We start from the raw sequence: 115,343 nt of genomic DNA, 5'->3' as shown, positions 1-115,343 counted from the left end.
CTGGGCAAAAAGCTGGAACCGGTGGTGGTCGATCCGGCGTCTAACTGGCCGCTGTTCGCGGAAAAAGCGCGTCAGCTGTTAACACAGGATAAAGTCGCGGCGGTGTTCGGCTGCTGGACTTCGGTCTCACGTAAGTCAGTGCTGCCGGTGTTTGAAGAGCTGAACGGCCTGCTGTTCTATCCGGTGCAGTACGAAGGCGAAGAGATGTCGCCAAACGTGTTCTACACTGGTGCGGCACCCAACCAGCAGGCGATTCCGGCGGTGGAATACCTGATGAGCGAAGACGGCGGCAGCGCCAAACGCTTCTTCCTGCTGGGTACCGATTACGTCTACCCGCGTACCACTAACAAGATTCTGCGCGCCTTCCTGCACACCAAAGGCATTCAGGATAAAGACATCGAAGAGGTCTATACGCCGTTTGGCTACAGCGATTATCAGACCATCGTTTCTAACATCAAGAAGTTCTCTGCCGGTGGCAAAACGGCCGTGATCTCCACCATCAACGGTGACTCCAACGTGCCGTTCTACAAAGAGCTGGCTAACCAGGGCATTAAAGCCACGGATATTCCGGTGATCGCCTTCTCGGTCGGCGAGGAAGAACTGCGCGGCATTGATACCAAACCGCTGGTCGGTCAGTTAGCCGCGTGGAACTACTTCGAATCGGTGGATAACCCAACTAACGCGAAATTCGTGGCGGATTACCGTGCTTATGCCAAAGCGCACAACCTGCCGAACGCAGGCACCGTGGTGACCAATGACCCGATGGAAGCGACTTATGTCGGCATCCATATGTGGGCGCAGGCGGTAGAAAAAGCGGGTACCACCGATGTGGACAAAGTGCGTGCGGCAATGGCCGGACAGAGCTTTAAAGCACCGGACGGTTTTACCCTGACCATGGATAACACCAACCACCACCTGCATAAGCCGGTGATGATTGGCGAAGTGGAAGAGAACGGCCAGTTCAACGTGGTGTGGCAGACCGATAAAACGGTGCGTGCCCAGCCGTGGAGCCCGTACATCGCCGGTAATGATAAGAAACCGGATTATCCGGTGAAATCGACGAAGTAATAAGCAAAACGCGCGCTGGTGCCCGATCCGGCTCTGTAATGGAGCCAGGGCAAAGGCATCAGCCGCCTGCGGATCTTCTCTGGCAAAGTATGGGAGAGGATGCCGAATGTGATTATCAGCGTTCTTTGCTGGATCGGTCCCCTCTCCCGCTTGCGGCAGAGGGTTAGGGTGAGGTCATCCACCGCGCCCAAGCCCAACGACATACAGGATCATCATCATGACAATCCGCCGTTATCTTTGCTGTCTGCTGCTGCTCCTGCCGTGGCTCGCCCAGGCGGGCGATGGCGCGGATTTCGCCGCCGCCAGCCGCACTGAACAGGCCAACCTGCTGCAACAATGGGCGGCCACCCCGCAGGCCAGCCGCTTGCCGCTGTTGCAGGCACTGCGCAACGAAAGCATGGTCATCGACCAGAACAAACAGCCGTTTAGCAAGCAGGATGACAAACTCATCCCGCTGGATCGCGCACAACAGCCGACGGGTGACACCAAAAAGCTGTTTATGAACAACCGGCTGCGCGTGTTAATCGCCAGCGCCCTCGCCGCCCACCAGCTGGTGAGCGAGGATCCCGCGATTCGCCTGCGTGCCGCCCAACAGTTGCAAAACGACGGTGCCGCCGATCAGTTGCCGCTGATCGAACAGCGTCTCGCCGTGGAAAAAGACACTCAGGTTCACGCCGTGCTCGTCATGGCCGCCGCTAATCTGCAACTTGCCAGCCCGGATGCCCGCGTGCGCCTCAAAGCCGTCACGCTGCTCGGTGAGTCCAGCGACCCAAATATGCAGGCCAGCCTCAATCGCTTAACGCAGGCCAGCAACGAACCCGATGCGCAGGTGCGCGCCGCGGCCACGGAGAGCCTGCAACAAATCAAACATCGCCTGATGTGGGGCGATCTCTTCGGTCAGGCGTTTACCGGCCTGTCACTCGGCTCGATCCTGCTGCTAGCCGCGCTGGGTCTGGCGATCACTTACGGCCTGCTTGGCGTGATCAACATGGCGCACGGTGAGATGCTGATGCTCGGTGCGTACGCCACCTGGTTTGTACAAAACTTGTTCCAGCAGTTCGCACCACAGTGGCTGGCTTGGTATCCGCTGCTGGCGCTGCCTGTGGCATTCCTGATCACCGCGAGCATTGGCATGCTGCTGGAGCGCACCATCATTCGCCATTTATACGGCCGCCCGCTGGAAACCCTGCTCGCCACCTGGGGCATCAGTCTGATGCTGATCCAACTGGTGCGTATGCTGTTTGGCGCACAGAACCTGGAAGTGGCTAACCCAGGCTGGCTGTCTGGCGGCTGGCAAGTGTTGCCCAACCTGGTGCTGCCGTACAACCGTATTGCGGTGATCCTGTTTGTATTTGCCGTGCTGGGTCTGACCTGGCTGCTGCTCAATAAAACCCGTCTGGGCCTGAGCGTGCGCGCCGTGACGCAAAATCGCGCGATGGCCGATTGCTGCGGGGTGCCAACCGGGCGCATCGATATGCTGGCGTTTGGTCTGGGCTCTGGCATTGCTGGACTGGGCGGCGTGGCGCTGTCGCAGCTCGGCAACGTCGGCCCGGAGCTGGGACAGGGTTACATCATCGACTCTTTCCTGGTGGTGGTGCTGGGCGGCGTGGGGCAGCTGGCGGGCACCGTGGTAGCGGCCTTCGGCCTGGGCATCCTTAACAAAGTGCTGGAACCGCAGATTGGTGCGGTGCTGGGTAAAATCCTCATCCTCGTGCTGATCGTACTGTTCATTCAGAAACGTCCACAGGGCCTGTTTGCCTTCAAAGGGAGGGTAATAGACTGATGAGCCAACCCCTGACGTTAACGCTGACGCGCAAAGCGCCGCGCCTCAGCATCAGCCTCGGCATCGTGATCTCCTTGCTGCTGCTGGTGCTGCCGTTCTGCGCCCTATTACCCGCCACGCATCCGCTGGCGATCTCTACTTACACGCTGACCTTGATCGGCAAAATCCTCTGCTACGCCATCGTCGCGGTAGCGCTGGATCTGGTATGGGGCTATGCCGGATTGCTGTCTCTTGGACACGGTCTGTTCTTCGCATTAGGCGGCTATGCGATGGGCATGTACCTGATGCGCCAGGCATCGGGCGAGGGCTTACCGGCCTTTATGTCGTTCCTGTCGTGGAATGAGCTGCCGTGGTTTTGGGCCGGCACGCAACATTTTGCCTGGGCGCTGTGTCTGATCATGCTGGCGCCGGGTTTGCTGGCGCTGGTGTTCGGTTACTTCGCCTTCCGCTCAAAAATTAAAGGCGTTTACTTCTCGATCATGACGCAGGCGCTGACCTATGCCGGCATGCTGCTGTTCTTCCGCAATGAAACGGGCTTTGGCGGTAACAACGGTTTTACCGGTTTCACCACCCTGCTCGGCTTTAACGTTACCGCCACCGGCACGCGCATTGGACTGTTCGTCGCCACCGTGCTGCTGTTGTTAATCAGCCTTGGCATTGGCTTCGCACTGGCGCGCAGTAAGTTTGGGCGAGTGTTGACGGCGGTACGCGATGCCGAAAACCGCCTGATGTTCGTTGGTTACGACCCTAAAGGCTTCAAGCTGTTTGTCTGGACGCTGTCGGCGGTGTTGTGTGGTCTTGCGGGCGCGCTGTATGTGCCGCAGGTCGGCATTATCAATCCCAGTGAAATGTCGCCGACCAACTCGATTGAGGCGGCTATCTGGGTGGCACTCGGCGGGCGCGGCACCTTGATTGGCCCGCTTTTAGGGGCCGCGATTGTGAACGGGGCCAAAAGCTGGTTCACCGTCGCCTTCCCGGAATATTGGCTGTTCTTCCTCGGCCTGATGTTTATCCTCGTCACGCTGTTCCTGCCGCGTGGTGTGATTGGCCTGCTGCGCCGGAGGCGTGATGACTGAGCAACTGTTTACCCAACCCCATCCCGCCGATCGCCATCGCGATCAGAGCGATCCGGTGCTGCAACTGGAGAAGATCAACGTCTCATTTGATGGCTTCCGCGCGCTCACCGATCTGTCGCTGAAGATCGGCGTCGGTGAACTGCGCTGTGTGATCGGCCCCAACGGCGCGGGCAAAACCACGCTGATGGACGTGATCACCGGCAAAACGCGTCCCGATAACGGGCAGGTGATCTATGACCAGGATACCGATCTCACCCGCATGTCGTCGGTGGAGATCGCCCGGGCCGGCATTGGCCGCAAGTTCCAGAAACCCACGGTTTTTGAAGCGCTCACCGTATTCGAAAATCTGGAAATCGCGCTGAAAAACGATAAGTCGGTGTGGGCTAGTTTGCGTGCACGACTCAACGGCGAACAGCAGGATCGCATCAATGAGGTGCTAAAACTGCTGCGGCTGAGCGGTGAGCGGCAGCGCAAAGCGGGCTTGTTGTCGCACGGTCAGAAGCAGTTTCTCGAAATCGGCATGTTGTTAGTGCAGGACCCGCATCTGCTACTGCTCGACGAACCCGCGGCGGGTATGACCGACGCAGAAACCGAGTACACCGCCGAGCTGTTCCGCAGTCTGGCAGGCAAGCATTCGCTGATGGTGGTGGAACACGACATGGGCTTTGTCGAGACGATTGCCGATCACGTCACGGTACTGCATCAGGGCCAGGTGCTGGCAGAGGGATCGTTACGCGAAGTGCAGGCGAATGATCGGGTCATCGACGTTTATCTGGGGCGCTAAGATGCTGCAAGTATCCGAACTGAATCAATATTATGGCGGCAGCCATATTCTGCGCGGTCTTTCGTTTGAGACGAAACCGGGCGAAATTACCTGCCTGCTGGGCCGCAACGGCGTGGGTAAAACCACGCTGCTGAAATGCCTGATGGGGCTGATCCCGGCGAAATCCGGTGAGATTCGCTGGCAGGATAAGGTGATCAACAGCCGTAAGCCGCATCAGCGTGTGCAAGCGGGTATTGCTTATGTGCCGCAGGGCCGCGAAATTTTCCCGCGCCTGACGGTGGAGGAGAATCTGCTGATGGGGCTGGCACGCTTCTCGGGATCGCAGTCCAAATCCGTGCCCGAGGAGATTTACCAGCTGTTCCCGGTGCTGCGCGAAATGAAGGCCCGACGCGGCGGCGATCTGTCCGGTGGGCAACAGCAGCAACTGGCGATCGGTCGTGCGCTGGCTTGCAAGCCACAGCTGTTGATCCTCGATGAACCGACCGAAGGGATCCAGCCGTCGGTGATCAAGGAGATTGGCGCAGTGATCCGTCAGTTGGCCCAGCGTGGTGATATGGCGATCCTGCTGGTGGAGCAGTTTTACGATTTCGCCGCCGAGCTGGCCGATCAGTATCTGGTGATGTCGCGCGGAGAGATCGTGCAACGCGGCGCGGGATCCAATATGGAAGCAGAAGGCGTGCGCGGATTAGTGGCGATTTAACTTTTAACTGTAGAGTGCACGAAAAGGGCGCCATTGATGGCGCCCTACGACTCAATACCTATCGGTGTAACGGCGTAGTTTGTTGCGAGACGTTACTGAGCCGGCTTCGACTCCAACTGGAATACGCTGATATTCTCCACCAGCGAGCCGACCTGCTGATTCAGCGCGCGTGCCGATTGGGCGGACTGCTGCGACAGCGTGGCGTTCTGCTGGGTGGCGGCATCCATATGCGTCACCGCCAGGTTCACCTGCTCAATACCCACGCTCTGCTCCGCGCTAGCGGATGAGATGTTCTCCATCAGCTCGCACAGCTGCTTCACGCTCTCGACAATCTCCTGCATCGACGATCCCGCGCCTTTCACCAGCGTGTTGCCCTGCGCAATCAAACTCACTGAACGATCGGTCAGACCACGAATATCACGCGCTGCAGAAGCGGAGCGCTGTGCCAGCGCACGCACTTCCGACGCCACCACCGCAAAGCCGCGCCCATCATTCCCAGCGCGTGCCGCTTCGACCGCCGCATTCAGTGCCAGAATATTGGTCTGGAACGCAATCCCATCGATCACCGTCACGATCTCGTTGATCTCACGCGAGAACTGGTGAATCTCGCCCATCGCCACCACCACTTTTTCCACCACCTCGCCGCCCTCGCCGGCGCGCTGGCGGGTATCGCGCGCGATATCGCTGGCATGCCGTGCATTATCGGCATTGTTTTTCACCACTGACGTCAGCTGTTCCATTGAAGCGGCGGTCTCTTCCAATGCGCTGCGCTTCATTGCGCGCCGAGAGCTCGCGGCTGCCGTGCGCCACCTGGTCGGTGGTGTCGGCAATCGCTTCAGTGCCGGAACGCACACCCGTGACAATGCGCGTCAGGTTGTGGTTCATATCACGCAGCGCCGCCATCAGCTGTGCCGTTTCGTCGCGTCCTGAAACCTCAATCTGGGTGCGTAGGTCACCCGCTGCCACAGTTTTCGCCACGTTGATCGCTTGCTTCAGCGGACGCGTGATGCTCTGCACCAGCCAGGCCGTAATGCACACACCAACCAGCAAGATACAGCCCATCGCTATCAGCAGCAGCATGCGGGTATTCTGGTAATGGGCGAGGTTGTTAGCTTCTATCTCCTGATGCATCTGCTGCGCGCGTTTCAGCGTGGCAGCCACCAGATCGTCAATTTGCTGTGTCGGTGCGCGGTCGATACCGGTGACCAGATGGTCAACGCGTGCCGCACTGTTAATATCGCTGATACTGTAGTTTTCCAGCGCCGCCAGATATTTGCTCTCCAGCCCGGCATGCACCGCGCGCGCCTGTTCCACGGGAGCGTCAGGTAACCCCAGCGACGTCTGAATCTGGCTCAGCTTACTCATCAGCGCCTGCGTTTGCTGGCTCTCTTTCAAAAACGCCTTTTTGTACTTATCGAAGGTCTCCTGCCCTTGGGTGCCGCGCAACAGGGTATTTTTCCACTCCTGCACCTGTATCTTGAACTGCACCTGCGCACTGCGCGCGGTGTCGATGCTGTCGGCAATCAGGACTTCACGTGCCATCACGTCCTGATTGTTTTCCAGCGCCTGCATATTGACTTGCAGTCCGTGCAGTCCCATCAACAATGTGGCGAGCAACAGCAGCGTGGCGAGAAAACCCAGCCGCTGGCCAATTTTAAACTGATTGAGCTTCATAAATCTGAACCCTGGTAAAGAGAGAGGAGAACCAATGTGACGAATGTCGCAGGGGTTATCGTCCAACCGGGCAGTTGGCTTTATAGGATTGGCAAGGATATTGCGTGACAGTTTCGTGAATAGCGAAGCGGTAAAAATTGAGGCGGCACAAGGGCCGCCTGCGATTAGAGAATGCCGGTCTCCACACTGAAATGGCGTTGCTCGCCCGATGCCAACTCAATCAAGGTTCCAGCACGCTGTGCCGCCTTAAATCCTTCAGGCCGACAAGTTGAGGGCAGCACGTAAGCCGCAACCTGCTGATCGTGATTGTGCAGCAGCCAGCGTGTGGCGTGGGGGAATTGTCGGCTATCGAAGCGCGTCATCAAGGCATAACCTTCCGGGGCATGCAGTTCGAACTGCACCTCATGGCCGTACTGCGGCAGATCGTCGGCAAAGAACACGATCTCCGGATCGCACATCTCCGGCTGATCCAACTGCTGTAATGCCTGTGGATCGCGCGCCAGCTGATCGGTATAGGCGGTCCACTGCGGCGTCGGTTTCACGTGCGCCGGGATCGAGGTGCGCAGCTTGAAAGCATCCTGCGGGATCGACTGCTTAAAGCGGCCATTGGCCAGCCAGGCACTGTTTAAGTGGCACATGTACTGCAATGGCATTGGTGCGCCCGCCAGATTGGTGACGTTCATCTCAATCTGCAGACGCGGCGTGTTAGCGTGCAAACGCACCGCTGGAGAGGCCAGATAGTGATGGCCAAAGCCTTTCACATATTCGGTCTCCCCTTCCAGCGACACGCGATCCTGCTCCAGCACCATCCATGCGCTGTCCATGCGCGCGCAGGCCATTTCACCGTGCAGCGGATGGTCGTCATCCGGCGCCGGACAGCCGTTCGCCAGCAGGCCGGAATGGAAGGCAAAACAGCCGTAGGTGTCGATAATCGAGCTGCCCAGCAGTGGCTGTTTGAAGCTATGTCCCATGGTAAGGAAATGACCATCGAAGGTCGCGTCCCACACCATTTGACCGTAAAACGGCAGCACGATTACCGTGCCGCGTTGGTTACGGATGCGTACCGCTTCCACACCCGCCGGATAGCGAAACAGCTCGACGTGGAAATAGTCATTGTGCAACAGCGTACTCGTGGTTTCATGGAACTGCTCACGACGCAGCGGTAAACGGGTTTTCATGGCATCTCCTCAACCAGACGACCTGCCTGCATCGCCTGATTTTTATGGCGCAGTTCGCCCCAGAAATAGAAACCCACCCAGGCGAAGCACAACAGCGACACACCAAAGGCCAGCTGCATCGATCCCAGATGATCGGAGACGAAGCCCTGAATCGCCGGGATAAACGCCGCGCCGACAATCGACATGACGATAAACGCACCTGCCACTTCGGTGTACTTGTTATCCACCGTGGCCAGCGTGCCCGCGTAAATCGTCGCCCAGCAGGGTCCAAACAGCACGCTGACAAACACTGCCGCGTATACGGCGGTAAAGTTTGGCACAAACATCACCCACGCGAGGGTGATCACACCGAGAACCGAGTAGGCAATCAGCACTTTTTCTGCACGGAAGCGTGTCATCAGGAAGTTGGCGACAAACTTGCCGATAAAGAAGCAGATAAAGCTGTAAATCATAAAGTTAGAGGCGTGACGCTCATTCGTCGCGCCCAGCGTCAGCGCCAGACGGATGGTGAAGGACCACACCGCCACCTGCATCCCGACATAGAGGAACTGCGCCACGATGCCGCGTTTGAAGTGGCGATTACCGGCCAGATAGCGAAAGGTTTCGCCCAGTGACGGCAGTGACTTTTCACTCGACGCCGGTTTGCAGCGCGGATAACGGGTAAACAGGAACAGCAGCATCACCACCACTAACACCATCACCAGATATTTGTACGGCTCCAGCGTGTGTTCCAGCATGCTCAGGCGGAAGGCATGCGCCTGCTCGGCATTCATGCCCGCCATCTGCGTATGCAGACTTTCGCCGTCCTGAAACACCAGATATTTACCCAACACAATGCCCATCAGCGCACCAATCGGATAGAACGTCTGGCTGATGTTAAGACGTAGCGTGGCGTGATCGCGGTGACCAATCATCGAGCTATAGGTGTTGGCGGCCGTTTCGAGGAAGCTGAGGCCAATGGCGATGGCGAAGATCGCCGCGAGGAACATGGTGTAAGTCGCCATATGTGACGCCGGATAGAACAGCACGCAACCGACGATATACAGCACCAATCCCATCAATATCGCCAGCTTGTAAGTGGCTTTGCGGATCACCAGCGAGGCGGGAATCGCGATCAGGAAGTAGCCACCGTAAAAGGCACTCTGCACCAGCGCACTGGCAAAATCGCTCAGCGCAAATACGCTTTTGAATTGCGTAATCAGGATATCGTTTAAGCTCGCGGCACAACCCCACAATGGGAACAGGCACGAGAGCAAAATGAACTGAAACAGTGGCGTCTTATTCAGATAGCCGTCAGATTGCTGAACAATGTTCTGTTGCATGACTCGACCTCAGTTTAGGTTGAGAAAACGCTGGAAGGTTTCCGCGTCCGGGTAGGAACGTTGCGTGCCGCGTCCAGTGACGCTGCAGGCGGCATAGGCCGAGGCTTGCGCCATCGCCGTGGGAATATCGCCGGTCTTCACCAGCGTGTGCGCAAAGCAGCCGATAAAGGCATCACCGGCACCGCTGGTGTCCACCGCCTTCACTAGCGTTGGCGCGACCTGATGCAGCGTGTCGCCCGCCATCCACAGTGAACCGCGCGCACCCAAGGTGATAATCAGGTTTTTGAGGCCGCGCTTGAGCAGCGTCTGGCCTGCACGGATCACTTCATCATCGGTTCCGACCGGCATGCCGGTGAGGATCTCCAGTTCGGTTTCGTTAGGCATAAAAAAGTCGCACTTGCAGGCGTAATCGATATCGAGATTCGCCACTGCCGGCGCCGGGTTGAGGATCACTTTGATGTCGTGCTGACGGGCAAAATCAATCGCGTAATAAACGGTTTCCAGCGGGATTTCGAGTTGCAGGATAATCAGTTGGCACGCTTTCAGCCCCTCGGCCGCCGCATCAATATCGGCCGGTTTGAGCTGCTGGTTGGCGCCTTTGATGATCAGAATGCGGTTCTGCGATTGATCATCAACAAAGATCGGCGCCACGCCGCTGGAAGTGCCCGGCGCGGTGGTGACAAATTGGGTATCGACGCCCTGTTGTTTCAGGTTCGCCACGGTGTTCGGCGCAAACAGATCGTCACCCACTTTGCTCACCATCATCACGCTGCCGCCCATTTTCGCCGCGGCCACCGCCTGATTTGCGCCTTTGCCACCACAGCCGATGGCGAAATCAGGCGCTTCCAGCGTTTCGCCCGCTTTCGGCATCTGATTGGTGTAGGTAATGAGGTCCACCATATTTGACCCAATAACCGCGATATCCATTGTTTACTCCCCGGTGAATTTTTAGCATTTAAATGTTATTTAAATCACACTAGCAGGTATACAAAGTGATCTGTGTGACAAAATTCACATCCTGAGCAGCGTATGAAAACGATTTTTCTGACAGAAAGGCCCGCAACGATGTTATTATTTTAACAAAACAACATCAGCGCCGTTGACGCTTTCAGCGCGGTGTGGGAAGTTTGCGGGGCGATTTCATTACAGGTAAGATTGAAAAACTGCCGGCTAGATAAGTCGCAAATCATTAAAATATGAGAAATTTACCTTGGTTTGTCGGTGGCGCTTCTCTCGCGCCGACGGGTAAACTTTTCCCCCTCAGGATAGCCATAACACAGAGATGCTCATGGAAACCCGGCGCGAAGAACGTATTCACAAGCTGGCGCAAGCACTGAAGCGCACCGATAAGCTGCACCTGAAAGATGCGGCGCAACTGTTGGGCGTCTCAGAGATGACTATTCGTCGCGATCTGACTGAGCCAGCTTCGACGGTGGTCCTGCTCGGGGGCTACATTGTCAGCGATCCGAAAAGCCATGCCGGGCACTATTTCGTCTCTGACCAGCACGGGCAAAACGCCGCACGCAAACAGCGCCTGGCGCAGGCCGCAGCCAGTTTGATCAGCGAAAATGACACGGTGTTTTTCGACTGTGGCACCACCCTGCCTTATATCGTAGATGCAATTCCGGACACGCTGGCGTTCACCGCGATTTGCTGCGCCATGAACACCTTCCTCGCGCTGAAAGAGAAACCCGCCTGTAATGTGATATTGAGTGGCGGCGAGTTTCATGCCGATAACGCGCTGTTTACGCCGATTGGCGCGCACTCGATCCTCGACGATCTCTGCCCGACGCTGGCCTTTATCTCAGCCGCGGGGATCGATCCGGAACAGGGCGCAACCTGCTATAACATCAATGAGCTAGCGATGAAACATCACGCCATGCTGCGTTCGCGCACGCGCGTGTTAGTGGCGGACAGCAGCAAATTTGGCAAAGTGCTGCCCGCGCGCATTGGCGAGCTACGCCGTTTTGATTTACTGGTGAGTGACAGCGCGCCAGAACCGGCGCTGAAGAGCTGGCTGGCGCAACATAACATCCCGCTGCGCCTGCCTTAAAATTATGCCTTGCGATCGATCACCGCGTCGCCGTCGCGCAGACGGCGCAAGTTATTGCAGATCCCTTTGATAATTCCCTTCATTGAGACATCGGTGACGCCGCCAATGTGTGGCGTCGCGATCACGTTATAGCGGAACACCGGATCTTGTGGATCGGGTGGTTCCTGCCAGAACACATCCAGCCCGGCTCCAGCCAATTTTTTTGTCTCCAGCGCTGCCAGAAAGGCCTGTTTCTCGATCAGTCCACCGCGTCCCAGGTTGATCAGGAAGCTGTCTGGTTTCATCTGCGCCAGCGCATCGGCATTAATGATGTTATGCGTCGCAGCATTGTCAGGCAGACTGAGCACGACAAAATCGGCTTGCTGCAACAGTTCCGGCAGCTGCGCCATATTGCCGACCCAGTCGAGTTGATGTTGACGCGCAAAAGCTTCATCCGATTCACGTTTTACCCCGATCATGCGCATACCAAACGGAGCAAGTCGCTTCGCCAAAGCTTTGCCGATGCCGCCCAGCCCCACCAGTCCCACGGTTTTGCCCATCAGGCCTAAGCCAATGGGTTGACCCAGTCTCTGCTGCGCCAGGCAATCGGCGATCTCATGCTGGCGACGTGCCAGCCCAATCATCATCCAGATCCCCAATTCCGCCACCGAATCGGCATTACCGGAATGGTCGGAGGGAACATTCGCCACCATAATGCCGGCCTTTTTGGCCGCTTCAAGATCGACACCTTCCAGCCCGACACCCGCCTGCTGCACCAGCTTCAGGCGATCGGCCGTGGCGATCAGTCGGGCATCCACCCGGCACATACCAGGAATTAGCGCATCAAAACCGGCCAGACTCTCCGCCGCATGGCCCGCCGAGGCAATAAACTCCATATCCGGTAACGTCTGACGAATGGCCGGAATTAAACCGCCCCAGGCATGTTCATCTGCAGCAATTAGCACTTTCATCGAACCCCCTCCGTTTTCCAGGCAAAAAAGCAGCATAGCGACTGTTGAGTGAGAATCAATCAGTTATCCCCTGTTCAACCCCACTCCAGAAGATTCAACGCCATGCGGCTGTGATTGCCAGGTGAAAACGGCTAAACTTCAGCATCTGAGGTTCCACCATTCACAGACCAGAGGCTCATTACAACGTGGCTCAATTCGTCTATAGCATGCATCGCGTCGGCAAAGTGGTTCCGCCGAAGCGTCACATTCTGAAGAACATCTCTCTTAGCTTCTTCCCTGGCGCCAAAATCGGTGTACTCGGCCTGAACGGCGCGGGTAAATCCACCCTGCTGCGCATCATGGCCGGTATTGATACCGATATCGAAGGGGAAGCACGCCCACAACCGGGCATTAAAGTCGGCTATCTGCCGCAGGAACCCAAACTCAATCCAGAGCACACCGTGCGTGAATCTGTGGAAGAGGCGGTTTCTGAAGTGGTTGGTGCGCTGAAGCGTCTCGACGAAGTGTACGCACTGTATGCCGATCCTGATGCCGATTTCGACAAACTGGCTGCCGAACAAGGTCGTCTGGAAGAAGTGATTCAGGCGCACGATGGCCATAACCTCGACACCCAGCTGAACCGTGCTGCTGATGCGATGCGTCTGCCAGACTGGGATGCCAAAATTGGCAACCTGTCCGGTGGTGAGCGCCGCCGCGTCGCGCTGTGCCGCCTGCTGCTCGAAAAGCCAGACATGCTGCTGCTCGACGAACCGACCAACCACCTGGATGCAGAATCCGTGGCCTGGCTGGAACGTTTCCTGCACGACTTTGAAGGCACCGTGGTGGCGATCACGCACGACCGTTACTTCCTCGATAACGTTGCAGGCTGGATTCTGGAGCTGGACCGCGGTGAAGGTATTCCGTGGGAAGGTAACTACTCTTCCTGGCTGGAACAGAAAGATCAGCGCCTGGCGCAGGAAGCTTCTTCTGAAGCGGCGCGTCGTAAGTCGATTGAAAAAGAGCTGGAGTGGGTACGTCAGGGCGCGAAAGGCCGTCAGTCTAAGGGCAAAGCCCGTCTGGCGCGTTTCGAAGAGCTGAACAACACCGAATACCAGAAACGTAACGAAACCAACGAATTGTTCATTCCACCAGGTGCGCGCCTCGGCGACAAAGTGCTGGAAGTGACCAACCTGAGCAAATCGTATGGCGACCGCGTACTGATCGACGATCTGACCTTCTCGGTGCCGAAAGGCGCGATTGTCGGCATCATCGGCCCGAACGGTGCCGGTAAATCGACCCTGTTCCGCATGATGTCCGGTCAGGAACAGCCCGATTCTGGCACCATCGAGCTGGGCGAAACCGTCAAGCTGGCGTCTGTGGACCAGTTCCGTGACGCGATGGACAATTCGAAAACCGTGTTTGAAGAAGTGTCAGGTGGTCAGGACATTATGCGCGTCGGCAACGTTGAGATGCCAAGCCGTGCCTATGTCGGCCGCTTCAACTTCAAAGGCACCGATCAGGGCAAACGCGTTGGCGAACTGTCCGGTGGTGAGCGTGGTCGTCTGCACCTCGCGAAACTGCTGCAGGTTGGCGGCAACCTGTTGCTGCTCGATGAACCGACCAACGACCTGGACATCGAAACCCTGCGCGCGCTGGAAAACGCCCTGCTGGAGTTCCCAGGCTGTGCCATGGTGATCTCGCATGACCGTTGGTTCCTCGACCGTATCGCCACCCACATCATCGATTATCAGGATGAAGGTAAGGTAGAGTTCTTCGAAGGTAACTTTACCGAGTACGAAGAGTACAAGAAACGCACCCTCGGCGCTGACGCGCTGGAGCCAAAGCGTATCAAGTACAAGCGTATGGCGAAGTAATTGTCATGATGTGAAAAAGGCGCCGATTGGCGCCTTTATTATTGCTGTAAGGTTAAGCCCCCAGCATCTGCTTCACCAGCTCAACGCAGCGCAGGAAGCGCGTATCGTAGTCATCCTCTTTCACATGAACGAACTCAATGTTGTTTTCACGCAGCATGGTCACCAGCATCGACTGGAATTCGCGGCGATCCATTGAGCTGCCCAGGCTGCGCAAACCGTCTGCCACCCACGGCACGTTGTTTTCCAGCAGAATCACCAGATCGAAACGGTACTCATCGATCAGCGCCTGCACAAACGGGTGCTCGCGCCCTTCATACTTGAGGCAAAACGCCTGTGTGGTAACAAAATCGGTATCGATAAACGCCACTTTGCTGGCGTATTTCACTGCGAAATCAATGTACTGCGCCTGCCCTAAGGCAATCTTGTCGTAGTCAGAATACTGCAGCGCCATCTCATCGCCACCGAGGTGCGAGAAGACATAGTCGCGGCCATATTCCCACGCGCTGGTGGTATTGAAGATATTTGCCAGCTTGTTGACCAGCGTCGATTTTCCGCTGGATTCCCCGCCAAGGATCGCCACGGTGCGCACAAAGAACGGCTTCACTTCGGTGGGAATATATTCCCAGTAGCGGAAGGGATCCTGGCGAATCTGCCCGCCGCTGATGTTCATAAAGGATCGATGGGGATCGATCACCACCGTCGAGATGCCGAGATGCTGTTGATACATCGCCGCATCCGGCTCTTCACTGGTGTAAATGCAATCCGGCTCAATGCCCTGCTCGGAGAGGAATTTCTTCACCCCTTCGCTCCACACATCCCAGCCGTGTGGATAAGGTTCGATCCCCTCTTCATCAAACGAGTGGATGCGGATGTTCTTCTGGTACTTGAAGGTCTGTAACAACCAACGCAGACGATCGCTGACGGTTGGCTGCTGTGACATGGCGCTGTTTTCAAACAGCTCACGATCGCGCGGATCGTCATGCCCCATGATGATGTGCAGCTCATCCACCTGGCTGCAGGCGCGCTGGATCAGATAGATGTGGCCGGTGTGCAGTGGGTAGAACTTACCGAACACCACGCCAACGGTTTTGTCACGACGGGGGAATTCCAGCCCAAGAAATCGATGCAGTGCTTCCAGCTTTTGCGCGCTGGGGCTTTTGATTTTGGCATTCAGCAGCTGGCTTAAATAGCCTTTGGTCATCCCGCTGGCATCTGCAACCTGCTGCAGCGTGTGACCCTGCTGGCGTATGGCGGTTTTCAGGTAGTCGAACGATGACATTTGGTGCCTCCTGCATGGGAAATAATGGGATGGGGTATGCGCTGGCCCTCACCACGGCCCTCTCCCGTTTACGTGAGAGGGCAAAGTCTGTGCGGTACGTTTATCAAGATGCGCATGAATGCGCACGCTACATTGACGGTGAATGGCGGGGACGGCAGGTATGCCGCCCGGCGAAATTACAGCTCGTCCAATATCGCCAGTGCATCCGCCAGCTTTTTGGCGCTATACACTTTCATGCCATCGATGGCTTTTTTCGGTGCATTGCCCGCCGGCACAATCGCGCGCTTAAAACCGTGCTTGGCCGCTTCGGATATGCGCTCCTGACCGCTGGGTACCGGACGAATTTCACCGGCCAGCCCTACTTCACCGAAGATCACCAGATCCTGCGGCAGCGGACGATCGCGCAAGCTTGATACCATTGCCAGCAGTAGCGCAAGGTCAGCACTGGTTTCGGTGACTTTCACACCGCCGACTACGTTGACGAACACATCCTGATCCGCCATCTGCAAACCGCCGTGTCGATGCAGCACTGCCAGCAAAATCGCCAGACGGTTTTGCTCCAGGCCAACCGCAACGCGACGCGGGTTGCCCATCATCGAGTGATCCACCAGCGCCTGAATCTCCACCAGCAGCGGGCGCGAACCTTCCCACACCACCATAACCGAACTGCCAGAGGTGACTTCATCGCCGCGTGACAGGAAAATGGCTGACGGGTTGCTGATTTCACGCATGCCCTGCTCGGTCATGGCGAACACGCCCAATTCGTTCACCGCACCGAAGCGGTTTTTATGACTGCGCAGCGTGCGGAAACGGGAATCGGCATCGCCATCCAGCATCACTGAACAGTCGATGCAGTGCTCCAGCACTTTTGGCCCGGCCAGCGAGCCATCTTTGGTCACGTGGCCGACCATCACAATCGCCACGCCGCGTGTTTTAGCGAAGCGCGTCAGGTAAGCGGCAGTTTCACGCACCTGCGCTACGCTCCCGGGCGAAGACTGGATATCCGCCATGTGCATCACCTGGATGGAGTCGATTACCATCAGTTTCGGCTGCTCCTGCTCGGCGATCAGACAGATCTGCTCGATGCTGGTTTCCGACAACATGTTCAGGTTTTCGGTGGGTAATCCCAGACGATGGGCGCGCATTGCGACCTGTTGCAGCGATTCTTCACCGGTGACATACAGGGTTTTCATCCCTTCGGACAGCTTGCACATCACCTGCAACAGCAGCGTCGATTTACCGGCTCCCGGATTACCACCGATCAAAATCGCACTGCCTGGCACTACGCCGCCGCCCAACACGCGATCAAACTCTTTGAAGCTGGTGGAGAAACGCGGCACGGCTTCGAGGCTGATTTCGGACAGCTTTTGCACCCGGCTGGGTCCCGCGCTACCGGCATAGCCGCTCAGACGCTCGTTACGCGCTGCTGCAGGCGAGGCGGCAATACGCACCTCGGTGATGGTGTTCCACGCGTTGCAGGCGCTGCACTGCCCCTGCCAGCGTGGATAATCTGCGCCGCACTCGTTACAAACGAAGGCGCGTTTTGCCGCTTTGGCCAAATCAAATCCTCAGTTAACGCTCTTCGTGAATCAGGCTGCCGGTCAGGATGCAGAACACACCCATCAAATCGGCATGGCGGATAATGATCGACGCCTGCTCATTCACTTTGGGCTTAGCGTGGTAAGCGATACCCAATCCCGCCGCCTTGATCATCGGCAGATCGTTGGCGCCATCGCCAATCGCGACAGTTTGTTCTGGCGCAATGTCATGGCGCTCGGCGAGATTTTTCAGGGTATCGGCTTTAAATTGCGCATCAACAATCTGCCCCAGCACTTCGCCCGTCAGCTTACCATCGCGCATTTCCAGCTCGTTGGCGACGGCCGCCGCCAGATGCAGTGTCTGACGCAGATAATCGGCGTAGTAAGTGAAGCCGCCGGAGGCAATCGCCACCTGCCAGCCCAGCGCCTGCAGTTTATGCACCAGCGTGGTCAGGCCTGGCATCAGTGGCAGCGTATCGCGTACTTGCTTAAGGATGTTGGCATCAGCGCCCGCCAGTTTTGCCACGCGCTCACGCAGGCTGGCTTTGAAGTCCAGCTCACCGCGCATCGCGCGTTCGGTGACTTCTGACACCTGCTCGCCGCAGCCCGCCAGTTTGGCGATCTCATCGATACATTCGATCTGAATCGCGGTGGAATCCATATCCATCACCAGCAATCCTGGGGTTTTCAGATGCGGGATCTTGCCAAGCGGCGCCACATCAAATCCCACATCGTGCGCCAGTTTGGTCGCACGGGGCGTCAGCGAACCGGCCAGACGAACCACCTGATACTCATCGACATTCCAGGCACTGACGATCACCATCGCCGCACCCAGCAGATGCTGATAATCGGTCAGTTTTTGTTTATCGAGTCCGCGCCCATACAGCAACCAGCCAGTCCGACCGGCACGGTAATCCAGCGGCATCACTTCATCACCGCTGAGAGAGAGGGGTAGACCCGGCCAGAGTGAAACATCGGCGGGCAGATCGCACCAGGTAAGACGATTTGGCATTACAGCTCCTGTAGGGACAACAAAACCACGCAAGAGGCTACCTTGTCTGCGCGGGTTCTGGCAACATAATTGCCAGCCTTTCTGCTGTTACGTCACACGGGTTTCTGATGGTTAAAACCGCACTGAAATTTCGCCTGCATCGCACGGTGATTGTTCTTATCTCGCTGGCCCTGTTAGTGGTGCTGATGCAAGGGGCATCCTGGTTCAGTCTCGGCCACCAAATGGCCCGCTCTGAGCAGGTGGAAGAACTCGCGCATACGCTGACGCGCCAGGTGGCATTTAGCCTCAAACCGCTGATGGACAACAGCGACGACAACCGTACGCAAATCGAAGCCATCCTTAATCAGATGACCGATAACAGCCGCATTCTGGATGCCTCGGTGTATGCCGACGACGGCAGCCTGGTGGCGCACAGCGGCGAAAGCATTAACGTGCGCGATCGTCTGGCGCTGGATGGTAAACGTGCCGGCAGCTACTTCAACCATCAAATCGTGCAGCCGCTGGAAGGCAAAGAGGGACCGCAGGGCTTTCTGCGCGTGACGCTGGATACCCACGTGCTGGTCACCGAATCACGCCAGGTGGACAACACCACCAACATTTTGCGGTTGATGATGCTGCTGGCGCTGGCGATTGGCATCATCCTCACTCGTACGCTGCTGCGCGACCGCCGCACCCGCTGGCAGCAATCGCCGTTCCTGCTCACCGCCAGCCGCGCGGTGAAAGAGGATAAGGAACGAGAGGAAGAAGAAGCGGCCACCACCTCAGAGAATGAAAAAAGCCGTTAAGCCATTTTATGGATGGTCTCATCCAGCGTATCCAACTGCTGCAATGCTTGCGTGGCGATACGCTGGAAATTGGCGCTGAACGTTTCGTCATCCGCAATCGCCTGCCAGTATGTTTTCGCCATTCCACAAGCTGTGCGCCACACTTCACCCGGTAATGAGATATCTAACTTTAATGCCAGTTCATCACGCATATGCCCCTGCGAGTTAGGAGCCAGTGCCATTGGCAGCATGTCGTAGGCAGGTGTCAGATTGAATGTTTCCCGGTCGGTGAAGAAAGATAAATTCCCTGCGTGCATATCACTGTTACCAATCAGGCAACCAAATGCCCATTGCAAGGTGCCATGCTCTAAAGCGACATCATCAATGCGCTGCTGATGGTGCAGTTCACGCAGTGCAGCAGGCCAGTGTTGTTGATAACCAACAAACTCTGCGCTGACGGCCTCAAGTGAACTCATCTCGCGTCGACCACGCTCACCGATGCGATCAAAACGCTGTACTTCAAGAAATAGCTGCTCTTCACCTGCAATCAATTGGCTTTGCGCCGCCGTCACACCTGCGGCTTGAAGATGCAGCAATGCCAGATGTTCCGCACGGAGCAAATCACGCCAGCGCTGCGCATTATCGCTGTGGCGCGACACAGTGAATTTCACCAGACAGTGACGATCGCCATTCGCTGTCGTGGCATAGCAGAGAAATTTCGGTTGCTCGCCGCCCGCCGATGACCCTGGCTCATCGCCACTTAGCGCATGCAGTGCTCGCTGCGGGTAAGATGACGCTTTCTCTTCTTCACTGATGGCGCGCGGTGCTTCCTGCTCTAACCAACGCTGATAGGTGCGCTCACCGATGATGAATGCGCCTGGCATGTCGACGCCACCGCTTGCCAGCGCCATTAAACACTGATCGTCACTCCACAGGCGAATGTCGTCATTTAATCCCAATGGATGGGCATTCTCTCTGCCCCACTGACGACCAATAAAACCTTGCGGGCGCATATCCTGTAAAAACCACGGCAACCCTTCGTAAAAGTGGCCTCGCCCCTGCTCATCGTTATGCAGGCAACTGCCCTGCGGCCAGGTCGGTAACAAAGTGCCTGCGGGCTGCGCCTGGCCATGTGCAGAGATGCGATACAGCGGGAAGCGGTCTTCACCGCGAATCGGACGGAGCAAGGCATAGCGCGACGCGCGGGCTCTGCCCCATCTCACGATTTGGGGCTGTTGCCGTAATTGCCGCGACAACGTCGCCTGACTGATGCCAGAGCGTTGCAGTAAATCGGCTGCACTGAGCGGTCCCGCCAGCAGCAAGCTTTGCAGATCGACCATTGTCGTTCACCCTATCAGCGCCTGATGAATAGATTAGTGAATAGATTTATGCATAGATTTTATCATAAAAAAAGCCCGCACAGCGGGCTTCTTCCAATCATCACAACGTTAACGGTGAATAGATACTTTTAGCGTTCTGTCAGCAATGCCTGCAGCTCAGCCAGCGTCTTCACCTGCCAGGTCGGTTTGATATGTTCAGGCAGTGGACGCGTGCCGTGATCGATCCAGCAGGTTTTTAGCCCGGCATTCATCCCGCCCAGAATGTCAGACTCAGGGGTATCACCGACCATCAACACGCGGCTGCGATCCGGGTTGCCAAGCAACGCCAGCGTGTGGTCGAAAATCGCCACATCCGGCTTCGGTACGCCGACCTGCTCAGAAATCACCAGCTCATCAAAGAACTCGCGGAATCCGGTACGTTCCAGACGCGCCTGCTGCAAAGCGGTGAAGCCGTTGGTAATGATGGCGATCTTCACCTTTCCCTTCAGCGCATTGAGCAACTCAGCAGCACCGTCGAGAGGCAGGCAAATATCTGCCATGGCACTGAGGAAATCACTGTTCAGCACTTCAGGCGCGACGCTGAGTTTCTCACCCCACAAGGTGAAACGACGTGTTTGCAGCTGCAAGGCTGAAATGGTGCCGTTTTGATAATCGACCCACAGCGGTTTGTTGATCGCCTGATAATCGGCGTAATCCTGATCGCTGAAGTGCACGTCATAGCTGGCAAACATGCGCTGTAAACCGGCGTAAGCGTCAAAATGAAAAAGTGTGTCATCCGCATCAAACAGGATGCAGTCCCAGTCGTTTAACATAGTGTCCCTTTTTAGAGAGTGAGCGCCATGATAATGGCATCTTCACGGCCGTTGGCGGTGGGATAGTAATTGGGTCGTACGCTGACCTGATGGAAATCAAGTTGCTCATACAGCGCAATTGCCGGGTGATTCGAGGCTCGCACTTCCAGCCACAGCGTCAGCACTTCGCGCTTTTCCAGTTCAGCAATCAAATGCTGCAGCAGCTGGCGCGCATAGCCACGGCGCTGAAAATCGGGATCGACCGCAATGTTGAACAGCGAGGCTTCATCCAGCACCACTTGCGTAATGGCGAACCCTGCCAGTTTACCCTCGGCTTCCAGACGATAATTCACAAAACGTTCGCCCTGATTACTGGCAAACGTCTGCTCGCTCCACGGAAAGGCGTGGCTGCGACGTTCAATGGCCAGCAGCTGCGGCTGGTCTTCAGGGGTGACTAAAGAGATGGCTGTCATGGTTACACATCTGTTGCCACAGGGCGCGTTTTGCCGCACCACTGCTGATTAATTCGTTGAAAACGGCGGTGGAAAAGGTGATGCCGTTAAAGGTGTATTCGCTCTCGACGCCCAGCAACCAACCGGCACAATCCACCTGCTCAGGCAGCATCGGCAGCTGTTCCGGCGTCAGCGTCATCACCTGCGAAGGCTGAATATTCAGGGCATGCAGGACATCGCGAATTAAGGGTTCCTGCAGCGCGGGAGCATGTTCCGCTACCATCACCAGGCGGGTGTCCGGGGCCAGCGTCACGGCAATTTCACCCTGCAGCACGCGCGGACGCCGCAATTGATACTGCGTAATCCCCATTTGCTGTAGAAGCCAGTCGCGCCTTGTGCTCATGCTATTACCCGTTATGCTGCCAGAATGCGACGCTATGCTAGCAAACCCATCGAACATGCGCCAACAAAGCACTATAATCCCCGCTCTGATTTAACAGGAGCGTTCCATGTCTGCTTTTACCCCGGCCAGCGAAGTCATTCTGCGCCACAGTGATGAATTTACCGCCCGCCATGTTTTGTTTGCTGGCGACCTGCAGGATGACCTGCCCGCCCAGCTGGAAACCGCATTAACGCGCGTGCACACCCAGCAGTACCATCACTGGCAGAACCTGAGCCGTCGCCTCGGTGAACGTGCGGTTTACAGCATGGTGGCCACTGCCGCCGATGTTGAAGGCTGCGATACGCTGGTTTACTTCTGGACGAAGAACAAGCCGGAAGCGCAGTTCCAGCTGCAAAACCTGCTGTCGCTGATGCCGGTCGGCTGCGATATCTTTGTGGTCGGTGAAAACCGCAGTGGCGTGCGCAGTGCGGAAGGCATGCTGGAAGACTGGACGAAACTGGAAAAAGTCGACAGTGCACGTCGTTGCGGTCTCTATCATGGTCGTCTGGATACACAGCCAACCTTTGATGCCAGCAGCTACGGCAATACTTACATGATCGAGCACCTCACCATCCACACGCTGCCGGGTGTATTCAGCCGCGATGGTCTGGATATCGGTAGCGATCTCCTGCTCTCCACGCTGGAGCCGCACTTCCGTGGCAAAGTGCTGGATATCGGCTGCGGCAGCGGCGTGCTGGCCACCGTGATGGCACAAATCTCCCCGCGCGTGCGGTTGTGGCTGTGTGATGTGCATGCCGCAGCGATTGAAGCCAGTAAACTGACGCTGGCCGCCAACGAACTGGAAGGGGAAGTGTTCGCCAGTAACGTCTTCTCGGATGTCACAGGCCGTTTCGATATGATCATCTCTAATCCACCGTTCCATGACGGCCTGCAAACCAGCCTTGATGCGGCCAACACGCTGATTCGTGGTGCCTTGAAGCATCTGAACAGCGGCGGTGAACTGCGTATTGTGGCTAACGCCTTCCTACCCTATCCGCAGATTCTGGATGAGACCTTCGGTAACCACGAAGTGCTGGCGCAGACCGGACGCTTTAAGGTCTACCGAGCCGTCTACGGACGCGGCACCAAAGCGCGTAAATAACCCATTTTGCGCTTCCCGACGGTGAAAATGTTGTTTTTTGCAGCAATCGTTTCATCGTCGTGAAATATGTATTGACGCAAAGAGTAAAATCTCTAGAATGCGCCTCCGTGGTTAGCAATACTTTAGAGTGTTGCAGGGTACGCGACGGTGGCGGAATTGGTAGACGCGCTAGCTTCAGGTGTTAGTGTCCTTACGGACGTGAGGGTTCAAGTCCCTCCCCTCGCACCAATAATCACAAAGTTTATATCATAGCACTGAGCGATGGTGGCGGAATTGGTAGACGCGCTAGCTTCAGGTGTTAGTGTTCTTACGGACGTGAGGGTTCAAGTCCCTCCCTTCGCACCAATGCGATGGTATAAACAAGACAAGTAAAGACAACACAATGCGATGGTGGCGGAATTGGTAGACGCGCTAGCTTCAGGTGTTAGTGTTCTTACGGACGTGAGGGTTCAAGTCCCTCCCTTCGCACCACGTTGTCTGAATTGCCTGCCCCTTCTGGTAGTAAAATCCCCATTTGAATCAAAAGAAAATATCACGCACTGAGCGTGATGTTGTCGTTTCTGTCATCCTGAAAGCAGGATCAGATGATATGGAAATTCACGGTGACCGCCGCCGCCCCGCCCGCCAATGCCAGACAAGAAGGCAGCAGCAAATAATGACGCAGACGATGATGGAACAACATCACTACTGTCAGCAACAGCGCAACAATCATCACCACGCGCCACTGGCTGAAACTCGGCTCCCACAGCGCAAAAATCGGTAAAGCCGCACAGGGCAACAAGACTCCCCAACCGCTGTCTAGCCGCTTACCCATCATCCAGCTCACGCCCCATAAGCCGCAGGCAGCCATCATCGCCATGATCATCGCGCAACCCTCAAATGATAAATATTCGTATTATCATATGACAATATTTCTCATCTTGCAGCGAATTTTTTATCGAGGGATGCGTTGGATGACAGATTTACTGGAAAATGCTAAATTGCCGCCGATAACTATTTCGATAACACGTCAATAACGTGCTCACTATCCGATTTGCGGGAGTATTTCCCACGGGTAGCGCTTTGATATTTCAGGGCTGTGAAGAGTAATAATAATGAAATTACAATCTTATGATGAGTTGAAACACAGCAAATATCGGCTTTCGCTGATGCTCTTTTTGTTTTTAAATGTCGCCGTTTCGCTTTTTTGCCTGTTACCTTTTTTAGGCACAGATAGCCCGGTAAGCTCGCTGCCAGTAGGGATTGTCGCGGCTTTCAGCCTGACATTACTGACCGTTTGTCTGATGATGCCAAAACGGAAATTACCGCTATTAAATCCTGTTGCCATGATATTAGGTGCGCTCTGGGCATGGCACATTAACCACAGGTATCATCAGGTTTTTTATTTTGATGGCAGTTTTTTAATAATCAGCTTGTTAAGCGTATTTTTTGTCAGTGCCATTGCGCTCAGTGATTATTTGATCGCATTTTGTTTACACATTACGCCCCCCGTATTAACCGTATTGTTATTAGATGATGGTCAGCATTTAATGATGATCATTTTTACGATCACGCTGCCGTTGATTGGTTTCTCGCTGCATCATTTAATGCGCCGCCGCTTTGATACTTTTACCCGACGACTGGTTAGCCAGTTATATGAGGAAAAAGAGAGTTTTAGCGATTTGAGTATGCTGGATCCGCTCACTGGTTTGTATAACCGCCGTGGCCTGAAAAATCGCCTCGACACCATCCTGGAAAACCACGCGGGCAGTCATTACGTACTGCTGCTGGATATTGACCACTTCAAAGCCTACAACGACAACTACGGTCATGCGATGGGCGATCAGGCGCTGGCGCGGGTATCGGTTGCCATTCGTGATGCCGTGCGTTCACGCGATGTGGTTACACGGTATGGCGGTGAAGAGTTTCTGGTGCTGATGACCAACGTTAACGCATCGATTGCGATGAAGCTGGCGGAGCGCATTCGTCAGTACGTAGTGGACCTCGAAATCCCGCATCGCTTTAATGAAAAGGTCTCCACTCATGTCACCATCAGTGCCGGGATCGCGCCTATTTTTGGCGATGAGTTTGACCAGGCGGTGGCAAATGCTGACCGCGCATTATACGTCGCGAAAAATCAGGGGCGTAACACCATACTCGCCTGGGAAGATTTGCCGAGGCTGACGCAAGTCAGTAATGACCTGATGTAACCGGTAGATGAGCGAAGCCATTTATCACGGAGCGGCATCGGATCCTGATAAGTGGCGCCATCCCCCTGCATCGCTTGATGACATCTTGTTCGCATTGACAGTAACGATTATCATTTGTCTCACGATTCCCGTTATCACTCAGGACCGGCATGACCATCATCACGCGTCAGGATCATCGCTTTAGCGACCATCCTCTGATCTTTATGCAGAGCGACCGCAGCTTAGCGAGCGCACTGGAAGATCTGATGCGTGATCAACGAAGCTACATGCTGGATAACGTCAAACTCGGCCAGGCCGCTCCCGCAGGGACCTTGACGCTGGCCGAGTGGTCCACTCCGCTGCACTATCGTCGCCTGACACAGCGCTATAGCGATTATCTCTATCGCAATCACCCTGATGTGCAACAGGAAGCCAAACCGCTGCAGTCACTTTGGGCACAATGGTATTTTGGCTTGCTGTTGGCCCCGCTGATGCTAATGTTGCTGCAGGAGCCGCGGGCATTGAAGTGCGCACCCCATCTGATTCATGTGGAATTTCATGAAAACGGCCATCCCTGTGCTTTCTGGATTGATGTGCAGGAAGATGAAGAGGCGCGTTACCTGAGTGCACAGCAGCGCATTGACCGCCTGATTCAGCAATGCCTGATCCCGGCTGTCAACGGCATGACGCAGCAAGGTGATATCAACGCCAAACTCATCTGGAACAACATGGGTTATTCGTTTTACTGGTTCCTCGGTGAACTGAAAGGCCAGTTATCCGCGCCCGTCATCACTCAGCTGGAACAGGCATTGTTCTTCACCCAGACGCTGCTGGATGGCAGCGACAATCCGCTTTATCGCACCATGATCCCGCGTCATGGCGAGATGGAACGTCGCAGTTGCTGCCAGCGCTATCGCATTCCGGACGTGGAACGCTGTGGTAACTGCACGTTAAAAGTGGTTTAACCTGCGCGCATTCTGTTACAGATTCTCTTTTTATCCCGTTTACACTTTTCCCCCCTTATGGCAGCTTTTAGGCTCTGTTTTTACCGGAGAAAAAAATGAGCCTGGAGTCGGTACGGCACTTCTTTGCCGAACATGCACCGGATATCGACATCATCGAGATGCCGGAAAGCACCGCCACGGTAGAACTGGCCGCACGCGTCCATGGCGTGATGCCGGGGCAAATCGCCAAAACCCTGTCGTTGAAAGTGAAGGATGCCATTGTGCTGATCGTCACGCGCGGTGATGCCCGCCTCGACAACCGCAAGCTGAAAGCCGCACTCGGCGCTAAGGCCCGCATGTTGAGTGTGGATGAGGTGGTGAACTGGACCGGGCATCCGGTGGGCGGCGTCTGCCCCTTTGGACTGGAAAATCCGCTGACCGTTTATTGTGATGTGACCCTGCGCGGTTTTGATGAAGTGCTGCCCGCGGCAGGTTCGATTCACAGCGCAGTGCGCATTTCGCCGCAGCGCATGGCTGAACTGACTGCGGCGAAATGGGTCGACGTCTGCGAGGCGCTTTAACGCTGTTCGCGCGCCACCGCACCCGATATTTCAATACCCCGCGTCTCTCGCCCAAAGGCGACAAACACGCAAATCAGCACCGCCACCGTACCGGCAACGATCGCCATCCCCAGGCCGTAGTTGCCACCGTGCGCCTCGGCAATGCGTGACTGCAAGGTCGCATTGACCGAGGCAATCAAATTACCCAACTGGTAAACAAAGCCCGGCAGCACGGCGCGTGCATTCGCAGGCACCAGTTCGGTAAGATAGGTCGGCACCACGCCCCACGCGCCCTGCACCATAAACTGCATCAGGAACGCGCCGATGCCAATCATCCAGGATCCGCTGGAGAACGCCCACAGCGGCAACACCGGCAGCGCAAGGAAGGAGGCAAGGATAATCGCTTTCTTACGGCCAATGCGTTCTGACAGCGCACCAAAGGTAATCCCGCCCAGCATCGCCGCAATGTTATAGCTGATGGCGATGATGCTCACGGTGTGCGGATCAAACTGATGCTGCACTTTCAGGAAAGTAGGATAGAGATCCTGGGTGCCATGGCTAAAGAAGTTAAAGCACGCCATCAGCAGCACCATGTAGATGCAGATTTTCCAGTGCTGACGAATAATCGGCAGCAGCGCCGTGCTCTCTTTACGCTCGCGTGCAGCCAGCCAGACCGGGGATTCCGGCACTTTAAAATAGATAAACGGCAGCAGCAGAATCGGCAATGCGCCAATCAGGAACATGCCGCGCCAGCCTACCGACTCGAAAAACAGCCCAAAAATGATCGAGGCCAGCAAGTAGCCACAAGGGTAGCCCGCCTGGAAGATGCCGGACATCAGCCCACGCGAGCGATCCGGAATGGTTTCCATTGCCAGTGACGATGCCACGCCCCAGATGCCGCCCATCGCCACGCCGTAAATCACGCGGAAGGCGAGGAAGGCGGTGAAGTTCGGTGACCATGCAGAGAGCAGCTCAAACAGTGAGAACATCACGATATTGAGCATCAGAATCGGGCGGCGGCCATACTTCTCAGCCAGACGGCCAAAAATCAGCGCGCCAATTGGTCGAACCGCCAGCGTGAGCATAATGGCAACAGAAACATCGGAGACGCTGGTGTTGAAATACTGGGCAAGATCGCTGAGTACAAACACCAGGATAAAGAAGTCGAACGCATCCAGCGTCCAGCTGGCGAAACTGGCAAACGCCACGTTTCGCTGGGTCGCAGTCCAGTTGAACATAGGGGTATCCTGTCTGATTAGCTTCCGGTTCATTGACCAGAATTTATTGGAACGTTATCCGGCGAATGATTTCGCTGGTTATTATTGTGTTAACTATTTGTTTATAGCATGTCAGAAAGGGGGGCTGCGGCGGGGAATTGTCAGGGAGTGATTCGCGGTGTAAGGAAGCGTGTCATCGAGTGAAACATGGCACCGCCGTACAGCAGTGCCATCTGAAAAGGCAAATTCCTGGCGGTATGGCAGGAAGACGGGTGCGGCTCAGTATGCCGCACCCATCTATGGGCATTCAGCGCTGCAGTTGATTAAACGCCTTCTCAATCATCTCCAGCAGCAACGGATTGTTGACGTTCTGCATCACGTGCACCAATGCCCCGGTCTGCTCCGGCACGCCAATGTCCAGGCGCAGTGGCGACCGATACCGCCAGCTCTTGCCGCGCGTTGCGCCAGCGCGTAACTCAATATCGACAAAGTAATCCACCCCATCCGCCACGCGCTGATTCAATAGCCAGGCAATCACCAGCGCATCGTGGATCCAGCAGCCTGGCAGATGGCGGGTGCGAATCGAGTAATCAATCCACGGGCGCAACGTTTCACGGACAAATTGCGGTAACGGATGATCGTTGGTCGTCAGACGATTAAGATCCTGATGGGTCATCAATGTTTGCGTCGTGGCGTCCATCGGCACCAGCGTGATGGCTGCACCGCTGTGCAGCACCTGATGCGCCGCTTCGGGATCCAGACCAAAGTTGGTGTCTTTAATGTAATCATCTAAAGCGAACACACCGCCCATAATCACAATTTCTGCCACGGATTCAGCCATCTGTGGATAACGCTGCAACGCCTGCGCCACGTTAGTCAGAGGACCGATCGCCACCAGCGTAAATTCGCCGGGATTATCGCAAATCAGCTGGCCCATTACGCCTGCGGCATCATTGCCATCTGCCGCGAGCAACTGCGGCTTACGCACGCCCCGCCACAGTTCAGCGAGGTTCGCATCCTTGACGCCATCGAGGCGTGCGCGCCAGGGGGCGGGGTCTTCGCGGAGTGCCTGTAACGCGCCCTGCACCACGGGAACATTGAGTCCTAATCGCTGGAGTAAATCTTTGGCAACCTGCGCCCCTAACGCACTCGGCGTGTTGCCCGTGACGGTGGTAATCAGTTCAACCGACAGCGAAGGTGATGCCAACGCCAGTGCCAGCGCCAGGCCGTCATCGGTATTCGCCCCTGCAATTCCATTTCCCGGATCACAATCAATAATCAGTCTTTTCATGATGTTATAGGTTTATTTTTGTTGAGTAAGCAGGCAGCCACAGGACTCACCGATTTCAAGATAGTGAGGGAACTCTGCCAGTTGGGCTTCGCCATCCCCATTTTTCAGCATGGCGATAGCGCTGCGTGCCATTTCCCGCAGCGGTTGACGTACGGTCGTCAATGTCGGGACATGGAACGCGGATTGATCGGTGCCGTTAAAGCACACCAGGGCGACATCCTGCGGCACGCGCAAACCGTGTTCAGAGAGCGCACGGATACAGCCAATCGCCTGGCCCTCATTGCTGGTAAACAGCGCGCGCGGCACCTGTCCGCTGGCAATCATACGTTTTGTAGCGTCATAACCGCCTTGTCGCGAGTAGCTGGCAGGAAAAATCAGGGCTTCATCTGCCTGCAGGCCTTTCTCTGCCATGGCATCGCGCCAGCCCTGAATACGATCCTGGGCATTCAGCATCTCCAGCGGACCGCTGATCATGCCAACCTGCTGATAACCGTGACTGAGCAGATGTTCAGTCACCTGACGCGAGGCCTCGCGCTCATTGACCCGCAACATGCTCACGCCAGGACGGGGGGCAACGCGATCCAGCATCACCAGCGGTGTACCACTGGCCTGAATCACATCAATGTATGGGTGGCGGTCGACACTGGTATAAAACAGGCCATCCACCTGACGATTCAGCAAGCCCTGAATCAGTTCCAGCTCACGCTTGCGATCATCTCCGGCATCCCCTAGCAGCATCACGTGGCCGTGATCCAGCGACTCCTGCAGCAGCATATGCGCCATCGAAGCCACGAAGGGGTTGCTGATATTCGGCACCACCAGGCCAAAGGTTTTGGTGCTGCCGGATGCCAATGCTCGCGCCACCGCATTCGGTCGATAGCCCGTCTGTTTAATAGCTTCCAGCACGCGCAGCCGCGTGGCTTCCGCCACCGGGCGCGGTCCGTTGTTAATCACGTAGCTCACTACTGCCACTGAGGTGCCGGCGGCTTTCGCCACATCGCTACGTGTTACATTTCCGCCTGGGGATTTCGCCAATGCTCTTGCCTCTGCATGAATGCCATTGGCCGGAATAACCGGCCAATGGCACTGTTTCACTTACAGCGTGTTGCGCGTCAGATCGCATCTTCCGGTAGATTCAGATCGCGCCCACGCGTTTCCGGTGCCACAAACGTGGTCAGAAAACCGATGGTCGCCATCGCCGAGAAGTACACGGCAATCGCCCACCAGTGTCCGGTTAACGATAACAGCGCCGCAGCCACCAAAGGTGCTGTCCCTCCAGAAAGGATAGACCCCAGCTCTTTTGCCACCGCCATCTTGGTGTAACGGTGTTTGACACCAAACATTTCCACACCCCACGCGGCCTGCACCCCAAAAATACCGAGCGAGGCCAGCGCCATGCCTACGACCATCACCGGGATCACAATCGCCGGGTCACGGCTGTCCATCAGGCTGAATGCCGGCCAGGCGTAAATCATCAGCAGCAGACAGAAACCACGATAGGTGATACGGCGGCCAAAGCGGTCAGACATCCAACCGGCAAACGGAATAATCAGGAAACCCAGCAGCGAGGCAATAAACACCGCCGTCGTTGGCACCGACTTATCGAGCATTAGCACTTTCGCGACATAACCGACGATAAAGCCCTGCGCCAGATAGGAAGGACCGTTTTCGCCGATACGTAAGCCGACCATCGTCCAGAACGCACGGCTGCGCTGCCAGAAACTGCGGGTATCAACCTCGGAGGCGGCATGCTGCAATGTGGCGCTACGCTCTGCCTGCAGTTGCGCCTGCTGGCGCTCAAACACCGGGGTTTCACGCAGATGGCGACGCAGCCATAACGCGACCACGGCAATCAGCACGCTACTGAGGAACGGAATACGCCATCCCCAATCCAGCAAGGTTTGTTTATCCATCTGAATCACGGCAAGCCACACCAGCGAAGCGATCAGCGTGCCACTATTCGAGCCGAGGGCAATCACGGAAGAGACCAGACCGCGACGCGCAACCGGGGCATATTCGCCCAGCATCACGGTGCCACCAGACAGTTCCGCACCGGCGCCCAACCCTTGGGTAAAGCGCAACAGCACCAGACAAGCGGGTGCCCAGACGCCGATCGTGGCGTAAGAAGGGATGAGACCAATCAAGGTTGTCGATGCGCCCATCAGGATGATGGTGGCGATCATCACGGTCTTGCGACCTTTGCGGTCACCGATCCAGCCAAACAGCAGCGCACCAATTGGACGTGCAATAAACCCGACGGACCAGGTGGCAAAACTGGAAAGCAGCGCCATAGCGGGTGTGGCATTGGGGAAAAACACATCGCCAAAGATGATGCCTGCTGCCAGGCCATAGAGTGCGAAATCCGCATACTCCATTGCCGTGCCGAGCCAGCAAGAGAAGGTGGCGCGCCAGAAATCTTTGCGGCCAGAAGAGGTTTCCAGCCGCATGTCAGCAGCTGAAGAGGTGCTCAGTGAAGTTTGTTGCGAAACGGACTGATGTACCGTCATGACCTTTTCCCTGAAATAGGTGAAAACAGCAAACGCCCTTCCGTGGGACGGTTCCCTTGCAACAAGCGGAACTCCCCGGTGAAGACGTTCAGTAGGCAAACCTGGATGAAAGTCAAAGAACTCCCTGGTGTTGGAATTCACTCATTCGCCTGTTCTCGTCGATGTTTTTTTCATCGATCGCATTAGTAAGGCAAATGTAACCACGTCATCTCAAGGCCAACTTTGTCTCTGGCACCGTGAGTTATCACTGTGGACACAGTCTATCTACGCGCGTAGATAAATCAAGTGATAAAAGTGAAAATAATTAATTTATCTTCACTGTAGCTCGGGATTAGAAAGCAAAAATGGCGTTAATTCATAACATTACAGCTCATTCAAACCAACAGCAGCGCATTAACCTCAATGTAATTAACGAGCGTTGCTTATCATTAGCTGAGTTGTGGCTGATCCTTCATCGCGCTTTTTTTCGCACAAATCAGTTAAGCTTTAATGACAATTGCGAATTAATCTTAAAACCCTTTCGCCAGTGCGGTTCAGCTATAACCTGCATTACACTGGGTAAAAATCACACAGGGCGCCTATGACCATCATCCTCATGCGACACGGTAAACCTGACCATCCGGTCAGCGGGCGCTTTACTGCGCGAGCGCTGGCCGACTGGTGTGAAGGCTATGACCTGGCTGACATTTGCGACTCGCCGCCGCCACGCAGTATGGCCATCGCTCGAATGGCCCGCGTGATCGCCTCCAGCCCGCTACCCCGCGCGCGTTCATCGCTCACGCGTCTCGGCCTGCAACCGCATGAGGTGGATGAGGTTTTCAGTGAAGTGGCCATTCCGCTGCTGCCGTTCGAACGCCTGCACCTGCCGCTGACCGTTTGGCTCGCGCTTTTGCGACTGTTATGGTTATGCGGTTACGCCGGGCATGTGGAATCGTTGACTCATGCCCGAGCACGGGCGCGTCAGGCGGCAGATAAGTTGGTCACGTTATCAAAACAGGGAACGGTGTTACTGGTGGGGCACGGCATCATGAACAAAATGATCGCCCGGGAATTGCGTAAACGCGGCTGGCAGGCGGAAAAACATGCCAGCAGCCGCCACTGGAGCAGCGCGATTTACCACCGCCCGTTTATTTAACCCTGTTACGTCCAATCAAACGTCGCGATCAGGTGCCTGGCGAACGTTGCCACAAGGAGATGCCCCGCCGTCAGTTCAACTGGAAGTAACTCAGCACCTCACAGCCTTTTCCGACGTTCGGGGTCGCTATCACTTTCATTTGCAGCAAATCAATCACGCTTAATGATCCATCGCCTTCATTGGCAATCAACAGCGTTCGATTATCAGCACTAAAACAGCCATCCATCGGTTTGTTGCCGACCGGAACATCCCCCAACGGATTGAGTAAATCATCAAACAGTGTGATGAGCGGCTCCTGATCGCCAATTGCTACCAATCGCTCACCGTTGGCGCTAAAACGTACCACCTGGCAGGGCTGTTGATGGGCCGTGAGTTTAATGCGCTGGCGAATACGATGGCTTTGGCGATCGACCACATACAGTAACGGCGCGTCGGCCGCGCTAGCGACCAGATAAGGATGCTTCGGCGAGGCCGCAATACCGGAGATCGGCCCCGGCAGCAGAATGTTGTCAATAATGCGCCCGTCTGCCTCGCACAGATCTACCACCGTGATGCTAGCGTCTTCTTCGTTCTCTGTGAACAATTTACGCCCGCTGGGTGAGAGCGTCAGACGATGCGCATTGTGCGATGGCAGCTTAATCATTTTCTCCACCCTATCGGTAACGGGATCGATGACTGCCACGGCCGCACTGTTTTCACAGCAGAGGTAGACTTTTCCATCGCGGCCCAATTGGCCACTGTGGGGCGACTGCAACGGAGATAAATCGATAAAACCGCTGATCTGGCGTTTGCGTAGATCGATCACCGCCACTTTGTGACCGGGGTGGGGATTGTCTCCATGAATGCCGTCACCATAGATCGGCACATAGGCTTTCTCTTGCTCAGGCAACATCAGTAGCTCATGCGGACGCGGCGGAAACGCATTCAGCTCCTGTTGCACGGCAAAGGTGTCGGGATCGAGAAACAGAACCCGATTCCCCTGCTTATCGACCGCCAGTAATCCACGGTTGTGTGGCTGCATAGTGCCTCCTTTGTGTTAACCACCTCGTCTAAGCGTAGTTAACCTGCATCAGGAAGGGGCAAATCCCTGCCAGGCCAGCGAAAAATGTAGCCGCTTTAAACCATTTGAATGCGGGTATTTTTTATCTAAGCCGCAGCCAGCGCCAAGGCCAAGTTATTTTATTAGGAATAGTCCTAATGATGATTAATTATAAAATCAGTCGGCCATTCAATTATTTCCGGGAAATTTTACCCTTAACGGATCCTTCATTTTCCGTTTTATCTGAAAGAAAAAAAAAGTCATAGCCTCTAAGGCCAGAATGCTTTATTAAGCTGATGTGAGTACTTTTTACACACAGCCGTGAGGAAACATAAGAGCGCATAAGCTGCCAGCATCAGGGAATCCTTGCCACCATAATCACAATAATCAGGTGCACCATGAATAAAAAACGTCTCCAGCCAGCGCTCGCGCTCTGGCAGAACTGGAAAAGAATCGCTTTTACCAGCCAGACATTACTGCAGAAAAAACAGCATACTGCGCTCTGCGCGCCGGAGTACGATCCTAGCGAAGAGGACAATATCGTGTTGTTTTCTGGCGAAAAGTCGCTGCCAGAAATACCGAAAAAAGTGTGGATGTATTGGGATAATGAATATTTACCGAAATCCATGATGTTAAATATTCAAAAGCTGCGCAAAGATAATCCTGATCACGATATCTATTTGCTCAATCGATTAACGGTAAAAGAAGTTTTACCTGATTTTATTTTCACCTCAACATTATTAAGCGAACAGCAAAAAAGCGAAGTCATTCGTCTGGAACTGCTGTTGCGCTACGGCGGTATTGCCATTGATTGCAGCACGCTGTTATTTGAAGATCTCTCATGGGTACATCGTGCTCATCAAGAGCGCTGCATGGATGTGATTGGTTATTATCGTGAAAACTCCACCGTCAATTATCTGGCGCCAGTGATTGAAAACTGGTTTCTGGCGGCGGCTCCGAATAACCCGTTTATTCGTGAATGGCAGAAGCAATACGCCCCTATCAAACATCTGGGTGAGCAGAATTATTTCAACGAGCTCAACAAGCGCGATGACTTTTCACTCCTGACCCAGAAAATTGATCAACCGCAGCAGCAGTTGGGTTCATTGGCACAACAGGCGGCGATGCGGGAATATCGTCGGGTGAATCTCTATCTGCGCAAATGTGAAGCCAACGCTTACTATTATCAGCGTTTGAGCGGCTGGAAAAGCGAGGCGTTTGCACAGGCCATCCTGTTCAACCAGCGTCCTATGACGCCACCACCGGTGATTAAGCTCAGCGGTAACGAACAGATGCACCTCGACTTCAACCTGCGTTTAGGCAATTACAACCGCAGCAGCCTGCTGGGTGAGATGATGCAGCCGCATGCGGCGATGGCGTTGGCTTCACCCATCAACAAAGCGCGCGCGTAGCCAGTGGATAAAGGTGGTCACCGCCCGTGGCACCTGTGCCGCATACGGGCGCACCACCCACAGCCGATCGGCAAAAGCATCCACGGTTTGCCACTGCGGCAGAACCTGTTGCAACGTGCCTGCTGCCAGCGCCGCTGCGGCGCTGAAATCGGGCAGCATGGCAATGCCCAGCCCTTGCAACGCGGCATCGCGGATTGATTCGCTGTTATTGGTGGCAAAATTACCCTGAATTTTCGCCTGCACGGATTCACTGCCGCCACTCACCGGGCGGAAACGCCATTGTGGGGATTCCAGACCACGCGGGTAGTAGAGGCAGTTATGTTGCTGCAACGATTCTGGCACCTGAGGCACACCGTTTTGCGCCAGATAAGCCGGCGAGGCCACTAACAGCGCGCGCGTCTCACACAGCGGCAACGCCACATGGGTTTCGGGCAATGTCTGGCTGTGGCGGATGGCGAGATCAAATCCTTCACTGCCTAACGACACTAAGCGATCGGTAACATCCAACTGCAGCCGCACCTGCGGATACTCTCGCAAAAAATCACCGATAATCGGCACCAGCTGCTGACGTGCAAACGCCACCGGCGCGCTGACACGCACCAGGCCGCGGACTGGCCCGGCCTCATCGCGCACGCTGAAAAAGCTCTGGGCGATGCGCGCGAAAGGATCGCGCAACTCATCCACCAGCTTCTCGCCTGCCGAGGTTAGACGCACGCTGCGCGTGGTGCGCTGCACCAGCGACACCCCCGCCATCTCTTCCAGCTCTTTAATTTTTTGGCTCATGGCCGCTTTGCTGACATCTAATCGTTCAGCTGCACGAGTAAAACTGCCCAGTTCAGCCAGCACCGTTAGCCAGTGCAAATGCACCCACAGTGCATCAGTTTTGATTTCTTTCATATGGATTGTTCAAAATAATAAATAATCATTTCAACCAGCGCGCTTTTTCTTTCCTGCAGCAAGCGGCAGCATAAAGCCACATCCTACTCTTATCTTGTGAGCAAAAACGAGGGTTTATTTATGCCGTTACTGACTTTTGATGTGATTCAGGGCCGTTCTGAATCAGAAATTCGTACCTTGCTGGACGCTGCGCACCGCGCGGTATTAACCGCGTTTAAAGTACCCGCGCGGGATCGCTATCAGATTGTTCATGAGAATAAACGCTATCAAATGGTGTTTCAGGATACCGGGCTGGGTTTCGAGCGGACCGATAACCTGGTGATGGTGCGCGTGTACACCAGCCCAAGAAGCGAAGAACAGAAAACGCTCTTCATGGCAGAGCTAGCGCGCGAGTTGCAGGAAAATTGTGGCGTGCAGGGCAACGATCTGATGATCAGTTTTATCACTAACAGCAAAGGCGACTGGAGCTTTGCCGACGGCGAAGCGCAGTATCTGACTGGCAAGCTCTGATCCCTCCTCGCCCCTCGCTGGCAGCGACGCGTGCGTTGCTGCCAGGTCAAACCATAGTCAATCTAAACCTGCCTTAAACGGATCGGAACCCGCCGCACAATTCTGTGTGGTTATGTTGCAGCACTGTGACAGCCCATATAAATTGACGCATAACCCCCAAAGAGGGCCGAGGGCGCAGGGATGGCGTCACTAATTTATGTGAGGATCAAACCTTGTCCGAGTTGGTTTCGGTTGTACTCTTTTTAACGGCAATCGCCGTTTACTCCTGTAAAGCCGGGCGAAATAAATTCTGGTTTATCCTGATCTTAGTGTTGCTCACGCTGTTTATCGTGCTCAATGCCACGCTGTTTGCCAGCAACTATTTTACCGGCGATGGCATCACCGATGCGGTGCTGTATACCCTGACCAACAGCCTGACAGGTGCCGGCGTCAGTAAATATGTGGTGCCCGCCATTGGATTAATCATTGGCCTGTTTTTGCTGTTTTGCCTGCTTTCCTGGCTGCTACGCCGCCGTAGACGGCCGCATCATTTAGGCTGGAGTTTACTGGCTATCGCCTGCGCTGCAGGTTCGGTGCAAACCACACCTGCTTTTCGTCAGGTGAAAGATCTTATTGCCTCGCACTCACGTTTGGCCGACTCTGATTTCGATAACTATTATAAGAGGCCCAATAAAACCATTCCCGAACCCAAACTTAACCTGGTGTACATCTACGGGGAGAGCCTTGAACGCACCTATTTTGATCAAGATGCTTTCCCCGGACTCGCGCCGGAACTGAGTCGCGAAAAAGACCAGAGCATCGATTTCAGTGAAACCGAACAGTTGCCAGGCACCGATTACACCATCGCGGGGATGGTGGCTTCGCAATGCGGTATTCCCCTGTTTGCGCCTTTTGATGGCAACGCCTCGGCCTCGCTTTCCAGCTTCTATCCACAGAATATTTGCCTCGGCGATATCCTGAAGAACTCCGGTTATGAAAACTGGTTTATTCAGGGCGCGGATTTACGCTTTGCGGGCAAGGACACCTTCCTGCTGTCACACGGCTTTTCGCCCGCACATATGTATGGTTCAGAAGAGTTAAAGAGCCGGGTTGCCGATCCTGGCTACCGCAACAACTGGGGTTTTTACGATGACACGGTGATGGACGAAGTGTTTGAGAAGTATGAAGAACTTTCACGTCAGCAAAAGCGTTTTGCCTTATTTACCCTGACGGTGGACACCCATCATCCTGACGGCTTTATCTCGCGCAGCTGTCAGCGTAAAAGTTACAGCTACGATGGAAAACCCAATCAATCCTTCAGCGCTGTGGCATGCTCACAAGAGCATGTCGCGCGTTTGATTGCGCGTATCAAAGCGTCGCCATGGTTTAAAAACACCATCATCGTGGTCAGTTCGGATCATCTGGCCATGAATAACACTGCGCATCAGTATCTGATTAAGCAGCCGCGCCGCGATCTGTTTATGGTGATTCGTGGTGACGAGCCACAGGCGGAAGTGCTGGATGGCAAACGCAGCACCCTGGATAACGGTGCCACGGTGCTGGATATTCTGGGTGGTGATAAGGCAATTGGACTCGGCCGCAGCGGCCTCTCTTCAACATCTTTATCGGCTCAGTTTGAAGACATGGCGCAGAAGGTGACGGCATGGAAAGCCGATATCATTCAGCTGTGGAAATTCCCCAGTAAGATGGATGTCTTCACCATCGATCAGCCCAAAAACACCTTCAGCTTCTCGGGATCAACCTTCAAATTGCCGATTCTGTTCCGCGTCGGGCAGGATCGCGTCGAGCCACTGCCAGAAGGTGAATATTCTGCTCCACTGCGCTACCAGCTCGCGGACTTTACCGCCTCGGATAAATTCGTCTGGGTCGATCGCTGCTTCAAGATGGGCCGCTTATGGCAGCCTGATTTGGCCCTCTCTACCGATCTCTGTGTCGCCATGGGCCAGATGGGCGCAAAACCGACGGTAACGCGCATCGATAAACCGCAGTGGAAGGGCAAAGCGCAATTCCCGAAAGTCGAGGTGAGTGCCGCGACTTATCAACTCAACGAGCAGCAGATTCGCGTGGAAGATAATGCGATTCGCTATAACGCCGACCGATTCCTGCTGACGGTGCCAGGCGCACCCGACAGCGTGAAGCATTTCACTGGAATTTCGCGCCCCGAAAGCTGGGGACGTTGGTCAAATGCGAATCTGGCACCTGAAGTGAACATCGAATATGTCGAACCTTTACCGTCTAGCTTTGATGTGCAGATCACCGCGCGCGCTTTTGGACCCAATGCGCATCGACTGATTCCAGTTCGCGTCGGTAATGAAGAGCAGATGCTGAATCTGGGCGATGATTTCTCAACCACCACACTGCACTTCAGCAATCCCAACGGCAGTCACAACCTGATTATTGCGCCACCGGAGCCGCAACTCTCTAACGTTGGCAATATTACCGGGCAGGATCCGCGCAAATTGGGCATTGGTATGGTGGAGATAAAAATTATTCCACATCTGCAAAATTAAGCCATTTCCCCCCCATGCAGGCCTGCCAATGCGCAGGCCTTTTTTTATTAGTTGTTTTCGTTACTTATTGTAAGCATTGATTTTTTTCGAGATGCCGCGCAAAATCCATTTCATCACATTGTGAAACTATCACCTGCTGGATAGGCTTTCATTTTCACGGAAGGACACCAGAGGAATGAAAGGATGATACTGACCATGATTAACACGCATAAAGCCTATAAAGCGTTACAGGATGCAGGCGTCGCCGATAGACAGGCTGAGGTAATGGTGGAGATTTTTGCTGATATGCAGCAGGAAAATGCCTTAACCAAATTTGATTTGTCACAGGCAACAGAAAGCCTGATCCGGGCACAAAGCGCGACAAATAACCGACTCGATGCTCTCGAAGGCCGCTTAGACCAATTTCAAAACGAGGTTAAATTACAATTTCACGGCGTGAATCAGCGGTTTGAAGTGCTCGAAAAAAGTATTGATGAGCGGTTTGAAGTGCTCGAAAAAAGTATAGATGAGCGGTTTGATGTGCTCGAAAAAAGTATTGATGAGCGGTTTGATAAAGTTGATAAAAGATTCGATAAAATCGATGAGAGGTTCGCAAGAATCGATGAAAAGTTTGAGAAGATCGATGAGAAATTCGCAAGAATCGATGAAAAGTTTGAAATAATTGATGAGAAATTCGCAAAAATCGATGAGAAATTCGAAAAAATCGACGAACGGTTCAATCAGCAAGACATTAAAATCAACGCGTTAGACCAACGTATGCAAATTGGTTTTACCGAGTTAAAACAAGACAACATCTGGATCAGACGCGTTCTGCTCACAATCGCCACCGCACTGATTGCCATGACGACAAAATATCTCTTAAACAGCTGAGCCAGGCGGGCAGCCCGGCCCTTCACAGCCTTAACGCAGCGCTTCCAGTTTCATGCGCTGCGTCCCTTCTGCATTGAAATTCTCCGCTGCCAGCCAGCGTTCGAATGCCTGCTTAAGCGGCGGCCATTCGCCATCAATAATCGAGAACCAGCAGGTATCACGACTGCGCCCTTTATAAACAATCGCCTGGCGAAACAGGCCTTCAAACTGGAATCCCAGCCGCAATGCCGCTTTGCGTGAAGGTAGATTACAGCTGTCGCATTTCCATTCGTATCGACGATAGCCCAACTGTTCAATGGCATAACGCATCAGCAGATAGTGCGCTTCTGTTGCCATAGAGGTTTGCTTGAGCAGCGGTGAAAATGCCACATGCCCCACTTCCACCACGCCGTGCGCGGTGTCGATGCGCATCAACGCCAATGTGCCCACCGCACGCTGACTGCGCAGGTCAATCACCGCAAAATGCATCGGATCCTTACCCTGCTCAATCTTGCGCGCATAAGCCAGATACTCCGCCTCACGGGTAAAGGGCTCAGCAAACATATAAGTCCAGTCACCGCCATCAATGGCCAGCGCATAGGCGGCGTAAAGATCGCGACCGTGGCGTTCCGCACTTAAAGGTTCCAGACGGCAGTATTGGCCGTTGAAAGTCTCATAAGAGGGCCAGCTGCGCGGTTGCCAATCTGGCAATGGTGCACCGACTGGTTGTCCGTAGGCATTGATGTGTTGCGTCATGGTTCAGTTCCTTTGTCAGTGAAAGCGTAATGAGCAGCGTGCCACTTTTCCGGCGCATTAAAAAGCACCCGAGAGGATGAATCTGAAGGAGGAGGGATCGGTAGGAAGCGTGGCAGCCTGACGGCCGCCACACAAAGGGAGGGATTAACCCTTGAAGAAGATGTCGCCAGATTTACCCATCACAATCTTGCCGCTGTCGTCGGTGATCAGGATGTAGTTGGCATTGATATAAGCCCAGTGTGTACCAGGCTGCGGTGCTGGCAGGTGGCGTGGCTGCCACTCCACAATGGTGTACTGCTTTTTACGATACTCATCAGGTACCACATCACCGACTTTGTACTCTTTGTAGTCGATAATGATGGTATTCAGGTCGTAATTATTTTGCCCGGCAGGGGCATCTTGCATCCCGTTCTGCGATGGGCGAATCGGTGCCACATCGCCGCTGGATTCCGCGGGTTCATTGCTGGCCGGGGCATCCACTGCCGGAGCCTGAGTTTGTGCGTCGGGTGCGGTCTGCTGCACCTGAGGTGGCGGTGGTACGTTATCCGTTTGCTCGCCTTCAGCCAGTGCGGCTGGAGTCAGGCTCAAAGCGCCCAGAAAAATTCCTGCAGAAAGAAGGGTGACGTGTGTCCTGCGCATTGGTGATTTCCACTCTGGTTAATTATTAACTGTCCAATTTACTGACAAGTGCAGCACGCAGAAGGTTCCCCCGGCGCGCTTTGCGCGTCAAATTTCGCTGCACAGCATACCTCAGCAAAAGCGACTTTTGGCGCAGTAAAATTGCAAGCAACCATGTTCGTTACTCTGCCTGATTCTTCTGTGCCAGGTCCATCAACAGAGCAATGCCCAGATAGTTGCTCCAGTTAAAGGCATTTTGCAGCACCACAATCGCATTGCCATTTTGTTTATCAAAACCGATAAAGCTGGAGTAGCCGCCAATATAGCCCACCTGATAGGTGATTTTTTGCTGACCGTAGGTGTCCGTGACCCAGGCAATATTTTGAGACTGGTTGCCATGCTGCTCATAGCCTTGATTAACCTGAGCAAAAGCGGCGTTGATGGGTGCGCTGGCGTCATTGTGCAGATGCGCATCCAGATAGCGGATTAAATCACGTGCGTTGCTATACAAACTGGCGGCGGCCACCATGTTATTGCTGAATGCCCAATCCGGCGTCAACTCACCACGCGGAATCAGCTTTGGCTGGTCGCCCGCATGGCCCAGCGCACGCATCGGATAGCCACGCAGGCTTTGTGGTTTGAAGCTGCTGCTGGTCATGCCCAGGGGTTGGAACAGATTGTGTTGCGCCAGGCTTTCGATGCCCTGATGCAGACGATGCTTCAGAATATAGCCGAGCAGCGCATAGCCCAGATTGGAATACTGCGCCGCGGGTTTTGCTGGTGCGTCAAAATCAGCCAGATAGCTCAGCACTGCATCGCTATCGAGGTTGCCGTAAAAATTCTCACCGCTGCGCAGATACGCCATGAATTTCATAAACATCGGCAAATCCATATCCTGACGCGGCAGGCCAGAGGTGTGCGTGACCAGTTGCAGCAGCGTGATGCGTTTTGCATCCTCACTGAGCGGCACTTCCGGCGGCAGCAGCGTAGCAAGCGTATCGTTCCAGCGCAGCTCGCCGCGATCTACCAGCTCAATGATCACCTCCGCCGTTATGCCTTTGCTGAGCGAACCAAGCGCAAACAGCGTATCCGGCGTGATCGGATAACGGTGCACCGCATCGGTCACGCCAAAACTGTAAAACTTTGCAGGCTGACGCTGATGGATAATCGCAATGCTGATGCCCGACACCTGCTTCTGCTGCATGTAGTGCCGCACGATGTCATCGACGTTTTCATTGAAAGTCGCATGGGAGAGATAGACTTTATCGCCGACCGGCGCAGAAGTTTGTGACAGCGTGCCACAGGCGCTCAATAGCAAACTGAAGCACAACAGCAGCGATCGCGGAATGATGCAGCGCATCACCGATTATTCCTGGTGAAAGTTTTCATAGCAATTGATTTATAAGATATTTTTTATTTTTAGCAAAACGTGCGATGGGTGTTTGTGGCGAAATATAACACAGAAGAGGTGAATCGCCACCTGCCAGAAACAGGTGGCGAGGGGGGATTATGGGTTAACCGGAATCACCGAACCTTGATAGTGCTGGTTGATAAATTCAGCAGTTTGCTTTGACTCCAGATCTTTGGCTAATTCGAGAATCCGCGGATCATGGGCCAGTTTTGGCGTCGTCACCAGCACGTTCGCATACGGATTATCTTTTGCCTGCTCCAGCGCTAGCGCATCTTTCGATGGCACTAACCCCGCCTGCAACGCGTAGTTACCGTTAATGATCGCCAGTTGCGCATCATCCAGTGCACGCGGCAGCTGTGGCGCTTCGATTTCAATGATCTTGAGATGATGCGGATTGTCACTGATGTCTGCCGTCGTCACCAGCGAACTGGCGTTGCTGCCCTTGAGCTTAATCAGACCGCTATCCTGTAGCAGATACAGCGCACGGCTGAGATTGGTGACATTATTGGGCACCGCGACCTGCGCGCCATCAGGCAGATCTTTCAGGGATTTAACTTTATGCGAGTAAATACCCAACGGCTCAATATGCACCGTCGCCACCACTGCAAACTTCTCCCCCAACGCTTTTTCTTGATCGCGCAAATAAGGCACATGTTGGAAGTAGTTTGCATCCACATCGCCGCGCGCTAACAGTTCATTGGCGTTGAGATTGCCGTTGAGCTCAATCACCTTCAGATCGAGCTTTTTATCGGTTTGTTTGATGTGGTTGAGGATTTCACTGTGTGGCACCGGATCGGCCGCCACACGCAAAGCCGCTGCCGAAGCATAAGTGCTGAATACCGAGAGCAGTGCCAGGGTTGCTATCACCTTTTTAGTCATGTGCTTTCCTTACTTTTATTATGATTGAACGGTGTTCTGGGCGTCGGCGTAGTAACGCGCTGCCACGTCACGATGCGATCGCAAACGCCCTTTGAGATAGTTCCAGCCCACTTCACGCAGCAAGGGATTGGTGGGATCGCTGGTCGGCCCGTGCGCTTCTGCCGCCAGCTGCGGCGGTAATTGATAAATCGGCACTTCGGCATCCAGCTGTGCACCGAGGAAAAAGGCGATGGAAACACGCTCTTTGCGTGCAGGTGGCGATACCACACGGTGAACCGTGGCTCGCAGATAACCATTGGTCGCAATCTCCAGCAATTCGCCGATATTCACCACAAATGCGCCCGGTTTCGGCAATGCATCCACCCAGTGACCCGGCGTCACTTCAACCTGTAAGCCGGGCTGCTCATCCTGTAGCAGAAACGTCAGGAAGCCTGAATCTTTGTGCGCGCCGACGCCCTGCTGGCTGGCATCACTGGCCTGGCCGGGATAACGAATCAGTTTCACATGCTCGTTGGGATGCGTGCCGTACAGTGCATCAAATGCATCTGGCGGCAGCGACAACGATTTGGCAAACGCACGCAACAGGCGCAGTGCAATCCCGGTCATCGCCTGCTGCCAGGCGTGGATCACTGGCCTGAGTTGCGGCAGCGCCTCTGGCCATAGATTTGGCCCCTGCAGACGCTTCCAGGCGGGATCGCCCGCTTGTAACACTAACGCCACACGTTCCGCGCCAATATCAAACTGCTCGCGCTGGTCGCGTTGCTCACGGGTATATTCCACGCCAGCCCGGTTGTAGCCGCGGAAATGCGGTGAGTGGATCATCGAGACACGCTGCTTCTCCTCATCCGGCAGGGCAAAAAACGCCTGGGTGATGCTTTGCACGTTCTGCAGCAACTGTGGATTGATGCCATGATTAATCAGGTAGAAAAAACCGACATCGCGCGCCGTGGTGCGCAGTTCGGCGAGATAAGGCGACTGGTCAGCATCCGGGAGTTCCAGCAATGCCAAATCCAGCACCGGCAATGTTTCTGCCATACAATTTGGTCCTTAACGCAGTAAAGTTCTGCGTTTACGCTGCCATTGGCGTTCCATTCCAGCCAATACTGTTGCGCAATATGTTATGGCGAATGATTTTTAGGAAAGCTTCAGCAATCGATATGCAAAAAGCGGTAAATCCGTGCCGCTTCCCGCTATAATCGCGCCGTCAAAACTTTGCCTACCCGCACCGCACAGGAGATGCCGTATGAACCAAGGCCCGTTAACCGAGAAAGAACTGAACTGGCTGGAAGATATGCTGGAGAAATACGGCAATGAACAGTCGGTGGTGGATACTTCCGAGCTGGATGGCATGCTGACGGCTCTGCTCTCCGGCCCGAACGATATCGAACCGAGCGAGTGGCTGGTGGCGATGTGGGGTGACAAGAAGCACATTCCAAAATGGTCCAACGAGCGTGAAATGGATCGCTTTATGGCGCTGATTTTCCAGCACTTTAACGACATTGCCGAACGTCTGGCGGAGTTCCCGGATCAGTTTGACCCGCTGTTTGGCATGCAGGAGATGGAAGGTCAGGAGTTCACCGTAGTGGAAGACTGGTGTTATGGCTATCTGCGCGGCGTAGCGTTAGATCAAGATTGGGATCAACTGCCAGAGAGCCTGCACCCGGCGATGGCCGCCATCACGCTGCACGGCAGTGAAGCGCAATTGGCAAAGCGTGAAGCGTTCTCGCCAGAGGAGTTTGAGGCCAGCATTGACGCCATTCGCCCGGCGGCGCTGGAGTTGCATGAATACTGGCAGGAACAGCGCATGGCACAGCCCGATCCGGAACCCCAACTGCCACACTTCGCGGGCGAGAAAACCGGTCGTAACGATCCCTGCCCGTGCGGCAGCGGCAAAAAGTACAAGCAGTGTTGCGGTAAATAACGCGAAATAATGAGAGGGGCGCGCCAGAGCACGCCCCGTAAACTCAGGATGCGGGCTTCACATCAGTAACGAGCGTCGGCAATCGCCATGCACCGCCAGCGCGAATCGCACGGCACATGCCGGTGGTGGCATCACTACTCTGGACGAAATCTTTGCCATCCCATACCCAGGCCGCTGTGCTCCAGCAGTCGCCAATACCGCGTCCTTTCTGTGCCTCAGAAATCACACCCTGGCTGTAATCGGAACCGGAATCGGTGATCAGCTGCGGTTTACCCTGTAATGCACGATCCATCAGCCAGTAGCCATAGCCTTCGTTGTAGGCGCCGCGCCAGCACAGCGCGGCAATCAGCACATGCGCGTCATCCACTGGCGTTAATGTGAGTGGCTCAGCGCCTTCTTCGGGTTGATCATCCGTAGGGTCCAGATTATCGCAGCTGTCGTCATCGGTCAGTGAAGCAATCAGCTTCGGCTTGAGCAACGCCAGCTCATCCGCACTCAACGGACGCGGCGCGGCTTTTTCGACCTTGACCTGCTGGATCACCGGCATCGCCACTGCTGCGGGAACACTGTTTTCAGGCTTATTGCCTTTGCGCACCAGTGCGCCTGGCGTACTCAGACGGCCCTGCGCATCGTCCATCTTCAGCAGCGTGGCAAAGGCACCATTGCTGGAAAGCTCGAACGGCTCCTCGCCGCCGCGAAACTCCACTTTGCCACTGCCTTTGATAGCATTAATCAGCGCCAGCGTTTGCGCATCGGTTAGCGTCCACTCATCGTTCTCCGCTTTGGTGACATCGCCCTGGGCGTGATCATCAATCCACAGCGCCAGAACATCCACTTGCCTGGAGTCATCATCGCCAGTATCGGCCAGCACCACACGGCCGTGGGTCGGTGCATTGGGCCCGCCCTCACGCGTAAGCAGGACTGAACCACCCGCGCCCTCTTCAGCGCTGTAACCCGCAGCGCGGCAGGTTAAGGTATTGTCGCAGGCGAGTTCCCAGTCTTTATGGCTGAAGGAGACGCCATCTTCATCTGCCAGCAATGGCACGCTCAAACTGGTGAGCAGCGCGAACGCCAGCAGCAATCGGGTTTTCATGCCATCACTCCATAACGGTAAAGGTGGCTAGTGTGATGATTTTTAGTGCGCGGGAGAAGTGAATTTTTTGCGCTGATATCCGATCTACAGCGATGCCACAATTTGCTGGCGAAGCCACTGTTGGGCAGGATCGCGGTGGAGCCGTTGATGCCACAACATTAAAATATCAAAGCCGGGAATCTCCAGTGGTGGAGTGAAGACGTGAAGATGTGCGGCACTGCGCACCAGCCGCTCGGGTAGCACAGCGACCAAATCACTGTTCGCCAGCACTTCCAGCATAAACAGGAAATGCGGAACCGACAGCACGACACGACGCGAGCGTCCCACTTTTGCCAGCGCGGTATCAGTTGCGGCATTGAACCCGCCACCATCAGGCGAGATCAGCACAAATTCCAGCTGACAGAACTGATCGAGCGTCGGTGCCAGTTGTAACTTTGGATGGTCTCGCCGACTCGCCAGCACGTAGCGCTCACTGAACAACTTGCGTTGATGCAGGTTCGCTGGCGCATTGTCACCGGTGTGAAACACCACATCCAGCGCCCCTTTCTCCAGTTGGTGAGCGACCTGCGGTGGGTGAAGCGCAAAGACCGCCATCCGACTTTGTGGCGCGGCTTCGCGAATGTTATTGAGCGCGGGCAGCACTAAGGCTGTGGACATGTAATCGGTGGCAGCTATTCGCCAGGTGTCTTCAGCATTGGTCGGGTTAAAGGCCTCCAGCGGAGCCACGGCACGCGTTAATCCCTCCAATGCCTTTCGTAGCGGTTCACGCAGACCTTCAGCGCGCGCAGTGGGCAACATACCGCGCGGCCCCGGCAACAGCAGAGGATCATCGAATACCGTGCGCAACCTCGCCAGCTGCGCACTCACCGAGGGTTGCGATAAATTCAGCCGCTGCGCCGCTCGCGTTACGTTCAACTCCTGCAGCAGAACATCCAGTGTCTGCAGCAGATTCAAATTCAGCGCATTGATATTCACTGTGACTATACCTGCGATTTGAGCAATTGATTTCCACTATATCCAGCAGCGTCCTAACCTGCAGCTGTTTTCAACTCACAGGACTCAGCCATGAATGTACTGATTGTGTATGCCCATCCAGAACCGCGTTCACTGAGCGGTTCGTTGAAGGATTTTGCCGTTACTTACCTCCAACAAGCGGGCCACCGGGTGCAGGTATCCGACCTTTATGCCATGCAGTGGAAAGCTCAGCTTGATGCTGCAGATACACTGGCGCCATTGGTGGGCGCACACTATGACGCCACGCTGGATTCCCGTTCTGCTTTTGAGCAACAGTTACAGCCTGCCGATATCGCCGCAGAGCAGGAGAAACTGCGCTGGGCCGATACGGTAATTTTCCAATTTCCGCTGTGGTGGTTCAGCATGCCCGCCATCTTGAAAGGCTGGTTTGACCGGGTTTATGCCAATGGATTTGCTTACGGTGTCGGCGAACACAATGAAGAGCACTGGGGGGATCGTTACGGCGAAGGCAATATGGCAGGCAAACGCGCGATGCTGGTGGTGACCACCGGTGGCTGGGAATCGCATTATAGCCCTCGCGGTATCAACGGGCCGATGGATCAATTGTTATTCCCGATTCAGCACGGCATGCTGTTCTATCCTGGCTTTAGCGTGTTGCCGCCGCTGGTTTTTTATCGGGTGCAAAAGTCCGCTCAAGAACGCTTTGCTGGCTGGTGCGATACCCTGGCCACACGGCTGGATACGCTGGCGGACACGGCACCGATTACCTTTCGTCAGCAGAATGGCGGCGACTACACAATTCCCGCGTTAACACTGAAAGAGTCGTTAGCGGAAGGAGAAAGTGGTTTTGCCGTGCATGTGAAATGATCGCGCGGCGTTGGTATTACTCATACAGCCAACGCCCCGCTTTGGCGGATTCAATCAGCATGCTCAGGGTAAAATCAGGCACTACGGGGACTTCACGCTTGTTAAAGGGATTCAGGATCTGCGCCAGTGACGGTTCGTCCGGGTAGTAGGTATCAATCAAAAAACCGCCGCGATCTACCGCAAATTCGCTGAAGAACTCGTCCATCAACGCCTGCGCTTCTTCTCGTTCGAAGTTAAGATCGGTATCGATATCAATCTGCGGTGTTAACGTTTTTTGTTTAAACAGATAGACACCGTCGTAGCGTCGCACTAATTCGTAGATACGCTGGTCGATTTCGTCGGTCATCACCTACCCTCCTGTTAAACCAGCGGCTATTCTGCCATGCAATCTCATCTGCCAGGTAGCGCAAATGATAGCACTGTGCCGCTCTGCTTCATGCGCTGCCATTAAACAGTCGCTCGATGGCTTGAAACCGCGCAGCCAATTGGCTTCCGCCAGAAAAATATTAGCCCGCACCTGAGCGCGGTGCGGGCTAATAACTTTCTGGTCATCATAGATGATTTACCGACCTCAGACGGTCACCGGAAGAAAAGTGGCGGCCGCCAGCACGTGATGTTTATTCATGTGATCGACAGGAGATTTTTTACAGGCGCGTGAGGGAGGACTGCACAAACTACAGGTAAAGGGTTTTTTGATGTTCTCGGTGATCACCACATATCCCCCCTGGCAGATCCTGCACATTGTGCGGGAAATAATACCGCAATCAATAAAGCGTAATAAGGTCCAGGCTCGCGTTAGCCCTAATATTGGCTTTTCATGGCTTTGAGCATCACACTGTTCCAGATAGAGTCGGTAAGATTTCATCAATACGTTAATTGGCGGTCCTTTTTCCGTCATTTTTAAATACAGATAGATATTGTAAAACATCGATGAGTGAATATTTTGCTCCCATGACATAAACCAATCTTCTGAGAAAGGCAGCATGCCTTTTGGCGGAGGAACTCCTCGTAACGCTTTATACAAGCGTAATAATCGTCGGCGGCTTAGGGACGTCTCAGATTCTAAAACCTGCATACGTGCGCCGAGCGAGATCAACTCCATGGCGATATGATCATCAAGCACTTCCTGCAACACATTCTTCTCACTCATTCTGATCACCTCAATCTGTTGTTACACGATCTTTATTGAGCGAATTCAGTAAATCCGTCGACAATATAATGCCCGTGTGAATTTTCTGTAGTGCCTCAATCCGCGATTCTTTCGTGAGATTATCAATCAAGAATTCATCATCAATGCGTAAGCGGCAAATGAATTGATTGGTCGAGGCCAACTTCATCAATTGGGGTAACGTCAGAGCCTTAAGATTATCGGTGGTCGCCTCCGATAACCCAAGGCGGAAGGCTGCTGCAAACTTATCCTGTCTAATTAATTGTTGCGCCAGTAAAAGGTAAGATAAATTCAAATCGTGGATATGCGGAAGATACTCATCAAAGTCAGACATTGATAACACCTTGTGTTTATCGTGCGGAGCACGGGTTCAATAAGAGAGGAATATCTATTCCCATGTGATGCTAATCATCGTGTGATCGTGAGTTAAGATTTTTTTCCAGCGACGAGAAAACCACTGACCAACGATTGAGTCGCATCCAGCAATGAAAAAATGATATCTATCAGAAATTCCCGTAACAATACCGTAGAAGACACTGGCTGAAGAGACATCTTTAAGATCATGATTAATATAGATATTAAGATTATTAATTCTTATTAATTATTAAATTAACCTGTTAGCGGCGCCTTAGCTGCTTCAAACCTTTAGATTGCTTCATCATAAGCCAGACGAGTGCGCAAACGTTTTAATGCCAGACTGTGAAGCTGGCTCACTCGTGTTTCTGTAATATCGAGAACCAGAGCGATTTCGCGCATATTGAGATCATGATGATAGTAAAACTGTAAGATGATTCTTTCTCGCTTCGGTATAAAACGTAAGTATTGCGTAATACGCTTAATCAAATTCTGCTGGATTGAATGATGCAAAGGATTTAACAAAGCATGTTCATCATTGGCCTGTTCCCATAGATCGGCATAATGTTCCTGCAGTTCATCAATAGAGCGAAGCTGGCTATTATCTTTCTCTGCCAGCATCTGATGGAAACCCCGCAGTGGTACCCCCATTCGCTCGGCAATATCCCGTTCATTCGCGCTCGAGCCTTTCTCCTGTTCAACAATCTTGATAATTGCAGAAATTTGACGCGAATGCGTTCTGACCCGACGCGGTACCCAATCACGCCCGCGCAGTTCATCAATTAACGCCCAACGCACACATTGTGTCACCCAGGCGCTGAGGGCAACGCCTTTCTTCTCGTCAAAGCTGTCAACTGCGGCAATAAATCCCATTGCCCCTGCTTGAATGAGATCATCGAATTCTACGCTACTTGGTAGCCTTTTTTGCAGACGCAACACTTCCTTTCTCACCAGAAAATGATATATCGACCACAACTCATTTTTATCATTAAGTCCGGATGTTGTGTGTAAGCCATCCATATTACCCACCCTGTAATAATCTTTAAACTGATTATCGGGCGAGTGCTATTGTTTATATAGTGCGATAAGATTTCATTACCAATGCTATTTGGTCTCATTCATTCGTTAATGAATAGCACGTTAAAACATCTTTCTCAACTTATCCTCTTGTACCTATATGAGATCAAGCCGGCCCCCTTTCGTTTATCTCCAGCAAAATCCAGTTGATGCCAATGCTCTGCTCGTCTGATGCTGAGATAATTTTCCCATTATCTCTCTCACTTGCACGACCGCACTCACGATTTCCTGCTTCACTACGCAGTCCTGATTCACCTGACGCGATCCGGCACCAAAATGCAGGTCTTCAATGACACAAGGGCGACGGCTTCCTGTCAACATCAGCGAAGCATGTTAGCGCATTAAGGATGCTGATTTCCCGAGGAAGGTCTCCGCCGTGAACCGCGACAACATCCAGCAGTAAGCGAGCATTTCCGTGCTGTCGCAAGAAAATCAGGTGTAGCAGAATGGACTGAGCCTACGGCATCAATCAGTACTTCACCTTGCTGGCATTTAGCGTGCTATTTTCGACCTCCCGCTATAGGGCTACTTGCCTGGTTGGCTTTTTTTCTGATGAAAAATACTAATCATTATTACGATAACAACTAACTAGTAACGGTCATTAGCATTGTTAATTATCGATAAAAAATAACCACATAATTTTAGCGGTTTACATATCATAAAAAACCTTAATGGTTTTGTGGCTTTTCAGCATTTTTCGAAAAAATAATCGCAGGACAGTGCTGAAAATCTGGCACTCTTTAGCCGAAAAATGGGATCGGTGACCGCAAAAATAACATTAACAACCGACCCGCTCTTTATCCTAATTGATAGACAACTTCGCTATGCCCAACACAATCCTACTAGGACAGGCAGCCAGATTAGACAGACGTACTCGCATACTAAGCCGGACGCTGGATAATATGTCCGTGACGTTACCCGCCAGCGCCGCGCGCTGCCTGTATGCATTCGCGGAGGCGCAAGGCGAAGTGCTGACGCATGAACAGTTGATGGAGATTGGCTGGCGCCGTGACGGTTATGCCGCAACTGATAACAGCGTACGCGTGATGATCAACAAGTTACGCCGTGCATTCATGTCGCTGGAGCTTGAGCAGCAGATTAATCTGCTGGCCGTCACGCGCAGCGGTTACCGCTTAATCATTAATACTCCGCCAGCCGTCGATCGCTCCGTCCCAGTGTCTATGCCCCTTGCGCTGCCTGCTCGTGGCACGCTGACCTGGCGACGCGTAACAGGCATCACCGTCGCCGGTGTCACCGCCGGGTATCTGGTGGCATTGCTGGTACAACACTTCTTTTTACTCACACTAAAACCGATCGATTTTGTCAGCTGGCATGGCCCGGCTATTCCGGATGGCAGCAGCGTCTGGGTGCCGAAAGGACGTCACACGCAACACACATTGATTGAAACCACACTGCGCACCTATCGCCGTTATGTGCTGGAGGCGAACCCGGACAAACCCGCGGCCAGAGTGCTTTACGTCACGCTCAGCTCAGCCAGCAATCCGCAACATCAGGGCGTGATTGCCTGCCAACAACCCTTCGAGGAGGCGAAAAATGCGTGCGAGTCCTTCTATTTTCGCCTCAATTAAATCCCCGTGGCTCTGGCTGTTTGTCGGCGGCTTTATGCTGGCGTTTAGTGGCGTGATCGGGCGCTGGCTGGCCACCAGCGCGCAGCAGTCCAATTGCCTGTTTCCACTGGCGTTTTATGACATCAAAAGTGAGCGAGAATGGGTGTTGACGCAGGGGATTTACCGCAGCTATCGCGATGGCTTCAGTAAGGGGCATTTAACCTATCTCGGCACGCTTTCTCGTTATGTGGATGGGCAACTTATCGCACCTGCCACCCCGGTTCATCGTGCGGTGTGGTTTAACGGCGAGTTCAACCACAATCTGCTGAAAATCACCGTCACGCAACACAGCCGTGGCCTGGGTGACAAAAGCCGCGACGAGGACGTGCAAAAGTATGTCTTCCCGCATTGGCAAGCAGGCGATGTCAGCGTGATTGCTCTTTATCTCTTTAATGGCCGCGTGTTGGCCTCCGGCACAGAGAGCGTGGCGCGTAATGTCTGCATCAGGTAGCCAAAATTTAGCGCAGCGCTGCAGTTGATTATGAAGGCGTTACGGCTGAATTTCAGACACAAAAAAAGCCGCTCGTAAGCGACTTAATTTTGCATCAATCGATGGTGCCGAAGGTCGGACTCGAACCGACATGTATCTCTACGGTTGATTTTGAATCAACTGCGTCTACCGATTTCGCCACTTCGGCACTGAAGAGGATGCGGAAAACGTTGGCGATTATACCGTTACGCGCGGAGTGCGCAACACTAATCGACAGCGCTTTGCGCTAAGCGTTGAAAAAACCAGCACTTCGCCATTTATGTGGCGTAAACGCGGCAGCCCGAGCGCCCTTTCGGCGCTTTCCTGTGCAAATTCCAGAACATTCCCAAACTCCCACCACTTCGGAACTTTCTGTGCTTACGCCTCTCTTAACCAAAACTGACAGCGTCAGATGTATAAAACAAAGAGGTTGAGATGAACAAAGCAACACAACGCATCATTTTGGGATTGGGTATCGCGGCAGCAATGGCGGCAGGCAGTGCTTCGGCAGCGAGTTGGCAGGATCAGTTGAGTAGCGCAGCATCTCAGCTGTCTCAGCAAAACAGCGGTTCTACCACCACCACCAGCAGCACGCAGAACGGCGGTCTGTCGCTCTCTTCACTGAGCGGTTTACTGAATGGTGGTGACAAAGCGGTCAGCTCCAACAGCATGACCAACGCCGCAGGCGTGATGTCCTACTGCGTGCAGCACAACGTGGTGGATAACAATGTGGCATCGGTGAAGGATCAGGTACTGAGCAAGCTCGGCCTTAGCAGCCCCGCCGCGCAAGAGCAGAAAACCGATTATCAGCAGGGTCTGCAAGGGTTGCTGAACACCGGCAACGGTCAGCAGCTGAACCTGCAGAGTCTGAGCAACTCGCCGATGGGTGAGAAACTGAAGACCAAGGCCTGTGACGTGGTGCTGAAACAAGGCAAGAAATATATCGGCATGTAATTCCCATCTTCTTTCAGATTGCAGGTGCGCTGTCGGCTTTTTTCCCTCGCTTACAAGCACATCGGGTGTCTCTCAAAAGTCGCCGCTCTGCCATCTGAAGGATTTTAGGTGTTGTGTCTGTTGAAAAGACGCGAGCTGTCCCTCGCGTCTTATTCACTATGATGGATAGCACAATCCAATGCCCCGCGACAGCCCATCAACCCATTAGCCTATGAGTTTCTTCTACCACTCTCTCCAGCACATCCACTGCCTGCTCAAACGATCGAATATTGGTGTAACCGATCACCAGCCCGTAGCGTTTCTGGGTTTGCGTATACCAGCCTGAAAGCGGCAATACGCGCAGCTGATGACGCTGCCAAATCTCTGCCAGCGCTACGTCCTGAATACCTCGCCGCAGGAAGGCCACGATATGCATGCCTCCATCAGTGAGTTCAAAGTCAAACAGCTGCGGGAAACAGTGCTGTAGCGCATCCAGCATCATGCGGCGGCGCTGCTGGTAGAGAATCCGCATCTTCTTGATATGGCGATAGAAGTGTCCATCACTGAGGAATTGTGCGAGGATTTTCTGCGGTAGCAACGGCATGCCGGTTTCGAGGATTTCACCCAGCTCGCGGAAGCGTTCAATGGTCTGTTGCGGCATCACCAGATAACCCACGCGCATCGCGGGCATCATGGTTTTGCTGAAAGTGCCGGTATAGATCACCCGATCGTGCACATCAAGGCTTTTTAGCGCCGGGATCACTTTGCGCGTGTAGTGAAACTCGCCGTCGTAATCATCCTCAATGATCCAGCTGCTATTCTGCTGCGCCCACTCCAGCAAGTGATGCTTGCGGGGTAATGATAACGTCACCGCCAGCGGGCTCTGATGGGTTGGCGTGACGACCGCGAAGCGTGCGTCTGAGTGATAACGCAGGAGGAAATCCACGTCGAGACCTTCACGATCCACCGGTACATAGTGCAGATTCGGTGCGATGCGCTTTAACAGTTTCTGCCCAAAGAAATAGCCCGGATCTTCAAACAGCACTTTGTCGTGAGGATGGGCCAGCACGGCCAGGATGAGGCGCAGGTTGGCGCGATAACCAGTGGTGATAAAAATCTGCTCCGGCTGGCAGTTGAGCCCGCGCGAAATATTGAGATAGCTGGCAATCGCCTCACGCAATGGCTGGTAGCCCATGATGGCGGGCATGATCATTTCATCGGGCCGCAACGTTCGCGCCGCCTTTCCGGAGATCAGCAGCCACTTCTTGTGCGGGAACTCATCCAGTGCCGGAATACCCAGCCGCAGCTCGCCTTTGCTTTCAATCACCGGATATTCGAGCGGTGTGGAAGGTGGCGCCGCATTGACCACAGCGGCTTCGCCGAGGTTCAGTGCAGGGTTCACACGTGTGCCCTTCGCGCCCTGGCTGACAAAGTATCCCTCTCCAATGAGGATCTCATAGGCGGCCTCCACGGTTTTACGCGCAACCTGTAGCTCACTGGCTAACACGCGGATCGCGGGCACCCGGTCGCCCGGCTTTAAGCGCCCTTCCAGGATCTGCTGGCGATAGCGAGCGTAAATTTCTTTGTAACCCATCTGTCTTCCTTCATCACGATGAAGTGCACATGAATGCGCCCCTGAAGAATGAGCGCACGTCACAGCAGCATAACCATGTCCTACTTGTTTTCTCCTATATTGACCCTTTTTCCTTCGACATAGAAGTTTATGATGTTCCCATCAACCCGACAACCGCTTGCAGGCTGCTATGAAGATTGTTCACTACCAAACGCCCACCGAATTGGCCTGCTGCTATGCATTGATGCGCGAACTGCGTTTCAAACTGAAGGATGAAGCCGCGTTTGTGGCGCAGGCACAGCGTCAGCAATTACAGGGCTATCGGCTGGCGGGTATCGAACAGGGTGGTCAACCGGTGGCGCTGGCAGGCTATCGACTGCTGGAAAACTTTATTCATGGCCGTTTTTGCTACATCGATGATTTGGTGACCTGCACCAGCACTCGCAGCCAGGGTTTGGGAGCCGCGCTACTGCACGGTCTGGCGCAGCAAGCACGGGAACAAGGCTGTGGCCGCATCGTGCTCGACACCGCGCTGAGCAATCAACGGGCACAACAATTTTATCAACGCGTCGGTTACCACGCGTTGGGACTGCACTTTTATCGCGATCTCGCTGAGGGAGAAAATTCATGAAATTGCTGCATATTCAGGTCAGCCCGGATCTGGCCGGATCGGCCTCACGTAACGTCTCGGCGCGTTTGGTGGAGAAGCTCCGCGCCCAGCATAGCGATCTCGAAGAGACGGTACTGGATCTTGCGCAGCACCCGTTGCCCCACCTGGATGCCTTCACCATTGGCGCCTTCTTTACCCGTCCCGAGGATCGTAGCGATGCACAGCGTGCCGCCATTCAGACTTCCGAAAAAATGGTGGATCAGCTGTTCGCCTGCGACACCCTGGTTATCTCGTCGCCGATGTGGAACCTCGGGCTACCGTCGGTGCTGAAAGCCTGGTTCGACCATATCACCCGCGCCGGGCGCACCTTCGCCTTTACGCCGGAAGGCACCAAAGTCGGTCTGGTGAGCGGCAAGAAGGTATACAGCGTGGTCGCCAGCGGCAGCGTATTTGCCCACGGCCCGTTTGTGCAGGATGACCAGTTCACGCCTTACATCCGCGTGGCACTCGAATACATCGGCATCACCGATGTGGAGTTTATCCGCGTGGACGGTACGCACGATCCCGTCAGCCGCGACACCGCATTACCCCAGGCTCTGCAAGCCATTGACCGCTTATTTTGAATGAGGAAAACATCATGACTTCACGCGTTAACCATTTTAAAACCGCGCCAGCACTGGCCAAATCCATGTCCGATTTCTCTAACACCGTGGCGAACACCGTACTGGAGAAGTCACTGAAACACTTGATTGATATCCGTGCCTCGCAGCTGAATCACTGTGCTTTCTGCCTCGACATGCATGTGAAACAGGCGAAGATCGACGGCGAGCGCGAACTGCGTCTGCATCACGTTTCTATCTGGCGTGAATCTCCACTGTTCAGCGCTCGCGAGAAAGTGGCTTTTGCCCTGACCGAAGCGCTGACCCGCATTGGTGAACACGGCGTGGATGAAGCGCTGTACGGTGAAGTACGTGAACATTTCTCTGAAGGTGAAATCAGTGAGCTGACCTTTAAGATCGCCGCCATCAACACCTGGAACCGCCTGATGATTTTGTCGCAGATGGCACCGGGTGCTCTCGACAGTGCTTACGGCCTGGATCGTGCTGATTTGCGTTAATTTTTACCGCCAGTAGCGCGTGCTGCTGGCGATGTCATGTTCATCTGCGCTGCCTGACGCTATAGTGAGATTTTGCACCACATAGGACAGCGCGCATGAAAGGCATCAATATTGCGATTTACTTCGATCCCGACCTGATTCACATCAGCGTTCACCAGCAGGATGACAGCTATCTCAGCCACCATTTCAGCTACGATGACAGCGTGATTGAAGAGATCTACCAGTGGCTGGAGCAGTTCACGCCTAATCGCACCCACATTTGCCTGATTGAGCACGATACTGCCGATATCCTTGCCGATGAGTTGGTTGATAACGGCTATCACGTCCATCAGGTGACGCAGCACGATCTCCTGAACTGGTTTGCCAGCGAGCCTCCTGCAGAACCCGATGGTTCGCCAGTGCGTGCCCTGCTGCGCTATCTGGAAAACGAAAACCCGTCTGAATATCAGTCTCGCACCCCGCAGATCGAAGCCTTGATGGATATGCTGGATGAGCTGGACGATCTGGAAGGCGTGGATGAAGTCGAAGATGAAGACAACCTGCCGGATGACGTACTGCGTTTGATGAAGCAGAAGAAAATCACCGCCAACCAAGCCGCAGAGCGTTTGCTGCCCGACGTCAATGAACGCATTCGCGAACACCTGATAAGCTACCCTGAGCTGATGACGCCCGAACTGCTGGAAGATTTCTTCCCGGAGTTGCTGGAAGCGTTAGAAACGCCAAAACATTGATGCATTTTGCATACGCGCGCTAAGTTGTGCCACGATGCGCCTCTACGGTGTGTCGCGGTGTCATTGAAACTCGGGGAAAACCATGCTGGAACTGTTTAAAGCCATCGGGCTCGGATTGGTGGTGCTGTTGCCGCTGGCCAACCCGCTGACCACGGTGGCGTTGTTTCTTGGTCTTGCGGGAGACATGAATTTCCAGGAACGCAATCGCCAGGCCATGCAGGCTTCGATTTACGTGTTCCTGATTATGATGGTGGCGTGGTACGCCGGGAATGCGGTGCTGCACACCTTCGGCATCTCGATCCCTGGTCTGCGTATGGCAGGAGGATTGATCGTCGCCTTTATCGGTTTTCGCATGCTGTTTCCGGCGAAACCCGTCGGCCACTCCGTTGAAGCCCGGCATAAACAGGATGAAATCGACGCCACCGATGCGAATCGTGAATCGGTAAATATCGCCTTCGTGCCGCTGGCGATGCCCAGTACGGCAGGCCCGGGCACTATTGCGATGATCATCAGTTCGGCTTCCACCGTAAAAGCGGGTGTCGATTTTCCAAACTGGGTGGTGAACGTGGCGCCGGTGCTGACCTTCTTGTCGGTCGCTGTGATTTTGTGGATTTCGCTGCGCAGTTCGGGCGCCATCATGAAGCTGGTAGGTAAAGGCGGGATTGAGGCAATTTCGCGGCTGATGGGCTTCTTGCTTGTGTGTATGGGCGTGCAGTTTTTGATTAACGGCGTGTTAGAAGTGGTACGGACTTTTCATTAAAGAGAGTGCGGCCCGAAGGCCGCACCCGATTTACTCTGCTTTCAACGTCTTGCGCACATCCGCAACCTGATCTTTGGTCACGGCTGGGGCATTGTTACTCCAGCCCTGACGGATAAAGGTCGCCAGCTGCGCCACTTCATCATCCGTCAAACGCTTGCCAAAGCCCGGCATCGCGAGGGTTGACGGCGCCTTCTCGGTCGATGGCTGCTGCGCACCGGCAAGAATGGTGTGGATCAAGCCGGTAGGATCGTTGGCATTCACAATGGTGGCCTGATCCAGCTCCGGGAAGATCCCTGGCGCGCCTTTACCGGTCACGAAGTGACAGGCACCGCAGTTATCGATGTACAGACGCTCACCTTCCGTCAGGTTTTTCGCTGCGGTCAGTTTGGCTTCCGTCGCCTGCTGCTTCTGCACGTTGTACGCCTGCAGCGGTGGGTTGCCACCGATGAACTTCAGATAAGACGCAATGGCTTTCAGATCGGCATCGGTCATGTGCGAGCTGGAGTGCTCAATCACTGACTTCATCTCTCCGCCAACTGCCGCTTTGTCGTTACGACCGGTTTGCAGGTAATCGACGATCTCCTGCTCACTCCAGCGCGGTAAGCCACGCAGCGACGGCACATCCCAGTTGTTCAGGCTACCACCGGCGAGGAACTTGTCGTCACCGCTGTCCAGCGCTTTCTCGTTCATGCCGAGACCGCGTGGCGTATGGCACGAGCCACAGTGACCGAGGCTTTCCACGATGTAAGCACCGCGATTCACTTCTTCAGATGCGCCGCCAATCGGCTGGAACGGCTTGTCAGAAGTGAATGCCCAGTTCCAGAAGCGCATGCCCCAGCGCTGGCTGAACGGGAAGCTCAGTTTGGTCTCTTCCGGCTGCTCACTGCTCGGCTTCACGCCCTTCATGAAGTAGACATACAGCGCATGCATGTCTTCATCACTGATTTTGGCGTAATCCGGGTATGGCATGGCCGGGTAAAGACGTGAACCATCCGGCAACACGCCTTTGCGCACCGCATCAGAGAACTGCTGCTCGCTGTAGTTGCCGATGCCGTGCTCTTTGTCCGGTGTGATGTTAGTGGAGAAGATGGTGCCGAGATTCGACTCAATCGCCAGCCCCCCCGCATAATCCGCTTTGCCCGACACGGTATGGCACGCCATACAGTCGCCAAGACGAGACAGATATTCACCCTGCTTGATCAGCGCGGCTTCATCTTCCGCATGAGCCTGCACCGCAAAGCTTCCCAGCAGCACGGCGTTAGCGATTAACAATGATTTTAATTTCATGTGCTTATGCCTGTACCAATGGACCTGGGTTTTTCAGATAGTGTTCTTTGATCGCCTGCGCCGCCATCAGGGTAATCGCACCGATGGTATCGGTCGGGTTCGCCTGGAAGTTTTGCGGGAAGGCGTTACCGCCCGGTACAAACACGTTATGCACATCCCAGCTCTGCAGATACTTGTTCAGCGCAGAAGTTCTTGGGTTATCGCCCATCACCGCGCCGCCCACGTTGTGTGTGGAGACGTATTTGGTGAGGTCAAAATCCGCGCCCATCGGCAGGAAGCTCATGCTCATGCTGTCTGGGTTCAGCTCTTTAGCGATATCACCAACGATACCCTTCAGATGCTGTTGCAGCTTGAGTTCGTTCTCTTTCCAGTTGAACGTCATACGCAGCAGCGGCTGACCGCGATGGTCGGTGTAGTGTGGATCCAGATCCAGATAGATATCGCGATACGACTGGCAAGTTGTCGTGATGCTGATCTTCATAGAATGGTTGTACCACTCTTCCAGACCCTCTTTGTAACCCATGCCCCAGGCTGGCGTGCCTTTTGGCAGCGCAGCGGCCATTGGCGTACCGGTGGCTTGCGAGCTGTGGATCTTCGCGCCGCCGAGGAAGCCGAGGCCTGGACCATCGAAGTTGCCCGGTGAGATGTCGTTGAACATCTGGCCGGTGGCGCCTGCGGTGGCGTAGGAGTTGAAGTTCTTATCTTTGAAGAACAGGGTTGCGCCGCCGTTGGACAGGAACGCATAGTTACGGCCCACCACACCTTCTTCGGTGATTGGGTTGTACGGCTTGCCGATACCGGACAGCAGCATCAGACGCACGTTGTACAGCTGGAAGCTGGACAGCACCACTATTTTGGCTGGCTGGAACACTTCGTTGCCGTCTGCATCGAAGTAGAGAACGCCTTTCGCGGTTTTACCATCATCGTGCAGCACCACTTTGTACACTTCCGCATGCACTTCGTAAGAGAAGTTTGGCAGACGCTTCAGTGCATCCATCACAGCAGTTTGCGGTGAGGCTTTGGAGTAGTTCAGGCACGGGTATTTCGAGCAGTAACCGCAATAGTTACACGGCGCGATCTGGTTGCCGTACGGGTTTTTCCACGCGCGAGACACACAAGCCGACGGGTTCGGGAACGGGTGATAACCCAGCTTGGTGGCCGCTTCTTTGAACATCACGTTGTTCAGCGTGTCTTCCAGCGCAGGCAGCGGATAGGGTTCAGAACGTGGGCCTTCGAACGGGTCACCGCCTTCCAGAATCTGACCACGCAGGTTGCCGGTATTACCCGACTGACCGCAAATCAGCTCAAACTTATAGTAATACGGCTCGATCTCTTCCCAGGTGAACGGGAAGTCCATCACGCGCATATCATCCTGCAGCACGCCCGGCTTGTAAGCCTGATCGACGTAAGTCTTCAGTTTGATATCGGTTGGGGTTGGGCGAATCAGTACCGCCGTCCAGTGCATACCTGCGCCGCCGACACCGGTACCCGGTGCGAATGCGCCCCATTTACGGGTTGGCAGTGCGGTCTGGCTCATGTTGTAACGCACCGTGACCGCCACTTCTTTCGGCGTAGCGAACACTTTGTTGCGCACGTTGTAGGCGTATTCATCAGCCGGTTTCGGGTAAGCAAAATCCGGGTAATCACGCTCGCCGCCGCGCTCTAACGCGCGCACTTCCAGCCCGGCCAATGCCAGTTCGATACTCATCAACGAGCCGGCCCAGCCGAGGCCGCAAACGACGACGTCGACTTCTTTCTTTGTAATCTGTGCCATGTTAATCCTGTCTCACATACCAAATACGGGGGTGGGCTTAAGCGCGCTCACCCAAGAGGCTGACCGGTCCCAGTGGGTACGGCACGTTGTGCTGCTTCACCCACTCGGTGAAGCTGGCGCGTGCGCCTGGGAAGCCAATCGCAATCCAGGCTTTCATGCCCTTATTGCCGCCATACATCGGATCGGCGAGGTAGCCGTGTTTGGTATCTGCCAGTAACTGACCAAAGAACTGCGAGGCTTTCAGGTTCGGTTCACCCATTGCCGGGAAATCGATACCGTCATTTTTATTGACCTTGGTCAGCACCGCGTCTTTCTCTTCCAGCGTCAGTTCATGGAAGGATTTTTTGTAGGTGCTCTGCGTCCACTGTTCCACCAGCTTGATGCCTGTGCGATACAGCTCTTGCGGGGTGTAAGGGATCTGATAACCCATGGTGGCTGGCGCGTGCACGTCGAACGGACCCTTCATGTAAATTTCGCCGCCGAACTCAGGGCTATGGAGTTGCTGATCGATAAAGATCGGCACGTTAGTTTCCAGTGCACCCGGCGCTTTGCCTTTACCACCGGCCGGAATCAGACGATCGGTCGCGGCCAAAATAAACTGCCACTCCTGAGCGCTGAAAAAGATCGGTTTGTAATCGGCGAGTTCCGGTGCTGCCATTTCCGCAGCTTGCGCCGCAGTTAAGCCCTTAAATACCAGGTCGCTTAATGGCAAAGCCAATAACGACCCAAGCAAAAACTTACGTCTGGTGGTCGGTTTATTTAGAAGCATGGCGCGACGACTCTCACTTGCTAAGAAAGATAATTATTTTTGTTAATGGCTTTATAAATCGGTAAATAACCTGGCAATCTTAGGGATATAGATATTTCTGAATGTAAGAATCAATGTTCAGATATGTTTTGATGAGAAACCATCATGATGTTGAATTTAGGTTAAGGGCAGGTAAAGGGCTTTCGGAAGGTGAATTGGACTTTTAACCGTACAATTGCTGTGTTTTTAGCAAGTCTGGATGGGCAAATGACCAAAATTGATCGCGCAAGGAAATAATCGCTCAATTCAATCGATAAAAATAAATCATACTTCCATACAAGAGAATCATTCTCATTAATAACATCTTATTTACTTAATTGACCAGTACATGAACGATCTATTTCCTGGAAATGACAGGCGGCGCACAAAATAAGTGAAATAATCGCCGAATGTTATCATTTGTTAATTTCCGGCACAGCTCAGAACAAACCGGCATTTTGCATGAGCGGCAGCAGCGATAGAGTCAATTTATCTATCACTCAGGAAAACAATAAATGCGTGCATTGATTTTGTTGGTCACTTTATGGAGTAGTGCATTCGCCTTGCAGGCTGCGACACCGAAAGACACGCTGGTGGTTGCCGTACCGCTGGATGGCATCATCAGCTTCGACCCCGCTGAAAGCTTTGAAACGGTCAGCAACAGCGTACAACGCAACATTTATCAGACGCTGGTGCAAGCCGACCGCAATACGCCACAGAAACTGGCACCGCTGCTGGCGACTTCCTGGCAAAGTGGCAGTACGCCGCACAGCCTGGTGTTTAACCTTAAACCAGGTGCCCGCTTCTCCAGCGGCAATGCGGTGACGCCGCAGGATGTGATTTTCTCACTGACGCGTGCCGTGCAGTTGAACAAAGCACCCTCTTTTATTCTCGCCGAATTTGGCTGGACCAACGAGAACATCGCCAGCCAGTTTAAGGTGCTGAATGATCATCAGCTGGAGATTCAGTGGCCCGCGCAGATTGGTCAGGATCTGGCGCTGCGTCTGCTCACCGCGCCAGTGGCCTCGGTGGTGGACAGCAAAACCGTGCAGCAGCATGCGGTGAATAACGATCTGGGTAATGGCTGGCTGCACACCCATACGGCAGGCAGCGGCGCGTTTACGATTCAGCAGTATGTGCCGCAGCAGGTGCTGGTGCTGAGCGCCAACCCACAAGCCAATCCGCAGCCACACCTGAAGCGTATATTGCTGAAAGGTGTCGCCGATGCCGGTGCGCGTCGTTTGCTGATCCAACAAGGTGATGTGGATGTGGCTTATCAGCTCGGCCCAGACCAGATTGATGCACTGAAAAGTGATAAGAACCTGCACATTGCGGCATTCCCTTCGAGCCTGGTGTATTACCTGGGCTTTAATACGCAGAACAAAACGCAGCCCGCACTGGGTAATCCGGCCCTGTGGGAAGCGGCGCGCTGGTTAGTGGATTATCAGTCCATCTCACAAGATTTGCTGAAAGGTCAGTACCGCATTCATCAAAGCTTCCTGCCGCAGGGCTTTGACGGCGCGCTGGAGGACAAACCGTTCCACTACGATGTGGCCAAAGCCAAAGCGATATTAGCCAAAGGCGGGATTAAACCGGGCAGCAAGTTTGCGCTGACGGTGATTAATCAGCCACCTTACATCGATGTGGCGCAGGCGCTGCAGGCCAGCTTTGCCAAAGCAGACGTGCAGATTGAGTTGCAGCCGGTGGCGGAATCCGAGCTGTGGAGCAAGATGCGCGGCCGCGATTTCCAGTCGATCTTTATCTACTGGGGCGCGGATTACGTTGACCCTAATACCAATGCCAGCGCCTTTGCTTACAACGTGCCGGGCGGCTCGAAAACATTGGCGTGGCGTGTCGGCTGGGAGATTCCGGAACTCAGCGCCAAAACACGTGCCGCAGCAGGCGAAAGTGATGCCGCCAAACGCCGTGCGCTTTACACCGACCTGCAAAACACCGTGCAGCAGAACTCTCCGTTTGTGGTGATGCTGCAGGGCGCGCAGCAGGTGGCGGTGCGGAACAACGTCAATCATGTGCAGCAAGGGATTGGGGTGAGCTTGCTGTTCTTTGATGTGGTGCAGAAGCAATAGATCCTGTTGATGGGGGATGGCTTCCCCCATCAACACTTTCAGTACAATCTTCATCCTTCCCCTCGCATCGCTTGCTATTCTTTCTGGCATAACCTGTTGCCTGCGAGTGAAAAAATATGACCACCCCGTTGCTGATTGCTCAAACGCCTGACATCCAGTTATCCCTGCTTTCCAATATGGCGAACCGCCACGGCTTAATCACTGGTGCCACCGGCACCGGTAAAACCGTGACGCTGCAAAAAATCGCCGAGTCCTTCTCCAATATCGGCGTGCCGGTGTTTATGGCCGACGTCAAAGGCGATCTCACTGGCGTGGCGACCGCCGGTGAAGGCTCGGAAAAGTTACAGGCGCGGTTGGAAAAGATTGGCGTGACCGACTGGCAGGCACAGAAAAATCCGGTGATGGTGTGGGATATTTTTGCCGAGAAAGGCCATCCGGTGCGTGCCACAGTTTCCGACCTTGGCCCGCTGTTGCTGGCGCGCTTGCTCAACCTCAATGAGGTGCAATCGGGCGTGCTGCAAATCATCTTCCGCATCGCCGACGATCAAGGGTTGTTGCTGCTGGATTTCAAAGATCTGCGCGCCATGACGCAATACATCGGGGATAACGCTAAATCTTTCCAGACGCAGTACGGCAACATCAACAGCGCCTCGGTGGGGGCGATTCAGCGCGGTTTGCTGGCGCTGGAACAGCAAGGCGCTGAACACTTCTTCGGCGAGCCGATGCTGGATATCCGTGACTGGATGCGTTGTGACAACGAAGGCAAAGGTTTCATCAACATCCTTTCCGCCGAGAAGCTGTATCAAATGCCGAAACTCTATGCCACCAGCTTGCTGTGGCTGCTGGCGGAGTTGTACGAGCAGCTGCCCGAAGCGGGCGACCTCGATAAACCTAAAATGGTGTTCTTCTTTGATGAGGCACACCTGTTGTTTACCGATGCGCCGCCGGTGCTGCTGGAGAAAGTAGAACAGGTGATACGTCTGATTCGATCCAAAGGCATCGGCGTCTATTTCGTCACGCAGAATCCGTCGGATATCCCTGATAACGTGCTCGGTCAGCTAGGCAATCGCGTGCAACACGCCCTGCGCGCCTTTACGCCGAAAGATCAGAAAGCGGTGAAAAGCGCCGCCGAAACCATGCGCGCCAATCCGGCGTTCGATACCGTGGAAGCCATTCAGGCGCTGGGCACCGGCGAAGCATTGATCTCCTTCCTCGATGATAAAGGCAGCCCGTCGATGGTGCAGCGTGCGATGGTGATTGCGCCCGGTTCACGCATGGGGCCGGTGACGCAGGATGAACGTAATGGCTTAATCAATAACTCCCCGTTGTACGGCAAATACGACACCGAAGTGGATCGCGAATCCGCGTTTGAGATGCTGCAAAAAGGCGTGCAGGCCGCGCCGCAGCAGGCCGATGCGCCGGAAGCCAAAGGCAATAATGTCGAAGTTGATGATGGCATTCTCGGCGGGTTGAAAGACATTCTGTTTGGCACCACCGGACCGCGCGGCGGCAAGCGCGATGGCGTGGTGCAGAGCGTGGCAAAAAGCGCGGCGCGTCAGGTCACCAACCAAATCATTCGTGGCGTGCTGGGAAGTTTGATGGGCGGCCGTCGTCGATAACATACTGAAAAAATTTATTTTCCTCCGCGGCGCTATGTATGGCTCGGGCATCAGCAGCGCTGCAGTGACACCTGCGCGCCGCGACATTAATGACGCTGATTGAATAGGTGCAATGATTCGCACCGCCACCCTAAGGTGTGGTCTGCTAAGATCGTTATATGGATAAATATCAACAACTCAAACGGAGCAAGCGTCTGGCGCTCGCATTGCTGCTGGTTGCCGCAGCGACTTTTGTCGTGACGCTGTTTCTGCCACCCAATTTTTGGGTGCTTGGTCTCAAGGCCATTGCTGAAGCGGCGATGGTCGGTGCGCTGGCCGACTGGTTTGCGGTGGTCGCGCTGTTTCGTCGCGTGCCGGTGCCCTTCATCTCGCGGCACACGGCGATTATTCCGCGCAATAAGGATCGCATCGGGGAAAATCTTGGCCGCTTTGTGCAGGAGAAATTTCTCGATACCGATTCGTTGCTGGCGCTGATTCGCCGCCACGATCCCTCGCAGATGCTGGCGCACTGGCTCAACACGCCGGGCAACGCCGATCGCATTGGTCGCCATCTGTTGCAGGTGATGCGCGGCTTCCTTGATCTCACGGATGATGAACGCATCCAGCGCTTCCTGCGGCGTGCCGTGCATCGCGCACTGGATAAGGTCGATCTGACGCAATCCAGCGCGCTGTTACTGGATAGCCTGACCAAAAACAATCGCCATCAGGAACTGCTCGATGCCGCAGTACAACAGCTGCTGCGTCTGCTGCACAAGCCTGGCACGCGTGAGTTCATCGCAACTCAGATTGTGCGCTGGCTGAAGCGCGAACATCCCATCAAAGCCAAAATGCTGCCCACCGAATGGCTGGGTGAGCACAGTGCTGATGTCGTGGCCAACGCGGTCGATTCGATTCTCGATGAAGTGGCGATCAATCAGGGGCACGAGCTGCGTCTGGGATTTGACCGCGCAGTTCAGCGGTTAATTGAGAAGCTAAAAACCGACCCCGAAATGGCCGAACGTGCCGAGGTGATCAAAAACTGGCTGAAAGAGGATGAGTCGCTGAATCGCTACATCGGCGAGCTATGGCAGGACTTGCGTAGCTGGCTGAAGGCCGATCTTAACAGTGAAGATTCTCGCGTGCAGGAGCGCGTGCGTCTTGCCGCGCTATGGTTCGGTGAAACGCTGGCAGCAGATGAAGCGCTGCGTATCTCGATGAATCAACACTTGGAAGATGCCGCCCGCAGCATTGCACCAGAGTTCGCCGAATTTCTGACGCGCCACATTAGCGATACCGTGAAGAGCTGGGATGCGCGTGAGATGTCACAACAGATTGAGTTGAACATTGGCCGCGATCTGCAGTTTATCCGCATTAACGGGACGTTGGTGGGTGGCACTATTGGGTTGGTGCTGTACCTGTTGTCGCAGTTGCCGGCTCTAATTCATACTCTTAAGTAATAAAAAAGCCGCCATCATGATGGCGGCTTCTGTGAGTTTTGGTGATAGCAGCAGGCTATCCCTGAACCATCAACTGCGCTTCATCAGCAGATACAAGCTGATGGCAAAGAACGCGGCACTCGGCAATAGCGCTCCCAGAATCGGTGGGATGCCATACACCAGACTCAGCGGACCGAAGATCTGGTCCAGCACGTAGAACAGGAAGCCGAAGCTGATACCCGTCACCACGCGCACGCCCATCGACACGCTACGCAGCGGACCAAAGATAAACGACAACGCCATCAGCATCATCACCGCCACGGAAAGCGGCTGGAAGATTTTACCCCACATGTTCAGCAGATAACGCCCTGACACCTGGCCACTCTGCTTAAGGTATTTGCTGTAGTTGTACAGACCGCTAATGGACAGCGCATCCGGATCCAGCGCCACCACGCCGAGTTTGTCAGGCGTCAGGTTGGTTTTCCACTCCCCGCCCAGACTTTGCGAACCGGTAATCTGTTTCGCATCACTCAGGTTGGACTCATCTACCTGCGACAGCTGCCACAACTTCTTGTCCTTGTTCCAGGTCGCACTGGCGGCATAACGCACGCTGAGCAGACGACGCTGGTCGGTGAAGGTGTAAATGCTGACGCCATCAATCTCATTGTCGCCTTTGATGCGTTCGATGTAGATAAAGTCATGGCCGTCTCTCGCCCACAGCCCATTCTGCGTCGACATCAGCGAGCCGCCGTACAGCTGCTGCGCACGGTAGTTACGCGCCATCTGCTCGCCCTGCGGTGCCACAAATTCGCCGATAGCCATGGTCAACAGCACCAGCGGAATCGCGGTTTTCATCACCGCCAGCGCCACCTGCATACGGGTAAAGCCCGATGCCTGCATCACCACCAGCTCGCTGCGCTGCGCTAGCGTTCCCAAGCCCAACAATGCACCTAAGAGTGCGGCCATCGGGAAGAAGATCTCAATATCTTTCGGCACGCTGAGCAGCGTGTAGTAACCGGCGTCGAGTGCGGTGTAGGCACCCTGCCCGGTTTTACGTAGCTGATCGACAAATTTGATAATGCCCGATAGCGACACCAGCATGAACAACGTCAGCATGATGGTGTTGAAGATGGTTTTGCCGATATAGCGGTCAAGGACCTTAAACATTACTGCGATCCTCCACGACTAAAGCGACCACGAATGCGTCGCATCGGTACCGTATCCCACAGGTTCAACATCACGGCCAGCGCCAGATAAGCCAGGTTCACTACCCACATCCAAATCGCGGGATCGAACTTGCCTTTCGCTGCGTTAGAACGTAACGAACTCTGCAGCAGGAAGAAGATCAGATACAGCAGCATAGCAGGCAGCATTGATAGCACACGCCCCTGACGAGGGTTGACCACGCTGAGCGGCACCACCATCAACGCCATCACCAGCACCGCAAACACCAGCGTTAGACGCCAGTGGAACTCGGCCTGGAACTGCGGCGTTTTGTTTTGGTACAGCGTGCTAATACTCGCCTGATCGGCATCATTCGGATCGAGCGTGGCTTCTTTATAGCCCACCAGCGCCTGATAGTTGGTGAAGTCAGTGATGCGGAAATCGCGCAGCATCGCGGTACCTTCAAAGCGCGTGCCTTTATCCAGCGTCACCACTTGTGAGCCGTCTTTGCGCTGCTCCATATGACCGCTGTCGGCGACGACCACGGATGGACGCGCATTGCCCTTCGGACGCAGCTGCGCCAGGAACACGTTACCAAACGTGTTGCCTTTGACGTTCTCAACAAACAGCACGGTATTACCGTCACTGGAGGTCTGGAACTGGCCCGCCGCCAACGCTGCCGCACCGGGGTTGGCTTTGGCATTTTGCGTCACTTCGTCCTGATAACGCGATGACCATGGCCCTAACCAGATGACGTTAACCGCCGCCACCGCGGAAGTCAGCAGCATCAGGATCATCGCGGCCTTGACCAGCACGCTTTTCCCCAAGCCGCAGGCATGCATCACCGTGATCTCACTTTCGGTGTACAGCCGCCCAAGGGTCATTAAAATCGCCAGAAACAAGCTTAGGGGCAGGATAAGTTGTGCCATTTCAGGCACGCCAAGTCCTAACAATGTCAGAACCAGATTTGTTGGGATCTCGCCATCCACCGCTGCACCCAAAATCCTGACTAACTTCTGGCAAAAGAAGATCAGTAGCAGGATGAACAGGATAGCCAGCTGGCTTTTGAGCGTTTCCCGAACCAGATATCTAATGATGATCACGCTTAGTACGCCTGTGATAACTTGTCTTTTTGCAGGAAAATCGCTAGTTTCAACGCTTATCAGCCATTTTTCTTCATCAATGGCCGTCATCGTAGCTAAAATAGTATGACGAACGCGTTAGGGTGGTGAAAAAACAACACATTGCCACCACATCTCATTATGACCGTCGGCGTTAAATTGTCATGGCGCCGCTAAAAATAATGGGTTACGAACGCGCTACATTCTAACGACAGCTAAGGCCGTTGTCTTTAAGATTCAGGAGAGTGCATGGAGTTCAGTGTAAAAAGCGGTAGCCCGGAAAAACAGCGTAGCGCCTGCATTGTTGTGGGCGTTTTCGAACCGCGCCGTTTGTCACCCATTGCTGAACAGCTGGATAAAATCAGCGAGGGCTACATCAGCGCCCTGCTGCGCCGCGGTGAACTGGAAGGCAAAGTCGGTCAGACATTGCTGCTGCACCATGTGCCTAACATCCTGTCTGAACGCATCCTGTTGATCGGCTGCGGTAAAGAGCGCGAGCTGGATGAACGCCAGTATAAACAGGTGATTCAGAAGACCATCAATACGCTGAACGACACGGGTTCGATGGAAGCGGTGTGCTTCCTGACCGAACTGCATGTTAAAGGGCGTAACACTTACTGGAAAGTCCGCCAGGCGGTTGAAACCTCAAAAGAAGCGCTCTACAACTTCGATCAGCTGAAAAGCAATAAAGTTGAACCGCGCCGTCCACTGCGCAAGCTGGTGTTCAACGTGCCAACCCGTCGTGAACTCACCAGCGGTGAACGTGCGATTCAGCATGGTTTAGCGGTGGCAGCGGGCGTCAGAGCCGCCAAAGACCTCAGCAATATGCCGCCAAATATTTGTAACGCCGCGTATCTGGCGTCACAGGCGCGCCAGTTGGCAGATGCTTACAGCAAAAATGTCACCACGCGTGTCATCGGCGAACAGCAGATGAAAGAGCTGGGCATGAACGCTTATCTGGCGGTCGGGGCCGGTTCACACAACGAATCATTGATGTCGGTGATTGAATACAAAGGCAGTACCGAGCCAGAAGCGCGTCCGATTGTACTGGTCGGTAAAGGCCTGACCTTCGATTCCGGTGGTATCTCGATCAAACCTGCCGATTCGATGGATGAAATGAAGTACGACATGTGCGGCGCGGCGTCCGTGTACGGCGTGATGCGCATGGTGGCGGAACTCAATCTGCCGCTGAACGTCGTCGGCGTACTGGTGGGTTGTGAGAACATGCCGGATGGTCGTTCGATGCGTCCAGGCGATGTGCTGACCACCATGTCAGGCCAGACCGTTGAAGTGCTGAATACCGATGCGGAAGGCCGTCTGGTGCTGTGCGACGCGCTGACTTACGTGGAGCGCTTCGAGCCAGAAGTGGTGATTGACGTCGCGACCCTGACCGGTGCCTGCGTGATTGCGCTCGGCCATCACGTCAGCGGTTTGATGTCGAACCATAATCCGCTGGCGCATGAGCTGATCAGCGCCTCCGAGCAAGCGGGTGACCGCGCCTGGCGTCTGCCGATGGCGGATGAGTATCAGGAGCAGCTGGAATCCAATTTTGCCGATATGGCAAACATTGGTGGTCGCCCGGGTGGTGCTATCACCGCAGCCTGCTTCCTCGCACGCTTTGCCCGTAAATTTAACTGGGCGCACCTGGATATCGCCGGTACCGCATGGCGTTCTGGCAAAGCCAAAGGCGCCACCGGTCGTCCGGTTCCGCTGCTGTCGCAGTTCCTGTTGAACCGCGCAGGATTGAACGGCGACGATTAATCGCGGTTCAAAGATAGACGTATGAACTCATGGGGCGCAAAATGCGCCCCACTGTCATTAATGGAAATAAGCTTGCCATGAAAAACGCCACTTTCTATGTGATGGAGTCGGAAAGCGCCAGCGACGGCCTGAGCGCCATCGAAGCACTGGTGTGCGATCTGGCCGAAACACGCTGGCGTGACGGCAAACGCATCCTGATTGCCTGCGAGAATGAAGACCAAGCTAATCGTCTGGATGAAGCGCTCTGGCAGCGCCCCGCCAACGCCTTTGTGCCGCACAATCTGGCCGGTGAAGGCCCGCGTTACGGCGCACCGGTAGAATTAGCCTGGCCGCAGCGTCGCGGCAGTTCCCCGCGTGACCTGCTGATTAGCCTGCTGCCAAAGTTCGCAGATTTTGCTACTGGTTTCCATGAAGTGATAGACTTCGTACCTTACGAAGAATCCCTAAAACAACTGGCGCGCGACCGCTATAAAGCCTATCGCAGCGTTGGTTTCCAATTGAATACGGCGACGCCACCTCCGCCGCAAACGACAGTGTAGAAATGGAAAAGACATATAACCCGCAAGATATTGAGCAGCCGCTCTACGAGCACTGGGAACAGCAGGGCTACTTTAAACCGAATGGCGATACCAGCCAGGAAAGCTTTTGCATCATGATCCCGCCGCCGAACGTCACCGGCAGCTTGCATATGGGTCACGCTTTCCAGCAGACCATCATGGATACCATGATTCGTTACCAGCGTATGCAGGGTAAAAACACCCTGTGGCAGGCAGGTACTGACCATGCCGGTATCGCGACGCAGATGGTGGTTGAGCGCAAGATCGCCGCTGAAGAGGGCAAAACTCGCCAGGATTACGGCCGTGATGCTTTCATCGACAAAATCTGGCAGTGGAAAGCAGAGTCTGGCGGCACTATTACCCGTCAGATGCGTCGTCTTGGCAACTCCGTGGATTGGGAGCGCGAACGCTTCACCATGGATGAAGGCCTGTCGAATGCGGTGCGTGAAGTCTTCGTGCGCCTGTATAAAGAGAATCTGATTTACCGTGGCAAACGCCTGGTGAACTGGGATCCAAAACTGCGTACCGCTATCTCCGACCTGGAAGTGGAAAACCGCGAGAGCAAAGGCTCAATGTGGCATATCCGCTACCCGCTGGCGGATGGCGTGAAAACCGCAGAAGGCAAAGATTATCTGGTGGTCGCCACCACTCGTCCGGAAACCCTGCTGGGCGATACCGGCGTGGCGGTGAACCCGGAAGATCCGCGCTATAAAGATCTGATCGGTAAAGAACTGATCCTGCCGCTGGTGAACCGTCGCATTCCGATCGTCGGCGATGAGCACGCGGACATGGAAAAAGGCACCGGCTGCGTGAAGATCACCCCAGCGCATGACTTCAACGACTATGAAGTCGGTCGTCGTCACAAGCTGCCAATGATCAACATCCTGACCTTTGATGGCGATATCCGCGAGCGTGCGGAAGTGTTCGACACCAACGGTGAAGTCAGCGACGAATGCGCCGATGAGATCCCAGCGCAGTTCCAGAAAATGGAGCGTTTCGCGGCGCGTAAAGCCATGGTGGCTGCGGTTGATGAACTCGGCCTGCTGGATGAAATCAAACCACACGATCTGACCGTGCCTTACGGCGACCGTGGCGGCGTGGTGATCGAGCCAATGCTGACCGACCAATGGTATGTGCGCACGGCTCCACTGGCGAAAGTTGCGGTAGAAGCGGTCGAAAACGGCGACATCCAGTTTGTGCCAAAACAGTATGAAAACATGTACTTCTCATGGATGCGTGACATTCAGGATTGGTGCATCTCGCGTCAGCTGTGGTGGGGACATCGCATCCCGGCCTGGTATGACAACGACGGCAACGTCTATGTCGGCCGTACTGAAGCCGAAGTGCGTCAGGAAAATAACCTGGCTGACGTTGTGGTACTGCGCCAGGACGACGACGTGCTGGATACCTGGTTCTCATCAGGTCTGTGGACCTTCTCGACCCTTGGCTGGCCAGAGAATACCGAAGCACTGCGTACCTTCCACCCAACCAGCGTGCTGGTGAGTGGCTTCGACATCATTTTCTTCTGGATTGCGCGCATGATCATGCTGACCATGCACTTCATCAAAGATGGAGACGGCAAGCCACAGGTGCCGTTCAAAACCGTGTATATGACCGGTTTGATTCGTGATGAAGAAGGCCAGAAGATGTCCAAGTCGAAAGGCAACGTCATCGATCCACTGGATATGATCGACGGCATTTCGCTGGAAGATCTGCTGGAGAAACGCACCGGCAACATGATGCAGCCGCAGTTGGCTGAGAAGATCCGTAAACGTACCGAGAAGCAGTTCCCGGACGGCATTGTGGCATCAGGCACCGATGCCCTGCGCTTTACCCTGGCGGCACTGGCCTCAACTGGCCGTGACATCAACTGGGACATGAAGCGTCTCGAAGGCTATCGCAACTTCTGTAACAAGCTGTGGAACGCCAGCCGTTTCGTGCTGATGAACACCGAAGAGCATGATTGCGGGCAGAACGGCGGCGAACTGAAGTTGTCACTGGCGGATCGCTGGATTCTGACCGAATTCAACAGCACCGTGAAAGCCTATCGTGAAGCGCTGGACAGCTATCGCTTTGATATCGCTGCCAACATCCTGTACGACTTCACCTGGAACCAGTTCTGTGACTGGTATCTGGAGCTGACCAAGCCAGTCATGAGCAACGGCAGCGAAGCGGAACTGCGCGGCACGCGTAATACGCTGGTTACCGTGCTGGAAGCGGTCTTACGCCTGGCGCACCCAATCATTCCTTACATCACCGAAACCATCTGGCAGCGTGTGAAAGGTCTGAAGAATATCGATCACGACACCATCATGCTGCAGCCGTTCCCGCAGTTTGATGCGGCGAAAGAAGATGTGGAAGCCAAAGCGGACATTGAGTGGATCAAGCAGGCGATCGTGGCAGTGCGTAACATCCGTGCTGAAATGAACATCGCACCGGGTAAACCGCTGGATGTGCTGCTGCGTGACTGCTCGCCAACCGCGCAGCGTCGTGTCGATGAGAACCGTAGCTTCCTGTCACGTCTTGCGCGTCTGGAAAGCCTGACCATTCTGCCTGCGGGCGAGAAAGGTCCGGTCTCGGTCACCAAGATCGTCGAAGGCGCTGAGTTGCTGATCCCAATGGCGGATCTGGTCAACAAAGAAGCCGAGCTGGAGCGTCTGGCGAAAGAGCTGACCAAGCTGGATGTCGAGATTGAGAAGATCCAGGTCAAACTGGCGAACGAAGGCTTTGTTGCACGTGCACCGGAAGCGGTGGTGGCGAAAGAGCGCGAGCGCATCGTTGAGCTGGAACAATCAAAAGCAAAACTGATTGAACAGCAGGGCGTGATTGCGGCATTGTAAGCGCATCAGTCCAATTGCTAAATCATAGCCGGGCACTGCCCGGCTTTTTTACACCGGAAGAAAATGATGACCACCGCTACGCCACTGAATTTACAGGTGCGCCCGATTGTTGCGGCCGATAATCCGCTGATTGCGCAAGTGATCCGAGATGTCTCCGCAGAGTTTGGCCTGACCGCCGACAAAGGCTACACCGTGTCCGATCCTAATCTGGATCGCCTGTTCGAGTTGTACAGCGAAGCGAACAGCGCTTACTGGATCGTCGAGCATGAGGGACGTGTTGTGGGCGGCGGCGGCGTGGCACCTTTGGCGTGTAGCGCACCGGACATCTGCGAATTGCAGAAGATGTACTTCCTGCCCCAAGTGCGCGGTTTAGGGCTGGCGCGTGCGCTGGCGTTGCGGGCGATGGAGTATGCGCGTCAGCAGGGTTTCCGTCGCTGCTATCTGGAAACCACCGGCACGCTAACCCGCGCGATTAAGCTGTATGAATCACTGGGATTTGAGCTGATTGATAACGCGATGGGTTGTACCGGGCACGGCGATTGTGAAGTGCGGATGCTGAAGATGTTGTGATGTAAAAGCGGTGCGCAGATTTGCGCACCCAACTTAGTAAGCAGGCACACCGCTATGGAAACGCAGCTCACCATCCGGCTCGCTGATTAAGCGCGCTTCCGCTGCACCAAAGGCCTGTACGCGCGGTGCAATATCCTTCGCAGAAATTTGTTCCGCCAGCTTCAGGTAGTCCTGATAGTGGCGCGCTTCAGAACGCAGCAGCGAAATATAGAACTTCTGCAGCTGTTCATCCAGATACGGCGCCAGGCTGGCAAAACGCTCGCAGGATCGCGCTTCGATATAGGCTCCGCAAATCAGCTTATCCACCAGCGCTTCAGGTTCAAACGTACGGATTTCACGAATCAGCCCTTTGGCATAGCGGCTGGCAGTGATTTTGCGATACGGCAAACCCCGCGACTGCATGATTTCCCACACCTGATAAAAATGATGCAGCTCTTCTTTGATCAGCAGAATCATCATCTCGACCAAATCATCCGCCCACGGCAGTTCGTTACGCACAATGATGCTCTTGGTCAGATTTTTATGCGCGTTAATGAAGTTGCTGTCTGGCTCTTCGCGGTAGATGAAATCTTCGTACGGCTTGAGCCACGCCAGAATGGCATCGCCACTGGGTTTATCGGCTACATACTTACGAATGATAAACACCGCGGTTTGTGCCGCTTTTAACTCGCACACCATGTGATCGGTCAACAACAGCGTCAGGTTTTCCGGCTTGCGCGCTTCGTCAATCCACGCTTGTGGCGTGCGGCAGTGCAGGAAGTCATAAATGGGTTCTAACAGAGGAGCGTAATTCATCGGCGTTCTTTATCTGGCGGGGAAGTGGTTCTGGGCGGCGAGCGCCGCCCGTTTAAGACTTAGTGACGCACACCGTCGTCTTCTTCGTCGTCGATGAAATCACCATCGTCGTCTTCATCTTCCGCGTCCGGGTCTTCGAAGTAAGTGCCCCAACCGTCGTAATCAACGTTGAACTTACCGGCCAGATTCACCAGTTGCTCAACTTGTGCATCAATCAGCTCTGGCTTCAATGCGCCTTCGCTCAGGATATCCACACACATCACCGTGCCACCCTCTTCCAGCTCCAGCTCTTCTGGCTCGCTCACCTCAAAGCCCAGTTTGAAAGCCTCAACCGCGACTTTCTCGAGTGAGTCGAAGTTGTTGCAAGAGAGGTGATGCTCGATAGTGTAAAGCGCATCCGGATCGCTGCCGTCTTCCAGCAACTCTTCAATGATCAGGCGGGTTTCTTCGCGCTGTTCTTCCAGCAATGCTTCATATGCCATGTGCGTGTCCTCAAAATGTTCGACGTGAATGCAATTATTTTCCCACACTGCCTCGCGCGCCACTACACAAAACGGAAAGTTTCTTAACGCCGGGGTTGAAAATGCATATTCATACGGTTAGATTGAATTTTAATTCATTATTAGTCCCCATCTGGAGCGCTGTATGAGTCAGCTGTATTCGAGACACTTCCTGAGATTGCTGGATTTCACCCCCGCTGAAATCGCCGACCTGCTAAGTCTGGCAGGTGAATTAAAACACGCTAAGAAAAATGCTACCGAAACGCAGTACCTGAAAGGCAAGAATATCGCGCTCATCTTCGAAAAAGACTCGACCCGTACCCGATGCTCTTTCGAAGTTGCCGCATACGATCAGGGCGCTAACGTCACTTACCTCGGCCCAAGCGGCAGCCAGATCGGCCATAAAGAGTCGATGAAAGACACCGCTCGCGTATTAGGCCGCATGTATGATGGCATTCAGTATCGTGGCTTCGGCCAGGAATTGGTGGAAACGCTGGCGGAATTTGCCGGTGTGCCGGTGTGGAACGGATTGACCACGGAATTCCACCCGACGCAGTTGCTGGCAGATTTGCTCACCATGCAAGAACATCTGCCAGGTAAACCATTGAGCGATATGACGTTGGTATATGTGGGTGACGCACGTAACAACATGGGCAACAGCATGTTGGAAGCGGCAGCTCTGGTAGGGCTGGACCTGCGCCTGGTGGCACCGAAGGGTTGCTGGCCGGAAGAGCAGTTGGTTGAACAGTGTCGCGTTGCAGCACAGAAAACCGGTGGCAAAATCACCCTGACCGAAGAGATTGCCGAGGGCGTACAAGGTGCGGATTTCATCTACACTGATGTGTGGGTGTCGATGGGTGAAGCGAAATCGGTATGGGAAGAGCGTATCGCCCTGCTGCGTCCCTATCAGGTAAACAGCGCGATGCTGGCGCTGACCGGCAATCCACAGGTGAAATTCCTGCACTGCCTGCCCGCCTTCCATGATGATCAAACCACGCTGGGCCGTCAGATGGCTGAACAGTATGGTCTGAAAGACGGCATGGAAGTGAGTAACGAGGTGTTTGAATCGGCGCACAGCATCGTTTTCGATCAGGCCGAAAACCGCATGCATACCATCAAAGCGGTGATGGTCGCCACGCTGGGTAACCCATAAAGCAAACGTTTACCTTGCGGCGATTTCTGCTTGATGCAAATCAGTGAATGCGTATAATGCGCCACAATTTGCCGGAGGAAACATGCAACAGCGCAGCGTACAATTTGCCGCTCTACCCCGCCTGACCACAGGCGATGCCGCTGTTTCTTTCCGTCAACCATTGATCGTAAAAAAAGCCCCTTAAGCAGGGGCTTTTTTTTGTCCGCAATCCGGCAGCGCAGAGGAGAACGCTATGGCCAACCCGCTATATCGCAAGCACATTATTTCCATTAACGATCTCAACCGCGAAGAGCTGGAGCTGGTGTTACACACCGCTGCCCAGCTCAAGGCTCATCCCCAGCCGGAACTGCTGAAGCACAACGTGATCGCCAGCTGCTTCTTTGAAGCCTCGACGCGCACCCGCCTGTCGTTTGAAACCGCTATGCATCGTTTGGGTGCTTCAGTGGTGGGCTTTGCCGACGGCAGCAATACTTCGCTCGGTAAGAAAGGCGAAACGCTGGCCGACACCATTTCGGTGATCAGCACTTATGTCGATGCGATTGTGATGCGTCATCCGCAGGAAGGCGCCGCGCGCCTGGCGACTGAATTCTCCAGCGGCATTCCAATTCTCAATGCCGGTGACGGTGCCAACCAGCACCCGACGCAAACCCTGCTGGATCTGTTCACCATCCGTGAAACCCAGAGCCGCCTCGACAACCTGAATGTGGCGATGGTCGGTGACCTGAAATATGGCCGTACCGTGCACTCGCTGACCCAGGCGCTGGCGAAATTCACCGGCAACCGTTTCTACTTTATCGCGCCGGATGCGCTGGCGATGCCGGCCTACATCACCGATATGCTGGATGAGCAGAACATTGTCTGGACGCGCCACGACACCATCGAAGAAGTGATGCCGGAACTCGACATCCTGTATATGACCCGTGTGCAGAAAGAGCGTCTCGATCCCTCTGAGTACGCCAACGTCAAAGCACAGTTCATCCTGCGCGCGGCCGATTTAGCCGGCGCACGCGACAACATGAAAGTGCTGCATCCGCTGCCGCGTATTGATGAGATTACCACTGACGTCGATAGCACGCCGCACGCCTGGTATTTCCAGCAGGCGGGCAACGGCATCTTCGCCCGCCAGGCTCTGCTGGCACTGGTACTGAATAGCGAACTGGCCCTGTAAGGAGAAACCGATGACTCACGATAATAAATTGCAGGTTGAAGCCATCAAGCGTGGCACGGTAATCGACCATATTCCTGCGCAGGTCGGTTTTAAATTACTGTCGCTGTTTCGCCTGACCGAGACCGACCAGCGCATCACCATTGGACTGAATCTGCCTTCAGGTGAGATGGGGCGCAAGGATTTGATTAAGATCGAGAATACCTTCCTGACCGATGATCAGATTAACCAGCTGGCGGTGTATGCGCCTCACGCCACGGTTAACCGCATTGATGAATACGAAGTGGTGGCGAAAATCGCCCCAACCTTACCGGATCGTGTCGAGCGTGTGCTGACCTGCCCGAACAGCAACTGCATTAGCCGCAGTGAGCCAGTATTCAGCAGCTTCGCGGTGAAACAGCGTGACGATGATGTGCACCTGAAGTGCAAATATTGCGAGAAAGAGTTCGCGCGCCACGTGGTGCTCGGTCACTGGTAATCGTGCTTATCGTCCCTATAATGGGGCGAACCAATACGCGGCTGACAAAGGTCGGCTGCGCACTTTTAAGGAGAAACAATGTCTCGCGAAATCAGCACAGAAAAAGCACCCGCAGCAATTGGCCCTTATGTGCAGGGCGTGGATCTCGGCAGCATGATCATCACTTCAGGCCAGATCCCTGTTGATCCGGCGACCGGTGCCGTGGCAGATGATGTGTCTGCGCAGGCGCGTCAGTCACTGGAGAACGTGAAGGCGATCGTGGAAGCCGCTGGCCTGAAAGTGGGCGACATTGTGAAAACCACCGTGTTCGTGAAAGATTTGAACGACTTCGCCACCGTTAACGCTACTTACGAAGCCTTCTTTACCGAGCACAACGCCAGCTTCCCGGCACGTTCTTGTGTGGAAGTCGCGCGTCTGCCGAAAGATGTGAAGATCGAGATTGAGGCCATTGCCGTACGTCGTTAAGTAAAGCAATGCGCAATAAATTGCGCCGCTACAAATTTGTGCTCAACTGTAGCGGCGCGATGAGTGTGTTAGAACATCACCTTAGCGACATCAATGCATGGCGTGCTCTTCACCCCCGTAGCGACGTAATTCCATGGTGTGCCATCCTCTCGTAGCGGCGTGATTGGTCGCGCATCCGTTTATTTAGACGACCTCAACAACTTCTCCAGCGGCCTGACCAGCGCCAGCACCGTTTCATCCTGCACTTCTGCCGCAGCGTCCAGTTTGGCGCGCATCTCAGCCACTTCGCTGGCACCGTATGCCTGATTACGCTGCATCGCATTGACCAAATCGATGCCCATGCGGCTCAGTTGCGCCACCTGCTGAACCTGCTGCTGCAGCGGCTTGAGCTGATAGCTGCTCAGAATCAGCGGCATCACCGCGTCACTGTTGTTCTGCCAGCGCTGTAACTGCTGACGAATAACGTTGGCCGCCATGCGATCCTCACGGTTGGCGATCAGTGCATCGACTTGTTTATCCAGTAACCGCACCGGTTCGCTTTCGGCAGGCAGTACATCCGCCAGACGATTGAGCGGCTCGAAATAGTCATAGTGCCCTGCCTGGAATTTCAGGTGCTGACGCGTGTAATACTGCGCCGGTTCCAGCACCTCCGCCAGCACGCGCAGCGGCGTGATATCGCTGGTGTTGGCCAGTCGCATCATCTGCACCTCCGCCTGCTGATGCTGCTGTAATCCCACCGACACCGTGCCCCAGCGATCCACCGCATTTAAGCGTTGGTACATGTTGTCGCTGTCGGTGACATCCTTCGCCGACCACAGACGCTCAGCCACCACAAAGGCACGCGGCCATAAACGCGTATCAATTACCCGGCTGTTGACGTTTTCCGCCCACAGCGCTGCTTCACCGCCAATCAGGTTGTTTTGCATTTGCTCAGGCGTTGGCACTGAAGGCTGAATACCGGTCGGCACCTGTGCCAGCTTGCTGCCCTCAGCGGGATAGCGCACATTGCCCACCAGCATGTAACCGATCAGTTTGTCCTGCGTCAGAGTGACCATTGGCTGAACCGGCCCCATCCAGGTATCGACGCTAAAGGTCAGCTGCGTGGGCGACAGCCAGCGAATATCACTCACCATACGCCGCGCTTTGCCGCTGAAATCAATAAAGCCACGCCAGCCGCTTTTAGCTTCCACCAGAGTGAAACTGCCTTTGACCGGGCTCCCCTTCAAACGCGGCATGGTGAACTGCCAGCTCTGCGCTTGCTCGTCGGCTTGAATCTGATCCTGACCCTGGAGTCCCTGCGGCCAGGGCTCGTTGCGGTAGTGGTAGGCTGCGGTTTGCGGTTGATCGAGATAGAAACCGGTTGAGAGAATGCCACGGAAATCGTGCTTCGCCACCTCACCTAACGCATCCTGTCCCTGCCAGGACTGGATCAAAATGCTTTTCGGCAGATCCGGATGGTAAACCTCATCCCAGCCAATCATGCGACGTTGATGCGCTTCCAGGATCTTCTCCACCCGCTGATTGAACCACGCCTGTAATGCGTGCGTGTCTTTCAGACCATGGTCACGCATAAACTGCTGAATTTTCGGCGAGTCATTCCATTGGGTCGGGTCCACTTCATCGCCGCCGATATGGATATAAGGATCGGGGAAGATCGCCGTAACCTCGCCCATTAGCGTATCGATGAAGGTGAAGACCGCTTCGTTGCTGGGATCGAGCAGCGGTTTAAACACGCCCCAGCCGCGTTCCATCTGGTACGGGCCCGGTGCGCTGAGCAGTTCTGGCATCGCCACCGCGATTGCCGAGGCGTGCCCCGGCACATCAATTTCCGGCACCACGCGCACGCCGCGCTGGGTGGCATAACGCACCACATCACGCATCTGTTGCTGCGTGTAGTAAAGGCCGTCGCTGGCCTTCTCCTGCAACTGCGGATAGTGGCTGGAGGCAAATCTCCAGCCCTGATCATCGGTCAGATGCCAGTGGAATACGTTCATTCGCGCTGCGGCGATACCGTCGATCTGCCGCTTCACCGTTTCAATCGGCAGGAAGTGGCGTGCCGAATCGATCAGCACCCCGCGCCACGGGAAGCGTGGTTTATCGTCAATGATGACGTAGGGGATCTGCGTTCCCGTCTCATTATTCTCAATCAACTGCAGCAGGGTCTCCATGCCGCGCATCGCACCGAAACGCGTGTTGGCTTTTAGCGTCACGCCGCCGCTGTTGACCTCAAGATGATAGCTCTCATCGCTGTCCGGCTGTGGCAGGGGATCCACTGCCTGGGCAATTTGTACCTGAATGGTGGCCTGGCCGCTCGGCGCACTGGCGGGCAGCAGCGGCCAACCGGTTTGACGTGAAATACGTGCACGCCAGCGCGCTTCAGCCCCCTCCAGATGATCGCCCGTAATATGCAGCGTGAATTGCGGTGTCAGCGTCAATGCGCCGCCGCTGGCAGGCTGCACCACTTTTTGCGGCCAGGGCATTAAAGGCAGATCAGAGGCGGGGGCGGCAACAGCGGAAAAAGTCAGGGATAAACAACAGGCGAGCAGCGTTCGTTGCAGAGGCATGTAAGGCATCCTTGTAATTAAATGACGGGCCAAAAATAGGCAAAAAAAAAATCATTAAACCTGCTTCGCATCGCAAATCAAGTTGTAAAAGTTCGAAGTTTGGTCTGCTTAAAACTTTTGAAGTTTAGTCCGCTTTACCATTGTGCGGCTTTCAATCTTCGTTATGTCTTCTTTGCGGCAGGTCAAAAACAACGCAATTAATTTCAGCCAAAACACCACATATTGCGATTACACTCTGCACAAATATCTACATATAGTTTCACGGAGAGAAAATGGCGGCGGTGGTGATTAAGCGAGACGGCTGTAAAGTGCCGTTTGAAGCGCAGCGTATTGCGCTAGCGGTTCAGGCGGCGGCGCAAGCTGCTCAGATTGATGATGCGAGTTGGTGTACACAAGTCGCAGAGCAAGTGAGCCAGCGATTGTCCGATCGCATTGAGGTCGATATCCGTGACATTCAGTGCGCAGTGGAAGAGACGCTGATGGCCGGACGCTGGCCGCAGCTAGCGCGCGCGTATATCGAATATCGCCATGACCGTGATTTAGCCCGTGAACAGCGTGGCAAACTGCATCACGCCATTCGCGGCCTGGTTGAACAAACCAATGCCGCGCTGCTCAACGAAAACGCCAACAAAGACAGCAAAGTGATCCCCACCCAGCGCGATTTGCTGGCAGGCATCGTTGCCAAACATTATGCCCAGCAGCAGCTGCTGCCGCGTGATGTGGTTCTGGCGCATGAGCGCGGCGAGATTCATTACCACGACCTCGACTATTCGCCATTTTTCCCGATGTTTAACTGCATGTTGATCGATCTTCAGGGCATGTTGAACAACGGCTTCAAGATGGGCAACGCCGAAATCGAGCCGCCAAAATCCATTGCCACCGCGACGGCGGTGACAGCACAAATTATTGCGCAGGTCGCCAGCCATATTTACGGTGGTACCACCATCAACCGCATTGATGAAGTGCTGGCGCCGTTTGTGACGCTTAGTCTGGAGAAACATCGCGCCGTGGCACAGCAGTGGCAGATCCCGGATGCGGAAGCCTATGCGCGCGTGCGCACCGAGAAAGAGTGTTATGACGCATTCCAGTCTCTCGAATATGAGGTCAACACGCTGCACACTGCCAACGGGCAGACGCCGTTTGTCACCTTTGGCTTTGGTCTCGGCACCGATTGGGCCGCGCGCCTGATTCAGCAGTCGATTCTGCGTAATCGCATCGCAGGGTTGGGGAAAAACCATAAAACTGCGGTGTTCCCGAAACTGGTATTTGCCATCCGCGAAGGGGTGAATCGTCGTCCCGGTGATTTTAACTACGACATCAAACAGCTGGCGCTGGAGTGTGCCAGCAAGCGCATGTATCCCGACATTCTCAATTACGACAAGGTGGTGGAAGTCACCGGTTCGTTCAAAACCCCGATGGGCTGCCGCAGCTTCCTCGGCGTGTATGAGGAAAACGGTAAGCAGATTCACGAAGGGCGCAACAATATTGGGGTCATAAGCCTGAACCTGCCGCGCATTGCATTGGAAGCCAAAGGCAATGAAGCTCATTTCTGGCTGCTGCTGGATGAACGGCTTGAACTGGCTAAACGGGCATTGATGACGCGCATCGCCCGGCTGGAGAAAACCAAAGCACGCGTAGCGCCGATTCTCTACATGGAGGGCGCGTGTGGCGTACGTTTGAACGCTGATGACGAAGTCGGCGCGATTTTCCGCAACGGCCGTGCTTCGATCTCGCTCGGCTACATCGGCCTGCATGAAACGCTGAACGCGCTGAGCGGCAATGAAGTCCATCCGTATGATGCGCAGCACCTGCGGGAAAAAGGTGTGGCGATTGTGCAGCGACTGCGTGCTGCTGTGGATGCGTGGAAAGACGAGACCGGCTACGGTTTTAGCCTGTACAGCACGCCGAGCGAAAACCTGTGTGATCGCTTCTGCCGGCTCGATGCCGCCGAATTTGGTGTGGTGCCGGGCGTCACCGACAAAGGTTATTACACCAACAGCTTCCACCTCGACGTCGAAAAGAAAGTAAATCCCTACGACAAGATCGATTTTGAAGCGCCCTATCCCGCCATCGCCAATGGCGGCTTCATCTGTTACGGCGAATACCCCAATATTCAACACAACCTCAAGGCGCTGGAGGATGTGTGGGATTACAGCTATCACCGCGTGCCCTATTACGGCACCAATACGCCCATCGATGAGTGCTACGAATGCGGCTTTACGGGTGAATTCAGTTGCACCAGCAAAGGCTTTACCTGTCCGTGCTGTGGTAACCACGATCCGGCACGGGTTTCCGTCACGCGCCGTGTTTGTGGCTATCTGGGCAGCCCTGATGCGCGGCCGTTCAATGCCGGTAAGCAGGAAGAGGTACAGCGCCGCGTCAAACATCTGGATACCGGACAGCTGGGATGATGCGTTTTCATCGCTATTACGCCGTCGATATCGTCAACGGGCCGGGCACCCGCTGCACGTTGTTTGTCTCGGGTTGTGAACATCAGTGCCGTGGCTGCTATAACCAAAGTACCTGGCGGCTCGATTCCGGCGTACCGTTCACGTTGGAGATGGAGGAGCAGCTGATTGCCGATCTCAAGGATCAGCGCATTCCGCGCCAGGGGTTGTCGCTCAGCGGCGGCGATCCCCTGCATCCGCACAATGTGCCGCACATCCGTCGTCTGGTGAAACGCGTGCGGCGTGAATGCCCGGACAAAGATATCTGGCTGTGGACCGGCTATGAAATGGCGGAACTGAGCGCAGCGCAGCGTGAAGTGGTGGCTGAAATTGATGTGCTGATCGATGGCCGGTTTGTGGAAGCGGAGAAAGATGCGCGGCTGCTATGGCGCGGCAGCCGCAATCAGAAGATCTGGTATTTACGACAGCCACAGGGCGATCGTACCGAGGATCATACCGCTGAGCGCCACGCCAATCAGCGCGATCCAAAGGGCGCGCGCCGGGAAGGCACGGTGCAGCATCAGTAGCGATGGCACACTCACGGCGGGTAAGGTTACCAGCAGCGCCAGCGCAGGCGCGATACCCATGCCCGCCAGCATCATGGTCTGCACAATCGGGATTTCTGCAGCGGTGGGAATGACAAACAAACAGCCCGCTATCGCCATCAGCATCACCCAAAACAGCGTGTTGCCCACTGCGCCATCGGCATGCGGGAACAGCCAGACTCGCGCAGCACCCAATAACAGCACGGCAACGATATACAGCGGGATGGTGTTCCAGAACAGCCGCCACATCACGCGCAGCCAGCGAGTCAGAAACGGCTGCTCGCTGTCGGCAGCCATCACCATGGGCGCGGCAATGGTTTGTTCTGGCACGCTACGCTGCACCAGCGATGCAATGCCTGGCACCATGATCACGCCCGCCACAAGCCGAATCGCCGCGAAGTGCCAACCCAGCACAAATCCCATAAAGATTAACGTGGCGGGATTTAATAGCGGATTGGCCAGCCAAAAGGCCATCGCCGCCCCGCTCGACACCTGCGACTGACGCAACCCCGCCGCCACTGGCGCGGCACAACAGGTGCACATCATGCCCGGCAAGCCTAAACCGGTGCCGATCAGCGTCGATCCAAACCGCGAGTTGCCCATTAAGCGAAGCAACCAGTTGCGCGGAATAAGCACCTGTACCAGCGATCCCAAAATCACACCCAGCACTGCGGCTTTCCAGACGGCGAGGAAGTAAACCATCGCGTAATCCAGCGCCGCGCGCCACGGTGAATCCGCGGCATTCGCCAAAATGGATTTGCCGATTGAATGGGTTTCAGCCGCTGTGAAGGCTTTGCCGTAATAGGGCTGCCATTTGACGTACCACAGGCCAATGACGACGACGGCGAGGAACAGCAAGGGTTTCCACCATGCGAAGCGCGCCGCTGGTGCAGAAGATGCAAGTTGGGTCATAGCAGATTCCGTATTCTACAGAATAACGAATGCCGCACCGGGAAGTGAGGCGGTTAATCCATAGTGTTATTCAGGTTATTGGAATCTGCTACGCAAAGTTAGCGTAAGTTTGATCGGGCGCGGAAAATTAACTTTCGCCGGTTTTATCGCGCTGCCAAAGGATTTTTTTGCCGAAGCCCAGCGCGTTGTCAGTCATCTTCAGCTCATCCAACATAATCTCCCACAAGGGTGCCTGAACCTTGCGGGCAATCGGATAACGTTTCTGGTAGGCATGCCGCGCCTGCGCTTCACGCTCACCAGTAAGCTGCTGAATACGGCCACTGTACTGCACGCCTTTGATTAGCAACACGGTTTTCGGCTGGCCGTTAACCGTCCCCGCCACGCGCGGATTAGCTTGCATAAGGGTGCCGTGTCGCGTATCGGGTTCGGTCATCAACCAAAACGCCATTCGTGTTTCATCCAGCACGTAAAAGCAGTTGGCACACCACAGATCGTCGCCATGACTGGCGCACAATGACAGGGCACGCTGTTTTTTAAGAAAACGAATAAGATGAGAATGGTCAGACACAATGCAACTCCATGTGGCAGATAGCGAGGCTAGCCTAAGCGCGCTACACTGCCCAACAGCCATTGAACAGGAAAAGTCATATGCAACAGGGCTGGCAGCTCTATATGCTGCAAACCGCCGCCGGGATGCTTTATACAGGCATTACCACAGATGTTCATCGCCGCCTGCAGCAGCATCAATCCGGGAAAGGTGCGCGCGCATTGCGTGGCAAAGGTCCGCTGACGCTGGTGTTTAATTGCGATGCAGGCGACCGATCAGCCGCTTCTCGTCTGGAGTATCAGGTGAAGCAACTCAGCCGCACGCAAAAGCTGCTGCTGGTATCGCAGCAGCCTTCATGCCTGAATGCGTGGTTTAATCGAAACGATTAAAAGGTTCGGAGAAAGCGATTAATCCTTCTGCGCCCGTAAATGCATCATCCGCTAATTTATACACCTGAAATGCCGCTTCACTGCCCAGCCAGCGACAGTGCAAGCCGTGACGTGCCGCCGGTTCGAAGCCCAACGGGTTGTAGAATTCGGGATCGCCCAAGACCACCACCGCGCTGTAGCTGAACTCGTTCAGGGAATCGAGCCCTTCATACACCAGCTGTTTGGCAATGCCCTGCTTGCGCACGGATTCATCCACCGCCAGAGGCGCCAGCGCCACCCAATTGCGGTCTTCACCTTGTAAGGTCACCGGGCTAAAGGCGGCATAACCTAATACCTGCCCTTCATCATCCGTGGCCACTACACCAAGCGTTAATAAACCATCTTCACGCAGCTGCTGCACCAGTTCAGCCTCGGCGGAGGTCGCAAAACTACGCTTCAATAAGCTGTCGATGCCCGCCGCATCCACACCAATTTCAGTACGAATCAACATGAGATCCCCGCGCGCGCCTCAGCGGCCTCCGCGTCCTGTTTCATTCCTGCCTCAACAAAGGCAGCCAGCTGCTGCAACCCCGTGCGCAAAGACGTGGGCATGGCCTCCAGTTCAATGGCATCCATCAAATTCTTCACCTCCAAACCCAGCTCCGTGTCGCCCTCAATCACCAGACGGCGTTGGAAGAACAACATATCGGGGTCTGCTTTGCGTGCTGCCACCAGCAACAAGTCGTTGGCTTCACCGCGGAACCAGACATCTGCCTCGGCGTCGCGTGAAACGGTCAGGCGTCCATTCTGCAAGGTGGTGATCCAGCGCAGATTCACATCTGCAATCTCAATCCCAAGAAAGCGCCCTTCCAGAAAGTCTAACTCACCTTCAGACAAAGCATGACGAAATTGCCAGTTTAAGAGTTGTTGCAAAACCACTTTTTTTACAGGGAATGGGGTGAATGAAATAGGTAAGGCAAGGAATTCTGGGCCTTTTTTCACCATCAGGCCGCGTAAGCGCGAAAACATCATCAACAATCCCTTCAGAAAATTTTACCTATATTGCCACATCCAGGCGCCCTCGCCTCCACTGAGATCAAGGAAATTGCGGAAGAATTGATTAAATAATCTTCACTCTGCATGCTGACTGACGCTTTCACTGCCTTAAATCAACATTCACGCCTGTCGCCTTCCCTACACTTTAACGCTTCGGAATTCGGGGGAGGAAATGTATGGAACTGCTGTGTCCAGCGGGGAATTTACCTGCGCTGAAATCGGCGGTGGAGCATGGCGCCGATGCAGTGTATGTCGGTTTGAAAGATGACACCAATGCCCGCCACTTTGCTGGCCTTAATTTTACTGACAAGAAGCTGGCAGAAGCGGCGCGCTTCCTGCACCAGCATCGCCGCAAGCTGCACGTGGCCATCAATACCTTTGCCCATCCTGATGGGATGAATCGCTGGCAAACGGCCATTGATGTGGCGGCGCAGAACGGCGCAGATGCCTTGATTCTCGCCGATATCGCTACGCTGGAGTATGCCGCGCAGCGTTATCCGCAGGTGGAACGCCACCTTTCCGTGCAAGCTTCGGCGACAAATTTGCAGGCCATCCACTTTTACCATCGCCATTTCGATCTCAGCCGCGTGGTGTTGCCGCGCGTACTGTCGATGCATCAGGTTAAACAGCTGGCGCGTGAAACACCGGTGCCGCTGGAAGTCTTTGCCTTTGGCAGCCTGTGCATTATGGCGGAAGGCCGTTGCTATCTCTCCTCCTGGCTGACGGGGGAATCACCCAACAGTGCGGGTGCCTGCTCGCCGGCAAAATTCGTGCGCTGGCAGCAAACGCCGCTGGGGATGGAATCACGCCTGAATGAAGTGCTGATTGATCGTTACAGCGCCGATGAGAGCGCCGGTTATCCCACGCTGTGTAAAGGGCGCTATCAAGTGGATGACCAGCGCTATCACGTGCTGGAAGAACCCACCAGCCTGAATACCTTATCGCTGTTGCCGGAGTTGCTTCGCGCCAATATCGCTTCGGTAAAAATTGAAGGCCGCCAGCGCAGTCCGGCTTATGTGGCGCAAGTAGCAAAAGTGTGGCGCCAGGCGATTGATCGCTGTATGGCCTCGCCCGAGCAATTCGCGGTGCAGGAACCCTGGATGCGCGCGTTGGGCGAACTTTCTGAAGGTAGCCAGACCACGCTCGGTGCCTATCACCGCAGCTGGCAGTGAGGAGATGCTATGAAATATGCCATCGGGCCGGTGCTGTGGTACTGGCCAACGGAAACGCTGGAACGCTTTTATCAGCAGGCTGCCGTCAGCTCTGCTGACATCATCTACCTCGGCGAAGCGGTATGCAGTAAACGTCGTGCAACCTCATTCCAGCAATGGATGGAATTAGCACGCCACCTGGCACAACACGGTAAACAGGTCGTGCTCAGCACGCTGGCGCTGTTGCAGTCGCCTTCGGAAGTCAAAGAGCTGCGGCGCTATGTGGAGAACGGTGAGTTTTTGCTGGAAGCCAACGACATCGGCACCGTTAACATGGCAGCCGAACGTAAGCTGCCGTTTGTCGCCGGGCCGACGCTTAACGTCTACAACGCGCAAACGCTACAGTTGCTGCTCAAAGAGGGTATGACGCGCTGGTGTTTACCGGTCGAGATGTCGCGCGACTGGCTGATTCAACTGTTGCAGCAGTGCGATGCCGCAGGCCTGCGCGACAAGTTCGAAGTGGAGGTATTGGGCTATGGCCATCTGCCGCTGGCGCTGTCGGCACGCTGCTTTACCGCCCGTTCCGAAAATCGCGCCAAAGATGACTGTCAAACTTGCTGTATTCACTATCCCACTGGTCGCCGCGTGCTGTCACAGGAGGGCCAACAGGTGTTTGTGTTGAATGGCATCCAGACCATGAGCGGCTATTGTTATAACCTTGGTAACGATTTGGCCGGCATGCATAACTGGATCGACATCGTACGCCTCTCGCCGCAGGATGAAACCACGCTAACAGAGGTTGCTCGCTTCCGTGCGAACGAAGCCGGTGAAGCGCCGCTGATGATGGCGCGCGGCAGTGAATGCAACGGTTACTGGCGTCGTTTGGCGGGTATGGCGCTTGAAGGCGGACGGTAAAGGCACATTCCGGCTATATTCCTGCTGTTAATAGCAGTTTTAATATGGGTAATGATGCGTAATACTGACTGGCGCAGGTCTGATAACACCTGCGCCATCATTATCTGGAGTGCCCATGTCTGAGAAAAAAAACGTTCGCCTGTCCGTGCTGGATCTTGCACCTATCCCGCAAGGTTCTGCTGCGCGCGAAGCTTTCCACAATTCGCTGGCGCTGGCGCGTCAATCTGAAGCCCTTGGTTTCCATCGTTACTGGCTCGCTGAGCACCACAACATGACCGGTATCGCCAGTGCGGCAACCTCCGTGTTGATTGGCTATCTGGCCGCGAATACCGAAACTCTGCGCCTCGGCTCTGGCGGTATTATGCTGCCCAACCACGCACCGCTGGTGATCGCTGAACAGTTTGGCACGCTCGAATCCTTATACCCTGGCCGTATTGATTTAGGGCTGGGCCGTGCGCCAGGTTCTGACCAGCGCACCATGCTCGCGCTGCGCCGCCATCTCTCCAGCGCCCAGGCGGATAGCTTCCCGGAAGATGTAGCAGAACTGATTCGTTGGTTTGATGCCGAAGAGGGTGAACATCCTCCGGTACAACCGGTACCGGGTTTAGGCTTAAAAATTCCAGTCTGGTTATTGGGTTCCAGCCTCTACAGCGCACAACTGGCTGCACAGCTCGGCTTGCCGTTCGCCTTTGCTTCCCACTTTGCACCGGACCTGTTGTTCCAGGCTTTGCATCTCTATCGTGAGAAATTCAAGCCTTCTGCGCGTCTGGCGAAACCTTATGCCATGGTGTGCGTCAACGTGGTCGCGGCGGATAGCGAACGCGATGCGCGCTTCCTGTTTACCTCGATGCAGCAGCAATTTATTAATCTGCGCCGGGGCAAACCGGGCCCGCTGCCTGCACCTGTCGAAAACATGGATAACCTCTGGTCGCCATCGGAGCAGTACGGTGTCCAGCAGGCGTTGAGCATGTCGATTGTCGGCGATAGCGACAAAGTGCGTCAGGGATTAGCCGCGCTGATGCGCGAAACGCAGGCCGATGAAATCATGGTTAATGGCCAGATTTTCGACCCGCAAGCCCGTCTGCGTTCCTTCGCACTGGCGATGGAAGCGGCACGCTCGCTGTAACGTTTACTGCTGTGGGGTCAATCCTTCTGGCCCCACAGCCACCATACGCACATCACGAGCCGGCGATTGCCCGTAAAAACGGCTGTATTCACGGCTAAACTGCGAAGCGCTCTGATACCCCACGCGATACCCTGCGGTTCCCGCATCTAACTTATCAATCAACATCAAACGCCGCGCTTCGTTAAGACGTAACTGCTTTTGATACTGCATTGGTGTCATGGCCGTGACCGATTTGAAGTGATGGTGCAGCGACGAAATGCTCATGCCCACGCTACTGGCCAGTTGATCCATCTTGAGCGGCTGATGAAAGTTTTCACGTAGCCAGCGTGCCGCGCGCGCCACTTTGTTGCCCGGCCGCTCCGTCAACGCCATGTTGAGGATGCGGGGTCCTTCCGGCCCGGTAAGGAGTCGATAGAAAATCTCTTGCTCAATTAACGGTGCCAGCGCCGGAATATCCTGGGGCTGATCCAACAGCTCAATCAGGCGGATCACGGCATCGACCAGGGGCGGCGCCACTTTGTGTACCGTAATCCCACGTTCATTGGTTACCGTTGCGCCAATCTGCTGCAGCGGGAAATGTTCGAGGTAGTGCATCAGGCGCGTTTCATTGATGGTGATCCCGACGCCCAGATTCGGTTTCTCCTGCGTGGCCTGCACCACGCAGGATTGCACCGGCATATCCAGCGTCACTAGCAGCAGATCGCCCGGTCCGTAATGCATCACGTCTTCACCCATGCGCAATGCTTTTTGCCCTTGCGCCACCAGTGCAAAACTGGCCCAGGTGGCAATGTGCGACAGGCTCGTGGGTTTGGAGCTTCGGCCAAAAGAGAGAAAATCGATGGGGCTGAAGTGGCGGCCATCTTCCGGGGTATGGCGAGCGATCATCGCCACCAACTGCTGCCACTGTTCCTGATGAATCATGCGTTGCGCACTCCGCGATGAGAAATCACTGTGTATCTATTCTCGCTTTTCCCCGATGCGGCGCCTAGTCCTTGAGCCACACTTTTGCAGGATCGTGCAAAAAGCTTGCAGGATTGCGCTACCGCAAAATTGTATGGACAGCGCATGCTTACCCTTCCCCGAATTCTCAGGTGGAGAGACACAATGAAAGCACTTGAAGGCAAAATTGCGCTGGTAACGGGCGCGTCGAAAGGCATTGGCGCCGCCATTGCTATGACTTTCGCGGCGGCCGGTGCTCGGGTCGTGGTTAACTATCGACAGGATGAAGCGGGCGCGGCAGATGTGGTCACTGACATCTGCGAGCTGGGCAGCGACGCCATCGCCGTTCAGGCCGATATCTCACGCGAGGCCGATGTGCAGCGTCTGTTCGCTCGCAGCATCGAGCAGTTTGGCGCACCGGATATTGTGGTCAATAATGCTGGCATCTTCCATCACGGTGACTTTGCCGAGCTCAGCCTTAGCGAAATGCAGCAGCAACTCAATGTGAACCTGTTAGGTACAGTGTTAGTGTGCCAGCAGGCGGCAAAACACTTCCCTGCGCGGGGTGGATCGATCATTAACCTGAGTGCGCTTCACAGTAAGCAGAGCACGCCTGGCTCAGTGCTGTGGGCCGCGACCAAAGGCGCAATCGATACCTTAACGCAAGGTCTGGCGCGTGAGCTTGGGCCGCGTAATATCCGCGTTAATGCGTTAGCACCGGGCATTATCCTGACTGAAGGCTTGCTGGCCGCGAAGAAGATGAATCCAGATGTTAAGGCGAAACTGATCGCCGCGACGCCGCTAGGCCGGTTTGGTCTGCCGGAAGATGTGGCGCAGGTTGCCCTGTTTCTGGCATCAGAAGAGTCAGCCTACGTGAGTGGAGAGCGCGTATTGATTGCCGGCGGCGTGTAAACATTATTTTACGAATATAAAAAAGGGACGCCGTGGCGTCCCTTTTTACTGTTTGCGTTTAGTGCTTACGCGTCACGACGACGTGGTGCAGAAGCACCTTCTGGACGTGGGCCACGACCGCCTTCACGGCTGAAGCGTCCGCCTTCACGGCCACCTTCACGACGCTCAGAGAAACGACGCGGTGCGCCTTCGCCACGCGGTGCGCCATTACCACGACGCTCGCCATCACGACCGCCTGGACGACGTTCACTACGCTCGAACGCAGGAGCATCACCCATCAACTGCATGTTCATCGGCTTGTTCAGGATGCGCGTGCGAGTGAAGTGCTGCAGAACTTCGCCCGGCATACCTTTAGGCAGCTCGATGGTTGAGTGCGTACCAAACAGCTTGATGTTACCGATGTAACGGCTGCTGATGTCGCCTTCGTTAGCAATCGCGCCCACGATATGACGAACTTCAACACCATCATCACGGCCCACTTCAATGCGGTACAGCTGCATTTCGCCAACGTCACGACGTTCGCGACGTGGAGCGCCATCACGGTCACCGCGGCTTTCGCGTGGACCACGTGAGTCACGTGAATCGCGACGATCATCGCGGTCGCGGAACTCACGACGTGGTGGGCGTGGTGCTTCTGGTGGCAGAATCAGTGGACGTTCGCCCTGTGCCATTTTCAGCAGTGCTGCGGCCAGTGTTTCGAGATCCAGATCTTCGCCCGGCTGCATTTTGCTCAGCAGTGCACGGTACATATCCAGATCGCTGCTTTCCAGCTGCAGCTGTACTTTGGCGGCGAATTTAGCCAGACGGCGCTCGCTCAGCAGTTCTGCATTTGGCAGTTCAACTTCTGGAATAGTCAACTTCATGGTGCGTTCGATGTTACGCAGCAGACGACGCTCGCGGTTCTCAACGAACAGCAGCGCACGGCCAGCACGACCCGCACGACCGGTACGACCGATACGGTGAACGTAAGACTCAGCATCCATTGGGATGTCATAGTTAACAACCAGGCTGATACGCTCAACGTCCAGACCACGTGCTGCAACGTCGGTCGCGATCAGGATATCCAGACGACCATCTTTCAGGCGCTCCAGTGTCTGCTCACGCAGAGCCTGGTTCATGTCACCGTTCAGTGCTGCGCTGTTATAGCCGCTGCGCTCCAGCGCTTCAGCCACTTCCAGCGTAGCGTTTTTGGTACGCACGAAGATGATGGCAGCATCAAAGTCTTCCGCTTCCAGGAAACGCACCAGCGCGTCAGTTTTACGGCCATAAGCGGTCCAGTAAGACTGAGAAATGTCAGGACGCGTGGTCAGGCTTGACTGAATGCGCACTTCCTGTGGATCTTTCATGAAGCGTTTGGTGATACGACGAATCGCTTCTGGCATGGTCGCTGAGAACAGCGCGGTCTGATGACCGTCTGGGATCTGCGCCATGATGGTTTCAACGTCTTCGATGAAGCCCATACGCAGCATTTCATCAGCTTCGTCCAGCACCAGGCCGCGCAGGTTAGACAGATCTAACGTGCCGCGTTTCAGGTGATCCAGCAGACGACCAGGCGTACCTACGACAACCTGTGGTCCCTGGCGCAGTGCGCGCAGCTGAACGTCATAGCGCTGGCCGCCGTACAGGGCAACCACGTTCACGCCACGCATGTGTTTAGAGAATTCCGTCATGGCTTCAGCAACCTGAACAGCCAGTTCACGGGTTGGAGCCAGCACCAGGATCTGTGGTGCGCGGACAGATGGATCAATGTTGTTCAGTAACGGCAGGGAGAATGCCGCTGTTTTACCACTCCCGGTCTGCGCCATACCCAGCACATCACGGCCCGCCAGCAGGTGAGGAATACACTCAGCCTGGATTGGGGATGGCTTTTCGTAGCCCATACCGGTCAGTGATTCGAGGATGTCAGCGTTCAGGCCAAGGTCAGAAAAAGTGGTTTGAATATCAGTCATGTAGTACACGTGCCTCTTGGATTGCGGCGGCCAGTCTACATAACTCGTCGTGAAAATTTTCAGTCATTTTCATCAAAAAGTGTGAACCGGCTCAAATTAGAAGTTTTGACGAACAGAAAAGCCCTCACCTCGAAGATGATGACTTTACAAGTATTCAGGCAATAAAAGTTCGTCAGCTATTGCTGGTCAGATTCTGATAAATCGTCTTGTGTCTGGCCGAGTTGCGCCAGTTCCAACAATGCGTATCGGTGCTCAACAAAGTTGTTAACATTGTTAGCGACCGCCAGTTTGAACAACGCTTTCGCGTCGTCCTTCTCCCCCAGACTTAGGTAGTACTTACCTAAATAGAAGTTGGTTTCACTGAGATGTTCAGCGAGCGAGGTGTTATCCGTTGCGTCCGCCTTGAGACGTTCCATCAGCGTTTTTTCACTGATGTCGCCAAGGTAGAACTCGACAATATTCCATCCCCATTGGTCCCGGACCGCTTTGTCATGTCGCTGTCTCAGCGTGACTTTGGCCTTGTCGGCATCCATATCGCTTTCAACGAGATAGAGCCAAAGGCTGCGGAAAGGATCGTTAGGATCGTCTTGATAAAACGCCAGCAGATCATCTTGCGCTAACTTGTATCGACCGCCGTAATAGAGGGCGATACCACGGTTTAAATGCGCATAGTTGTAAGTTGGATCAAGCTCAAGTACAGAATCAAACGCTTCATAGGCAGCATCAAAATTGCCTGCCTGCGTTAAATATATACCGAGGTAGTTAAACACCTCAGGCATATCCGGTCTTATAGACAGCGCTTGCGAGAAATCGTTCCGCGCTAATGCCCTCAGACCCAAACTATCATACAACACTCCGCGCTCATATAATAGCTGTGCGCGTTCATCATCGGTCAGGGCACGACTGGCAAGAATTTGTTCCATTCGCGCCAGGATCACCTCTTGCTGCAGTGTGGGCTGCAAAGGTACTGCCAGAACTTCGTTCTTACGCCAATTGGAGTTGCTGCATCCTGCCAGCGTGATAGCTGTCGCAACAAAACACCAGCGCAAAAAAGGCTTCATTTCCCACTCCCGAATACAAACATTGGGATAACCATCCTGTCATCCGCCTGCTGTGCACAAGGATTCCCGCCCTCGCGATGATCCAAATACCTCTCCCCGAAAAGCAGGGAGAGGCCAATCAGTAAACGCTTACTCGGCGTCAGATGCATTCGTTGCAGCAGGGGTTTCTTCCGCTGGTTTCTGCTCTGTCGCTTCTTTGATGCTCAGGCGTACGCGGCCCTGACGGTCCACTTCCATCACTTTCACTGGAACTTCCTGACCCATCTGCAGATAGTCGGTCACTTTCTCAACACGCTTATCAGCGATCTGAGAGATATGGACCAGACCTTCTTTACCGCCGCCGATGGCCACGAAGGCACCGAAATCAACGATACGCGTCACTTTACCAGAGTAGATACGACCCACTTCGATTTCAGCGGTGATCTCTTCGATACGACGAATCGCTTCCTTCGCTTTGTTGCCGTCGGTTGCTGCGATTTTCACGGTGCCATCATCTTCGATTTCTATGGTGGTGCCGGTTTCTTCGGTCAGCGCACGAATAACAGAACCGCCTTTACCGATAACATCTTTGATCTTGTCTGAGCTGATCTTGATGGTATAGATACGTGGTGCGAACTCAGAGATTTCCTGACGTGGGGTGCTGATGGCCTGCTCCATCACGCTCAGGATGTGCAGACGCGCGCCCTTAGCCTGATTCAGTGCAACCTGCATGATCTCACGGGTGATACCTTCAATTTTGATATCCATCTGCAGTGCAGTGATACCGTCGCGGCTACCCGCTACTTTGAAGTCCATATCGCCGAGGTGATCTTCATCGCCCAGGATGTCAGACAGAACCACGAAGTTCTCGTCTTCTTTGACCAGACCCATCGCGATACCGGCTACGGCTGCTTTGATCGGTACGCCTGCGTCCATCAGTGCCAGAGAAGCACCACACACAGAAGCCATTGAAGAAGAACCGTTAGATTCGGTGATTTCTGACACTACACGGACGGTGTACGGGAACTCTTCCTGCTTCGGCATGACTGCCAGCACGCCACGCTTCGCCAGACGACCGTGACCAATTTCACGACGCTTCGGTGAACCAACCATGCCGGTTTCGCCCACTGAGTATGGAGGGAAGTTATAGTGGAACAGGAAGCTATCAGTACGCTCGCCCATCAGCTCATCCAGGTTCTGCGCATCACGGGCGGTACCCAGTGTTGCGGTAACCAGTGCCTGCGTTTCACCACGGGTGAACAGAGAAGAACCGTGAGTACGTGGCAGCACGCCAGTACGTACATCCAGACCACGGATCATATCTTTTTCGCGGCCATCGATACGTGGCTCACCACGGATGATACGGCTACGCACGACGCTCTTCTCGAGATCGTGAACGATGTCAGCGATTTCGCCAGCATCCAGCGTTTCGTCTTCAGCCTGAAGGGCAGCAATAGTCGCGTCTTTAACTGCGCCAACCTGAGTGTAACGCTCTTGTTTATCCGTGATGCGGTAAGCATCAGCGATACCGGCTTCTGCCAGTGCAGCAACACGTGCAATCAGTGCATCGTTCGCTGGCTCTGGCTGCCAGTCCCAACGTGGTTTGCCTGCTTCAGCAACCAGTGCGTTGATGTTTTCGATAACAACCTGCTGCTGATCGTGGCCGAACACCACCGCGCCCAGCATCTGGTCTTCTGTCAGTACTTCTGCTTCAGATTCAACCATCAGAACCGCGTTCTGAGTACCTGCAACCACCAGGTCCAGACGTGAAGTTTTAATTTCATCAGCGGTTGGGTTCAGAACGTATTGGTCATTGATATAACCCACACGTGCAGCACCGATTGGGCCATTGAATGGCAGACCAGACAGCGCTAATGCAGCAGAAGCACCGATCATCGCAACAATGTCCGGGTTAACCTGTGGGTTAACAGACACAACGGTCGCAATCACCTGCACTTCGTTGATGAAACCTTCCGGGAACAGTGGACGCACTGGACGGTCAATCAGACGAGAAATCAGGGTTTCGCCTTCGCTTGGACGGCCTTCACGACGGAAGAAGCTACCCGGGATACGACCAGCAGCGTAAGTACGCTCCTGATAGTTAACCGTCAGCGGGAAGAAATCCTGACCTGGTTTGGTTTTTTTCTGGCCAACAACAGTCACGAATACCGCGGTGTCGTCCATGCTCGCCATAACTGCTGCAGTGGCCTGGCGCGCCATCATGCCGGTTTCCAGCGTGACGGTATGCTGACCATATTGGAATTTGCGTACGATCGGGTTCAGCAAAATTTAAGTCCTTAAATTCGAGGGGCAGAGCGCTCTTTGGCTCGCCGGGGTTTACCGATCTTTAGTTGCATCCTCGCGACTAATGACAATCTTCAACCGCTCATGCGGTAAAGCCTCTCATTAGCCGCGCGAAACGCTGCAAGCAAAGATCACTCTCAGCAACAATACATGAGTTTGGTACGGAATGCTGCGGATTGCTCGAAAAAAGGGGCCATAAAGGCCCCCTTTTCGCGAAACTCGCACAAATCTGATCGTCAGATGCGCTTTTCTGCATAGTGCATGTGCTACATCGTTGATCAGATTCTTCAGACTTAGCGACGCAGACCCAGGGTTTCGATCAGGCTGGTGTAACGTGCAACGTCTTTACGCTTCAGGTAGTCCAGCAGCTTACGACGCTGAGATACCATGCGCAGCAGACCGCGACGGCTGTGGTGGTCTTTTTTGTGCTCAGAGAAGTGACCCTGCAGGTGGTTAATCTGAGCAGTCAGCAGAGCAACCTGAACTTCAGTTGAACCGCTGTCGTTAGCACCACGACCGAATTTAGCAACGATCTCTGCTTTAGCTTCTACGCTTAGAGACATAATAAACTCCGAAATAATAAATGAATGGTTGGGTGCCGATCTCTAATTCAGCAGCCCGCTTTAAAAGCCGCGCTATTCTACTCTTCGCCTGATAGCAACGCAAATGCGCCGTAAGGTCAAACGTGAGCGTATTGATTAGGCGGGGAACTCTACCACCAGACGACGCGGCGCCACGCGCCCATCCTCAGCGATTTCTGCCATGCCGATAAATTTATGTTCTTCACCTTCGGTAACACGCACCAATCCCTGTTCAGGCGCATTCGCCACCTGCACCGGCATCCCCTGCTTGAAATAAGCGGCGACAGAGGGCAGCAAATTGACGATGGGGAACTCCTCCGCAGGGCTATCCATTGGCAGCAGCAGTGCATCCAGTGCACGGTAGTCTGGCGTTTCTGCTGCGTTCGCTTCAGCCGCCATCGCCTGCAACTGCTCAAAGGTGATCATGCGATCAATCGGATACTTCGCCACCTGCAAACGACGCAACATAATCACATGTGCGCCGCAGCCGAGCTTCTCGCCGAGGTCATCGATGATGGTGCGAATATAAGTGCCCTTGGAAACGTGAATTTCCAGCTCCAGCTCATCCCCTTCCCAGCGAATAAACTGCAGTTCAAACACGGTGATCGGTCGTGCTTCACGCGGTACGGTAATGCCTTCACGCGCGTATTCATACAGCTTGCGGCCCTGGTACTTCAACGCAGAGAACATGGTGGGTACTTGTAAGGTGTCACCACGGAAGCTCTCCAGCGCCGCATCAAGCTGGGCTTGATTGAAGGTCACCGGGCGCGTTTCGACGATATTGCCATCAGCGTCTGAGGTATCCGTACGCTCGCCGAGGCGGGCAATAACGCGATAGCGTTTATCGGAATCGAGCAGGAACTGCGAAAACTTCGTCGCTTCACCGAGGCAGATCGGCAGCATGCCTGTTGCCAGGGGATCAAGCGCACCCGTGTGACCCGCTTTGTTAGCATGGAACAGACGCTTCACTTTCTGCAGCACATCGTTCGAGGATGCGCCCTGATGCTTATCCAGCAAAAACACACCGTGGACGTCGCGACCGCGACGACGAGGACGACTCATTAGTCCTCCTTGTCATCTTCCGCCGGGCTTTCGCCACGACGCTCAACGTCACTTTTGATCACGTTGCTGACCAGGTTAGACATGCGCATCCCTTCGATCAGCGAATTGTCATAGAAGAAGGTCAGTTCAGGCACGATACGCAGACGCATCGCTTTCCCTACCAGAATACGGATATAACCTGAGGCTTCTTTCAGCGCTTTCAGGCCATTTTTTACCGCATCTTCATCCTGATCATTCAAAAAGGTCACGAAGACTTTGGCATACGCCAGGTCGCGCGACACTTCTACGCCGGATACCGTTACCATCATGCCGAGGCGCGGGTCTTTAATTTCACGTTGCAGGATAATTGCGATTTCTTTCTGCAGTTCCTGAGATACGCGCTGTGGGCGGCCAAATTCTTTTGCCATTTTTTCTTTCTCCCAAATAATTCGGGAGGCCAGAGGCCTCCCAAATTGCAACACATCAAGTGATGATCAATCGATGGTGCGTTTAATTTCAATCACTTCAAAGACTTCGATCATGTCACCAACGCGAACGTCGTTGTAGTTCTTCACGCCGATACCACACTCCATGCCGTTACGCACTTCGTTGACATCGTCTTTAAAGCGACGCAGAGATTCCAGCTCGCCTTCGTAAATCACCACGTTGTCGCGCAGTACGCGAATCGGGTTGTGACGTTTGATGTTGCCTTCGGTGACCATACAGCCAGCAATGGCGCCAAATTTCGGTGACTTGAACACGTCACGCACTTCGGCCAGACCAATGATCTGCTGTTTGAATTCCGGTGCCAGCATGCCGCTCATGGCTGCTTTTACTTCGTCAATCAGATTATAGATAACGGAGTAGTAGCGCAGGTCCACGTTTTCAGCGTCAATCACGCGACGCGCAGAAGCGTCAGCACGGACGTTAAAGCCGAGGATGATGGCGTTGGAAGCCGCTGCCAGGGTCGCGTCGGTTTCGGTGATACCACCCACGCCCGAACCGATAATCTTCACCTTCACTTCGTCGGTGGAGAGTTTCAGCAGCGAGTCGGAGATCGCTTCCACCGAACCCTGTACGTCGGACTTCAGCACGATGTTCAGCTCGGACACTTCGCCTTCGGTCATGTTGGCGAACATGTTCTCCAACTTCGACTTCTGCTGACGCGCCAGTTTCACTTCGCGGAATTTGCCCTGACGATACAGTGCAACTTCACGTGCTTTCTTCTCATCACGCACAACCGTCGCTTCATCGCCCGCAGCTGGCACACCAGACAGACCGAGGATTTCCACTGGAATGGATGGACCCGCTTCCAGCACTTCACGACCCAGTTCGTCACGCATCGCACGGACACGGCCGTATTCGAAGCCGCACAGTACGATATCGCCTTTGTTCAGCGTACCTTCACGCACCAGCACGGTCGCAACCGGGCCACGACCTTTGTCGAGGAAGGATTCGATAACCACGCCGCTCGCCATACCTTCACGAATGGCGGTCAGTTCCAGCACTTCAGCCTGCAGCAGAATCGCATTCAGCAGGTCATCAATACCGGTACCCGCTTTCGCAGAGACGTTAACGAACATGTTTTCACCGCCCCACTCTTCCGGAATGATTCCGTACTGGGTCAGTTCATTCTTCACGCGATCCGGGTCTGCTTCTGGCTTATCAATCTTGTTCACCGCAACCACAACCGGCACTTTGGCCGCTTTGGCGTGCTGGATGGCTTCGATAGTCTGTGGCATCACGCCGTCATCGGCAGCAACCACCAGAATTACGATATCCGTTGCCTGCGCACCACGTGCACGCATCGCGGTAAACGCGGCGTGGCCCGGGGTATCCAGGAAGGTTACCATACCGTTGTCAGTTTCAACGTGGTAAGCACCGATATGCTGTGTAATACCGCCAGCCTCGCCTGAAGCGACTTTGGTTGAGCGGATATAGTCCAGCAGCGAGGTTTTACCATGGTCAACGTGACCCATGATAGTGACCACCGGAGCGCGTGACTCCTGCGCTGCATCGGTATCACGATCGTCCATCACCGCTTCTTCCAGTTCGTTCTCGCGGCGCAGGATCACTTTGTGCCCCATTTCTTCCGCAACCAACTGGGCTGTTTCCTGATCGATGACTTGGTTAATGGTCGCCATTGCGCCCATTTTCATCATCGCTTTGATAACCAGTGAGCCTTTCACCGCCATTTTGTTTGCCAGCTCGGCAACAGTAATGGTTTCGCCGATGATCACATCACGGTTAACAGCCTGAACGGGTTTGTTGAAGCCCTGCTGCAGTGCGCTTGGCTTACGGTTTTTACCACCTTTACCACCACGGAACTGCGCACGCGCTTCTTCGCGATCAGTTTTCGCTTCAGAATGCTTGTTGCCTTTTTTGGCTGGGCGCGCTGCTTTGGTGGTACGCGCACGTCCACGTCCGCCTTCAACTTCACGGTCGTTTTCGTCTTCAGCCTGACGGGCATGAGTGGAAGTGGTGACATGGTAGTCGCCTTTGTCTTCTTCCTCTGGTTTTTCCCATTCAGCTGATTTCTCTTCAGCCAGGCGGCGGGCTTCTTCTGCCACACGGCGAGCGTCTTCTTCCAGCTTACGGCGTGCTTCTTCTTCCGCTTTGCGTTTCAGATCAGCCGCTTCGGCTTCACGACGCGCCTTATCAGACTGCGCAGCCTTGGTTACTTCATCGGTAGGTTGATTAGTCACTTTCTCATTTTCCGCTGCTTCACGCTTGGCCTTTTCAGCGGCTTCGCGCTTGGCTTTATCTTCGGCTTCACGTTGCGCTTTTTGTTCAGCTTCGCGACGGGCTTGTTCTTCCGCCTCGCGACGCGCCTGCTCTTCCGCTTCACGCTGCGCCTCGGCTTCAGCTTCTGCCTGAGCTTGCTCAGACTCAGCATCACCTTTCACGTATGTGCGTTTTTTGCGGACTTCGATTTGCACCGACTTACTTTTACCCCCGGTGACGGGAATATTCAAGGTGCTGCGCGTTTTGCGCTGTAATGTCAGTTTACTTGAACCGGTCTGACCGTGCTCACGATTCAAATGGGACAGTAAGGTTTCTTTCTCTTGCTGGGACACCGCATCGTTTTCAGACTTGCGGATCCCTGCGTCAGCAAATTGCTGTACCAGGCGATCGACCGGAGTCTGAATTTCGGCGGCCAGCGATTTTACGGTTACATCTGTCATGCTGTTCCTTCCTGTTATTACGCGTCATCGCCGAACCAGCAGATATTACGTGCAGCCATAATCAGCGCACCGGCCTTCTCATCATCCAGCCCTTCAATATCTGTCAGATCGTCAACACCTTGCTCAGCGAGATCTTCCAGCGTGCAAACGCCTTTGGACGCCAGGCGATACGCCAGCGCACGATCCAGGCCCTCAAGATTCAGAAGATCCTCAGCGGGCTCCTGATTACCAAGGCTCTCTTCTTTCGCTAATGCCAGGGTGGTCAACGCATTTTTTGCTCGTTCACGCAGGGCTTCAATGGTCTCTTCGTCGAGGCCGTCGATTTCCAGCAACTCGTTGATTGGCACATAAGCCAATTCTTCCAGCGAAGAGAAGCCCTCTTCCACCAGTACGGTGGCGAACTCTTCGTCGATGTCGAGATGTTTGGTGAACATATCGATCGCTGCGTGGGCTTCAGCCTGATGCTTAGCCTGCAGATCATCGACGGTCATCACGTTCAGTTCCCAACCACTCAGTTGGGAAGCCAGACGCACGTTTTGGCCGTTACGGCCGATCGCCTGAGCCAGATTGCCGGCTTCAACAGCGATATCCATGGTGTGATTGTCTTCATCCACCACAATTGACGCCACATCGGCTGGCGCCATGGCGTTAATGACGAATTGTGCCGGGTTATCGTCCCACAGCACGATATCAATACGCTCGCCACCCAGCTCGCTTGATACAGCCTGGACACGCGCACCGCGCATACCCACACAAGCACCGACCGGATCAATGCGTTTATCGTTGGTTTTCACCGCGATTTTAGCGCGTGAACCTGGATCGCGCGCTGCCGCTTTGATCTCGATAACTTCTTCACCGATTTCTGGCACCTCAATGCGGAACAGTTCGATCAGCATTTCTGGCTTAGAACGGGTGACAAACAGCTGTGCACCACGCGCTTCCGGACGAACAGCGTACAACACGCCGCGAATTCGGTCGCCTGGGCGGAAGTTTTCACGTGGCAGCATATCTTCGCGTCCGATCACGGCTTCAGCATTGCTGCCCAGATCGAGTGAGATGCTGTCGCGGTTTACTTTCTTCACCACGCCGGTGATGATTTCACCTTCGTGTTGACGGAACTGATCAACCACCATCGCGCGCTCAGCTTCACGGACTTTCTGCACGATAACCTGTTTAGCGGTTTGGGTGGTGATACGGTCGAAGGTGACAGATTCGATCTGGTCTTCAACGTATTCGCCCAGATTGAACGCTTCGTCTTCAAAGCGGGCCGCATCCAGCGTAATTTCACGAGTCGGCTGTGTTACTTCTTCCACAATCTGCCAGCGACGGAAAGTATCGAAATCACCGCTGCGACGGTCAATGCTGACGCGCACTTCGATCTCTTGCTCATACTTCTTTTTAGTCGCAGTGGCCAAAGCGCTCTCAAGCGCCTCGAAGATTTTCTCACGTGGCAGGGCTTTTTCGTTAGAAACGGCTTCTACTACAGCTAAGATCTCTTTGTTCATCCTGGTTAGCCTCAATCCGGACTTTTAAAAGTGGGGGACCAGGTTCGCTTTCTGAATATTACTCAGCGCGAACACCTCATCGTTACCCTCAACGGTTACCGTGATCATCTCACCTTCCACGGATTTGATGATCCCCTGCCATTTACGGCGGTTCTGTACGGCCATACGCAGTGTCAGGCTCACCTCATCACCGGCGAAACGTGCATAGTGTTCAGCAGTGAAAAGAGGACGCTCGAGACCTGGCGAGGAGACTTCAAGGTTGTAAGCCACCGTAATGGGATCTTCCACATCCATTACCGCGCTGACCTGGTGGCTAACATCGGCACAATCATCAACATTGATACCATTCTCACTATCAATATAGATGCGCAAAGTCGATGTGCGACCGCGAACGAATTCGATACCGACCAATTCGTAGCCAAGCGCTTCTACTGGAGCGGTGATCAAATCAGTCAATTTTTGCTCTAATGTGGACAAGCCCACCCCCAAGACATAAAAAAAGGGCCTATAGCCCAGTATTGCGATTCCTGATAATAAAAAACCCCGAAAATTCGGGGCTTTTTATCACTGGACCCTGTACGCCGCAGAGCGGCATCGGCACACAATCCAAAAGAATTTTTTTCAAAAAAACACTGAGGATGCGTCCGTCGATGCATACAGTATATTTGAAAAAGAACTCTAAGGGAAAGTGGTTGCGGGGGCCGGATTTGAACCGACGACCTTCGGGTTATGAGCCCGACGAGCTACCAGGCTGCTCCACCCCGCGTCCGAAAACGTGGCGAATAATACGCCGACCTTGCTTAAAAAGCAAGTTTTACTGAGATTTGGTACCGAGGACGGGACTTGAACCCGTAAGCCCTTTCGAGCACTACCACCTCAAGGTAGCGTGTCTACCAATTTCACCACCTCGGTACTGCACTGACTGCGACGTTATGTTGCCGCTAAAGCATTGACGATGTTACTGCGGAATATCATTGCCCGGGATTGCCGGTTTAGCTGGCTGAGTCTGCTGTTCAGACTGAGCTGGCGCAGTGAGGTTTTCCCACTCGCTTCCTTTAGAAGACTTGTTCGTGTTCAGATTGCCCAGAATCAAGCTGATAATGAAGAACAGGGTCGCCAGTACTGCCGTCATACGTGTCATGAAATTACCAGACCCGTTTGAACCGAACAGTGTACCAGAGGCGCCTGCACCGAATGAGGCTCCCATATCAGCGCCTTTGCCTTGCTGAAGCATGATCAGACCCACGAGGCCAATCGCAACAATAAGGAAAACAACTAACAGAGCTTCGTACATAATCAACCTGTTTCCTTGCGCGTTATCCGCACAGTTAAAGCTTCACCAATATTGACGGGGAGTATCGTCATCACCCATCAGAAGCGGGTGTGAATACTAACCAATGGGACATACCTCTGCAAGCGCAATTTTCACGAACTTTATTGATTGCGGAAAAAAGCGCCAGGATGGTGATTTAACAGGCGGAAAGTCGAAATCTCGCCGCCTGTTAACACGCTTAGACCGCTTTCACCGCATCAGCAATTTTATGCGCCAGTTCGGTGACTAACGCTTCATCTTCACCCTCGACCATCACGCGAATCAGCGGCTCAGTCCCCGATTTACGCAACAGCACACGACCGCGCCCTGCTAACGTTTTCTCCACTTCAGCGCTGACAGCCTTAACGCTCTCGGATTCAAGAGGATCATGACTGCCACTGAAGCGCACATTCACCAGAATCTGCGGCAGCATTTTCATGCCACTGCACAAATCATGCAGACTCATGTGATTACGCACGATAGCAGTGAGTACTTGCAAACTTGCCACGATGCCATCGCCAGTGCTGATTTTATCCAACAGAATGACATGCCCGGAGTTTTCAGCCCCCATGCGCCAGCCTTTCTCCTGCATTTTTTCCAGCACGTAGCGGTCACCCACTTTGGCACGCGTGAAGGGAATGCCCAACTGTTTCAACGCCAGTTCCAGCCCCATATTACTCATCAACGTACCCACCACGCCGCCGCGCAGTTGCCCCTGACGTAAGGCTTCACGTGCAATGATGTAGAGAATCTGGTCACCATCGACCTTCATGCCCAGATGATCCACCATCATGATGCGGTCACCATCGCCATCGTAAGCAAGGCCCAAATCGGCCTTCTCTTCCAGCACGCGCTGCTGCAGCATGCGGAGATCGGTTGCGCCGCACTCTTTGTTGATATTCATGCCATCGGGTTGAACGCCAATCGCAATCACTTTGGCACCTAATTCACGCAGCACATTAGGCGCAATGTGATAGGTCGCACCGTTGGCGCAATCCACTACGATTTTCAGACCGTTAAGACTTAACTCGCTCGGGAATGTGCCTTTACAGAACTCAATATAACGACCAGCAGCATCAACGATACGGCTGGCGCGCCCCAACTCAGCGGACTCAACGCAGGTCAGTGGCTTCTCTAACTCAAGCTCGATGGCCTCTTCCACTTCATCCGGCAATTTAGTGCCTTCCGCAGAGAAGAATTTGATGCCGTTATCGTCGAAGGGGTTATGCGATGCAGAGATCACGATACCGGCTTCTGCACGGAAGGTACGCGTCAGATAGGCAATCGCGGGGGTTGGCATAGGCCCGGTAAAGGCCGCCGACAAACCAGCAGCAGCCAGGCCCGCTTCCAGTGCCGATTCCAGCATGTAGCCAGAAATACGCGTATCTTTACCAATTAATACCTTACGTGATCCAGAGCGCGCCAGAACCTTACCCGCAGCAAAACCCAGCTTTAGGACAAAATCAGGGGTAATCGGTGCTTCACCGACCTTGCCACGAATACCATCTGTACCGAAATATTTACGATTACTCATGCTTTATCCTTTTGCTCTCCGTGTCGCTTCAACAATACGCATCGCTTCGACAGTCTCTTTCACATCATGCACGCGAATAATTTGTGCGCCCTGCATAGCGGCAATCACCGCACAGCTCAGGCTGCCGGTCAAACGCTGCGTCGGACCGACATTTAACAGCTGGCCAATCATCGATTTGCGCGACATTCCGACCAATAGCGGTAAGCCAAAATGGTGGAAATGGCTGAGTTCAGCCAGCAGTTGATAATTGTGGTTGAGATTCTTACCGAAACCGAAGCCAGGGTCGAGCAACAGATTCTCTTTTTTAATGCCTGCCGCTTCGCAACGTGCAATCTGTGCCTGGAAGTAAGCGTCCACTTCACCCACGATATTCTGATATTCAGGTGCTTGCTGCATAGTGCGCGGTTCGCCCTGCATGTGCATCAGGCATACCGGCAGACCGGTCTCCGCTGCTGCTGCCAATGCACCCGATTCTGACAGTGAACGAATATCATTAATGATGTGAGCACCCACTCGCGCCGATTCACGGATCACCTCTGGCTTTGAAGTATCAACAGAAATCCACACTTCAAAACGCTGGGCGATAGCTTCAACCACCGGAATCACGCGTGCTAACTCTTCATCTACGCTGACTTCATCGGCTCCTGGCCGCGTAGATTCCCCGCCGACATCGATGATGGTTGCGCCCGCATTCACCATCTCATTGGTATGGGTCAGCGCATCCACCAATGTGTTGTGTGTTCCGCCATCAGAGAAGGAGTCCGGCGTGACATTCAAAATACCCATCACATGGGGAAACGACAGATCGAGATGGGAATCACGGGCGAACAACTTCATGGTGGGAATCTCCTTGGGAATCACGGTATCACTGAATGTAAAAAACCCCGGACCGGCCGGGGTTTTTGCTGAGGTTTGTGGCCTCTTATTTGTCGAGCTGTTCTGACATGGTGTTGCCAGGATTTGGCGTACGCGGTTCATCAACCGGACGTGGCGCCTTTGGCGTCCCATTGTTGTCCGATGAACTGTTGCTGCCTGAATCATCCCAACCTGCTGGTGGGCGAACTTCACGGCGAGCCATCAAGTCATCAATCTGTGGCGCATCAATGGTTTCATACTTCATCAGCGCGTCTTTCATCGCGTGAAGGATGTCCATGTTCTCACCCAGCAGAACACGAGCACGCTGGTAGTTGCTGTCGATCAGGTGCTTAACTTCCTGGTCGATGATGCGTGCTGTTTCATCTGACATGTGTTTCGCCTTAGCCACAGAGCGGCCGAGGAACACTTCGCCTTCTTCTTCAGCATACAGCAACGGACCTAACTTCTCGTTGAAGCCCCACTGCGTCACCATGTTGCGCGCCAGGTTAGTGGCGACTTTAATGTCGTTAGATGCACCGGTAGAAACGTGTTCTGCGCCGTAGATGATCTCTTCCGCCAGACGACCGCCATACAGCGTTGAGATCTGGCTTTCAAGCTTCTGGCGGCTGGCGCTAATCGCGTCACCTTCTGGCAAGAAGAAGGTCACACCCAGCGCACGTCCACGCGGGATAATTGTCACTTTATGCACCGGATCGTGTTCCGGTACCAGACGACCAATAATCGCATGGCCCGCTTCGTGGTAAGCGGTGGATTCTTTCTGCGCTTCCGTCATCACCATGGAGCGACGTTCTGCACCCATCATGATTTTGTCTTTCGCTTTCTCGAACTCAACCATCGAGACCACACGCTTGTTGCCACGTGCAGCAAACAGTGCCGCTTCGTTGACAAGGTTAGCGAGGTCAGCACCCGAGAAGCCCGGCGTACCACGTGCGATGATCGCTGCATCGATGTCAGTGGCCAACGGCACACGACGCATATGCACTTTCAGAATCTGTTCACGACCGCGGACATCTGGCAGACCGACCACAACCTGGCGGTCAAAACGACCTGGGCGCAGCAGCGCGGGGTCAAGTACGTCTGGACGGTTAGTTGCGGCGATAACGATGATGCCTTCATTACCTTCGAAGCCATCCATCTCAACCAGCATCTGGTTCAGCGTCTGCTCACGTTCATCATGACCACCGCCTAAACCGGCGCCACGTTGACGGCCTACAGCATCGATTTCATCGATAAAGATGATGCACGGCGCGGCTTTCTTCGCCTGCTCGAACATGTCACGCACACGAGATGCACCGACACCCACGAACATTTCAACAAAGTCAGAACCGGAGATAGTGAAGAACGGCACTTTTGCTTCGCCAGCAATCGCTTTAGCCAGCAAGGTTTTACCGGTACCCGGAGGACCGACCATCAGGACGCCTTTCGGGATCTTACCCCCCAGTTTCTGGAAGCGGCTTGGCTCGCGCAGATATTCAACCAGTTCACCCACTTCTTCTTTTGCTTCATCGCAACCTGCGACATCAGCAAACGTGGTCTTGATCTGGTCTTCGGTCAGCATGCGGGCTTTACTCTTGCCAAAGGACATCGCGCCTTTGCCACCGCCGCCCTGCATCTGCCGCATAAAAAAGATCCAAACGCCAATCAACAGCAGCATTGGGAACCAGGAGATGAAGATGGAAGCCAGCAGGCTTGGCTCTTCTGGTGGTTCGCCAATCACTTTGACGTTTTTGGTCAAGAGGTTATCAAGCAACTTTGGATCGTTGACAGGAATGTAAGTCGTATATTTATTACTGTCTTTTTTGACAACGTTAATCTCACGCCCGTTAATACGTGCCTCGCGGACCTGATCCTGGTTCACTTCCGACAGGAAGGTTGAATAATCAACCCTACGGCCATTCGACTCGCTGGGCCCAAAGCTCTGGAAGACAGACATCAGCACGACCGCGATGACTAACCAGAGAATCAGGTTTTTCGCCATGTCACTCAAGGGATTAACCTCATATTACAACGGTGTTAACAGACAGCGTAGGGTACTATATATCCTTCAGACCTGGAATCGCGGCGCTGATGATTTTACTGCTTTTCACTGAAACTCAGAATTACACATCAGAGTAAACGCAGTTCGCCTTGCTTTGATTCCGGTACCGAGAGCTATAGTTTGCGCCCTGTCGCCACAATGTACACTTCACGCGAACGTAAACGAGAAGCGTCTGGCTTACGAATTTTCACTTTCGTAAATAGGGAGCGAATTTCCCGCAGGTATTCCTCGAAGCCATCTCCCTGAAACACTTTCACTACAAAACTGCCGCCAGGCGCCAGGATATCCCGACACATTTCCAGCGCCAACTCTACCAAATACATCGATCGTGGAATATCAACCGCAGGTGTACCACTCATGTTCGGCGCCATGTCAGACATAACAACTTGCACCTTTTGGTCACCTACTCGCTCCAGCAATGCGTTCAGCACTGCCTCTTCACGAAAGTCGCCCTGTAAAAAATCGACACCAACGATCGGGTCCATGGGAAGCAAGTCACAGGCAATAATACGACCGTTCGATCCAATCTGTTGTACCGCATATTGCGACCAACCGCCGGGCGCAGCACCCAGATCTACCACTGTCATGCCGGGTTTGAAAAGCTTGTCACCCTGCTGAATTTCGTCCAGTTTAAACCAGGCGCGCGAACGCAACCCCTTTTTCTGTGCCTGCAACACATATTTATCGCTAAAGTGTTCCTGTAGCCAGCGACTGGAACTGGCCGAACGCTTTTTACCCGTCATAATTTTTCCAATTAAATCTTCATCGTAGCGATAAATCAGTACGCAATGAGTCGCGTTGATTTGGCGATATACCCGAGATGGCGGTAGAATGAACCGTTTTCAATCCCTGAGTAAGTAAAAAATACGATGAATCTGAGTACCAAACAAAAACAGCACCTGAAAGGCCTTGCCCATCCACTGAAGCCCGTTGTTATGCTGGGCGGTAATGGCTTGACCGAAGGCGTGCTCGCCGAAATCGAACTGGCGCTCGAGCATCACGAATTGATCAAGGTGAAAATTGCCTCTGAAGATCGTGAAACCAAGCAGCTGATCGTTGACGCTATCGTACGTGAAACAAAAGCTTGTAACGTACAGGTCATCGGCAACACGCTGGTGCTGTATCGCCCTGCAAAAGAGCGCAAAATTACTCTGCCACGTTAATGAAGCCGTAAAGGCTGCCATGACGGGCAGAGAAAGTGCCATGCTCCTGCATGGGATAAAAGGCCGCTATGCGGCCTTTTTCCTTTCTTTACAATATGCGGCTACACATTTCAAAGCGTAGCAATATCTTAAAGGTATTCCACCTTTAACACTTCATATTCCACATCGCCGCCCGGTGTCTTCACAATCGCAACGTCGTCTGCTTCTTTTCCAATCAAACCACGCGCCATCGGCGAGTTCACTGAAATCAGGTTTTGTTTGAAGTCAGCTTCATCATCACCCACGATGCGGTAAGTGAATTCTTCGTCCGTATCCACATTCAAAATGGTCACGGTAGCACCAAAAATCACGCGGCCGGTTTTCGGCATCGTCGTGATATCAATCACCTGAGCGTTGGAGAGTTTGGCTTCAATCTCCTGAATACGGCCTTCGCAAAAACCCTGTTCTTCACGGGCAGCGTGGTATTCGGCATTTTCTTTTAGATCGCCATGCTCACGGGCTTCGGCAATAGAGGCGATGATGCGCGGACGCTTCACGGTTTTCAGTTCGTTCAGCTCTTCACGCAGGCTCTCAGCGCCTTTCAACGTCATCGGAATCTGATTCATTTTGGCTCCTCGTCATCTATCCTGGTTAACGGCGTCATCCTGACCGGTGACAGCAGAAAACAGCTTCTGCGGCGCGTTACCTCTTTTCACAAGCAAAAGAAGCCTGACCCGGAAAGCTTTCCGGGTCAGGTTCGGTTTTGCATTTTGATACGTATTTTACCCCAGAGTTCCCTGTGGGTCATCGTTTACTTTGCACCGCCTCGGGACGTAGTATTGACGCCTTCACCCGTCAGTTACCGCGAGATTATGCGATTTTCACGACTTGTTACCGGATTAACCTGTGCGTTTATGCTGCAGGCACAAGCAGCCCCCGTTGAAGAATACATGCAGTATTTGCCAGACGGCGCAAACCTGGCGCTGATGGTACAAAAAGTGGGCGCATCAACCCCGATAATCGACTATCACGGCAAACAGATGGCATTGCCGGCCAGTACCATGAAGGTGATTACCGCGCTGGCGGCCCTGCTGGAACTCGGTCCGGACTTCCGTTTTCAAACCACGATGGAAACCAAGGGTGCAGTCAGCGATGGCACGCTCAATGGCGACTTAGTGGCGCGCTTTGGTGGCGATCCGACGCTGAGCCGTCAGGATCTGCGCAACATGGTGGCGGCCCTGAAAAAGCAGGGCATCACGCATATCAAAGGCAATCTGGTGATCGACACCTCCGTGTTCGCCAGCCACGATATGGCACCCGGCTGGCCGTGGAATGACCTGACGCAGTGCTTCAGCGCCCCGCCAGGCGCAGCGATAGTCGACAAAAACTGCTTCTCAGTCTCGCTCTATAGCGCCACCACGCCGGGCGAAAACGCCTTTGTGCGCATTGCGTCCTATTATCCGGCACATATGTTCAGTCAGGTGCGTACCATTGGCCGCAACAGTGGTGATGGGCAATATTGCGAACTGGATGTGGTGCCAGGCGAACTGAACCGCTACACGCTGACCGGCTGCATGCGCCAACGCGCCGAACCCTTGCCGCTGGCGTTTGCGGTGCAAGATGGTGCCGCCTGGGCGGGCGAAATCCTCAAGGCCGAACTGCGTGCCGCGGATATCGATTACAGCGGCCATTTAGTGCGTCAGACGCAGGTTACCTCACCGGGAACCGTGCTCGCGTCGACGCAATCCGCGCCGCTGCACAATCTGCTGCACACCATGCTGAAGAAATCGGACAACATGATTGCGGATACGGTGTTCCGCACCATCGGCCATCACTATTTCAACGTACCCGGCACGTTCCGCGCCGGTTCTGATGCGGTACGCCGCATACTGCGTGAAAAAGCGGGCGTCGATCTCGGCAACAGCATTCAGGTCGATGGTTCAGGCCTGTCGCGTCACGATTTGATTGCGCCAGATACCATGATGCAGGTACTGCAATACATTGCGAAAAACGACTCAACGCTGAACTATATTTCGATGCTGCCGTTGGCGGGTTATGACGGCACGTTGCAATATCGTGGTGGCCTGCATGAAGCCGGACTGGATGGCAAAGTGTCAGCAAAAACCGGTTCGCTGCAGGGCGTTTATAATCTGGCTGGATTTATTACCACTTCCAGCGGTGCACGTGTCGCCTTTGTGCAGTATCTTTCTGGTTATGCGGTGCCGCCTGAAGATCAGAAAACGCGGCGCATTCCTCTGGTACGCTTTGAAAGCCGCCTCTACTCGGATATCAACAAAAACAACTAATGAAATTGCTGATCGTTGAAGATGACGCGCTGTTGCAATCGGGCCTGGCTCAGGCCCTTAGCGCACAAGGATATGCTGTTGACTGCGCGAGTACTGCTGCAGAGAGTAATGCTTTCTTACGCAGTGGGCAGTACAGCCTGATCGTTCTGGATCTGGGTTTACCGGATCGCGATGGTGCCACGCTGCTGCGCCAGTGGCGGCGCGATGGCATCAACGTACCGGTGTTGATCCTGACGGCGCGTGATGCACTGGAGGATCGCGTGGATGGCCTGGATGCCGGTGCCGACGATTATCTGGTCAAACCCTTCGCGCTGGTTGAACTGCAGGCACGCGTGCGTGCACTGATTCGTCGTTTTCAGGGCCACAGCGA

107 protein-coding genes, 6 tRNA genes and 2 pseudogenes (2 of these 115 running past the window's edge) are annotated in these 115,343 nt (G+C 54.4%); 51 read left to right on the top strand and 64 right to left on the bottom strand.

Annotated elements, in window-relative coordinates; genetic code table 11:
* Positions 1–1,068: the 3' portion of an urea ABC transporter substrate-binding protein gene (gene urtA, locus AC6I8L_RS03105; protein WP_058959380.1), read on the top strand. 201 nt of this gene lie to the left of the window's left edge; only the last 1,068 of its 1,269 coding nucleotides appear in the window; its start codon lies beyond the left edge, outside the window; the stop codon is at positions 1,066–1,068.
* Here urtA and AC6I8L_RS03100 read toward each other — a convergent pair.
* Positions 1,044–1,271, bottom strand: a complete 228-nt coding sequence (locus AC6I8L_RS03100) for a hypothetical protein (RefSeq protein ID WP_153012260.1) — start codon at positions 1,269–1,271, stop codon at positions 1,044–1,046. The two genes, urtA and AC6I8L_RS03100, sit on opposite strands and share 25 nt — an antisense overlap.
* A 14-nt stretch (positions 1,272–1,285) precedes the next feature.
* On the opposite strand from AC6I8L_RS03100, the gene urtB reads away from it, so the two are divergent.
* Genes urtB through urtE form a run of 4 tightly spaced genes read left to right on the top strand, consistent with a single transcriptional unit; the run spans position 1,286 to position 5,411 of the window.
* Positions 1,286–2,851, top strand: a complete 1,566-nt coding sequence (gene urtB, locus AC6I8L_RS03095) for an urea ABC transporter permease subunit UrtB (RefSeq protein ID WP_058959381.1) — start codon at positions 1,286–1,288, stop codon at positions 2,849–2,851.
* Positions 2,851–3,927 (top strand): urea ABC transporter permease subunit UrtC, encoded by a 1,077-nt coding sequence (gene urtC / locus AC6I8L_RS03090; RefSeq protein WP_058959382.1) that lies wholly within the window; start codon positions 2,851–2,853, stop codon positions 3,925–3,927. Before urtB ends, urtC begins: the two co-directional genes overlap by 1 nt.
* Positions 3,920–4,711 carry an urea ABC transporter ATP-binding protein UrtD gene (gene urtD, locus AC6I8L_RS03085; RefSeq protein WP_058959383.1) on the top strand — a complete coding sequence of 264 codons (792 nt, stop codon included), beginning with the start codon at positions 3,920–3,922 and terminating at the stop codon, positions 4,709–4,711. The genes urtC and urtD overlap by 8 nt, the downstream gene beginning before the upstream one ends.
* 1 nt (position 4,712) lies before the next feature.
* Complete coding sequence (gene urtE / locus AC6I8L_RS03080; protein WP_038649204.1) at positions 4,713–5,411, top strand: urea ABC transporter ATP-binding subunit UrtE; 699 nt, start codon at positions 4,713–4,715, stop codon at positions 5,409–5,411.
* A gap of 92 nt (positions 5,412–5,503) precedes the next feature.
* On the opposite strand, the pseudogene AC6I8L_RS03075 reads toward urtE, so the two are convergent.
* The 4 genes and pseudogenes from AC6I8L_RS03075 to rbsK form a co-directional block, all read right to left on the bottom strand.
* Positions 5,504–7,085: pseudogene (locus tag AC6I8L_RS03075) on the bottom strand (methyl-accepting chemotaxis protein).
* 164 nt (positions 7,086–7,249) lie between these two features.
* Positions 7,250–8,263, bottom strand: a complete 1,014-nt coding sequence (locus AC6I8L_RS03070; protein WP_058959384.1) for an aldose 1-epimerase family protein — start codon at positions 8,261–8,263, stop codon at positions 7,250–7,252.
* Positions 8,260–9,585, bottom strand: a complete 1,326-nt coding sequence (gene fucP / locus AC6I8L_RS03065; RefSeq protein ID WP_058959385.1) for an L-fucose:H+ symporter permease — start codon at positions 9,583–9,585, stop codon at positions 8,260–8,262. Before fucP ends, AC6I8L_RS03070 begins: the two co-directional genes overlap by 4 nt.
* Before the next feature lie 9 nt (positions 9,586–9,594).
* Entirely contained in the window at positions 9,595–10,512 is a 918-nt protein-coding gene (gene rbsK / locus AC6I8L_RS03060; RefSeq protein ID WP_058959386.1) for a ribokinase, read from the bottom strand.
* 361 nt (positions 10,513–10,873) lie between these two features.
* Here rbsK and deoR point away from each other — a divergent pair, with 361 nt between their 5' ends.
* Positions 10,874–11,638, top strand: a complete 765-nt coding sequence (gene deoR / locus AC6I8L_RS03055; RefSeq protein WP_058959460.1) for a DNA-binding transcriptional repressor DeoR — start codon at positions 10,874–10,876, stop codon at positions 11,636–11,638.
* 2 nt (positions 11,639–11,640) lie between these two features.
* Here the strand turns inward: deoR and AC6I8L_RS03050 are convergent, their stop codons facing one another.
* A complete protein-coding gene (locus AC6I8L_RS03050) occupies positions 11,641–12,588 on the bottom strand; it encodes a 2-hydroxyacid dehydrogenase (protein WP_479398002.1) in 948 nt (315 codons plus the stop codon).
* A gap of 185 nt (positions 12,589–12,773) precedes the next feature.
* Here AC6I8L_RS03050 and ettA point away from each other — a divergent pair, with 185 nt between their 5' ends.
* On the top strand, positions 12,774–14,441 hold the full coding sequence (ettA, locus tag AC6I8L_RS03045; protein ID WP_072017012.1) for an energy-dependent translational throttle protein EttA: 1,668 nt from the start codon (positions 12,774–12,776) through the stop codon (positions 14,439–14,441).
* 52 nt (positions 14,442–14,493) lie between these two features.
* Here the strand turns inward: ettA and nadR are convergent, their stop codons facing one another.
* The 3 genes from nadR to serB form a co-directional block, all read right to left on the bottom strand.
* Entirely contained in the window at positions 14,494–15,720 is a 1,227-nt protein-coding gene (gene nadR / locus AC6I8L_RS03040) for a multifunctional transcriptional regulator/nicotinamide-nucleotide adenylyltransferase/ribosylnicotinamide kinase NadR (RefSeq protein ID WP_058959387.1), read from the bottom strand.
* A gap of 176 nt (positions 15,721–15,896) precedes the next feature.
* A complete protein-coding gene (radA, locus tag AC6I8L_RS03035) occupies positions 15,897–17,279 on the bottom strand; it encodes a DNA repair protein RadA (protein ID WP_038649226.1) in 1,383 nt (460 codons plus the stop codon).
* A 13-nt stretch (positions 17,280–17,292) separates the two neighbouring features.
* Positions 17,293–18,270, bottom strand: a complete 978-nt coding sequence (serB, locus tag AC6I8L_RS03030) for a phosphoserine phosphatase (protein ID WP_058959388.1) — start codon at positions 18,268–18,270, stop codon at positions 17,293–17,295.
* Between the two features lie 107 nt (positions 18,271–18,377).
* Between serB and AC6I8L_RS03025 the strand changes: the two genes are divergently transcribed.
* Complete coding sequence (locus AC6I8L_RS03025) at positions 18,378–19,055, top strand: YtjB family periplasmic protein (protein ID WP_058959389.1); 678 nt, start codon at positions 18,378–18,380, stop codon at positions 19,053–19,055.
* On the opposite strand, the gene yjjJ is transcribed toward AC6I8L_RS03025, so the two are convergent.
* From yjjJ to AC6I8L_RS03005, 4 genes are all read right to left on the bottom strand, one after another.
* On the bottom strand, positions 19,052–20,374 hold the full coding sequence (gene yjjJ / locus AC6I8L_RS03020; protein WP_058959390.1) for a type II toxin-antitoxin system HipA family toxin YjjJ: 1,323 nt from the start codon (positions 20,372–20,374) through the stop codon (positions 19,052–19,054). The genes AC6I8L_RS03025 and yjjJ overlap by 4 nt on opposite strands.
* A gap of 128 nt (positions 20,375–20,502) precedes the next feature.
* Positions 20,503–21,186: a pyrimidine 5'-nucleotidase gene (gene yjjG / locus AC6I8L_RS03015; RefSeq protein WP_058959391.1), complete on the bottom strand. Its 684-nt coding sequence runs from the start codon at positions 21,184–21,186 to the stop codon at positions 20,503–20,505.
* Between the two features lie 11 nt (positions 21,187–21,197).
* A complete protein-coding gene (rimI, locus tag AC6I8L_RS03010; RefSeq protein WP_058959392.1) occupies positions 21,198–21,638 on the bottom strand; it encodes a ribosomal protein S18-alanine N-acetyltransferase in 441 nt (146 codons plus the stop codon).
* Positions 21,610–22,020 carry a DNA polymerase III subunit psi gene (locus AC6I8L_RS03005; protein ID WP_058959393.1) on the bottom strand — a complete coding sequence of 137 codons (411 nt, stop codon included), beginning with the start codon at positions 22,018–22,020 and terminating at the stop codon, positions 21,610–21,612. Before AC6I8L_RS03005 ends, rimI begins: the two co-directional genes overlap by 29 nt.
* Before the next feature lie 106 nt (positions 22,021–22,126).
* Here AC6I8L_RS03005 and rsmC point away from each other — a divergent pair, with 106 nt between their 5' ends.
* The 4 genes from rsmC to AC6I8L_RS02985 all read left to right on the top strand — a co-directional run bounded on the left by rsmC (position 22,127) and on the right by AC6I8L_RS02985 (position 23,632).
* Entirely contained in the window at positions 22,127–23,161 is a 1,035-nt protein-coding gene (gene rsmC / locus AC6I8L_RS03000; protein WP_058959394.1) for a 16S rRNA (guanine(1207)-N(2))-methyltransferase RsmC, read from the top strand.
* Positions 23,162–23,302: 141 nt separating this feature from the next.
* Positions 23,303–23,389 (top strand) — tRNA-Leu (locus AC6I8L_RS02995).
* Positions 23,390–23,419: 30 nt separating this feature from the next.
* Positions 23,420–23,506, top strand: a tRNA-Leu gene (locus tag AC6I8L_RS02990).
* A gap of 39 nt (positions 23,507–23,545) precedes the next feature.
* A tRNA-Leu gene (locus AC6I8L_RS02985) sits at positions 23,546–23,632 on the top strand.
* Between the two features lie 109 nt (positions 23,633–23,741).
* Here AC6I8L_RS02985 and AC6I8L_RS02980 read toward each other — a convergent pair.
* A complete protein-coding gene (locus AC6I8L_RS02980; protein ID WP_034826266.1) occupies positions 23,742–24,026 on the bottom strand; it encodes a DUF1435 domain-containing protein in 285 nt (94 codons plus the stop codon).
* Between the two features lie 229 nt (positions 24,027–24,255).
* On the opposite strand from AC6I8L_RS02980, the gene AC6I8L_RS02975 reads away from it, so the two are divergent.
* The 3 genes from AC6I8L_RS02975 to AC6I8L_RS02965 all read left to right on the top strand — a co-directional run bounded on the left by AC6I8L_RS02975 (position 24,256) and on the right by AC6I8L_RS02965 (position 26,854).
* Positions 24,256–25,350: a GGDEF domain-containing protein gene (locus AC6I8L_RS02975; protein ID WP_034826268.1), complete on the top strand. Its 1,095-nt coding sequence runs from the start codon at positions 24,256–24,258 to the stop codon at positions 25,348–25,350.
* A gap of 149 nt (positions 25,351–25,499) precedes the next feature.
* On the top strand, positions 25,500–26,294 hold the full coding sequence (gene fhuF, locus AC6I8L_RS02970) for a siderophore-iron reductase FhuF (protein WP_058959395.1): 795 nt from the start codon (positions 25,500–25,502) through the stop codon (positions 26,292–26,294).
* 95 nt (positions 26,295–26,389) lie between these two features.
* The gene (locus tag AC6I8L_RS02965; protein ID WP_034826269.1) at positions 26,390–26,854 is read left to right on the top strand and encodes a YbaK/EbsC family protein; all 465 of its coding nucleotides are present in this window, start codon (positions 26,390–26,392) and stop codon (positions 26,852–26,854) included.
* On the opposite strand, the gene AC6I8L_RS02960 is transcribed toward AC6I8L_RS02965, so the two are convergent.
* The 4 genes from AC6I8L_RS02960 to AC6I8L_RS02945 form a co-directional block, all read right to left on the bottom strand.
* On the bottom strand, positions 26,851–28,104 hold the full coding sequence (locus tag AC6I8L_RS02960; RefSeq protein WP_182057222.1) for an MFS transporter: 1,254 nt from the start codon (positions 28,102–28,104) through the stop codon (positions 26,851–26,853). The two genes, AC6I8L_RS02965 and AC6I8L_RS02960, sit on opposite strands and share 4 nt — an antisense overlap.
* A 253-nt stretch (positions 28,105–28,357) precedes the next feature.
* Positions 28,358–29,341 carry a nucleoside hydrolase gene (locus AC6I8L_RS02955; protein WP_038649259.1) on the bottom strand — a complete coding sequence of 328 codons (984 nt, stop codon included), beginning with the start codon at positions 29,339–29,341 and terminating at the stop codon, positions 28,358–28,360.
* A 12-nt stretch (positions 29,342–29,353) separates the two neighbouring features.
* Positions 29,354–30,376, bottom strand: coding sequence for a LacI family DNA-binding transcriptional regulator (locus AC6I8L_RS02950; RefSeq protein ID WP_058959396.1), 1,023 nt, complete (start codon positions 30,374–30,376; stop codon positions 29,354–29,356).
* Between the two features lie 77 nt (positions 30,377–30,453).
* The gene (locus AC6I8L_RS02945; RefSeq protein WP_058959397.1) at positions 30,454–31,848 is read right to left on the bottom strand and encodes an MFS transporter; all 1,395 of its coding nucleotides are present in this window, start codon (positions 31,846–31,848) and stop codon (positions 30,454–30,456) included.
* Positions 31,849–32,428: 580 nt separating this feature from the next.
* Between AC6I8L_RS02945 and AC6I8L_RS02940 the strand changes: the two genes are divergently transcribed.
* Positions 32,429–32,983 carry a histidine phosphatase family protein gene (locus AC6I8L_RS02940; RefSeq protein WP_058959398.1) on the top strand — a complete coding sequence of 185 codons (555 nt, stop codon included), beginning with the start codon at positions 32,429–32,431 and terminating at the stop codon, positions 32,981–32,983.
* A 70-nt stretch (positions 32,984–33,053) separates the two neighbouring features.
* Here AC6I8L_RS02940 and AC6I8L_RS02935 read toward each other — a convergent pair whose 3' ends face one another.
* Complete coding sequence (locus AC6I8L_RS02935; protein ID WP_058959399.1) at positions 33,054–34,004, bottom strand: YncE family protein; 951 nt, start codon at positions 34,002–34,004, stop codon at positions 33,054–33,056.
* 416 nt (positions 34,005–34,420) lie between these two features.
* Between AC6I8L_RS02935 and AC6I8L_RS02930 the strand changes: the two genes are divergently transcribed.
* Positions 34,421–35,434 (top strand): glycosyltransferase family 32 protein, encoded by a 1,014-nt coding sequence (locus AC6I8L_RS02930; RefSeq protein ID WP_058959400.1) that lies wholly within the window; start codon positions 34,421–34,423, stop codon positions 35,432–35,434.
* On the opposite strand, the gene AC6I8L_RS02925 is transcribed toward AC6I8L_RS02930, so the two are convergent.
* Positions 35,408–36,331, bottom strand: a complete 924-nt coding sequence (locus AC6I8L_RS02925) for a LysR family transcriptional regulator (protein WP_058959401.1) — start codon at positions 36,329–36,331, stop codon at positions 35,408–35,410. The two genes, AC6I8L_RS02930 and AC6I8L_RS02925, sit on opposite strands and share 27 nt — an antisense overlap.
* Positions 36,332–36,451: 120 nt before the next feature.
* On the opposite strand from AC6I8L_RS02925, the gene AC6I8L_RS02920 reads away from it, so the two are divergent.
* From AC6I8L_RS02920 to AC6I8L_RS02910, 3 genes are all read left to right on the top strand, one after another.
* Positions 36,452–36,841 (top strand): tautomerase family protein, encoded by a 390-nt coding sequence (locus AC6I8L_RS02920; protein WP_034826287.1) that lies wholly within the window; start codon positions 36,452–36,454, stop codon positions 36,839–36,841.
* Between the two features lie 212 nt (positions 36,842–37,053).
* Complete coding sequence (gene opgB / locus AC6I8L_RS02915) at positions 37,054–39,351, top strand: phosphatidylglycerol--membrane-oligosaccharide glycerophosphotransferase (RefSeq protein ID WP_058959402.1); 2,298 nt, start codon at positions 37,054–37,056, stop codon at positions 39,349–39,351.
* A gap of 183 nt (positions 39,352–39,534) precedes the next feature.
* Complete coding sequence (locus AC6I8L_RS02910) at positions 39,535–40,221, top strand: coiled-coil domain-containing protein (protein ID WP_058959403.1); 687 nt, start codon at positions 39,535–39,537, stop codon at positions 40,219–40,221.
* 30 nt (positions 40,222–40,251) lie between these two features.
* Here AC6I8L_RS02910 and AC6I8L_RS02905 read toward each other — a convergent pair whose 3' ends face one another.
* From AC6I8L_RS02905 to AC6I8L_RS02885, 5 genes are all read right to left on the bottom strand, one after another.
* On the bottom strand, positions 40,252–40,956 hold the full coding sequence (locus tag AC6I8L_RS02905) for a GNAT family N-acetyltransferase (RefSeq protein ID WP_058959404.1): 705 nt from the start codon (positions 40,954–40,956) through the stop codon (positions 40,252–40,254).
* 144 nt (positions 40,957–41,100) lie between these two features.
* A complete protein-coding gene (locus AC6I8L_RS02900) occupies positions 41,101–41,595 on the bottom strand; it encodes an RcnB family protein (RefSeq protein WP_034826295.1) in 495 nt (164 codons plus the stop codon).
* A 160-nt stretch (positions 41,596–41,755) separates the two neighbouring features.
* Complete coding sequence (locus AC6I8L_RS02895) at positions 41,756–42,934, bottom strand: serine hydrolase domain-containing protein (RefSeq protein ID WP_058959405.1); 1,179 nt, start codon at positions 42,932–42,934, stop codon at positions 41,756–41,758.
* Between the two features lie 147 nt (positions 42,935–43,081).
* Positions 43,082–43,864 carry a MetQ/NlpA family ABC transporter substrate-binding protein gene (locus AC6I8L_RS02890; RefSeq protein ID WP_058959406.1) on the bottom strand — a complete coding sequence of 261 codons (783 nt, stop codon included), beginning with the start codon at positions 43,862–43,864 and terminating at the stop codon, positions 43,082–43,084.
* Positions 43,865–43,882: 18 nt separating this feature from the next.
* Positions 43,883–44,899 (bottom strand): isopenicillin N synthase family dioxygenase, encoded by a 1,017-nt coding sequence (locus AC6I8L_RS02885; protein ID WP_058959407.1) that lies wholly within the window; start codon positions 44,897–44,899, stop codon positions 43,883–43,885.
* 208 nt (positions 44,900–45,107) lie between these two features.
* Between AC6I8L_RS02885 and AC6I8L_RS02880 the strand changes: the two genes are divergently transcribed.
* Positions 45,108–45,785, top strand: coding sequence for a YecA/YgfB family protein (locus tag AC6I8L_RS02880; RefSeq protein ID WP_058959408.1), 678 nt, complete (start codon positions 45,108–45,110; stop codon positions 45,783–45,785).
* Positions 45,786–45,828: 43 nt separating this feature from the next.
* Here the strand turns inward: AC6I8L_RS02880 and AC6I8L_RS02875 are convergent, their stop codons facing one another.
* Together AC6I8L_RS02875 and AC6I8L_RS02870 are read right to left on the bottom strand one after the other, a co-directional pair.
* Complete coding sequence (locus AC6I8L_RS02875; RefSeq protein WP_058959409.1) at positions 45,829–46,878, bottom strand: DUF1176 domain-containing protein; 1,050 nt, start codon at positions 46,876–46,878, stop codon at positions 45,829–45,831.
* 84 nt (positions 46,879–46,962) lie between these two features.
* Positions 46,963–47,853 carry a LysR family transcriptional regulator gene (locus tag AC6I8L_RS02870; protein WP_058959410.1) on the bottom strand — a complete coding sequence of 297 codons (891 nt, stop codon included), beginning with the start codon at positions 47,851–47,853 and terminating at the stop codon, positions 46,963–46,965.
* 90 nt (positions 47,854–47,943) lie between these two features.
* On the opposite strand from AC6I8L_RS02870, the gene AC6I8L_RS02865 reads away from it, so the two are divergent.
* Positions 47,944–48,720, top strand: a complete 777-nt coding sequence (locus AC6I8L_RS02865) for an NAD(P)H-dependent oxidoreductase (protein WP_058959411.1) — start codon at positions 47,944–47,946, stop codon at positions 48,718–48,720.
* Between the two features lie 16 nt (positions 48,721–48,736).
* Here AC6I8L_RS02865 and AC6I8L_RS02860 read toward each other — a convergent pair whose 3' ends face one another.
* From AC6I8L_RS02860 to fliA, 4 genes are all read right to left on the bottom strand, one after another.
* Positions 48,737–49,066 (bottom strand): DUF1493 family protein, encoded by a 330-nt coding sequence (locus AC6I8L_RS02860; protein WP_081946746.1) that lies wholly within the window; start codon positions 49,064–49,066, stop codon positions 48,737–48,739.
* A gap of 225 nt (positions 49,067–49,291) precedes the next feature.
* The gene (flhC, locus tag AC6I8L_RS02855; protein ID WP_058959412.1) at positions 49,292–49,870 is read right to left on the bottom strand and encodes a flagellar transcriptional regulator FlhC; all 579 of its coding nucleotides are present in this window, start codon (positions 49,868–49,870) and stop codon (positions 49,292–49,294) included.
* 10 nt (positions 49,871–49,880) lie between these two features.
* Positions 49,881–50,222 carry a flagellar transcriptional regulator FlhD gene (gene flhD, locus AC6I8L_RS02850; RefSeq protein WP_058959413.1) on the bottom strand — a complete coding sequence of 114 codons (342 nt, stop codon included), beginning with the start codon at positions 50,220–50,222 and terminating at the stop codon, positions 49,881–49,883.
* Between the two features lie 311 nt (positions 50,223–50,533).
* Positions 50,534–51,262 carry an RNA polymerase sigma factor FliA gene (fliA, locus tag AC6I8L_RS02845; RefSeq protein ID WP_058959414.1) on the bottom strand — a complete coding sequence of 243 codons (729 nt, stop codon included), beginning with the start codon at positions 51,260–51,262 and terminating at the stop codon, positions 50,534–50,536.
* Between the two features lie 959 nt (positions 51,263–52,221).
* On the opposite strand from fliA, the gene AC6I8L_RS02840 reads away from it, so the two are divergent.
* The gene (locus tag AC6I8L_RS02840; RefSeq protein ID WP_058959415.1) at positions 52,222–52,908 is read left to right on the top strand and encodes a winged helix-turn-helix domain-containing protein; all 687 of its coding nucleotides are present in this window, start codon (positions 52,222–52,224) and stop codon (positions 52,906–52,908) included.
* Positions 52,874–53,398 (top strand): hypothetical protein, encoded by a 525-nt coding sequence (locus AC6I8L_RS02835; RefSeq protein WP_058959416.1) that lies wholly within the window; start codon positions 52,874–52,876, stop codon positions 53,396–53,398. The genes AC6I8L_RS02840 and AC6I8L_RS02835 overlap by 35 nt, the downstream gene beginning before the upstream one ends.
* 102 nt (positions 53,399–53,500) lie before the next feature.
* Here AC6I8L_RS02835 and AC6I8L_RS02830 read toward each other — a convergent pair.
* Positions 53,501–53,585, bottom strand: a tRNA-Leu gene (locus tag AC6I8L_RS02830).
* A 266-nt stretch (positions 53,586–53,851) separates the two neighbouring features.
* Here AC6I8L_RS02830 and AC6I8L_RS02825 point away from each other — a divergent pair.
* The gene (locus AC6I8L_RS02825) at positions 53,852–54,370 is read left to right on the top strand and encodes a YjjA family protein (protein WP_058959417.1); all 519 of its coding nucleotides are present in this window, start codon (positions 53,852–53,854) and stop codon (positions 54,368–54,370) included.
* A gap of 196 nt (positions 54,371–54,566) precedes the next feature.
* On the opposite strand, the gene pdxR is transcribed toward AC6I8L_RS02825, so the two are convergent.
* Positions 54,567–55,943 (bottom strand): MocR-like pyridoxine biosynthesis transcription factor PdxR, encoded by a 1,377-nt coding sequence (gene pdxR / locus AC6I8L_RS02820; RefSeq protein WP_058959418.1) that lies wholly within the window; start codon positions 55,941–55,943, stop codon positions 54,567–54,569.
* 169 nt (positions 55,944–56,112) lie between these two features.
* Between pdxR and AC6I8L_RS02815 the strand changes: the two genes are divergently transcribed.
* From AC6I8L_RS02815 to AC6I8L_RS02795, 5 genes are all read left to right on the top strand, one after another.
* Complete coding sequence (locus AC6I8L_RS02815; RefSeq protein ID WP_058959419.1) at positions 56,113–56,553, top strand: GNAT family N-acetyltransferase; 441 nt, start codon at positions 56,113–56,115, stop codon at positions 56,551–56,553.
* The gene (locus tag AC6I8L_RS02810) at positions 56,550–57,155 is read left to right on the top strand and encodes an FMN-dependent NADH-azoreductase (protein WP_058959420.1); all 606 of its coding nucleotides are present in this window, start codon (positions 56,550–56,552) and stop codon (positions 57,153–57,155) included. The genes AC6I8L_RS02815 and AC6I8L_RS02810 overlap by 4 nt, the downstream gene beginning before the upstream one ends.
* Positions 57,156–57,169: 14 nt before the next feature.
* Positions 57,170–57,649 (top strand): carboxymuconolactone decarboxylase family protein, encoded by a 480-nt coding sequence (locus tag AC6I8L_RS02805; protein WP_058959421.1) that lies wholly within the window; start codon positions 57,170–57,172, stop codon positions 57,647–57,649.
* Positions 57,650–57,744: 95 nt separating this feature from the next.
* Positions 57,745–58,380: a Mic1 family protein gene (locus AC6I8L_RS02800; RefSeq protein ID WP_034826425.1), complete on the top strand. Its 636-nt coding sequence runs from the start codon at positions 57,745–57,747 to the stop codon at positions 58,378–58,380.
* An 82-nt stretch (positions 58,381–58,462) separates the two neighbouring features.
* Entirely contained in the window at positions 58,463–59,140 is a 678-nt protein-coding gene (locus AC6I8L_RS02795) for a MarC family NAAT transporter (RefSeq protein ID WP_034826427.1), read from the top strand.
* Between the two features lie 30 nt (positions 59,141–59,170).
* Here AC6I8L_RS02795 and AC6I8L_RS02790 read toward each other — a convergent pair whose 3' ends face one another.
* Genes AC6I8L_RS02790 through AC6I8L_RS02780 form a run of 3 tightly spaced genes read right to left on the bottom strand, consistent with a single transcriptional unit; the run spans position 59,171 to position 62,970 of the window.
* Positions 59,171–60,427: a c-type cytochrome gene (locus tag AC6I8L_RS02790; RefSeq protein WP_058959422.1), complete on the bottom strand. Its 1,257-nt coding sequence runs from the start codon at positions 60,425–60,427 to the stop codon at positions 59,171–59,173.
* Positions 60,428–60,431: 4 nt separating this feature from the next.
* On the bottom strand, positions 60,432–62,201 hold the full coding sequence (locus AC6I8L_RS02785) for a GMC family oxidoreductase (protein ID WP_034826431.1): 1,770 nt from the start codon (positions 62,199–62,201) through the stop codon (positions 60,432–60,434).
* Between the two features lie 37 nt (positions 62,202–62,238).
* Positions 62,239–62,970: a gluconate 2-dehydrogenase subunit 3 family protein gene (locus AC6I8L_RS02780; RefSeq protein ID WP_058959423.1), complete on the bottom strand. Its 732-nt coding sequence runs from the start codon at positions 62,968–62,970 to the stop codon at positions 62,239–62,241.
* Between the two features lie 533 nt (positions 62,971–63,503).
* On the opposite strand from AC6I8L_RS02780, the gene AC6I8L_RS02775 reads away from it, so the two are divergent.
* From AC6I8L_RS02775 to AC6I8L_RS02765, 3 genes are all read left to right on the top strand, one after another.
* Positions 63,504–65,075, top strand: coding sequence for an ABC transporter substrate-binding protein (locus AC6I8L_RS02775; RefSeq protein ID WP_058959424.1), 1,572 nt, complete (start codon positions 63,504–63,506; stop codon positions 65,073–65,075).
* Between the two features lie 116 nt (positions 65,076–65,191).
* Entirely contained in the window at positions 65,192–66,694 is a 1,503-nt protein-coding gene (locus AC6I8L_RS02770; protein ID WP_058959425.1) for a helicase HerA-like C-terminal domain-containing protein, read from the top strand.
* 158 nt (positions 66,695–66,852) lie between these two features.
* Positions 66,853–68,130 carry a DUF445 domain-containing protein gene (locus AC6I8L_RS02765; RefSeq protein ID WP_058959426.1) on the top strand — a complete coding sequence of 426 codons (1,278 nt, stop codon included), beginning with the start codon at positions 66,853–66,855 and terminating at the stop codon, positions 68,128–68,130.
* A 69-nt stretch (positions 68,131–68,199) separates the two neighbouring features.
* On the opposite strand, the gene lptG is transcribed toward AC6I8L_RS02765, so the two are convergent.
* Both lptG and lptF read right to left on the bottom strand, forming a co-directional pair.
* Positions 68,200–69,276 (bottom strand): LPS export ABC transporter permease LptG, encoded by a 1,077-nt coding sequence (gene lptG, locus AC6I8L_RS02760; RefSeq protein ID WP_058959427.1) that lies wholly within the window; start codon positions 69,274–69,276, stop codon positions 68,200–68,202.
* Complete coding sequence (gene lptF, locus AC6I8L_RS02755) at positions 69,276–70,376, bottom strand: LPS export ABC transporter permease LptF (RefSeq protein WP_058959428.1); 1,101 nt, start codon at positions 70,374–70,376, stop codon at positions 69,276–69,278. The genes lptG and lptF overlap by 1 nt, the downstream gene beginning before the upstream one ends.
* A gap of 267 nt (positions 70,377–70,643) precedes the next feature.
* On the opposite strand from lptF, the gene pepA reads away from it, so the two are divergent.
* The 4 genes from pepA to AC6I8L_RS02735 all read left to right on the top strand — a co-directional run bounded on the left by pepA (position 70,644) and on the right by AC6I8L_RS02735 (position 76,122).
* Positions 70,644–72,155 (top strand): leucyl aminopeptidase, encoded by a 1,512-nt coding sequence (pepA, locus tag AC6I8L_RS02750; protein ID WP_058959429.1) that lies wholly within the window; start codon positions 70,644–70,646, stop codon positions 72,153–72,155.
* Positions 72,156–72,232: 77 nt separating this feature from the next.
* The gene (locus tag AC6I8L_RS02745) at positions 72,233–72,694 is read left to right on the top strand and encodes a DNA polymerase III subunit chi (protein WP_058959430.1); all 462 of its coding nucleotides are present in this window, start codon (positions 72,233–72,235) and stop codon (positions 72,692–72,694) included.
* A gap of 2 nt (positions 72,695–72,696) precedes the next feature.
* Positions 72,697–75,552, top strand: a complete 2,856-nt coding sequence (locus AC6I8L_RS02740) for a valine--tRNA ligase (RefSeq protein ID WP_058959431.1) — start codon at positions 72,697–72,699, stop codon at positions 75,550–75,552.
* A 63-nt stretch (positions 75,553–75,615) separates the two neighbouring features.
* Positions 75,616–76,122, top strand: a complete 507-nt coding sequence (locus tag AC6I8L_RS02735; protein WP_374754031.1) for a GNAT family N-acetyltransferase — start codon at positions 75,616–75,618, stop codon at positions 76,120–76,122.
* Positions 76,123–76,155: 33 nt separating this feature from the next.
* Here the strand turns inward: AC6I8L_RS02735 and miaE are convergent, their stop codons facing one another.
* Positions 76,156–76,917, bottom strand: a complete 762-nt coding sequence (gene miaE / locus AC6I8L_RS02730; protein WP_058959433.1) for a tRNA isopentenyl-2-thiomethyl-A-37 hydroxylase MiaE — start codon at positions 76,915–76,917, stop codon at positions 76,156–76,158.
* Between the two features lie 59 nt (positions 76,918–76,976).
* Positions 76,977–77,399 carry a ribonuclease E inhibitor RraB gene (gene rraB, locus AC6I8L_RS02725; RefSeq protein WP_034826466.1) on the bottom strand — a complete coding sequence of 141 codons (423 nt, stop codon included), beginning with the start codon at positions 77,397–77,399 and terminating at the stop codon, positions 76,977–76,979.
* 163 nt (positions 77,400–77,562) lie between these two features.
* On the opposite strand from rraB, the gene argF reads away from it, so the two are divergent.
* The 4 genes from argF to ridA all read left to right on the top strand — a co-directional run bounded on the left by argF (position 77,563) and on the right by ridA (position 80,678).
* Positions 77,563–78,570: an ornithine carbamoyltransferase gene (gene argF / locus AC6I8L_RS02720; RefSeq protein ID WP_058959434.1), complete on the top strand. Its 1,008-nt coding sequence runs from the start codon at positions 77,563–77,565 to the stop codon at positions 78,568–78,570.
* Positions 78,571–78,802: 232 nt separating this feature from the next.
* Positions 78,803–79,738, top strand: coding sequence for an aspartate carbamoyltransferase (gene pyrB, locus AC6I8L_RS02715; RefSeq protein ID WP_034826472.1), 936 nt, complete (start codon positions 78,803–78,805; stop codon positions 79,736–79,738).
* Positions 79,739–79,748: 10 nt separating this feature from the next.
* Positions 79,749–80,213, top strand: coding sequence for an aspartate carbamoyltransferase regulatory subunit (pyrI, locus tag AC6I8L_RS02710; protein ID WP_034826475.1), 465 nt, complete (start codon positions 79,749–79,751; stop codon positions 80,211–80,213).
* 78 nt (positions 80,214–80,291) lie between these two features.
* Entirely contained in the window at positions 80,292–80,678 is a 387-nt protein-coding gene (ridA, locus tag AC6I8L_RS02705) for a 2-iminobutanoate/2-iminopropanoate deaminase (RefSeq protein ID WP_034826478.1), read from the top strand.
* A 179-nt stretch (positions 80,679–80,857) separates the two neighbouring features.
* Here the strand turns inward: ridA and AC6I8L_RS02700 are convergent, their stop codons facing one another.
* Positions 80,858–83,242: a beta-N-acetylhexosaminidase gene (locus AC6I8L_RS02700; RefSeq protein WP_058959435.1), complete on the bottom strand. Its 2,385-nt coding sequence runs from the start codon at positions 83,240–83,242 to the stop codon at positions 80,858–80,860.
* A gap of 272 nt (positions 83,243–83,514) precedes the next feature.
* On the opposite strand from AC6I8L_RS02700, the gene nrdD reads away from it, so the two are divergent.
* Complete coding sequence (gene nrdD / locus AC6I8L_RS02695; protein ID WP_058959436.1) at positions 83,515–85,653, top strand: anaerobic ribonucleoside-triphosphate reductase; 2,139 nt, start codon at positions 83,515–83,517, stop codon at positions 85,651–85,653.
* Positions 85,650–86,114: pseudogene (nrdG, locus tag AC6I8L_RS02690) on the top strand (anaerobic ribonucleoside-triphosphate reductase-activating protein); the annotation flags it as partial. The gene nrdD and the pseudogene nrdG, both read left to right, overlap by 4 nt.
* Here nrdG and AC6I8L_RS02685 read toward each other — a convergent pair.
* Entirely contained in the window at positions 86,109–87,146 is a 1,038-nt protein-coding gene (locus AC6I8L_RS02685; protein WP_058959438.1) for a permease, read from the bottom strand. The pseudogene nrdG and the gene AC6I8L_RS02685 overlap by 6 nt on opposite strands.
* A 127-nt stretch (positions 87,147–87,273) precedes the next feature.
* A complete protein-coding gene (locus AC6I8L_RS02680) occupies positions 87,274–87,714 on the bottom strand; it encodes a YhbP family protein (protein ID WP_058959439.1) in 441 nt (146 codons plus the stop codon).
* 80 nt (positions 87,715–87,794) lie between these two features.
* Here AC6I8L_RS02680 and AC6I8L_RS02675 point away from each other — a divergent pair, with 80 nt between their 5' ends.
* Complete coding sequence (locus AC6I8L_RS02675) at positions 87,795–88,082, top strand: GIY-YIG nuclease family protein (RefSeq protein WP_058959440.1); 288 nt, start codon at positions 87,795–87,797, stop codon at positions 88,080–88,082.
* Here AC6I8L_RS02675 and AC6I8L_RS02670 read toward each other — a convergent pair.
* Positions 88,066–88,572 (bottom strand): GNAT family N-acetyltransferase, encoded by a 507-nt coding sequence (locus AC6I8L_RS02670; protein ID WP_034826492.1) that lies wholly within the window; start codon positions 88,570–88,572, stop codon positions 88,066–88,068. The two genes, AC6I8L_RS02675 and AC6I8L_RS02670, sit on opposite strands and share 17 nt — an antisense overlap.
* Positions 88,566–89,090, bottom strand: coding sequence for a ubiquinone anaerobic biosynthesis accessory factor UbiT (gene ubiT / locus AC6I8L_RS02665; protein ID WP_058959461.1), 525 nt, complete (start codon positions 89,088–89,090; stop codon positions 88,566–88,568). Before ubiT ends, AC6I8L_RS02670 begins: the two co-directional genes overlap by 7 nt.
* A 203-nt stretch (positions 89,091–89,293) precedes the next feature.
* Here ubiT and ubiU point away from each other — a divergent pair, with 203 nt between their 5' ends.
* The 3 genes from ubiU (at position 89,294) to AC6I8L_RS02650 (ending at position 92,309) form a co-directional block, all read left to right on the top strand.
* Entirely contained in the window at positions 89,294–90,289 is a 996-nt protein-coding gene (gene ubiU, locus AC6I8L_RS02660; RefSeq protein ID WP_058959441.1) for a ubiquinone anaerobic biosynthesis protein UbiU, read from the top strand.
* A gap of 9 nt (positions 90,290–90,298) precedes the next feature.
* The gene (locus AC6I8L_RS02655) at positions 90,299–91,183 is read left to right on the top strand and encodes a U32 family peptidase (RefSeq protein ID WP_058959442.1); all 885 of its coding nucleotides are present in this window, start codon (positions 90,299–90,301) and stop codon (positions 91,181–91,183) included.
* A gap of 115 nt (positions 91,184–91,298) precedes the next feature.
* Positions 91,299–92,309, top strand: coding sequence for a luciferase-like monooxygenase (locus AC6I8L_RS02650; protein WP_034826498.1), 1,011 nt, complete (start codon positions 91,299–91,301; stop codon positions 92,307–92,309).
* 3 nt (positions 92,310–92,312) lie between these two features.
* Here AC6I8L_RS02650 and AC6I8L_RS02645 read toward each other — a convergent pair whose 3' ends face one another.
* Complete coding sequence (locus tag AC6I8L_RS02645; RefSeq protein WP_058959443.1) at positions 92,313–93,230, bottom strand: AraC family transcriptional regulator; 918 nt, start codon at positions 93,228–93,230, stop codon at positions 92,313–92,315.
* A gap of 183 nt (positions 93,231–93,413) precedes the next feature.
* Here AC6I8L_RS02645 and AC6I8L_RS02640 point away from each other — a divergent pair, with 183 nt between their 5' ends.
* Complete coding sequence (locus tag AC6I8L_RS02640; RefSeq protein WP_058959444.1) at positions 93,414–94,160, top strand: SDR family NAD(P)-dependent oxidoreductase; 747 nt, start codon at positions 93,414–93,416, stop codon at positions 94,158–94,160.
* A gap of 65 nt (positions 94,161–94,225) precedes the next feature.
* On the opposite strand, the gene AC6I8L_RS02635 is transcribed toward AC6I8L_RS02640, so the two are convergent.
* The 17 genes from AC6I8L_RS02635 to rlmE form a co-directional block, all read right to left on the bottom strand.
* A complete protein-coding gene (locus tag AC6I8L_RS02635; RefSeq protein ID WP_058959445.1) occupies positions 94,226–96,109 on the bottom strand; it encodes a DEAD/DEAH family ATP-dependent RNA helicase in 1,884 nt (627 codons plus the stop codon).
* Complete coding sequence (gene yrbN / locus AC6I8L_RS02630; RefSeq protein WP_480344885.1) at positions 96,102–96,176, bottom strand: protein YrbN; 75 nt, start codon at positions 96,174–96,176, stop codon at positions 96,102–96,104. The genes AC6I8L_RS02635 and yrbN overlap by 8 nt, the downstream gene beginning before the upstream one ends.
* A gap of 109 nt (positions 96,177–96,285) precedes the next feature.
* Positions 96,286–97,170, bottom strand: a complete 885-nt coding sequence (gene nlpI, locus AC6I8L_RS02625; RefSeq protein ID WP_008104288.1) for a lipoprotein NlpI — start codon at positions 97,168–97,170, stop codon at positions 96,286–96,288.
* A 129-nt stretch (positions 97,171–97,299) separates the two neighbouring features.
* Positions 97,300–99,435, bottom strand: a complete 2,136-nt coding sequence (pnp, locus tag AC6I8L_RS02620; protein ID WP_097118208.1) for a polyribonucleotide nucleotidyltransferase — start codon at positions 99,433–99,435, stop codon at positions 97,300–97,302.
* Positions 99,436–99,746: 311 nt separating this feature from the next.
* Positions 99,747–100,016 (bottom strand): 30S ribosomal protein S15, encoded by a 270-nt coding sequence (rpsO, locus tag AC6I8L_RS02615; protein ID WP_034826514.1) that lies wholly within the window; start codon positions 100,014–100,016, stop codon positions 99,747–99,749.
* A 135-nt stretch (positions 100,017–100,151) separates the two neighbouring features.
* Positions 100,152–101,096, bottom strand: coding sequence for a tRNA pseudouridine(55) synthase TruB (gene truB, locus AC6I8L_RS02610; RefSeq protein ID WP_058959446.1), 945 nt, complete (start codon positions 101,094–101,096; stop codon positions 100,152–100,154).
* A complete protein-coding gene (gene rbfA / locus AC6I8L_RS02605; protein ID WP_034826517.1) occupies positions 101,096–101,503 on the bottom strand; it encodes a 30S ribosome-binding factor RbfA in 408 nt (135 codons plus the stop codon). Before rbfA ends, truB begins: the two co-directional genes overlap by 1 nt.
* A gap of 66 nt (positions 101,504–101,569) precedes the next feature.
* On the bottom strand, positions 101,570–104,260 hold the full coding sequence (gene infB / locus AC6I8L_RS02600; RefSeq protein ID WP_034826524.1) for a translation initiation factor IF-2: 2,691 nt from the start codon (positions 104,258–104,260) through the stop codon (positions 101,570–101,572).
* Between the two features lie 17 nt (positions 104,261–104,277).
* On the bottom strand, positions 104,278–105,765 hold the full coding sequence (gene nusA / locus AC6I8L_RS02595; protein ID WP_034826526.1) for a transcription termination factor NusA: 1,488 nt from the start codon (positions 105,763–105,765) through the stop codon (positions 104,278–104,280).
* 24 nt (positions 105,766–105,789) lie between these two features.
* On the bottom strand, positions 105,790–106,242 hold the full coding sequence (rimP, locus tag AC6I8L_RS02590) for a ribosome maturation factor RimP (RefSeq protein ID WP_034826528.1): 453 nt from the start codon (positions 106,240–106,242) through the stop codon (positions 105,790–105,792).
* Positions 106,243–106,454: 212 nt separating this feature from the next.
* A tRNA-Met gene (locus AC6I8L_RS02585) sits at positions 106,455–106,531 on the bottom strand.
* A 59-nt stretch (positions 106,532–106,590) separates the two neighbouring features.
* Positions 106,591–106,677: transfer RNA gene (locus tag AC6I8L_RS02580), tRNA-Leu, on the bottom strand.
* A gap of 46 nt (positions 106,678–106,723) precedes the next feature.
* Positions 106,724–107,059 (bottom strand): preprotein translocase subunit SecG, encoded by a 336-nt coding sequence (gene secG / locus AC6I8L_RS02575; protein WP_058959447.1) that lies wholly within the window; start codon positions 107,057–107,059, stop codon positions 106,724–106,726.
* A 217-nt stretch (positions 107,060–107,276) separates the two neighbouring features.
* A complete protein-coding gene (glmM, locus tag AC6I8L_RS02570) occupies positions 107,277–108,611 on the bottom strand; it encodes a phosphoglucosamine mutase (protein ID WP_034826534.1) in 1,335 nt (444 codons plus the stop codon).
* Positions 108,612–108,614: 3 nt separating this feature from the next.
* Complete coding sequence (folP, locus tag AC6I8L_RS02565) at positions 108,615–109,448, bottom strand: dihydropteroate synthase (protein WP_058959448.1); 834 nt, start codon at positions 109,446–109,448, stop codon at positions 108,615–108,617.
* A gap of 85 nt (positions 109,449–109,533) precedes the next feature.
* Complete coding sequence (ftsH, locus tag AC6I8L_RS02560; protein ID WP_058959449.1) at positions 109,534–111,465, bottom strand: ATP-dependent zinc metalloprotease FtsH; 1,932 nt, start codon at positions 111,463–111,465, stop codon at positions 109,534–109,536.
* 173 nt (positions 111,466–111,638) lie between these two features.
* Positions 111,639–112,268 carry a 23S rRNA (uridine(2552)-2'-O)-methyltransferase RlmE gene (rlmE, locus tag AC6I8L_RS02555; RefSeq protein WP_034826540.1) on the bottom strand — a complete coding sequence of 210 codons (630 nt, stop codon included), beginning with the start codon at positions 112,266–112,268 and terminating at the stop codon, positions 111,639–111,641.
* A 126-nt stretch (positions 112,269–112,394) separates the two neighbouring features.
* On the opposite strand from rlmE, the gene yhbY reads away from it, so the two are divergent.
* On the top strand, positions 112,395–112,688 hold the full coding sequence (gene yhbY, locus AC6I8L_RS02550) for a ribosome assembly RNA-binding protein YhbY (RefSeq protein ID WP_034826542.1): 294 nt from the start codon (positions 112,395–112,397) through the stop codon (positions 112,686–112,688).
* A 128-nt stretch (positions 112,689–112,816) separates the two neighbouring features.
* On the opposite strand, the gene greA is transcribed toward yhbY, so the two are convergent.
* Entirely contained in the window at positions 112,817–113,293 is a 477-nt protein-coding gene (gene greA, locus AC6I8L_RS02545; protein WP_034826545.1) for a transcription elongation factor GreA, read from the bottom strand.
* 246 nt (positions 113,294–113,539) lie between these two features.
* On the opposite strand from greA, the gene dacB reads away from it, so the two are divergent.
* A complete protein-coding gene (gene dacB / locus AC6I8L_RS02540) occupies positions 113,540–114,973 on the top strand; it encodes a serine-type D-Ala-D-Ala carboxypeptidase (RefSeq protein ID WP_058959462.1) in 1,434 nt (477 codons plus the stop codon).
* Positions 114,973–115,343 carry the 5' portion of a two-component system response regulator PmrA gene (gene pmrA / locus AC6I8L_RS02535; RefSeq protein ID WP_058959450.1) on the top strand. The gene runs 292 nt beyond the window's last position, so 371 of the gene's 663 nt are visible here — the first part of the coding sequence; it begins with the start codon at positions 114,973–114,975; its stop codon lies off the right edge, out of view. Before dacB ends, pmrA begins: the two co-directional genes overlap by 1 nt.

The sequence above is a fragment of the Type-E symbiont of Plautia stali genome (genome assembly GCF_059731115.1).
This window is presented reverse-complemented; position numbering and strand designations above follow the sequence as displayed.

Coding starts and splice junctions, on each gene's coding strand:
- AC6I8L_RS02835 (WP_058959416.1), top strand. CDS start 52,874: ATGCGTGCGAGTCCTTCTATTTTCGCCTCAATTAAATCCCCGTGGCTC.
- glmM (WP_034826534.1), bottom strand. CDS start 108,611: ATGAGTAATCGTAAATATTTCGGTACAGATGGTATTCGTGGCAAGGTC.
- AC6I8L_RS03070 (WP_058959384.1), bottom strand. CDS start 8,263: ATGAAAACCCGTTTACCGCTGCGTCGTGAGCAGTTCCATGAAACCACG.
- AC6I8L_RS02815 (WP_058959419.1), top strand. CDS start 56,113: ATGAAGATTGTTCACTACCAAACGCCCACCGAATTGGCCTGCTGCTAT.
- AC6I8L_RS02650 (WP_034826498.1), top strand. CDS start 91,299: ATGTCTGAGAAAAAAAACGTTCGCCTGTCCGTGCTGGATCTTGCACCT.
- urtE (WP_038649204.1), top strand. CDS start 4,713: ATGCTGCAAGTATCCGAACTGAATCAATATTATGGCGGCAGCCATATT.
- AC6I8L_RS02900 (WP_034826295.1), bottom strand. CDS start 41,595: ATGCGCAGGACACACGTCACCCTTCTTTCTGCAGGAATTTTTCTGGGC.
- AC6I8L_RS03005 (WP_058959393.1), bottom strand. CDS start 22,020: ATGAGCACAAGGCGCGACTGGCTTCTACAGCAAATGGGGATTACGCAG.
- pdxR (WP_058959418.1), bottom strand. CDS start 55,943: ATGGGTTACAAAGAAATTTACGCTCGCTATCGCCAGCAGATCCTGGAA.
- AC6I8L_RS02765 (WP_058959426.1), top strand. CDS start 66,853: ATGGATAAATATCAACAACTCAAACGGAGCAAGCGTCTGGCGCTCGCA.
- AC6I8L_RS02770 (WP_058959425.1), top strand. CDS start 65,192: ATGACCACCCCGTTGCTGATTGCTCAAACGCCTGACATCCAGTTATCC.
- AC6I8L_RS02960 (WP_182057222.1), bottom strand. CDS start 28,104: ATGAACCGGAAGCTAATCAGACAGGATACCCCTATGTTCAACTGGACT.
- AC6I8L_RS02785 (WP_034826431.1), bottom strand. CDS start 62,201: ATGGCACAGATTACAAAGAAAGAAGTCGACGTCGTCGTTTGCGGCCTC.
- AC6I8L_RS03025 (WP_058959389.1), top strand. CDS start 18,378: ATGGTTAAAACCGCACTGAAATTTCGCCTGCATCGCACGGTGATTGTT.
- AC6I8L_RS02945 (WP_058959397.1), bottom strand. CDS start 31,848: ATGACGGTACATCAGTCCGTTTCGCAACAAACTTCACTGAGCACCTCT.
- ubiT (WP_058959461.1), bottom strand. CDS start 89,090: ATGTTTTCGCGCTTACGCGGCCTGATGGTGAAAAAAGGCCCAGAATTC.
- AC6I8L_RS02810 (WP_058959420.1), top strand. CDS start 56,550: ATGAAATTGCTGCATATTCAGGTCAGCCCGGATCTGGCCGGATCGGCC.
- AC6I8L_RS02910 (WP_058959403.1), top strand. CDS start 39,535: ATGATACTGACCATGATTAACACGCATAAAGCCTATAAAGCGTTACAG.
- AC6I8L_RS02865 (WP_058959411.1), top strand. CDS start 47,944: ATGAATGTACTGATTGTGTATGCCCATCCAGAACCGCGTTCACTGAGC.
- pyrB (WP_034826472.1), top strand. CDS start 78,803: ATGGCCAACCCGCTATATCGCAAGCACATTATTTCCATTAACGATCTC.
- AC6I8L_RS02635 (WP_058959445.1), bottom strand. CDS start 96,109: ATGACTGATATTCAAACCACTTTTTCTGACCTTGGCCTGAACGCTGAC.
- AC6I8L_RS02955 (WP_038649259.1), bottom strand. CDS start 29,341: ATGAAAAGACTGATTATTGATTGTGATCCGGGAAATGGAATTGCAGGG.
- nadR (WP_058959387.1), bottom strand. CDS start 15,720: ATGTCATCGTTCGACTACCTGAAAACCGCCATACGCCAGCAGGGTCAC.
- urtD (WP_058959383.1), top strand. CDS start 3,920: ATGACTGAGCAACTGTTTACCCAACCCCATCCCGCCGATCGCCATCGC.
- AC6I8L_RS02645 (WP_058959443.1), bottom strand. CDS start 93,230: ATGATTCATCAGGAACAGTGGCAGCAGTTGGTGGCGATGATCGCTCGC.
- rimI (WP_058959392.1), bottom strand. CDS start 21,638: ATGACAGCCATCTCTTTAGTCACCCCTGAAGACCAGCCGCAGCTGCTG.
- AC6I8L_RS02880 (WP_058959408.1), top strand. CDS start 45,108: ATGAACCAAGGCCCGTTAACCGAGAAAGAACTGAACTGGCTGGAAGAT.
- AC6I8L_RS02775 (WP_058959424.1), top strand. CDS start 63,504: ATGCGTGCATTGATTTTGTTGGTCACTTTATGGAGTAGTGCATTCGCC.
- AC6I8L_RS02780 (WP_058959423.1), bottom strand. CDS start 62,970: ATGCTTCTAAATAAACCGACCACCAGACGTAAGTTTTTGCTTGGGTCG.
- urtC (WP_058959382.1), top strand. CDS start 2,851: ATGAGCCAACCCCTGACGTTAACGCTGACGCGCAAAGCGCCGCGCCTC.
- AC6I8L_RS02935 (WP_058959399.1), bottom strand. CDS start 34,004: ATGCAGCCACACAACCGTGGATTACTGGCGGTCGATAAGCAGGGGAAT.
- secG (WP_058959447.1), bottom strand. CDS start 107,059: ATGTACGAAGCTCTGTTAGTTGTTTTCCTTATTGTTGCGATTGGCCTC.
- AC6I8L_RS02805 (WP_058959421.1), top strand. CDS start 57,170: ATGACTTCACGCGTTAACCATTTTAAAACCGCGCCAGCACTGGCCAAA.
- AC6I8L_RS03050 (WP_479398002.1), bottom strand. CDS start 12,588: ATGAAAGTGCTAATTGCTGCAGATGAACATGCCTGGGGCGGTTTAATT.
- AC6I8L_RS02925 (WP_058959401.1), bottom strand. CDS start 36,331: ATGAAAGAAATCAAAACTGATGCACTGTGGGTGCATTTGCACTGGCTA.
- rbsK (WP_058959386.1), bottom strand. CDS start 10,512: ATGGATATCGCGGTTATTGGGTCAAATATGGTGGACCTCATTACCTAC.
- AC6I8L_RS02745 (WP_058959430.1), top strand. CDS start 72,233: ATGAAAAACGCCACTTTCTATGTGATGGAGTCGGAAAGCGCCAGCGAC.
- rlmE (WP_034826540.1), bottom strand. CDS start 112,268: ATGACGGGTAAAAAGCGTTCGGCCAGTTCCAGTCGCTGGCTACAGGAA.
- AC6I8L_RS02895 (WP_058959405.1), bottom strand. CDS start 42,934: ATGCGCTGCATCATTCCGCGATCGCTGCTGTTGTGCTTCAGTTTGCTA.
- dacB (WP_058959462.1), top strand. CDS start 113,540: ATGCGATTTTCACGACTTGTTACCGGATTAACCTGTGCGTTTATGCTG.
- truB (WP_058959446.1), bottom strand. CDS start 101,096: ATGAGTCGTCCTCGTCGTCGCGGTCGCGACGTCCACGGTGTGTTTTTG.
- AC6I8L_RS02655 (WP_058959442.1), top strand. CDS start 90,299: ATGAAATATGCCATCGGGCCGGTGCTGTGGTACTGGCCAACGGAAACG.
- greA (WP_034826545.1), bottom strand. CDS start 113,293: ATGAATCAGATTCCGATGACGTTGAAAGGCGCTGAGAGCCTGCGTGAA.
- AC6I8L_RS02975 (WP_034826268.1), top strand. CDS start 24,256: ATGAAATTACAATCTTATGATGAGTTGAAACACAGCAAATATCGGCTT.
- AC6I8L_RS02890 (WP_058959406.1), bottom strand. CDS start 43,864: ATGACTAAAAAGGTGATAGCAACCCTGGCACTGCTCTCGGTATTCAGC.
- AC6I8L_RS02860 (WP_081946746.1), bottom strand. CDS start 49,066: ATGACCGACGAAATCGACCAGCGTATCTACGAATTAGTGCGACGCTAC.
- AC6I8L_RS02840 (WP_058959415.1), top strand. CDS start 52,222: ATGTCCGTGACGTTACCCGCCAGCGCCGCGCGCTGCCTGTATGCATTC.
- AC6I8L_RS02875 (WP_058959409.1), bottom strand. CDS start 46,878: ATGAAAACCCGATTGCTGCTGGCGTTCGCGCTGCTCACCAGTTTGAGC.
- ftsH (WP_058959449.1), bottom strand. CDS start 111,465: ATGGCGAAAAACCTGATTCTCTGGTTAGTCATCGCGGTCGTGCTGATG.
- ubiU (WP_058959441.1), top strand. CDS start 89,294: ATGGAACTGCTGTGTCCAGCGGGGAATTTACCTGCGCTGAAATCGGCG.
- argF (WP_058959434.1), top strand. CDS start 77,563: ATGAGTCAGCTGTATTCGAGACACTTCCTGAGATTGCTGGATTTCACC.
- AC6I8L_RS02940 (WP_058959398.1), top strand. CDS start 32,429: ATGACCATCATCCTCATGCGACACGGTAAACCTGACCATCCGGTCAGC.
- nrdD (WP_058959436.1), top strand. CDS start 83,515: ATGGCGGCGGTGGTGATTAAGCGAGACGGCTGTAAAGTGCCGTTTGAA.
- flhC (WP_058959412.1), bottom strand. CDS start 49,870: ATGAGTGAGAAGAATGTGTTGCAGGAAGTGCTTGATGATCATATCGCC.
- AC6I8L_RS02930 (WP_058959400.1), top strand. CDS start 34,421: ATGAATAAAAAACGTCTCCAGCCAGCGCTCGCGCTCTGGCAGAACTGG.
- yjjG (WP_058959391.1), bottom strand. CDS start 21,186: ATGTTAAACGACTGGGACTGCATCCTGTTTGATGCGGATGACACACTT.
- miaE (WP_058959433.1), bottom strand. CDS start 76,917: ATGAATTACGCTCCTCTGTTAGAACCCATTTATGACTTCCTGCACTGC.
- fliA (WP_058959414.1), bottom strand. CDS start 51,262: ATGGATGGCTTACACACAACATCCGGACTTAATGATAAAAATGAGTTG.
- rpsO (WP_034826514.1), bottom strand. CDS start 100,016: ATGTCTCTAAGCGTAGAAGCTAAAGCAGAGATCGTTGCTAAATTCGGT.
- lptG (WP_058959427.1), bottom strand. CDS start 69,276: ATGTTTAAGGTCCTTGACCGCTATATCGGCAAAACCATCTTCAACACC.
- rsmC (WP_058959394.1), top strand. CDS start 22,127: ATGTCTGCTTTTACCCCGGCCAGCGAAGTCATTCTGCGCCACAGTGAT.
- fhuF (WP_058959395.1), top strand. CDS start 25,500: ATGACCATCATCACGCGTCAGGATCATCGCTTTAGCGACCATCCTCTG.
- serB (WP_058959388.1), bottom strand. CDS start 18,270: ATGCCAAATCGTCTTACCTGGTGCGATCTGCCCGCCGATGTTTCACTC.
- AC6I8L_RS02795 (WP_034826427.1), top strand. CDS start 58,463: ATGCTGGAACTGTTTAAAGCCATCGGGCTCGGATTGGTGGTGCTGTTG.
- ridA (WP_034826478.1), top strand. CDS start 80,292: ATGTCTCGCGAAATCAGCACAGAAAAAGCACCCGCAGCAATTGGCCCT.
- AC6I8L_RS03100 (WP_153012260.1), bottom strand. CDS start 1,271: ATGTCGTTGGGCTTGGGCGCGGTGGATGACCTCACCCTAACCCTCTGC.
- folP (WP_058959448.1), bottom strand. CDS start 109,448: ATGAAGTTGTTCGCCCGTGATTCCCATCTCGATCTGTCGTTTCCCCAT.
- AC6I8L_RS02740 (WP_058959431.1), top strand. CDS start 72,697: ATGGAAAAGACATATAACCCGCAAGATATTGAGCAGCCGCTCTACGAG.
- flhD (WP_058959413.1), bottom strand. CDS start 50,222: ATGTCTGACTTTGATGAGTATCTTCCGCATATCCACGATTTGAATTTA.
- AC6I8L_RS02700 (WP_058959435.1), bottom strand. CDS start 83,242: ATGCCTCTGCAACGAACGCTGCTCGCCTGTTGTTTATCCCTGACTTTT.
- nusA (WP_034826526.1), bottom strand. CDS start 105,765: ATGAACAAAGAGATCTTAGCTGTAGTAGAAGCCGTTTCTAACGAAAAA.
- rraB (WP_034826466.1), bottom strand. CDS start 77,399: ATGGCATATGAAGCATTGCTGGAAGAACAGCGCGAAGAAACCCGCCTG.
- AC6I8L_RS02825 (WP_058959417.1), top strand. CDS start 53,852: ATGAACAAAGCAACACAACGCATCATTTTGGGATTGGGTATCGCGGCA.
- AC6I8L_RS02885 (WP_058959407.1), bottom strand. CDS start 44,899: ATGGCAGAAACATTGCCGGTGCTGGATTTGGCATTGCTGGAACTCCCG.
- AC6I8L_RS02980 (WP_034826266.1), bottom strand. CDS start 24,026: ATGATCATGGCGATGATGGCTGCCTGCGGCTTATGGGGCGTGAGCTGG.
- yhbY (WP_034826542.1), top strand. CDS start 112,395: ATGAATCTGAGTACCAAACAAAAACAGCACCTGAAAGGCCTTGCCCAT.
- pyrI (WP_034826475.1), top strand. CDS start 79,749: ATGACTCACGATAATAAATTGCAGGTTGAAGCCATCAAGCGTGGCACG.
- AC6I8L_RS02920 (WP_034826287.1), top strand. CDS start 36,452: ATGCCGTTACTGACTTTTGATGTGATTCAGGGCCGTTCTGAATCAGAA.
- deoR (WP_058959460.1), top strand. CDS start 10,874: ATGGAAACCCGGCGCGAAGAACGTATTCACAAGCTGGCGCAAGCACTG.
- AC6I8L_RS02685 (WP_058959438.1), bottom strand. CDS start 87,146: ATGACCCAACTTGCATCTTCTGCACCAGCGGCGCGCTTCGCATGGTGG.
- nlpI (WP_008104288.1), bottom strand. CDS start 97,170: ATGAAGCCTTTTTTGCGCTGGTGTTTTGTTGCGACAGCTATCACGCTG.
- infB (WP_034826524.1), bottom strand. CDS start 104,260: ATGACAGATGTAACCGTAAAATCGCTGGCCGCCGAAATTCAGACTCCG.
- rbfA (WP_034826517.1), bottom strand. CDS start 101,503: ATGGCAAAAGAATTTGGCCGCCCACAGCGCGTATCTCAGGAACTGCAG.
- AC6I8L_RS02965 (WP_034826269.1), top strand. CDS start 26,390: ATGAGCCTGGAGTCGGTACGGCACTTCTTTGCCGAACATGCACCGGAT.
- AC6I8L_RS02905 (WP_058959404.1), bottom strand. CDS start 40,956: ATGACGCAACACATCAATGCCTACGGACAACCAGTCGGTGCACCATTG.
- AC6I8L_RS02670 (WP_034826492.1), bottom strand. CDS start 88,572: ATGTTGATTCGTACTGAAATTGGTGTGGATGCGGCGGGCATCGACAGC.
- pepA (WP_058959429.1), top strand. CDS start 70,644: ATGGAGTTCAGTGTAAAAAGCGGTAGCCCGGAAAAACAGCGTAGCGCC.
- urtB (WP_058959381.1), top strand. CDS start 1,286: ATGACAATCCGCCGTTATCTTTGCTGTCTGCTGCTGCTCCTGCCGTGG.
- AC6I8L_RS02675 (WP_058959440.1), top strand. CDS start 87,795: ATGCAACAGGGCTGGCAGCTCTATATGCTGCAAACCGCCGCCGGGATG.
- AC6I8L_RS02640 (WP_058959444.1), top strand. CDS start 93,414: ATGAAAGCACTTGAAGGCAAAATTGCGCTGGTAACGGGCGCGTCGAAA.
- AC6I8L_RS02790 (WP_058959422.1), bottom strand. CDS start 60,427: ATGAAATTAAAATCATTGTTAATCGCTAACGCCGTGCTGCTGGGAAGC.
- AC6I8L_RS02800 (WP_034826425.1), top strand. CDS start 57,745: ATGAAAGGCATCAATATTGCGATTTACTTCGATCCCGACCTGATTCAC.
- fucP (WP_058959385.1), bottom strand. CDS start 9,585: ATGCAACAGAACATTGTTCAGCAATCTGACGGCTATCTGAATAAGACG.
- AC6I8L_RS02735 (WP_374754031.1), top strand. CDS start 75,616: ATGATGACCACCGCTACGCCACTGAATTTACAGGTGCGCCCGATTGTT.
- yjjJ (WP_058959390.1), bottom strand. CDS start 20,374: ATGGTCGATCTGCAAAGCTTGCTGCTGGCGGGACCGCTCAGTGCAGCC.